Source organism: Paenibacillus methanolicus (genome assembly GCF_008124765.1).
GTDB lineage: Bacteria > Bacillota > Bacilli > Paenibacillales > Paenibacillaceae > Paenibacillus_Z > Paenibacillus_Z methanolicus.
Genome location: NZ_VNHS01000001.1, coordinates 403,699 through 519,041, shown reverse-complemented (window position 1 = coordinate 519,041; position 115,343 = coordinate 403,699). Strand labels below are relative to the sequence as shown.

General features: G+C 57.4%; 88 protein-coding genes, 1 pseudogene and 2 riboswitches (2 of these 91 only partly in view). Of the genes and pseudogenes, 17 read left to right on the top strand and 72 right to left on the bottom strand.

What is annotated here, in order from left to right; genetic code table 11:
- The 4 genes from BCM02_RS01930 to BCM02_RS01915 form a co-directional block, all read right to left on the bottom strand.
- Nucleotides 1–1,461: the 5' portion of an extracellular solute-binding protein gene (locus BCM02_RS01930; protein ID WP_148927358.1), read on the bottom strand. The gene continues 177 nt to the left of window position 1, outside the view; the window shows 1,461 of its 1,638 coding nt (coding positions 1–1,461); it begins with the start codon at nt 1,459–1,461; its stop codon lies off the left edge, out of view.
- A 17-nt stretch (nt 1,462–1,478) separates the two neighbouring features.
- Nucleotides 1,479–2,336, bottom strand: coding sequence for a carbohydrate ABC transporter permease (locus BCM02_RS01925; protein WP_148927357.1), 858 nt, complete (start codon nt 2,334–2,336; stop codon nt 1,479–1,481).
- The gene (locus BCM02_RS01920; protein WP_246183148.1) at nt 2,330–3,292 is read right to left on the bottom strand and encodes an ABC transporter permease; all 963 of its coding nucleotides are present in this window, start codon (nt 3,290–3,292) and stop codon (nt 2,330–2,332) included. The genes BCM02_RS01925 and BCM02_RS01920 overlap by 7 nt, the downstream gene beginning before the upstream one ends.
- Nucleotides 3,293–3,595: 303 nt before the next feature.
- Nucleotides 3,596–5,902 (bottom strand): helix-turn-helix domain-containing protein, encoded by a 2,307-nt coding sequence (locus BCM02_RS01915; RefSeq protein WP_148927356.1) that lies wholly within the window; start codon nt 5,900–5,902, stop codon nt 3,596–3,598.
- Nucleotides 5,903–6,120: 218 nt separating this feature from the next.
- Here BCM02_RS01915 and BCM02_RS01910 point away from each other — a divergent pair, with 218 nt between their 5' ends.
- Both BCM02_RS01910 and BCM02_RS01905 read left to right on the top strand, forming a co-directional pair.
- Nucleotides 6,121–6,516: a DoxX family protein gene (locus tag BCM02_RS01910; RefSeq protein ID WP_342791292.1), complete on the top strand. Its 396-nt coding sequence runs from the start codon at nt 6,121–6,123 to the stop codon at nt 6,514–6,516.
- Nucleotides 6,517–6,822: 306 nt separating this feature from the next.
- Nucleotides 6,823–6,980: pseudogene (locus BCM02_RS01905) on the top strand (IS1182 family transposase); the annotation flags it as partial.
- A 190-nt stretch (nt 6,981–7,170) separates the two neighbouring features.
- Here the strand turns inward: BCM02_RS01905 and BCM02_RS01900 are convergent.
- Nucleotides 7,171–8,811 (bottom strand): cellulase family glycosylhydrolase, encoded by a 1,641-nt coding sequence (locus tag BCM02_RS01900; protein ID WP_187433963.1) that lies wholly within the window; start codon nt 8,809–8,811, stop codon nt 7,171–7,173.
- Nucleotides 8,812–9,090: 279 nt separating this feature from the next.
- Here BCM02_RS01900 and BCM02_RS01895 point away from each other — a divergent pair, with 279 nt between their 5' ends.
- Nucleotides 9,091–9,816: a C40 family peptidase gene (locus BCM02_RS01895; RefSeq protein WP_187433962.1), complete on the top strand. Its 726-nt coding sequence runs from the start codon at nt 9,091–9,093 to the stop codon at nt 9,814–9,816.
- Nucleotides 9,817–9,903: 87 nt separating this feature from the next.
- Here the strand turns inward: BCM02_RS01895 and BCM02_RS01890 are convergent, their stop codons facing one another.
- Nucleotides 9,904–10,386, bottom strand: coding sequence for a DUF2975 domain-containing protein (locus BCM02_RS01890; protein ID WP_187433961.1), 483 nt, complete (start codon nt 10,384–10,386; stop codon nt 9,904–9,906).
- A gap of 213 nt (nt 10,387–10,599) precedes the next feature.
- On the opposite strand from BCM02_RS01890, the gene flgB reads away from it, so the two are divergent.
- Nucleotides 10,600–11,007, top strand: coding sequence for a flagellar basal body rod protein FlgB (gene flgB / locus BCM02_RS01885; protein WP_148927352.1), 408 nt, complete (start codon nt 10,600–10,602; stop codon nt 11,005–11,007).
- Between the two features lie 137 nt (nt 11,008–11,144).
- Here the strand turns inward: flgB and BCM02_RS01880 are convergent, their stop codons facing one another.
- From BCM02_RS01880 to BCM02_RS01830, 11 genes are all read right to left on the bottom strand, one after another.
- Complete coding sequence (locus BCM02_RS01880) at nt 11,145–13,202, bottom strand: methyl-accepting chemotaxis protein (protein WP_148927351.1); 2,058 nt, start codon at nt 13,200–13,202, stop codon at nt 11,145–11,147.
- Between the two features lie 169 nt (nt 13,203–13,371).
- Complete coding sequence (locus tag BCM02_RS01875) at nt 13,372–13,917, bottom strand: DUF3231 family protein (RefSeq protein WP_148927350.1); 546 nt, start codon at nt 13,915–13,917, stop codon at nt 13,372–13,374.
- Between the two features lie 69 nt (nt 13,918–13,986).
- Nucleotides 13,987–15,693 carry a GMC family oxidoreductase N-terminal domain-containing protein gene (locus BCM02_RS01870; protein WP_148927349.1) on the bottom strand — a complete coding sequence of 569 codons (1,707 nt, stop codon included), beginning with the start codon at nt 15,691–15,693 and terminating at the stop codon, nt 13,987–13,989.
- Complete coding sequence (locus BCM02_RS35780) at nt 15,686–16,291, bottom strand: hypothetical protein (protein ID WP_148927348.1); 606 nt, start codon at nt 16,289–16,291, stop codon at nt 15,686–15,688. Before BCM02_RS35780 ends, BCM02_RS01870 begins: the two co-directional genes overlap by 8 nt.
- A 217-nt stretch (nt 16,292–16,508) precedes the next feature.
- Nucleotides 16,509–16,742, bottom strand: a complete 234-nt coding sequence (locus BCM02_RS01860; RefSeq protein WP_148927347.1) for a hypothetical protein — start codon at nt 16,740–16,742, stop codon at nt 16,509–16,511.
- A gap of 154 nt (nt 16,743–16,896) precedes the next feature.
- Nucleotides 16,897–17,922 carry an ABC transporter substrate-binding protein gene (locus tag BCM02_RS01855; protein ID WP_148927346.1) on the bottom strand — a complete coding sequence of 342 codons (1,026 nt, stop codon included), beginning with the start codon at nt 17,920–17,922 and terminating at the stop codon, nt 16,897–16,899.
- 42 nt (nt 17,923–17,964) lie between these two features.
- The gene (locus tag BCM02_RS01850; RefSeq protein ID WP_148927345.1) at nt 17,965–18,975 is read right to left on the bottom strand and encodes an ABC transporter permease; all 1,011 of its coding nucleotides are present in this window, start codon (nt 18,973–18,975) and stop codon (nt 17,965–17,967) included.
- Nucleotides 18,976–19,003: 28 nt separating this feature from the next.
- Nucleotides 19,004–20,515 (bottom strand): sugar ABC transporter ATP-binding protein, encoded by a 1,512-nt coding sequence (locus tag BCM02_RS01845; RefSeq protein WP_148927344.1) that lies wholly within the window; start codon nt 20,513–20,515, stop codon nt 19,004–19,006.
- A gap of 186 nt (nt 20,516–20,701) precedes the next feature.
- Nucleotides 20,702–21,709, bottom strand: a complete 1,008-nt coding sequence (locus tag BCM02_RS01840) for a substrate-binding domain-containing protein (RefSeq protein ID WP_148927343.1) — start codon at nt 21,707–21,709, stop codon at nt 20,702–20,704.
- Nucleotides 21,706–23,496: a cache domain-containing sensor histidine kinase gene (locus tag BCM02_RS01835; protein WP_246183146.1), complete on the bottom strand. Its 1,791-nt coding sequence runs from the start codon at nt 23,494–23,496 to the stop codon at nt 21,706–21,708. Before BCM02_RS01835 ends, BCM02_RS01840 begins: the two co-directional genes overlap by 4 nt.
- Nucleotides 23,493–25,115 carry a response regulator gene (locus tag BCM02_RS01830; RefSeq protein WP_148927342.1) on the bottom strand — a complete coding sequence of 541 codons (1,623 nt, stop codon included), beginning with the start codon at nt 25,113–25,115 and terminating at the stop codon, nt 23,493–23,495. The genes BCM02_RS01835 and BCM02_RS01830 overlap by 4 nt, the downstream gene beginning before the upstream one ends.
- A 249-nt stretch (nt 25,116–25,364) precedes the next feature.
- On the opposite strand from BCM02_RS01830, the gene BCM02_RS01825 reads away from it, so the two are divergent.
- Entirely contained in the window at nt 25,365–26,006 is a 642-nt protein-coding gene (locus BCM02_RS01825; RefSeq protein ID WP_187433959.1) for a cysteine hydrolase family protein, read from the top strand.
- 122 nt (nt 26,007–26,128) lie between these two features.
- Here the strand turns inward: BCM02_RS01825 and BCM02_RS01820 are convergent, their stop codons facing one another.
- The gene (locus BCM02_RS01820; protein ID WP_148927341.1) at nt 26,129–26,794 is read right to left on the bottom strand and encodes a pectate lyase; all 666 of its coding nucleotides are present in this window, start codon (nt 26,792–26,794) and stop codon (nt 26,129–26,131) included.
- 500 nt (nt 26,795–27,294) lie between these two features.
- Between BCM02_RS01820 and BCM02_RS01815 the strand changes: the two genes are divergently transcribed.
- Genes BCM02_RS01815 through BCM02_RS01795 form a run of 5 tightly spaced genes read left to right on the top strand, consistent with a single transcriptional unit; the run spans nt 27,295 to nt 31,793 of the window.
- Nucleotides 27,295–28,878, top strand: coding sequence for a spore germination protein (locus BCM02_RS01815; protein ID WP_187433958.1), 1,584 nt, complete (start codon nt 27,295–27,297; stop codon nt 28,876–28,878).
- A complete protein-coding gene (locus BCM02_RS01810; protein WP_148927339.1) occupies nt 28,875–30,104 on the top strand; it encodes a Ger(x)C family spore germination protein in 1,230 nt (409 codons plus the stop codon). Before BCM02_RS01815 ends, BCM02_RS01810 begins: the two co-directional genes overlap by 4 nt.
- Nucleotides 30,101–30,310, top strand: coding sequence for a hypothetical protein (locus BCM02_RS01805; RefSeq protein WP_148927338.1), 210 nt, complete (start codon nt 30,101–30,103; stop codon nt 30,308–30,310). The genes BCM02_RS01810 and BCM02_RS01805 overlap by 4 nt, the downstream gene beginning before the upstream one ends.
- 18 nt (nt 30,311–30,328) lie before the next feature.
- Nucleotides 30,329–31,447, top strand: a complete 1,119-nt coding sequence (locus BCM02_RS01800; protein WP_148927337.1) for a GerAB/ArcD/ProY family transporter — start codon at nt 30,329–30,331, stop codon at nt 31,445–31,447.
- Nucleotides 31,416–31,793 carry an ASCH domain-containing protein gene (locus BCM02_RS01795; protein ID WP_148927336.1) on the top strand — a complete coding sequence of 126 codons (378 nt, stop codon included), beginning with the start codon at nt 31,416–31,418 and terminating at the stop codon, nt 31,791–31,793. Before BCM02_RS01800 ends, BCM02_RS01795 begins: the two co-directional genes overlap by 32 nt.
- A gap of 390 nt (nt 31,794–32,183) precedes the next feature.
- On the opposite strand, the gene BCM02_RS01790 is transcribed toward BCM02_RS01795, so the two are convergent.
- From BCM02_RS01790 to BCM02_RS01765, 6 genes are all read right to left on the bottom strand, one after another.
- Nucleotides 32,184–32,546, bottom strand: coding sequence for a penicillin-binding transpeptidase domain-containing protein (locus BCM02_RS01790; RefSeq protein ID WP_342791291.1), 363 nt, complete (start codon nt 32,544–32,546; stop codon nt 32,184–32,186).
- A gap of 24 nt (nt 32,547–32,570) precedes the next feature.
- Entirely contained in the window at nt 32,571–32,756 is a 186-nt protein-coding gene (locus tag BCM02_RS01785; RefSeq protein ID WP_148927335.1) for a hypothetical protein, read from the bottom strand.
- Between the two features lie 108 nt (nt 32,757–32,864).
- On the bottom strand, nt 32,865–33,377 hold the full coding sequence (locus BCM02_RS01780) for a C40 family peptidase (RefSeq protein WP_246183145.1): 513 nt from the start codon (nt 33,375–33,377) through the stop codon (nt 32,865–32,867).
- A 301-nt stretch (nt 33,378–33,678) separates the two neighbouring features.
- A complete protein-coding gene (locus BCM02_RS01775) occupies nt 33,679–34,797 on the bottom strand; it encodes a GerAB/ArcD/ProY family transporter (RefSeq protein WP_148927333.1) in 1,119 nt (372 codons plus the stop codon).
- Nucleotides 34,794–36,011: a Ger(x)C family spore germination protein gene (locus tag BCM02_RS01770; protein ID WP_148927332.1), complete on the bottom strand. Its 1,218-nt coding sequence runs from the start codon at nt 36,009–36,011 to the stop codon at nt 34,794–34,796. The genes BCM02_RS01775 and BCM02_RS01770 overlap by 4 nt, the downstream gene beginning before the upstream one ends.
- 2 nt (nt 36,012–36,013) lie before the next feature.
- Nucleotides 36,014–37,570, bottom strand: a complete 1,557-nt coding sequence (locus tag BCM02_RS01765) for a spore germination protein (RefSeq protein WP_246183144.1) — start codon at nt 37,568–37,570, stop codon at nt 36,014–36,016.
- 126 nt (nt 37,571–37,696) lie between these two features.
- Here BCM02_RS01765 and BCM02_RS01760 point away from each other — a divergent pair, with 126 nt between their 5' ends.
- The gene (locus tag BCM02_RS01760; RefSeq protein WP_148927331.1) at nt 37,697–38,644 is read left to right on the top strand and encodes a sensor domain-containing diguanylate cyclase; all 948 of its coding nucleotides are present in this window, start codon (nt 37,697–37,699) and stop codon (nt 38,642–38,644) included.
- Nucleotides 38,645–38,724: 80 nt separating this feature from the next.
- Here BCM02_RS01760 and BCM02_RS01755 read toward each other — a convergent pair whose 3' ends face one another.
- Both BCM02_RS01755 and BCM02_RS01750 read right to left on the bottom strand, forming a co-directional pair.
- Nucleotides 38,725–39,693 carry a DUF1835 domain-containing protein gene (locus tag BCM02_RS01755; RefSeq protein WP_148927330.1) on the bottom strand — a complete coding sequence of 323 codons (969 nt, stop codon included), beginning with the start codon at nt 39,691–39,693 and terminating at the stop codon, nt 38,725–38,727.
- 180 nt (nt 39,694–39,873) lie between these two features.
- Nucleotides 39,874–40,905 (bottom strand): DUF5667 domain-containing protein, encoded by a 1,032-nt coding sequence (locus BCM02_RS01750; RefSeq protein WP_148927329.1) that lies wholly within the window; start codon nt 40,903–40,905, stop codon nt 39,874–39,876.
- 194 nt (nt 40,906–41,099) lie between these two features.
- Between BCM02_RS01750 and BCM02_RS01745 the strand changes: the two genes are divergently transcribed.
- Genes BCM02_RS01745 through BCM02_RS01735 form a run of 3 tightly spaced genes read left to right on the top strand, consistent with a single transcriptional unit; the run spans nt 41,100 to nt 44,859 of the window.
- The gene (locus tag BCM02_RS01745) at nt 41,100–42,638 is read left to right on the top strand and encodes a spore germination protein (protein WP_148927926.1); all 1,539 of its coding nucleotides are present in this window, start codon (nt 41,100–41,102) and stop codon (nt 42,636–42,638) included.
- Complete coding sequence (locus tag BCM02_RS01740; RefSeq protein WP_148927328.1) at nt 42,635–43,738, top strand: GerAB/ArcD/ProY family transporter; 1,104 nt, start codon at nt 42,635–42,637, stop codon at nt 43,736–43,738. The genes BCM02_RS01745 and BCM02_RS01740 overlap by 4 nt, the downstream gene beginning before the upstream one ends.
- Complete coding sequence (locus tag BCM02_RS01735) at nt 43,735–44,859, top strand: Ger(x)C family spore germination protein (protein ID WP_148927327.1); 1,125 nt, start codon at nt 43,735–43,737, stop codon at nt 44,857–44,859. Before BCM02_RS01740 ends, BCM02_RS01735 begins: the two co-directional genes overlap by 4 nt.
- Here the strand turns inward: BCM02_RS01735 and BCM02_RS01730 are convergent.
- From BCM02_RS01730 to BCM02_RS01720, 3 genes are read right to left on the bottom strand one after another with little or no spacing between them, the layout of a single operon-like run.
- The gene (locus BCM02_RS01730) at nt 44,833–45,900 is read right to left on the bottom strand and encodes a glycoside hydrolase family 18 protein (protein WP_148927326.1); all 1,068 of its coding nucleotides are present in this window, start codon (nt 45,898–45,900) and stop codon (nt 44,833–44,835) included. The two genes, BCM02_RS01735 and BCM02_RS01730, sit on opposite strands and share 27 nt — an antisense overlap.
- On the bottom strand, nt 45,897–48,551 hold the full coding sequence (locus BCM02_RS01725; protein ID WP_148927325.1) for a transglutaminase-like domain-containing protein: 2,655 nt from the start codon (nt 48,549–48,551) through the stop codon (nt 45,897–45,899). Before BCM02_RS01725 ends, BCM02_RS01730 begins: the two co-directional genes overlap by 4 nt.
- The gene (locus BCM02_RS01720; protein WP_148927324.1) at nt 48,548–49,582 is read right to left on the bottom strand and encodes a carbohydrate-binding family 9-like protein; all 1,035 of its coding nucleotides are present in this window, start codon (nt 49,580–49,582) and stop codon (nt 48,548–48,550) included. Before BCM02_RS01720 ends, BCM02_RS01725 begins: the two co-directional genes overlap by 4 nt.
- A gap of 150 nt (nt 49,583–49,732) precedes the next feature.
- Between BCM02_RS01720 and BCM02_RS01715 the strand changes: the two genes are divergently transcribed.
- On the top strand, nt 49,733–52,024 hold the full coding sequence (locus BCM02_RS01715; RefSeq protein ID WP_148927323.1) for a helix-turn-helix domain-containing protein: 2,292 nt from the start codon (nt 49,733–49,735) through the stop codon (nt 52,022–52,024).
- 85 nt (nt 52,025–52,109) lie between these two features.
- Here the strand turns inward: BCM02_RS01715 and BCM02_RS01710 are convergent, their stop codons facing one another.
- From BCM02_RS01710 to BCM02_RS01675, 8 genes are all read right to left on the bottom strand, one after another.
- Nucleotides 52,110–53,774: an extracellular solute-binding protein gene (locus BCM02_RS01710; protein WP_148927322.1), complete on the bottom strand. Its 1,665-nt coding sequence runs from the start codon at nt 53,772–53,774 to the stop codon at nt 52,110–52,112.
- Nucleotides 53,775–53,807: 33 nt separating this feature from the next.
- On the bottom strand, nt 53,808–54,716 hold the full coding sequence (locus tag BCM02_RS01705; protein WP_148927321.1) for a carbohydrate ABC transporter permease: 909 nt from the start codon (nt 54,714–54,716) through the stop codon (nt 53,808–53,810).
- A gap of 15 nt (nt 54,717–54,731) precedes the next feature.
- Nucleotides 54,732–55,694, bottom strand: coding sequence for an ABC transporter permease (locus BCM02_RS01700; RefSeq protein ID WP_148927320.1), 963 nt, complete (start codon nt 55,692–55,694; stop codon nt 54,732–54,734).
- A 505-nt stretch (nt 55,695–56,199) separates the two neighbouring features.
- Nucleotides 56,200–57,846 carry a type 2 periplasmic-binding domain-containing protein gene (locus BCM02_RS01695; protein WP_246183143.1) on the bottom strand — a complete coding sequence of 549 codons (1,647 nt, stop codon included), beginning with the start codon at nt 57,844–57,846 and terminating at the stop codon, nt 56,200–56,202.
- A 313-nt stretch (nt 57,847–58,159) separates the two neighbouring features.
- Entirely contained in the window at nt 58,160–59,059 is a 900-nt protein-coding gene (locus BCM02_RS01690) for a carbohydrate ABC transporter permease (RefSeq protein ID WP_148927319.1), read from the bottom strand.
- 15 nt (nt 59,060–59,074) lie between these two features.
- Entirely contained in the window at nt 59,075–59,980 is a 906-nt protein-coding gene (locus tag BCM02_RS01685; protein WP_148927318.1) for an ABC transporter permease, read from the bottom strand.
- 415 nt (nt 59,981–60,395) lie between these two features.
- Nucleotides 60,396–62,630 carry an AraC family transcriptional regulator gene (locus tag BCM02_RS01680; protein ID WP_148927317.1) on the bottom strand — a complete coding sequence of 745 codons (2,235 nt, stop codon included), beginning with the start codon at nt 62,628–62,630 and terminating at the stop codon, nt 60,396–60,398.
- A gap of 64 nt (nt 62,631–62,694) precedes the next feature.
- A complete protein-coding gene (locus BCM02_RS01675) occupies nt 62,695–64,110 on the bottom strand; it encodes an alpha-L-fucosidase (RefSeq protein ID WP_148927316.1) in 1,416 nt (471 codons plus the stop codon).
- Nucleotides 64,111–64,492: 382 nt separating this feature from the next.
- Between BCM02_RS01675 and BCM02_RS01670 the strand changes: the two genes are divergently transcribed.
- Nucleotides 64,493–64,969, top strand: a complete 477-nt coding sequence (locus BCM02_RS01670; protein ID WP_148927315.1) for a DUF2975 domain-containing protein — start codon at nt 64,493–64,495, stop codon at nt 64,967–64,969.
- Between the two features lie 113 nt (nt 64,970–65,082).
- Here BCM02_RS01670 and BCM02_RS01665 read toward each other — a convergent pair whose 3' ends face one another.
- The 17 genes from BCM02_RS01665 to BCM02_RS01585 all read right to left on the bottom strand — a co-directional run bounded on the left by BCM02_RS01665 (nt 65,083) and on the right by BCM02_RS01585 (nt 84,294).
- Complete coding sequence (locus tag BCM02_RS01665; RefSeq protein WP_148927314.1) at nt 65,083–66,063, bottom strand: aldo/keto reductase; 981 nt, start codon at nt 66,061–66,063, stop codon at nt 65,083–65,085.
- A gap of 114 nt (nt 66,064–66,177) precedes the next feature.
- Nucleotides 66,178–66,990 carry a DNA polymerase beta superfamily protein gene (locus BCM02_RS01660; RefSeq protein ID WP_187433957.1) on the bottom strand — a complete coding sequence of 271 codons (813 nt, stop codon included), beginning with the start codon at nt 66,988–66,990 and terminating at the stop codon, nt 66,178–66,180.
- Between the two features lie 14 nt (nt 66,991–67,004).
- Nucleotides 67,005–67,973, bottom strand: coding sequence for a DNA polymerase beta superfamily protein (locus BCM02_RS01655; protein WP_148927312.1), 969 nt, complete (start codon nt 67,971–67,973; stop codon nt 67,005–67,007).
- A 227-nt stretch (nt 67,974–68,200) separates the two neighbouring features.
- Nucleotides 68,201–69,451 carry an ABC transporter substrate-binding protein gene (locus tag BCM02_RS01650; protein WP_148927311.1) on the bottom strand — a complete coding sequence of 417 codons (1,251 nt, stop codon included), beginning with the start codon at nt 69,449–69,451 and terminating at the stop codon, nt 68,201–68,203.
- Complete coding sequence (locus BCM02_RS01645; protein WP_187433956.1) at nt 69,438–71,996, bottom strand: putative bifunctional diguanylate cyclase/phosphodiesterase; 2,559 nt, start codon at nt 71,994–71,996, stop codon at nt 69,438–69,440. Before BCM02_RS01645 ends, BCM02_RS01650 begins: the two co-directional genes overlap by 14 nt.
- A gap of 264 nt (nt 71,997–72,260) precedes the next feature.
- Nucleotides 72,261–73,250 (bottom strand): quinone oxidoreductase family protein, encoded by a 990-nt coding sequence (locus BCM02_RS01640; protein WP_148927309.1) that lies wholly within the window; start codon nt 73,248–73,250, stop codon nt 72,261–72,263.
- Nucleotides 73,251–73,347: 97 nt separating this feature from the next.
- The gene (locus BCM02_RS01635) at nt 73,348–74,190 is read right to left on the bottom strand and encodes a helix-turn-helix transcriptional regulator (RefSeq protein ID WP_148927308.1); all 843 of its coding nucleotides are present in this window, start codon (nt 74,188–74,190) and stop codon (nt 73,348–73,350) included.
- A gap of 69 nt (nt 74,191–74,259) precedes the next feature.
- On the bottom strand, nt 74,260–75,144 hold the full coding sequence (locus BCM02_RS01630; RefSeq protein ID WP_148927307.1) for an STM4011 family radical SAM protein: 885 nt from the start codon (nt 75,142–75,144) through the stop codon (nt 74,260–74,262).
- Nucleotides 75,141–76,514 (bottom strand): STM4012 family radical SAM protein, encoded by a 1,374-nt coding sequence (locus BCM02_RS01625; protein ID WP_148927306.1) that lies wholly within the window; start codon nt 76,512–76,514, stop codon nt 75,141–75,143. Before BCM02_RS01625 ends, BCM02_RS01630 begins: the two co-directional genes overlap by 4 nt.
- A 43-nt stretch (nt 76,515–76,557) precedes the next feature.
- On the bottom strand, nt 76,558–77,334 hold the full coding sequence (locus BCM02_RS01620; RefSeq protein ID WP_148927924.1) for an STM4013/SEN3800 family hydrolase: 777 nt from the start codon (nt 77,332–77,334) through the stop codon (nt 76,558–76,560).
- An 11-nt stretch (nt 77,335–77,345) separates the two neighbouring features.
- Nucleotides 77,346–78,566 (bottom strand): STM4014 family protein, encoded by a 1,221-nt coding sequence (locus BCM02_RS01615; protein ID WP_148927305.1) that lies wholly within the window; start codon nt 78,564–78,566, stop codon nt 77,346–77,348.
- A 2-nt stretch (nt 78,567–78,568) separates the two neighbouring features.
- Complete coding sequence (locus BCM02_RS01610) at nt 78,569–79,414, bottom strand: STM4015 family protein (RefSeq protein WP_148927304.1); 846 nt, start codon at nt 79,412–79,414, stop codon at nt 78,569–78,571.
- A gap of 231 nt (nt 79,415–79,645) precedes the next feature.
- Nucleotides 79,646–79,861 (bottom strand): hypothetical protein, encoded by a 216-nt coding sequence (locus BCM02_RS01605; RefSeq protein WP_246183142.1) that lies wholly within the window; start codon nt 79,859–79,861, stop codon nt 79,646–79,648.
- Between the two features lie 59 nt (nt 79,862–79,920).
- Complete coding sequence (locus BCM02_RS01600) at nt 79,921–81,273, bottom strand: outer membrane protein assembly factor BamB family protein (RefSeq protein WP_187433955.1); 1,353 nt, start codon at nt 81,271–81,273, stop codon at nt 79,921–79,923.
- Between the two features lie 391 nt (nt 81,274–81,664).
- Nucleotides 81,665–81,859 carry a hypothetical protein gene (locus BCM02_RS01595; RefSeq protein ID WP_425466135.1) on the bottom strand — a complete coding sequence of 65 codons (195 nt, stop codon included), beginning with the start codon at nt 81,857–81,859 and terminating at the stop codon, nt 81,665–81,667.
- 140 nt (nt 81,860–81,999) lie between these two features.
- On the bottom strand, nt 82,000–83,181 hold the full coding sequence (locus BCM02_RS01590; protein WP_148927302.1) for a serine hydrolase domain-containing protein: 1,182 nt from the start codon (nt 83,179–83,181) through the stop codon (nt 82,000–82,002).
- Between the two features lie 84 nt (nt 83,182–83,265).
- Nucleotides 83,266–84,294 (bottom strand): leucine-rich repeat domain-containing protein, encoded by a 1,029-nt coding sequence (locus BCM02_RS01585; RefSeq protein WP_148927301.1) that lies wholly within the window; start codon nt 84,292–84,294, stop codon nt 83,266–83,268.
- 355 nt (nt 84,295–84,649) lie between these two features.
- Between BCM02_RS01585 and BCM02_RS01580 the strand changes: the two genes are divergently transcribed.
- Entirely contained in the window at nt 84,650–85,741 is a 1,092-nt protein-coding gene (locus BCM02_RS01580) for a PRK06851 family protein (protein WP_148927300.1), read from the top strand.
- Nucleotides 85,742–86,237: 496 nt separating this feature from the next.
- Here the strand turns inward: BCM02_RS01580 and BCM02_RS01575 are convergent, their stop codons facing one another.
- The 18 genes from BCM02_RS01575 to BCM02_RS01490 form a co-directional block, all read right to left on the bottom strand.
- Nucleotides 86,238–86,417, bottom strand: coding sequence for a hypothetical protein (locus BCM02_RS01575; protein ID WP_148927299.1), 180 nt, complete (start codon nt 86,415–86,417; stop codon nt 86,238–86,240).
- 227 nt (nt 86,418–86,644) lie between these two features.
- A complete protein-coding gene (locus BCM02_RS01570; protein ID WP_148927298.1) occupies nt 86,645–89,452 on the bottom strand; it encodes a glycoside hydrolase family 2 TIM barrel-domain containing protein in 2,808 nt (935 codons plus the stop codon).
- Nucleotides 89,453–89,658: 206 nt separating this feature from the next.
- Nucleotides 89,659–90,624, bottom strand: a complete 966-nt coding sequence (locus BCM02_RS01565) for an acetylxylan esterase (RefSeq protein WP_148927297.1) — start codon at nt 90,622–90,624, stop codon at nt 89,659–89,661.
- Nucleotides 90,625–90,749: 125 nt separating this feature from the next.
- Nucleotides 90,750–91,043, bottom strand: coding sequence for a hypothetical protein (locus BCM02_RS01560; protein ID WP_148927296.1), 294 nt, complete (start codon nt 91,041–91,043; stop codon nt 90,750–90,752).
- Nucleotides 91,021–92,187: an NAD(P)/FAD-dependent oxidoreductase gene (locus BCM02_RS01555; RefSeq protein WP_148927295.1), complete on the bottom strand. Its 1,167-nt coding sequence runs from the start codon at nt 92,185–92,187 to the stop codon at nt 91,021–91,023. Before BCM02_RS01555 ends, BCM02_RS01560 begins: the two co-directional genes overlap by 23 nt.
- Before the next feature lie 149 nt (nt 92,188–92,336).
- A complete protein-coding gene (locus BCM02_RS01550; protein ID WP_148927294.1) occupies nt 92,337–93,215 on the bottom strand; it encodes a hypothetical protein in 879 nt (292 codons plus the stop codon).
- Nucleotides 93,216–93,308: 93 nt separating this feature from the next.
- A complete protein-coding gene (locus tag BCM02_RS01545; protein WP_148927293.1) occupies nt 93,309–93,884 on the bottom strand; it encodes a cupin domain-containing protein in 576 nt (191 codons plus the stop codon).
- Between the two features lie 233 nt (nt 93,885–94,117).
- On the bottom strand, nt 94,118–94,861 hold the full coding sequence (locus BCM02_RS01540; RefSeq protein WP_148927292.1) for a YheC/YheD family protein: 744 nt from the start codon (nt 94,859–94,861) through the stop codon (nt 94,118–94,120).
- 267 nt (nt 94,862–95,128) lie between these two features.
- Nucleotides 95,129–96,841 carry a hypothetical protein gene (locus tag BCM02_RS01535; protein WP_148927291.1) on the bottom strand — a complete coding sequence of 571 codons (1,713 nt, stop codon included), beginning with the start codon at nt 96,839–96,841 and terminating at the stop codon, nt 95,129–95,131.
- Nucleotides 96,842–96,880: 39 nt separating this feature from the next.
- Complete coding sequence (locus BCM02_RS01530; RefSeq protein WP_148927290.1) at nt 96,881–98,935, bottom strand: NHL repeat-containing protein; 2,055 nt, start codon at nt 98,933–98,935, stop codon at nt 96,881–96,883.
- A 217-nt stretch (nt 98,936–99,152) separates the two neighbouring features.
- Entirely contained in the window at nt 99,153–100,913 is a 1,761-nt protein-coding gene (gene atzF / locus BCM02_RS01525) for an allophanate hydrolase (protein WP_148927289.1), read from the bottom strand.
- Nucleotides 100,910–104,554, bottom strand: coding sequence for an urea carboxylase (uca, locus tag BCM02_RS01520; protein WP_148927288.1), 3,645 nt, complete (start codon nt 104,552–104,554; stop codon nt 100,910–100,912). The genes atzF and uca overlap by 4 nt, the downstream gene beginning before the upstream one ends.
- A 33-nt stretch (nt 104,555–104,587) precedes the next feature.
- Nucleotides 104,588–105,238 (bottom strand): urea amidolyase associated protein UAAP2, encoded by a 651-nt coding sequence (locus tag BCM02_RS01515; protein WP_148927287.1) that lies wholly within the window; start codon nt 105,236–105,238, stop codon nt 104,588–104,590.
- Between the two features lie 21 nt (nt 105,239–105,259).
- Nucleotides 105,260–105,976, bottom strand: coding sequence for an urea amidolyase associated protein UAAP1 (locus BCM02_RS01510; protein WP_148927286.1), 717 nt, complete (start codon nt 105,974–105,976; stop codon nt 105,260–105,262).
- A gap of 60 nt (nt 105,977–106,036) precedes the next feature.
- Nucleotides 106,037–106,166, bottom strand: a riboswitch (guanidine-I (ykkC/yxkD leader).
- Between the two features lie 98 nt (nt 106,167–106,264).
- Nucleotides 106,265–107,623, bottom strand: a complete 1,359-nt coding sequence (locus BCM02_RS01505; RefSeq protein WP_148927285.1) for an APC family permease — start codon at nt 107,621–107,623, stop codon at nt 106,265–106,267.
- A 71-nt stretch (nt 107,624–107,694) separates the two neighbouring features.
- A riboswitch (guanidine-I (ykkC/yxkD leader) is annotated at nt 107,695–107,796 on the bottom strand.
- Between the two features lie 269 nt (nt 107,797–108,065).
- On the bottom strand, nt 108,066–109,811 hold the full coding sequence (locus BCM02_RS01500) for a S41 family peptidase (RefSeq protein ID WP_148927284.1): 1,746 nt from the start codon (nt 109,809–109,811) through the stop codon (nt 108,066–108,068).
- A 627-nt stretch (nt 109,812–110,438) separates the two neighbouring features.
- Nucleotides 110,439–112,670 (bottom strand): Calx-beta domain-containing protein, encoded by a 2,232-nt coding sequence (locus tag BCM02_RS01495; protein WP_148927283.1) that lies wholly within the window; start codon nt 112,668–112,670, stop codon nt 110,439–110,441.
- Between the two features lie 638 nt (nt 112,671–113,308).
- Nucleotides 113,309–115,343, bottom strand: the 3' portion of a protein-coding gene (locus BCM02_RS01490; protein ID WP_148927282.1) for an alpha-galactosidase. Its footprint extends 41 nt past the window's final position; 2,035 of the gene's 2,076 nt are visible here — the last part of the coding sequence; the start codon falls outside the window, past its right edge; it ends in the stop codon at nt 113,309–113,311.

Here is a 115,343-nt window from a genome sequence, read left to right as displayed (position 1 = left end):
TTCCATGTCGATCAATTCCTTGAAGTCCGGACGATACGGCAAATCCTTGCGGTATTTCGTCCCTTCCGCCACTTTCATCGCGTCCCCTTTGATCTGCGCGAATTCTCGGGCGATCGGATCGTCTCCCGCCGCCGCCGCGATCGATTCCGCGGTCAGCTTATCCTGATGCAGCAGCCGATACTCGGCGGCATAGGCAACTTCCTTGTTGTATTTCTCCGTATCCATGATGACGGGAATGCCGTCCACGTTCGTGGAATGAACGCCTTCTTCGCCGCTCGTGATATCGTCCCAGCCATCCGCCAGCATCCAGTCCAGGAACTTAAAGGCCGCTTCCGGATTTTTCATGTTTTGATTGAATACCGTGAGCAGGTAGTTCGGCACTTCCTCTTGGTAACCGTTCGTGCCGTATTTCGTGGCGACCGGCGGGATCGGCACGACTTTGGCGTCCGGATTGTTCTTCTTAAAGTCGGGAAACGACGTCATCGTAACGTATTCGAAATAAATGCCGGCTTTGCCCGTTACCCAAAGCTGCTGCTGGCGGGCGAAGTTTTTGTCCGTCAAGTATTCCTTGTCGACGAGTCCTTCGTCATATACCTGCTTCTGGAAAGCTAGCACGTCCTTGTACCGATCGAGCAAGTTGCCGTACACGAGCTTGCCGTCCTCCATGAACCATTCCCAGCCGCGGGCGAAGAACAAGTCCTCGATGATCGGCGTATAGGCGAGGGAACCCGCGATCGGCACGGTGTCTGGTTTGCCGTTGCCGTCCGGATCCTGATCCCGGAACGCCCGCGCGACGTCGATCAGCTCCTCGATCGTCGTCGGCACCTTTAACTTCAGCTTGTCGAGCCAATCCTGGCGAACCCAAACGGTCGTCAGCGCCCTCGTGTTGCGCAAGCTGGCAACCGCGTAGATTTGGCCGTTGAACGTGACATACGGCTTCAGTTCCGGATGCGCCTCCAAATACTGCTTATATACCGTGCTGTATTGATCCAAATAGTCGTCGATCGGCTGCACCGCGCCTTGATCGACGAAACGGGCGAGCAAGTTTCGGTCATAGGAAGAGATGAGGTCAGGCGCTTGCCCCGAAGCGACCAACACGTTGAATTTGTCGGCCTCTTGGTTTCTCGTAATCGGTACCCATTCGACATCGACGCCGGATTGTTCGTCCATCCACTTGGTCCAGCGGTTGTGCTCATAGCTGCCCTCGTCCGCGGCGACCTTGCCGCGGTCATAGATCGAAGCGCTTATTTTCATCGGCTCGGATTCCTTGATCGAACCCTTCTCGCCGCCTGCGTTCGTATTCGCGCCTTTTGGCCCGCTTCCGGCTGCCGGGTTCGCATCCTTCCCGCCCGAATTCGATGCATTGCCGCCGTTACCGCTGCAGGCGGCGAGCGCAAGCAGCGTGCAGAGCATGACCGACCAGACCTTCACGACGTTCCCCAAGCCTCTTTTTTTGTTCATGACCGTCCTCCTTCGACTTATCCTTTCACCGAACCGATCAGCATGCCTTTGACGAAATGCCGCTGAACGAACGGGTAGACGCACAAGATCGGTAACATGGCAATGATGATGGCCGCCGCCTTCAACGCTTCCGGCTGCACGACGCCCGTGTCGGAACTATCCACCGCGAGAAGCGTCTCCGCCGGGGATTGGATCATCTGATACAACATAATGACGAGCGGCATCTTATCGGAACTCGTGAGGAAGAATAGGGCCGACGAATACGTGTTCCATAGTCCTACCGCGTAAAAAAGAGATAACGCGGCGATAATCGCCTTCGAAACGGGTAAGCAGACGCGGAGCAACACCGTGATGTCGCCGGCCCCGTCCATCGACGCCGATTCTTCCAGCTCGATCGGCAATTCCTCGAAGAACGTCTTCATGACGAATAGATTGTAGGTACTAATGAGACCGGGCAGCCAGATCGCCCAATACGTATCTAATGTGTGAAGCGCTTTCAGGACGAGGAACAACGGGATGAGTCCCCCGCCGAACAACATGGTGAACAAGATCAGAGCTAGCATGATGCCTCTTCCTTGCAGCCTTCTCTTCGAGAGCGGATAGGCGGCAAGCGTGGTGGCCGTTATTTGCAGGACGACGCCGACTCCCGTGATGATTGCCGTGTTCTTCATGGCCCGAAAAAGTTGACCATCCCGCAGGAGATTCGCGTAAGCATCCCAGTTGAACTCCACCGGGAAGATCGTGACCTCGCCCGATACAATCGCGCGGCTGCTGCTCAAGGAGGAGGCGAGCACGTTGAGGAACGGGAACAGCGTCGTAAAGGCGATGAGCGCCAGCAACAGATAGAGCATCGCGCGTCCGAACCGGATTACCATAGTCCGCGCTCCCCCATCGCTTTAATGACGCGATTGACGATCAGCACCAAGATCAATCCGACCACCCCTTGGAACAAGCCAAGCGCGGTCGTATAACTGTATTGGGCGCCTTGCAAGCCGATCCGATATACATAAGTGCTGATGACCTCCGACACCTCGAGAACGGCATTATTCTGCAAATTATAGATATGTTCGAAGCCGATATCCATCATCTGGCCGATCCGCAAAATGAGCAAGATGGCGATCGTGCTCCGGATGCCGGGAAGCGTCACATGCCACATTCGGCGCGCCGTCCCCGCCCCATCGATCTTGGCGGCCTCGTACAGCTGCGGGTCAATGCCGGCCATCGCCGCCAGATATAGAATCGTCCCCCAGCCCGCGCTTTGCCAAATACCGGACAACGTGAACATGACGGGCCACCACTCCGCGCTAGCCATGAAGTAAATCGGCTCGATGCCGAACCAGCGTTCCAGCATGAAGTTGATGACCCCGGTGCTTGGCGACAGGATGGCGACCACGATCCCGCCCAGTACGACCCAAGAAATAAAATGCGGCAAGTACAGCAAGTTTTGGACCGTCTTCTTGAACCACCCCGATCGGACCTCATTAAGAAGCAGCGCCAACGCGATCGGGGCGGGGAAAGCGAATACGAGGCTGTACAGATTGAGCAACAGCGTATTGCGGAGAATGAGATAGAAGTCTTCATTCGCAAAAAGCAGACGAAAGTGCTTGAAACCGACCCACGGACTGTCCCAAATGCCTTTCATAATCTGAAAATCCTTGAAGGCGATCATTTCCCCGTACAACGGAAGGTACTTCATGGTGGCATAGAACCCAATGGCCGGCAGCAGCATGAGGTATAAGTAACGGTCTCGCGCGAATGCCTTCATCCGCTTTCGTCTTCGGAAGGTACTGGCCGCGTTATTCGATTCCGTCGGGCCGTTGGTTGGCTTCACTCGAACCTCCCCTCCTTTTCTTCGCGTACGTTTCGCGTTGCACCCTAACCATAGCGAAGACGGGGATTCTTTCTCAAGTTTCTCTTTTTGGCGTCTATGACCGATTTTATTCGCAGCCTCATAGGACTCTCGCCGGACAGCATGCGGTAGTACGCAAACCCGGGCATCGCCTTAATTGCAATATGATATTTTTTGCGGAATGAATGCTCATGAGCGTTCGAAGCGCTGCCTTTGAACGAGCCAAACAGGCTCTCCTTGCCGAAACCTATCGGCTGGACAACCTGTTCGCCTATCAAGAAGTCGTCAGTCTCCGTCCTCGACCGGAGACGTCCCCCGCATCTCCGAAGGGGTCATGCCGAAGAATTTTTTGAAAATCCGCAAAAAGCTGGACAAATTCGCGTAGCCGACGCGCAGCGCGATGTCCTGTACGTTGAGGGAAGTCTGGCGCAGCAGCGTCTTGGCCGCGTTCATACGGACGTCGATCAGATAATGAAGGAAGTTGATCGAGGTTTGCTCCTTGAACAGCCGGCTCAAATGGCTCGGGGAGACGGAAAAGATCGACGCCAACTGGTTTTGCGACAGTTCTTGGGAACCGTAATTTTCCTCGATGTAGGCGATGACCTTCCCGATGAGCTCGTTTTTGTCTTTGTTGCTTTTTTTGCGAGCCAGTCGTTCGATGATGTCTTCCATGCTTTCCCGAAGCATGCGGCGAATATCCTGCATCGTCTCGAACGTATCGAAATCGCGAAGCATGAAATCTTGAAACCTGTCGTCGTCCGGATCCGTTCCGGCGCTCAAGTACGCTTGCGAAGCTTTGATCAGCACCTGCTGGCAAATGTGCCGGATCGTGTCCTCGTTCATATTGAGTTTGATCATGGCGTCGAACAATTGATCCAGCAGCCGATTCGTCGCCGTAGGATCGGTCGCGCGCACCGCTTCGGTCAGCTTGTCGATCTTCCCGTACATTTTCATGATTTGCGCGCCGGAGTAGTCTTGAATGTCTTCCCACGTCATGACCGTATTGGTGCCCGCCACCCACTTGTACTTAAGCAATTCCGTCGCTTCCCGGTAAGAGATGCGGATCGAGCCGAAATCCGGATAATGCTTGCCGATGGCGATCGTGACCGTCTTCTTGAAATGTTCTTCGATATTTTTGCGAATGGATTCCGCAAGCGTTAACGCGGTCAGCGGATTCGCGAAGGGGTCTGAATCGGGAAAGCTGAGAATGACGGCCGACTGGGCGGCGCTGACCTGCACGGCGGCTCCTCTGCAGCTGCCGGGATCGGCGTTGACGAGCTCTTCGGCTACGTTGCACAGACCGAACGCGTACAAATTCCAGTCATCCGGATGGCGCACTTGTTTCCGATGATCGAATTCGATGAACAACACCGTGTAATTCGCTTCGTAAAGTTTCACGCCTGCCCGATCCAAATACGGCAGCGCCTGCGAGTACGAGGTTTTGCTGCCCGTCAGCACGTCAAGCAGCGTGCGCAGCTTCATGGCAGGGACCGATTCCCGGAGCCTCTGCTCCACGGCGGAATAGTTGGTGACGAACGCCTCGAATTTGGACTCCAGTTGGTTCATGTTCGTCCCCGTATGGTTGAACTGCGAGCCGCTTACCCGTGAATCGACCTTGCGGATAAAGGCTTCCAAGGGACGATAAGAAAATCGATTCGCCCACATTAGCGCGATCGCCGCCAAGATGGACATGACGCCCGCGATCAGCAGCATAATATTGCGGATAATCGCGAACGTTTCGCCGATGCGGCTCTCCGGCACGATGTACAACCATTTCCACCCCGTGTAATCCATGGCGGAATAAAACACCCAGCTCCGATCTCCCTGGAACTTTCCTTTACCAAATCCGGATGACGTTGCTTGCATCTGCGAGATAAGCGCTGCGAGCTCGTCTTCCGGATAAGCGATCGCCGCTTCTTGATTCCCTGCCAGCACCTTCCCCCGCTCATCCACGATATAAGCCACCCCGTCTGCCCGCTTTAAATCCGATAAGATGTCTTGGATGACCGAAGCTCTCAGGTTGACGGCGACCAGCCCTACGCGATCCTCCGCCTTCGTCGTCAGCGGGAACGAACGGATCAGCGTCAGAACCTCTTTGGTGATCCCCGGCTGCTCCGTAACCGGCCTTAAGTTCGTCCACGCGTAATAATCGTCTTGGGGCCCCAGCAAGGGGAACCAATCCACATCGTAGAAATCTTGGGCGTCCGTATAAATCGTATCGGTCAAAATTTTGTTGTCGCGCATGGCATACAGATAGACGGATTGCAGGTTCGCGTACGAATTTACCGTATTCGCGAGCTGGCCCTGCAATTGCAGCGTTTGCGCCCGGTTGTCGTGTCCTTCATAAAAAAAACGGCGAGCATCCGCCGAACCGAGCAAGGCGATCACCGTCTTGTCAATTTCCATGAGCGCTAATTCGAGTCTTCGATTCAACTGATTCAGAAGCTCGGTATTGGAGACTTCCGCCATGCTCTGCAGTTGACGGGCCGAACTATAATAGGCGATCGAGCTGGTGACGACAATGATGGCAAGGCATAGAAGGCCAAACACCGTTACGAACCGATTCGGAAACCGAAGAGCCACCTTCACCACGACGTGCTCGCCTCCTTATTTCACGCGATCGTTCATGCAAGTCCATGCCGCTTCGCTCGTCTTCTTCCTAGCAAGGCGTTGTCCCGCATTATCAGCATACGTCACGCTTACCGCAGCTAGGACTCGATGTTGAGGCAACCCCGCAATCGAGAAGAAACCTGCCCGCGCTCGCCATGATACGATGTAGCCATCAACTTATCTGAGTGGAGGTCATGTGTATGATGGCGGATAAAAGGATGTCGAAAGGCCGGCGATGGACTTCGTACTTGCTTAGCGGGATTGTGATCATATTTATGTTGTTCGACGGCATTGCGAAGTTGTTCAAACCGGAATCGGTCGTGGAGAGCACGGTCAGTCTCGGTTTCGAGGAGCATCATCTTTTGGTCATCGCCATACTGGGTCTCGTCGCGACGCTGCTCTACGCATTCCCCCGCACGGCTATACTCGGCGCGATCCTGCTCACGGGCTACTATGGCGGCGTCATCGCTACGCATGTCCGCCTCGACAATCCGTTGTTCTCCCATACGCTGTTCTCGGTGTATCTGTCCTTATTCGTCTGGGGCGGACTTTGGTTAAGAGACGCGCGGATCAAGCGATTGTTCGCCGCCAAATAAAGATCAAGGGGGTGTCCCAAAAGTCATCATAAAGATGACGTTGGGACCCCCTGTTTCAATTGCATGTTTTTTAGTTACCGCATCCACTGCGCGGTCGCATGTTCTTCCGAACGCTGTTGTTCCCGGATTCCTTGAATGTAGTAGGCTAGGGTAGGAATCCGCTCACAAAGGCGAACGCTGACGCTTCTCCAGAATCATGCGCCCTCTCCGTTCGTGGTAACTCTACTCCAAATTTCAAAAACAAAAAGAAGCCTGTCCTTGTTAAAATGTAAGTGCGACCAAACACTAACAAAGGAGAGGCTTCTTTTGTACAAAGAATATATCATGGACCAACTGTCCTTGCCAATGGACTTGCAAGAAGATATCCCTCAAAACCATCTCGTTCGCATCGTTAACGAAGCCGTCGACCGTTTAAACATGAACCTCTTCACCAAAGCCTATCCCGGCGCGGTCGGGACAGCTACCAATGGAGGTCGGGTGGCTTTCGCTCGCCCATAATTTGTTGAAGAAAGCCGCAGTGGACCGAAAATGGCAAATGGCGTCACAGGGATAAACCCAGTAACGCCATTTTTCGTGCAATTGGAGGCCATTCGAAGGTAAAGACATTTTTATCAACCCTCTTCTGAGACGCCCTCTTCTATACTTTCGATAATATTATGGTTTCGCGATCTGCCACTGCAGGTTGGTCGACGTACTCGAGGTCGCCATCTTCAGGTCGGCTCCATTCGTACTACTGCCGCCGCTTTCGAGATAAAGACCGGACGCCGCGTTCTTCATTCGATAATTGCTGCCGTACGCCTCCAATACCCATCGCTGATTGCTGCTGGCGCTGCTGCTCCATTGGCCGCAAATCGATCCGCTAGCCGTACGGCCCATCCCGTCGAGATACAAACCCGTGGCCGAATTTTTGATTTTATAATAGCTGCCGTAGAACTCCATGACCCAGATTTGGTTGCTGCTGGTGCTGGCGCTCCATTGCCCCGCGTTCGATCCGTTCGTCCCGCGGCCCATGCCGTCAACGTACAGACTGGACGCCGCGTTCTTCAGCTTGTTCGCGTTCATGGCGCTCATAATCGCGTCGATAATTCCTTGCTGCGTCACGGCGTTGGTCGACCGGTTGAACAAGCCGAATCCATATTGCCCGTTGTAGCCGTTGTCCCAGATGATCGGCACGGAGCCGTATTTGCGGGCCGTCGCGCTGACCGCTTTGGCGAATGTCGCGCGGTACGCGTTGTTCGCGGAATCCTGCGACGTCTTGTCGACGGAACCGAACTCGCCGACGACGACCGGATAGCCTTGCGTCACGAATTTATCGTACGTGGATTTCAGCTGGGCTTCGAGGTAGTCCTCCTGTCCCCAGGTCGATTTCTTGGCCGGGTTGGTCGCCCCCGCGCCCCATTGCGTGATGATGCCGGATTCCTCGCCCGCGAAGTCCCATGGCGAATAGTAATGAACGGAAATCATGATCCGCTTCTCGGACCCCGGTATCGAGGACGAGCGGTAATTATCCGTCGGGAGGGCGAAGCCGTAATTGCCCACGGTATAATCGATGTTCGTATTCCAGCCGGGAATAAGCAGCCATCTGGCCGCATTGTTCCCGCCTGTCTGTCTAACGGTATCGACGAAGATTTGATTATAGGCATTCAAGTTGGCGTAGTAAGCGGTGTTCGGCGTGCCGTACGTGCCGTCGAATTCTTCGTTCATCGATTCGAATACGAGGCGCTCGTCATAATTGACGAACGTCGTCGCGATTTGCTGCCATACCTTCCGGTACTTGGCTTTGATCGTCGCCTGATCGCTCCCGTTCACGAGCAGCCAAGAGCCGGCGACGGAATTGTAACCGTCCCCATGCATGTTGATTACGACATACATGCCTTCGTTGTAGGCGTAGTCGACGACGGTCTTCACCCGGTTCAGCCACGTCGCGTTAATCGTATAGTTCGGCGCGCCTCCGATATGATTCAAATAGGAGACCGGGATGCGGATCGTCTTGAAGCCCGCCGCTTTGACCTTCTGAATAAGCGCTTGCGTGATTGTGGGATTGCCCCACGCGGTTTCGCTCGGCGTGCCGCTTGCGCTGGCTTCGAGCTGATTGCCCAAATTCCAGCCCGCGCCCATCTCGAACACCACTTGCGAAGCGTTGAGCGAGGCGAAATCGGCCGTTACGGCAGGTGCCGCCGACGCGGCCGGACTCCAGCCGGATATGGACGCAGCAAGCAGCATGACGGCGGCGAGCAAATAGATCCCGTACGATTTAAAAATAGGTTTCAAGCTTGTTGTCGTGGTTAACATCATGTCATAACCTCCGTTCAGAATAGGTTGATGCCAAGTCGAACTTTCGGCAACGACGCTGCTGCTCCTCCTCCTTTCCCGCGGATGGTTTAACTATTTAGGCGTTGTCTAAGGCGCAACAAGATTATAGCGGGATTCATCCGTGAAGATAACCCCACTAATTTACACAAAATTCATATAACAATTTGAAAGGGCTTACATATCGAATAACTCGCGTAATTCGTAATGGAAAAGTCCGCAATGAGGCAAACTGTAAAAAAATCGTACAGGGAGCGGAACACCATGAGATGGATGGCAGCAATGGCGATTGTTCTCGGCTTCACCTTCGTTATGTCCGCATGCGGCGGTCGGAACGATGCGGATAATCTAAGGAATCAGCTTCGCACGCAAGGCGTCACCGACGAAAGGATCACGGATCCGCAGGTCATCAACGACGATGTCGATCTGAAGCGCGGTGATCAAGGGATAGGCCGATCGACAAACGGCGCGGGAACCTTCACGGCGCAATCCGCTATGACGCAAGTTTTCCCGAACCCGTCCATCAGCCCGATTAACGGCAGCTTGGCGGAGAACGCCATTCGAACGGCGTCGCAGTTCATGGGCACGCCTTATCAATTCGGCTCGGACCGGGACGATCCGGCCTCCTTCGACTGCTCGGACTTCACTCGCTGGGCGTTCTTGTCCGGGTTAGGCATGGATCTTCCGCTCGATTCGCGCAGTCAAGCTCGTTACGTGCAGACCTACTCCAATCGGGTGTTCTACAATTTGAACAACGCGCGCCGCGGCGACCTGCTGTTCTTCACATCGTTCCGTGGAGGCGACCCGAATCAGTACGAGGGCGTATCGAAATCCGTAGAGGCCGTATCTCATTGCGGCATCTATCTGGGGGACGGCAAAATGATTCATACCGCCTCGCCTCGCACGGGCGGCGTTCGCATCGACAATGTATTCGGCAATCACCTGCAGTGGCGGTTCTACATGGGCGGCTCCGTATTGGACCAGAAATAAGCGGCGCGAATGAAACAAAAGCGGCACCTAAGCAGGCTTCGGCGTTAGCCTGCTTGGGTACCGCTAAATTTTGCTTGGTCCTCGCTGTTAGACGGTCAAGTCATTCTCGAATTTGAACGCGATGGCATCCTTCAACATGTGAATGAGAAGCGCGGCAAAGGCTGCGATTACGCCGAAAATAAACGTACCCGCGCCCCCCAGCGTAATAAACGGAGTAATGTCCTCGTCGTGGGTGAACAGCATGATGGACAGGACGGCAGCCACGATGACGGCGCAGATCAGCATCGTTGAATACTGAATGAACTTCAGCGCGCGAACCGCCTTCTCCGAGAAGACATGCTTTCGTTCGACGTAGCGCAGCAAGTTATAAGCCTGAACGAGCGAGATGAAGAACGGAACGGCTAGCGCATAACATCCCGCCAAGAACGGAACTTGCATATACGCCGTATCCGGATGCGCAGCCGCATCTCTGCTGGCTACTATGGGCAAGACGACGAGGCATACCGCAAGCGCAGCCATGCCGATCGCGATAAGAACGCCTTTCAGGAATAAGATCGAGCTCCGACTCAAAGTTGAAACACCCCCGCTCATGATTTCTGATTTGAATTTACCACAATATTTATTGTAAAACAATATATTTAGATTGCAAAAGGATGCGCAATTGTTGTTTCTCCTTTCTGTTGTTGTTTGATCATAATTATGATCATCGAGTAATTTCGACAAAAAAAGTGAAACAACTGCGCCTTTCCGGCCGTAAGCAAGGATTATGGAGGTGGCAAGTACATGCTTGTAAGCAAAAGTTCCAAACGAAACGAAGCCCTATTGGCTATACTGGAGCATAAACACAAGACCATTACGTCGAACATTGCCAATGTCGATACGCCGAACTACAAAGCGCAGAAGGTCGTCTTCGAAGACGAGTTGGCGAAACTGATTAACGGCGAGAATACCGGCCAGGTGCAGCTTAACCGCACGCGCGAGAATCATCTTCCTCTAAGCGCCGGTACGTCGGTTATCCCGTACAATACGGTACAAGATCACGCGACGGCCATGAACAACAATCGCAACAATGTCGACATCGACGCGGAAATGGTCAATCTGGCCAGCAATCAGCTCGCTTACAATTTCATGATCGACAAAGTAAGCGGCCATTATAATAAATACAAAAAATTGCTGACCGAACTAAAGTAGTTCCGCTTCACCACCTACCAAACGCAAAAGGCAGCCCATCGCGGGGCTGCCTTTTCGTATGGCTTCAAACACATTGCGTCGCCGTTACCGCCGAAAGCTGCGAGCAGCCAGTCGTCGCCTTCGGACGTCCGCGCCGATTACTCGACTTTGAATTTCGAAGCGGACTCGGCCAGTTCTTTCGTCAGGGCGTCGATGGTCTCCACCATGAGCGCCAGCTGTTGAACGGTCGTCGATTGCTCGGTCATCGTCGCGCTCACTTCTTCGACGGATGCGGACACCTCTTCGCCCGAAGCCGAGAGACTTTGAGCAGACTGCAGCACTTCTTCCTTGTCGCTCTCCATGCGGGTCACCTCGTCCGCCATCGTCTTGATTTGGGATGTGATGTCCGTGACCTTGTCCAGAATCGTCTGGAAGGCGATCCGCGTCTGATTGACGTACGCGTCTTGCTTGGCGGCGATATCTTGAATTTCGATTACGCTTTGATTGTTCTCCTGGACGTAGACGAGATTCTGTTGGATGATTTCGTTGATTTGGCTCGACTGCTTCGAGCTTTGTTCCGCCAGCTTGCGAATTTCCGAGGCGACGACGGCGAATCCCCGTCCGTGCTCGCCCGCCCGCGCCGCCTCGATGGAAGCGTTCAAGGCAAGCAAATTCGTCTGCCCCGCGATTTGGCTGATCGCGCCGGTAATCTGGCTAATATTGTTCGAGCTCGCTTGAAGCTTGGCCGTAATTTCGGAGATCTTCTGGACTTCTTGCTCGTTCTTCGCATTGTTGTCCGTCAGATCGTCCACGACTTTGTTGCTATCGTGGAACACGGTCACGATCTCTTCCGCCATGCCGCGGACGGATTGCACGTTGTCGTTCATCGACGCGAATTTATCGCCGAAGCCGTTGAATTTCTCGACGATATGCTCCGTCTCGTGCGATTGCGATTCCATGGCCTTCGCGATTTCCATCGACGTCACGGACGTTTCGTTGGCCGACTGCGCCGTTTTCTTCGAGGAGACTTCCAGCTCGCTCGTGCTGGCGCCCAGGATCGCGATGGAATGGTTCATATTCGTAATCAGCTCTTTGTTCTGCGCCACCATCGTATTGAAACTGTCCGCCAAATCTTTGAACTCGCTGTCATAGCTGCCTTGCGCCATCACGGTCAGGTCGCCGGAAGCCAGCTGCTTGAACAGCCCGGTCAAACGCAGGATCGGCGAGGTGATGTAACGCGACATGACGATGCCGAACGCTACGGCGACGAGCACGGCGATAATCGTGACGATGAGGACTTTGACGAGCATGTCATGGATCGGTCGATTAATATCCGCGTAGGAATCCACGACGGATATGGTGAAATCCGCGTTCGGGATCCGATTAATATGGTAGAATTCGCCATTAATATCGATTTCCGTATCTTTGATTTCGCCTACGGCCCGATCAGCGAGGAATTCTTTAAGTCCCGGCTGATCCCCGATGTAGACGCCGACCAACTCCGGGTTGACGGATTGGTACAGGTACGTGCCGTCGCGGCTGAGAATTTCGACTCTTCCTTCGCCATTGATGTGGATGTTGTCGAACTTCTCCGTGAAGAACTCGCCGTTCACCGTCGACGTAAATATGCCGAGCACATTGCCGTTAACGTCTTTGATCGGATTGGCGAACACGATCAGTACCTTGTTATCCTCGGACTTGATCGCATCCGAGATGGCCGTTTTGCCGGACATCGCCTCTTTGAAGTATGCGAAGTCGCCGAACTTCTGGCCTAATAACGGCGACGCCGTCGTAGCGATCACGGTACCTGTGACATCGATAATGGAGAAGGAATCGTTACCGCGCGTGCCCTGCAGGCTGTGCTTCAAGGATTCGCTTACTTCGGCATACACGCTATTGGAAGACGAGGTAAACTCGGCATCGCTCATGGTTCCGGCATTCCGCAACTCCAACAGCTTGCGGTAGGAATTGTGATCGGAGGCCAGGAACGTCGATTGCTCTTGCAGCTGGATTGCCGTCCACAGCCCTTCCGCCATTCGATCCGCGACCCCTGAGATTTCATCCTTGCTCTTTCTCGTCAAGAGATCCGATGCGAAGAAATAGGTGATCGTGGACGTGGCGACAAGCACGATGATCACGAGCGCGCTAATTAGCGCCGGTAGTTTGACTTTGAGCGATATGTTTCTAATTCGATTGATTACTCCACGTTTCTCCATCTCTCTTATCCTCTCGAGTTGTTTTGCTCCACGGTTTATCCTGAAGCATCACTTTTATATATCGGCAGGCATGTCGATTTGTTTAGCAATACGAGAATATTTATGTTTCACGCCAAAGAAGCCCGCCTTGGATGTGCATCCGAAAACGGGCTTCTTGCATGGAGTTTCGCTATGGGCGACCCTCTGCGCCGGAATGATAGGCGGGCGGCACGAGCAGCCATCCTTTCTCGATCATCAGCTGGCGGAACGTAAGCGCGAACGAGGCCTTCTTCATCTGGAACCTGGCGAACATCGCCGCTACGTCAGGCCGGACCGCCTCGGTTAACCCGCGGCACGCATAATTTATGCCGAGGACGATATTGAAGCTGAGCAGATTCGCGATCTCCTCGTCGGATAGTTTGGCGTTCTCCGGTACGTTGCGATAATCGCCAATCGATTTGTCCGGGGTCGATTGCGGCAATGGAACGCTTTCGCTTCTCAGGAAGTCCTTCAATTCCGCGCGAATCGGGTTATGGACGTTATGAATGACGTCTTCGATTTTGTCCTTCAGATCGGCATCCTGCACGGTATTCAGGGACACCTGTTCGCCGCGCAGCGTCTGCTCGGTGGCCGTCAGATAGAACCATAGATTCATGACCTCCCCGACGTGCAGGGGCGGCTTCTTGCCGTCGCCGAACGGATGGATCGCATCTTTGAGTATTTCCAGCAAGTTCATTGAGCTGCATCTCCAGTTTTTTCTGTTAGGGTTGCCGCCTCCCCTCTTTGCTATGCATAGCCGGTTCCTTCAACGGAAATACTTGCGCGCCATCTTCTCCGCGGTTCGCGTCGCCAGCGCCTGCGTCGTCAAGGTCGGATTTACGCCGCCCAATCCGTTGACGTGCACGCTGTTGTCGGCGATATACAATCGTTCAACCTGCAGCGCTTCTCCGCTGGCATCCACGACGTAGCCCATCCTCATCGTGCTCTCCATATGAATCATGAGCGAAGCCGGCCAATCGCTTCGAAGAATCTTCCGCGCGCCCGCCTTCCGCAAAAGCTCGACCGCGATGCGTACCAGCGCTTGCCGATTGCGAATAGCGCGAGGTCCGGGAACGTATCGCACGAGCGGTATTGAGCCGTTCTCATCCTTCAGCAGCGGATCCAGCGACACCCCGTTGCGGCGATCAACCTCTTCCTCGGTAAAAATCGCGATGCTCAGCGTCTGCCGATAGCGGGACATCCACTCCCGCCATTGGGATCCGACGACCCAACCTCTGGCGTAATCCGGCATCGCTTGCGCATAGGGATGCAGGTCGGCATAACCGGCTTGACTCAACCCGAAGCTCATCGAGCTCGTGAGACCCGGGCTTAACCCGGTTACGATCATCGAGCCCAAGCCCGGGATATCCAACCTGGCTCCCGAGGTATGGCCGACGAACGGATCGGTTGTCGGGCTCCCCAGGATGGAGAGCAGATCGCGCTCGTCGAATAGACCGGTCACCCAATCGAAATAGTGATTAACGAGTCCTTTGCCAACCCACCCGTTGTCCGGAAGCCCCGAATTCAGCCACAGGCGCGGCGTCTCGATCGTACCGGCCGCCATGACGACCGCATCGGCATGCAGCTCCTCCGTCTCTCCGGTCCACGTATCCCGCACTCGCACGCCGCTGGCATACAACTCGCCCGCGGGACGTTTCTCCGTCAGCACTTTGGTGACGAAGGTATTCGGCCTGATCGTTACGCGCCCGGTACGCAGCGCGAGCGGGATGTAGCTGACATTAGCGGAACGCTTCGCAACCCGGTCGACGGAGGGGCCGTGGGGACAACCGTTGATGCAATGACCGGCGAGCGTGCAGCCTTCCATATGGGATAGCTGCTCCATGGAGTAGGTCGGGTCCATGAGATGGCGGTTGGGCAAGAGAATGGCATTAGGCTGCGGACGATAACCCGGGTTTGTCACGTTCAACGTCGGAATCAGCGGCCAGCCGGCTTTCTTGGCGCCGTAGAAGAATAGCTCTTCCTTGGCCGTCGACGGGGCGAACGCGACCGGGAGCGTCGCCTCCACTTTCTCGTAATAGGGGATCAATTCCTCATAGGATAGCGGCCAAATGCCATCGATGGCGCTCGGGAACGCGCGCGGCGAGTTAGCCAAATAAATTTGCGTCGTTCCGCCGACGCCGGCGACCTGCCAGACGAAGCCCCGCTGCTTCATATTCCGGTACCACGGCGCCCGATCCCGGTCCGCCGGGCCCCAGCGCATCCGTCCCGTGATCAAATCGTTCATCTCGCCCTCGTACTTCGAATAGTGCTTCCGCAATAACGCGATGTTCAAATCATCCGGACTCGCGCTGCTCGCCGCCCCGCCGTACTTGTTCGGCTCCGGCCACTTGACATTGCCATACCAAGGGCCTGCCTCCAAGACTAAGACGTCCAGCCCTTGCTCGCCAAGTTCCTTGGCGATGACGGCCCCGCCGCCTCCGCTGCCGATGACGATGACGTCCGGTTTACTCACGATGATCGTCCCCCCCTGAGCGCATTGGCGGGAGAGAACCGCAGCGCAGCGCGCGATAACCGAACGCCGGACCCGGATAGCCGGTCTGGCACCAAGAAGGCGGGAAATATTCGACGCGCTGGTCATTCGGCGGCAGCAGCCGAGTCGTTCCGTAGCCGAACCACTCCGAGTCATAACCGAACATGGTCAGCTGATGGAGGGAATCCATCATCGTGAGGACCAAGCCGGGATTGTCGCGATAAAGACTAGGCATTGCATCCATCGGAACGGCGGATTGATTCAGCAGCGCGATGACCCGCAATCGATCGATACGAGCCAAGCTGGCGAACAAGCCTCCGCCCGGGAATTGACCATTCCGGATGGGGTGGATCGTTAATCCCCTCTCGATCAATGCCGCCGCGCCGACATCGAGCAGCTTGGCCGTAGACAGCGACAGCGGTTCGATCGGATGCGAGGGATCGGTATCGGGCGGAACGAATTGCGAATGATCGATTTGTTGTCTTACGAATGCGGCGATCGGATATCGTCCCGGTTGCTTTCCCCAAGGAACGATCGCGTCCGCGACCGCTTGAAAAGTCGCTTGCGTATAGGCGTTCATCGCTCGTCGTCCAGCCTCCTTCGAGCCTTGCTGCGCTCTCTTCTATCTTTTATTTGCAAGTTCGGCGCAGTATGTCTATTTACGTGAAGCGAGGGACCGACGGGCTCGGAGGTTTCGATACGATCAAACGCTTGAATAAACAAAAGAAGCCGCATGGCTGCGGCTTCTTAAGCGTGATGTTGTTGCCCAATGGAGGAACGAGCCCTCCTTCTTCGTCTTACTTCGCGTGCATTTCTTCGCTGTACGTATGGAACTTATGCGCCGATCTGAGGAACCGCTTCCCGTCCGAGAGCGTAGCCGTCGTCGTGTTGTAAGCGCTGAGGTTCGTAATCGGACGCTGGCGAACGCCGTTCTGCGTAACGATGACATTCAACTTGTGTTTGATGGCAAGTTCGAATTCTTTATCCGTAATTAGTTCTTGTCCTGGTGCAAAGATGGATTGGTTGCTCATTGCTCGTCCTCCGCAATCACTTGAATTTCTATACTATACAGAGTGTAATCGTACCTCAGGTTGCATAACAATGCAAATTGTCTTTATCTATCAAGGCGAAACGGCCAGCGCGGTCGCAAAAGGGCCTGCATCTTGCGATGCAAGCCCCTACGCGTTATTCGTACAGCACGGCCTTGATTTCTTCGCTGTCGATGTTCGTTTTGTCGTACCAGTAGAAGCCGGTGTCGATCGCTTTGCCGATCGTTTCGCCCTTCACCGCCTGCACCGCGGCCTTCACCGTCTCATAGCCGATACCGATCGGATTTTGCGTAATCGCGCCCGCCATTTTGCCTTCCTTGATCGCGTCGATTTGCGCTTTGCCCGAGTCGTAGCCGATGATGGTGATTTTGCCCTCCAATTTTAGTTCGGTAATGGCATTGATGACGCCGATGGCCGCGCCTTCGTTCGTGCCGAATATGCCTTTGACGTTCGGATGCGCCTGAATGATCGCCTTGGCTAGGTCGGTCGCCTTCAGATGGTCGCCGCCGTACTGAATATCGACCACCTTAATATTCGGATGCTTCGCCTTGATCTGCTCCACGAAGCCGTCGCGCCGGTCGACGCCGGTGCGGCTCGTCTGGTCGTGGGCGACGACCGCGATCTCGCCTTCGCCGCCGATCAGCGCCGCCATCTTGTCGGCCGCCAGCGCAGCCGCCGCATTATTGTCCGTCGCGGCCGTGCTGACCGGAATGTCGCTGTCAACGCCGGAGTCGAAGGCGATGATCGGAATGCCCGCGTCCTGCGCCTTCTTGAGCAGCGGGATCGAAGCTTGGCTGTCGAGCGCCGCGAAGCCGATCGCGCTCGGCTTCTTGTCCAGCGCCACCTGCAGCATCTCCAGCTGCTTGTCGACCTGCTGCTCCGTCTCGGGACCTTCGAACGTAATCTCCACGTCGAACTCCGCCGCGGCCTTCTCGGCGCCGATCTTCACCGCCTGCCAGAATTGATGCTGGAACCCTTTGGAGATGACCGGAATGTACAGCTTGTCGGCCGAAGTTTCCGCGGTCGCCGGCTCGCTTGGCGCGTTCGTCTTCCCGTTTGCGGCAGAACCGCTCCCGTTATTGCCGCCGCAAGCGCTGACGGCAAGCATTGTTGCGAGGATCAGCAGCGAGGCGGCCCCTTTTTTCAACACAGCGTTCTTCATGTTAGATTCTCCCCTTTGTCCGATTGAATTGACGAATCGCATTCATGCGGCGTGCTTGCGTCGGCGCAAAATGTCCGCATAGACGGCGAGCACGATGACGAAGCCGACGACGACCGTCTGCCATTCCTGCGGCACCGACAAGATGCGCAAGCCGTTGGTCAGCACGCTCATGATGAGCGCTCCGATGACCGTGCCGACGATCGTGCCTTTGCCGCCGCTCAGCGACGTGCCGCCGATGACGACCGCCGCGATCGCTTCCAGCTCGTAGCCCATGCCGAGCGCGGGCTGAGCCGAGTTGAGCCGGGAAGCCATCAGAATGCCGGCCAAGCCGGTGAAGAGGCCGGTCATCGTGTAGATGACGATCTTCCAGAACGTCACGTTGACCCCCGATAGGCGCGTCGCTTCTTCATTGCTGCCGATGGCGAGGTTGTACCGGCCGATGATCGTCCTGGAGAGCACGATCGCGCCGATAATCGCCACGGCGAAGAAGACGAGGACGGCGTTCGGAATGGCGAAGCCCGGTATGAGCGAAGCCAGAAGCGAGCCAAGCGCGATCTCGCCGAAGGCCGGGTGATCGGTGAAATAGATCGGCTTCGTGCCCGAGATGACGAGCGCGAGCCCTTTGGCGATCATCATCATCGCCAGCGTCGCGATGAACGGCGGAATTTTCATCTTGGCAATCGCCACGCCCGAGACCATGCCGCACAATGCTCCGGTTAGAATGCCGCCGAGTAATCCGAGCGGTACCGGCAATCCCCAGAACGTGATGAACACGCCTGTCATAACGGCGCTTAGCGTCATGACCGTGCCGACGGATAAGTCGATGCCGCCGGTGATGATGACGAACGTCGAGCCGAGCGCCAGCACGCCGATGACGGCCGTCGACAACAGAATCCCGACGATGTTGGAGAATTGAAAGAAGTTCCCGGAGGCCAGCGAGAAGACGAGCACGAGCACGATCAAGCTGCCGAAGGCAAGCACTTGCTGCAGCAGTCCCGGCGGGATGACCGGCGCGCGCTTGCCGCCCTGCGTGACCAGCGCCGTATCTTTCATGAGCACACGCTCCTTTATGGTGTCGAAATTAGCCAATCCGGCGGGTTGCGTAATGCATGATCGACTCCTGCGTAACGCTTCCGTCGTTCGTCAGCTCGCCCGTGATGCGTCCTTCGCACATGACGAGAATCCGATGGCTGAGCCGTAAGATCTCGGGCAGCTCGGAGCTGATCATGATGATCGATTTCCCTTCGGCGGCGAGCTGGTCGAGCAGCTTGTAAATTTCGCCCTTGGCGCCGATATCGATGCCCCGGGTCGGTTCGTCGAAGATGAGAATATCGCAGTCCCGCGTCAGCCACTTGCCGATGATCGCTTTCTGTTGATTGCCGCCCGAGAGGAACTTGATCGGTTGATGGATGCTCGGCGTCTTCACGCGCAGCTGATCGACCACGAGCGACGCCCGGCGTTCGATCTCGGCGTCCTTCATCCAGCCTGCTTGCGCGTATCGCGGCATGGAGGCGATCGCCACGTTCGTCTTGACGTCCATGTCAAGCAGACAGCCGTACTGCTTCCGGTCCTCCGACAGATAGCCGACCCCGTGAAGAACCGCTTGGTGCGGACTTCGGATGGCAATGCGCCGTCCGCGAATGTAGAGCTCGCCGCCGTCGATCGGATCCGCGCCGAAGATCGCCCTGGCGAGCTCCGTGCGGCCGGCCCCGACGAGACCGGCGATGCCAAGGATTTCGCCCCGGCGCAGCTGGAGATCGATATTCCGCAGCGCGCGGCCGCGTCGTAGTCCCTTTACTTCGAGGACGATGTCGGCGTGAGCTCCGGCATGCGCCGACTTGTCGGCTTGATAGAGCTCGCGGCCGACCATCATCGCGATGATGCGATCGACCGTGACTTCCCCGATCTTGACCGTGTCCATGTATTGACCGTCGCGCATGACCGTGATGCGGTCGCAGATCCGCTGCAGCTCCGCCATCCGGTGCGAGATGTATACGATGCCGACGCCTTGGCCGCGCAGTCGCTCGATCACGACGAACAGCTCTTCGATCTCCGCGTCGCTGAGCGCCGCCGTCGGCTCGTCCATGATCAGCACCTTCGAGTCGAGCGAGATCGCCTTCACGATCTCCACCATCTGCTGCTTGGCGACGGTCAGACCGGCTACCTGCGATCGCGGATCGATATCGAGATTCATGCCGGCCAGCAGTTCCCGCGTCCGTTCGTTCATCGTCTTGTCGTCCAGGAATAAACCGAATCCTCGGCGCGGCTCGCGGCCGATGAAGATATTCTGCGCCACCGTCAAGTCCGGCGCCAAGTTCAGCTCCTGGTGAATCATGCCGATGCCAAGCGCTTGCGCCGCCTTGGGGTCGCTCAATTGCACGTCGCGCCCGTCGATTCGAATGATCCCCGCATTAGGCCGGTACACGCCGGTCAACACCTTCATCAAAGTGGATTTGCCGGCGCCGTTCTCGCCGACCAGCCCGTGCACTTCTCCGGCCAACAGCTCAAACCGGCAGTCCTTCAGCGCATGCACGCCGGCGAAATGTTTCTCGATCCCTTCCATCCGTACGAGCGCTTCTTCCGCTTCGTCCATCCCTGGTCACTCCTTTCATCCGCGTCCATAGCTATACTGTACCTTTCGATTGAAAGGGCTTACATGTGATTTTTTCCTGAAACAGTCGAAAAATTTACGCAGTACTGCGTAAAGCGCAAAAAAAGCCCGCCGGTTAGCCGACGAGCCTCATTGCGCTTGCGAAGTGTGTTCCATACCTTGCCGACGTTACGGCAGCTGCCGCCTGACGAACGGAAACAACAGCTTCTGATTCTCTTCCTCATACATGTTGCGTTTGGTGACGACGACGGAGCCGGTATCGATTCGCTGCGGGACGCGTTTGCCCCGGAGCGTCTCAAGCGCCGTCTTCACGCTTAAGTAGCCCATCTGGAAGGGCTTCTGGATAACCGTCGCGTGCATGACGCCCCGCTCGAGCTGTCTCACCTCCGCGTCGGAGCTATCGAATCCGATCAGCTTCACTTGGTTGACTAGCCCGGCCTCCTCAATCGCTCTCCCCGCCCCGACGGAGGACGGCTCGTTCAAACCGACGATGCCGCGCAGGTTCGGATGCGCCCGCAGCAGCGCAAGCGTCGTCTCGTAAGCGCGCTGCTCGTAACCCTCGCTATAATACGTGCCGAGCAGCTCGATGTCCGGGTGCGCCGCCAAGACCGACTTGACGCCCTCCTCGCGATCGAGCTGAGAAGCGGAATTGCGGACGAAGCTGATGATCGCCACTTGGGACGGGCGATCCAGCATGGAGAGCAGCTCCGAGCCGGCGGCTTTCCCCGCGGCGACGTTATCCGTGGCGATCATCGTGCTCGCCAAGTCGGGCTCGATGCCGGAATCGACGGTAAGCAATTCCACGCCGGCTTCCACGGCCTGTCGCGCCGCCGGGACGAGCCGGTTCAGCTCGGTCGCCGCGAGCACGATCGCGTCCGGCCGAGCCGAAGCGGCTTGTTCTAAGATGCGGATTTGCCCCTCCACGTCGGTCTCGTTATCCGGACCGACGATCTCGACGCGGACGCCGAATTCAGTCGCCGCCTCGCGGATCCCGTCCTGGAGCACCTGCCAGAATTCGATCGTGGGGTCTACCGATTTGATGACGAAGATCATGCGCGGCTGCGCCTCGCGTCCTCCTCCTGCCGGAGAGGGGAGCCAGCCGCTCCAGATCGCCGCGGCCGCGAGCGCGGCAGCCGCCAGCAGCATCCCCGCCGCGCGTTTCCAAGTCCGGTTCATGATAGCTCCTCACCTCCAAGCGCCCGCTTCGGAAGACGGACCGTCACGATGGTCCCTTCGCCTGGTCCGCCCTCGAACGATAGACCGTAACGGCTGCCGAATTGCAGTCGCAAGCGGTCATGAACATTGCGCACGCCGACGCCGCCCTTCGGTCCCGAATCTTCTCTTCCTTCGAGCAGCGCGCGCATCCGAGCGCCGTCGACGCCGATTCCGTCGTCTTCCACGCGGAGCGTAAGGTCCCCGCCGGTCTCCGCCGCCGTGATCCGGATCATGCCGGGGCCCCGTTTGTTCTTGATCCCATGGTAAATCGCGTTCTCGACGAGCGGCTGCAGCACGACGCGGATCGTCAGGCAATCCAGAATCGAATCGTCCGCCTCGATAACATAGTCCAGCTTTCGTTTGTAGCGCATTTTCTGAATGGTGAGATAGTGGGCGATGTGATCGAGTTCCGCCTGGACGGTCACCAACGCCTCGCCTTTGCCAATGGAAGCCCGGAACAGCTTGGCCAGCGACGATGTCATGAGCACCACCTCCTTATCCTTGCCGCTCTCCGCCATCCAGACGATCGAATCGAGCGTATTGTACAAGAAATGGGGATTGATCTGCATTTGCAGCGCGTTCAGCTCGCTCGTCCGCTTCAACTCTTCCTCGCGCACGACGCGCACCATCAACTCCTTGATCCGTTCCACCATCAGATTGAACGCGCGGGCGAGACGGCCGATCTCGATCGAGAACGGAACCGGGACCTGGATGTCGAAGTTTCCCTTCTCGACCTCCTTCATGTAACGCTGCAGCTGGGTGATCGGCCGGATCAGACGATTGGACAAGATTACGGACAGCACAATAGAGATGAGAATGCATACCGCGCCAAGGGCGAAGAAGGACATCCCCATTCGCTCCTTGTTGCCGACCAGCTCGCTGACGTAGCTGACGCCGACGAGCTTCCAGCCGAAGCCCGAATCCTGCACGGTGTACATCCGGCGCGCGCTCCCTTCCCCGATCGTGAAGCTGCCTCTGCCAAGCTCCAGCACCTTGTCGATCTGCTCCGTCTTCAATCCGCTGTATACGAGCTGCTGCTGGGGGTGATAGACGAGCTTGCCGCTGTTGTCGACGACGAACAGATAACCCCGGTTGCCCAGTTGAATGTCCGCGAACATATCGTTCATAACGCTGAAGTTCAGATCGACGAGGAAGACGCCGAGCGGTTCGCCGGTCTCCTTGCCGTACAGCGCCCGGCTCATGGAGACGACCCAGACGTGACGGTCCAAGAAGATCGGCTGGACATGCGAAGACGAGATAACGTTCTCGCCTTTGGCCGCCTTCGCCTGCCGGTACCAATTCATATCCCGCAGCTCGACATAAGGGTTCACTTCGAGCTCCCGGCTGCCGGATACGAACCGGCCATCTTCGCCGAACAAGCTCACGGATACGATGTCGTTGCGCGTGGCCACCATGGCGTGCAAATACTCGTACACGCCTTCCCTCGCTTGCTTCTCCTCAACCAGGCTCGGATACCGATCCGCCGACAAATAGTCATGCACCTGCCGGCTTCCCGCCACAAGACCGGCGATATGTTCCATCCCGCTTACGTACGTCTTCATATTCGCGTTCACTTGCTTCATGAATTCGGTCGTGTAAGCTTGCGTCGTTTCCTGCACCGCGTCTTTGGACAAATAGTACGAAATAATGCTCATGATCAGCACCGTGACGAGAATTAGCAGCGCGAACGCAAGCGACAGGTTGGCATGAATGCTGCGCGGCCGAGTGGGGTGCATCAGCGCTCTCATGAGCCAATCTCCTCGGCGATCTTTTGCCGGTACTCGGTCGGCGTCATCCCGGTATGTTTCTTGAAGGCGCCGCTAAAATAATGCGGGTCCGCGTACCCGACCTCATACGCGATTTCCGAACTCTTCTTGCCCGTTAGCTTCAGGAGCGCCTTGGCCTGCTCCATGCGAACGCGAGTCAAATATTCCACGAACGTGTGACCGGCATGGCTTTTGAACAAGGTGCTGAAATAGCTCGTGCTCATCGCCACATGCTGGCATACGGTGCCCAGCGACAGCTCCGGATCGGCATATCGGGCATCGACGAACGCCTTCGCCTTCGCCACTTGGCCGGCGCCGAAATTCTCGCGCGCCCCGCGGATCAATCGGGCGGCCTGCCGGCACAATCGCTTCATCCATTGCTCCATCTCGACGAGCGTGCCGAATTTGGAAGGCGCGAATAGCGGCGTATCCGCATCGCCGAGCGAATCGTCCGTCGCGCCGTCCATCTCGTAGACGGTCTGCGCCATCGCGAGCGCGATGCGCTGCGCATAGATGCGGCACGCTTCCGCCGTGAATGCCTGCGCCCGGAATGCGGCGAACAGACGCGTCACGACGTCGTCCGTCTCTTCGGCGGTCGCAGTCTTCATCTTACTGATGAGTTCCTTCTCCCACGCCAGCGCGGAGGCGAGGGCCGGCCGCGAACGCTGCTCCATGTCCATTAAGCGAATAATCGTCCCCCGCCCCAGAACGAATCGATAGTCCAGCGCCGACAACGCGGAATCATAGACGAGATGCGCCGATGCCAGACCTTGGATGCTGCGGCCCACTCCGGCCGAGATCCGCGCCGGCAAGTAACGATCCGCGGCTATCCGCAGCTCCTCCGCCGCGGCGGCCGCCTCCTCTTGCAGCGCATCGGGCTCCGCGCCCGACAGCAGCACGAGCACCTGATTGTTCCGGTCTCGGAAGACGGCCGTTCCGCGGCGAAGCGCGAACAACTCCTGCGCGATATTGAAGAGCGCGAAGCGGAGCAGCTCCTCGTCGAGAACGGAAAAGCATTCTTCCTCGCCCGGCGGTTCCAGATCGAACATCGCCGCCGCCAGCCATTCCCCGTTCCAGGACAGATCGAAATACGCGCACCGCTCCGCGACCTCCCTCTCCGGTAGACGCGAGGTAAGCAATCGTTCGAGGAACCGCTCGCGCAACACGGGCAAGCTCTCGTTCATCTCCTTGCGCAGCCGCTCGTATTCGTCCTTGCGCGCCCGATCCTTGTCCAGCTCGTCCTTCAGCCGAAGCAGCGCGCGGGCGAGCTCCGCGCATGTAACCGGTTTCAAAATAAAATCGAACGCTTGCAGCTCAACCGCCTGCCGCGCATAATCGAACTCGTCAAAACCCGTTAATATAAGCACCTTCGTCTCCGGATGGCGCGACGCCAGCTCGCGCGTTAGCGCAAGTCCGTCCATGAACGGCATGCAAATATCGGTCAGCACGACGTCAGGCGCGTTATCCGCGATGTGCTCGAGCGCTTCTTCCCCGTCTTCATAATCTCCGACGCAATCGAAGCCGAGCGAAGCCCAATCCATCTGCTCGCGGATCGCCTCGCGCACGAGCGCTTCGTCATCGACGATAACAAGCTTATACATGCCGGATCACCCGGTTCGTCCCCGCCTTGCGCAAAGGATGCATTCTCATCTCATATCCTCCTCTTCGCGCTTCGTCCGCCAGTACGTCATGGCGCGCTTATCGCGCCTTGATCCGTGTGTACTATTCGCGAGTATGCCAACATTATCCTTCTCGCCAGGAGCGGAACGGTTCGTCATAATAATCGCGGCCGAATGGGAAAATAAGCTGTACCGATAGACAAGTACTTAACGAAAAGAAGGTGAGCGTGCTTGGAGAAATTAATCGCGAACTTGGCGAATAAGAAATCGGCGGTTATCGTCGTGGACGTGCAAAACGACTACTGTCACCCGGATGGCGCGATCGCGAAAATCGGCAGCGACGTGAGCGCCGTCAAAACGATGATGCCTGCGTTGCACGGCCTGCTGGCATCGGCGCGGGAACACGGCGTACCCGTCATTTTTCTGCAGACGAACCATGAGAAGGCGACCGATTCGGACGTGTGGGTATCCCGCTTCGCCGATGGGATCAATCCGATCTGCCATACGGGCAGCTGGGGGGCGGAATTCTACGAGGTGGCGCCGCTGCCCAGCGAGACCGTCGTCAAGAAGCATCGATACAGCGGATTTATTCATACGAGACTGGCGTCGGTGCTGCAGACGATGAAGATCGAGACGCTGATCATGACCGGCGTCAGCACGAATCTGTGCGTGGAATCCACCGCCCGGGACGGCTTCATGCTGGATTACCGCATCGTGCTCGTGAAAGACGCCTGTGCCGCCTTTACGCAGCCCGAACACGACATGACGCTGAAAACGGTCGACGCCTACTTCGGCATGGTGGCCGATACGAAGCAGATCGTCGACTTCTGGCAGCGGCAAGGCGCACCGGCTCCGCAGCTTGTCACCACTTAAAGGAACGCGAATGGCCGAAGACCGCGGCGACGGCGGACTTCGGCCGAATAGCGAAGGCCGGCCGTCCCCGAGACAGCCGGCCTTCGCGTTGTTCAAGCGATGCTATTCAGCTTGCGAACCAATTAATAAGCCGTATTTCCGGATTGGCTCGTCTTGCCCGACGCGAAGCCCTTAAACAGCGTCGGCACTTTGGAATAACGAGTATTCGTGATCTTGCCCGTGCTGACGGTGCTGTCGGTCCGCAGAATGGAATCTTTGACGTTCGAAATATCGCAGTTGTCGACCGTCATGACGGTCTTGTACGTCGAGCCGCCGAGTTGGCGCACCAGCTTGCCGATATCGTTCGCTTTGAAGTTTTTGATATTGATCGTTCCCGCCGCGTTCAGTTGGAATACCTTGTCGTACGCTTTGTACGCCGCGCCGCCGGTAATATTCACCGTGCCGGATGCTTTCAGCGTCAAAGCGTCTTCGCCGACGTCGGACCAAGTCACGTTGACGATATTGCAGTTGCCGTAGCAATGCACCCCGTCGGCTGCCGGCGCGGCGAGAATGACGTTCTTCAGCGTCGCCCCCGCCTCCAGGCGGAATACCGGCTTCTGGCCTTCCGCTTGACTGCCGTCCCCGAGCGTGCTCGGGTTTGCCACGAAGGTTTGGCCTTTGCCGTCGTACGTCGTGCCCGCCGGCACGATAATGGTCGAATTGACCGTCGTCGCGGCATTCGCCGGCAGCGCCGGCAGACATGAGACGATCAACCCCATCGTTAACACCCAACCGAATAACTTCTTCATATTATTAACACCGCCTATTTGAGGGATTAAGGAACAGGAATGGTAGCGGCCATTCTAGCATCCTGCTCATGCGGATCCATCGTGCGCACGATATCTTGTATCCGCCTTCAATATATCACTCTCTTTTCGCGGGCGGAATAGTAATAATCTCCCAATTGTTAATACTTGAGATACCTGATTAATATCTACCACCTAAATTTGTTCGATATATTATGATAGTTGTTAATTAATATATTAACTAATTAAATGCGCGAAATTGATCGCAAAGCGTCCTCGCTCAGCGCCGGCCGGCGGGTCGTATTGCCTGACTAATTCCCATTTTATTGCCTGCTTCCCGCTTCGCGTCGCTGGCTTGGACGATCCAATCGGCTCTAGTTCTTCCGTATCGCTCCTTTACGTGCTTCGAGTCCCACGACCGGTACAGGCTGATACATACATAATTTTCTTGCCAAGACGCCATTCTAACCGTTAACAGGATGGAATTAATGGAGGAATTGGGAATGGCGACTTGGACGAAGCGGAAGTCCGCTCTCCCCTCGCAAGAGCACGATCGGAACAATAAGGAACGCGTGCCATTGTTCGATCGGATCGAGGAGACGCTTGATTACGTCAAGGAGACCTTCTCCGACTGCGACGATCTGACCATTCGTCCGGTTACCATCGGCAAGGCGCCGGGCTATTTGCTTTATATGAACGTCATCGTGAATGACTCGCTGCTTAACGGCATCGAGGAAAGACTGTCCGAATTGCGGCATTCGCCTGATCCGGAGAGAACGGACGAGTCAGCGACCGCGCAGCCGTTCGATCGGCTCCAAGCCGCTTTCCCGCTCAGTCAAGCGACGGAAGAAGACGACTTGAATCAGGTCATCGACGCGATTCTTTACGGCATGACGGTCCTGCTGCTGGATGGCGCTCCGCATGCGCTGCGCTTCCAGACCGTCAGTTCCGACGGGCGCGGCGTTGATGAACCGGTGACCGAACAGGTCGTGCGCGGTCCGCGCGAAGGGTTCGTCGAGCAGCTTAACACGAACGTTATGCTCATCCGTCGCCGGATCCGGAGCCCTGACTTGAAGGCGCGGTTTCAAGTGCTGGGGAGCATGACGCGGACTGGCGTCGCGGTGTTGTACGTGCAAGGCATCGCCGACGACGCGATCGTGCACGAGATTCATGACCGATTGCGCAAGATCGAGCTAGAAAGCGTACTGGAGAGCAATTACATCGAGCAGTGTCTGCAGGATGCCAAGTGGTCGCCTTTTCCCCAGCTGTACACGAGCGAGCGTCCGGACCGCATCTGCGCCGGGCTGCTGGAGGGCAAAGTCGCGATCGTGACCGAAGGAACGCCGTTCGTCTTGCTGGCCCCGGCATTGTTCGTGGAGTTCCTGCACTCCAACGAAGACTATTACGACGGTTCGCTTCCTTCGACGTTCATCCGCTGGGTGCGGACGCTCGGACTGTTGATTTCGTGCTTCCTGCCGGCCTTCTACGTCGCGATCACGACGATTCACCAGGATTTGCTGCAAACGCCGCTGCTTATCCGGATATCCGGGTTCCGCGAAGATCTGCCATATCCGATCTTGATCGAAGCGTTGTTCATGCAGTTGATCTTCGAGCTGGTCCGGGAAGCCGGACTACGCATGCCCAAGGCGATCGGGAACGCCGTCACGATCGTCGGCACCTTGGTCATCGGCCAAGCGGCCGTTCAAGCGGGACTGGTCGGCGCGCTTATGGTTATCGTCGTCGCGGTTACCGCCCTTACGACGTTCGTCCTGCCGAATTACGCCTTTATGCAAGTCGTCCGAATCATTAGCTTCCCGATGCTGCTGCTTGGCGGCATGTTCGGCTTCATGGGCATAATCGTAGGGCTGATGTTCGTGCTCGCTCATCTATGCAGCCTGCGTTCGGTCGGCGTGCCCTACTTGACCCCGTTATCCCCCGCACGTCGGACCGGTTGGGCGGACGTATTCTGGCAGTCGCCATGGTGGGCGAAGCAGACCAGCAAGCTGAAGTCTGATTCGGAGCAACCGGCGTCCGCCGGACCAAGCGACACCAGACAGCCGCAGCCTGGCGGAGGAGGATCCTCATGATCGCGAATGCCTGGGCGCGGCGAATGCGCAGGCTTGCGAGTCTACCTTGCGGATTGGCTATCCTTCTCTTGACGTCCGGTTGTTGGAGCAGCACGGAGATTAGCGACCTGGCCATCATTACGATGATCGGGATCGACGCGGCCGAGAATGGCAATTTCCGGCTTTCCGCGCTGATTATCCGGCCGTTGGGCGGCAACCAGCAAGCCGTCAGCGCCCAACAGAGCTCCACGACCGTCGTCGCGGAAGCCGAAGGCGCCAATCTGTTCGATGCGATGCGCAAACTATCGTTCATGATGTCCAAGCGGCTGTATTGGTCCCACCTGGACATTATCGTGATGAGCGAATCGATTGCCCGGTCCAAGCTCGCGCCATCGCTCGATTTCTTCAATCGCCAGCATCAGTTCCGCAAGAACATCGTCATGCTCGTGACCCGGTCATCGGCCGCCGACATTCTCAAGACGTCGTCGCAGCTGGAAGGCAGCCTGGGCGCGGAGATCCACGGCCAGATCCGCAACTCCCGGCTTGCCGCCAACACGATGATCACGGATCTGAACGATTTCAATCGCTCCCTGCTGCAGGCGACGACGGATCACATCACGGGCGAGATCAGCGTGACCAAAGGCCAGAAGCTCGCGTTGACCGTCAATCAGAAACGAGCCAGCATGGTCTATATCCGCGGCGCCGCGGTCTTCCGGGAGAACCAGCTCGTCGGCTGGCTGGATCGGGAGCAGACGCGCGGCGTTTTATGGCTGAGGGGCAAAGTCCACGGCGGAATCGCCTATACGCCCTGCCCTTCCGGCAGCGGCGAAGGCAAGATCAGTTACGAATATACCCGGGAAACGGCCTCCGTTCGACCGATATTCCAAGATTCCGGCGATGTTCGCATTGAGGCGAAGGTCCACGTGGAAGGCGGGATCGGCGAGGTGACCTGCCCGGGGATCGACCTCTCCTCCGATGGTATCCGTCGGCTGAACGACCAGCTGAAGCAGGACGTCACAGAAGAGATCGAGTCGGCGCTGCGCCTCGCCAAGGATGAGCTGCAAGCCGATGTATTCGGATTCGGACAGGCCATCTATCGCGCGAATCCGAAGCTATGGGCCAAGCTGGCGCCATCGTGGCACTCCGGCGGACTGCGCGAGCTCGTCGTCGAATTATCCGTGGATGCCGATATTCGCAGGTCCGGCCTAATGCATGAGCCGGTATATGAACGGGGGGCGCCTTCATGAGTCCGTTCGCGCTCAGCGCGATGTTCGTCCTACTGCTGCTCGGCTCGATTGTCCCGCAAGCCGTTCGCGCCTGGCGGGAAGGACCCGCGAGACTCGCCTGGCTGCATGCGGGGATTACCGCCGCCGCGCTGCTGGCCGGCGTCGGCAAGATTTATCAATTCCATCTTCCCTCAATCTCGAAGATGCTGGTGACGATGATACCCTGATCGGGGAGGCGGTTGAACATGATCGAGCGAGGTCGTATCAGCAACATCCAGGCAGCCATGCTCAGCATTATGACGTTAACCATCATGGGGCATCTCATTCTGCTGACGCTGGTCATCGTGCGAAGCCGGCAAGATGGCTGGATATCCGCCACAATCGGCACGGCGCTTGGTCTGTCAAGCGTGTTCGCCGTGACCAAATTGGCGCAGCGCCATCCCGGCGTATCGCTGGTCGAGCTGGCCGCCAGCCGCTTCCGGCTGGCGGGGAAGCTGCTCGCGATGCTGTTTTTGCTCTACTTTGGCCTGATGACGATACTCGCCGTGCGTCTGTTCGCCGAAACCTATAGCATGATTATGCCGGAGACGCCGTTCGTCGCGTTCGTCGCGATCATCCTGCTGCTGTGCGCGTATCTCGTCCATCAAGGTCTCGAGACGTTCGGGCGGATGAATCAGATCATGCTGCCGGTGCTGGTCGCGGTCGCGATGCTCGTCGTGCTGCTCACCGTGGGTCAGAAGGATTACGGCAATCTCCTCCCGATTCTCGGCCGGGGTCCCGGCCCCGTCGCGGCAGGCGCCTTGTCGATCATGGGCTGGTTCGGCGAATTCGTGCTGATGGGCATGATTCTCCCCTATGCCCGGCACCCTGCCAAGCTGATGCGCTACACCTTCGCGGCGAGCGGACTAACGCTGTTGTTCTTCATCGGTCCCGTCACCGGACCGATCGCGATGTTCGGCGCGGACGAAGCGGCCAGGCTGACGTTCCCGACCTTCGCCGAAGTTCGCTATATCGAGGCAAGCGACGTGCTCAACCGTTTCGATGCGATCGCGATATTATTCTGGACCGTCGGTCTGATGTTCCGGATCACCGTATTCTTTTATGGCCTGTGCCTCGGCACGGGCCAGCTGTTGAAGCTCCGCGACTATCGTCCGCTTATCTTGCCCTATGGCTGGTTGCTTGGCGGCTGCGCGTTCTGGTTCGCCGACAATTTCGAGGAGATGAGCGATTTTCTCTTTCGGGTCTATGTGCCGCTCAATTTGGTATTCGGTTATGCCGTACCGATCCTGCTCGCGCTGGCCTCCCATATGATGAAGAAAGGAGGAATCCCCCTTGTCGCCAACGAATCCAGCCAACGCGAATGAACGCGAACTCGGACCGAAAACGTGCGCCATCGAGCGTCTCGTTACCCGGCCGGACGATATCGCGCTGGTACTGAGCGGACGCAAGACGGCTACCCGCCGCAACGGACGTTATGCGGATCCCGGCGAGACGATGGAGCTTGGCGGCGCGCGCTTCGTCGTGGATCGGGTCTACAGGCAATCCATCGGCGAGTTAACCGAACCGGACGCGGTCTCGGAAGGATTCGACAGTCTGGCGCAATATGAAGCGCATATCCGTTCCATGCATCCCGGCATGCCTTGGCTGCCGAACATGAAGATGTGGGTACACGAATTTCGGCGTCTTGATGACGAGCTTCCCGCGCTTTGATGCGTAACGCGCGGGATTAAAAGAGCTTCGTTGCTCCCTCCCCCTTCCCCCTCCGCTGAAGGGAACCAAAGGGCTTCGCCCTCTGGACTCCCTTTTTCGTGCTGGTGCACTTGTTCGCGGTCGGCGATTGGGCTTCAGCGGGGCATGCTTTTGTCCTGACGGACAAAGCTTCAGTAGGTTTTGAAGTCCGTCCTAAGACTTAAGCCTGTCAACTATAGTCCCTAGCACACTCTGGACTCTGGCATCCTAGAGGGTAAGTGCGCTTGATGCGGCTCCGAGCTGACCTTCGCTTTCGTCCGCTATTGCGGACACGCTTTACTATTTCGCATATCTTCACAATATCGAAATAAGGCTGACCGCAAGGTCAGCCCATACAGCTAATATATAGATTTATGGCCGTGCTTCGTCCTTCAAGCCGCTCTCCTTATCGTACGCATCGAAAATACGGCGGGCGATCGGAGCCGCGCCATAGCCGCCATAGCCGCCGTCCGTCACGACGACGGCGACGGCCAGTTTCGGATTCTCCTGCGGCGCGAAGGCGATGAATACCGCGTTCTCCACCTTCTTGCGGTCCCCCGCATCCTGCTGGGAAGTGCCGGTCTTCCGGTAGAAGGTATAGGCCGCATCCTCGAACCCTTGCACCTTGACCTGCGACATGCCTTGGAACACTTCTTCCCAGTAAGCGTCCGGGAACTCGACCTGGTTCATCGCTTCGGGCTTATACCCTTGCACGACCTTCCCGTCGCCGTCCACAGGTTCGATCCGCGACCTGGGGCTTCATCCGCGCCCCTCGGCTGGCCAGCGTCGCCGCGTACTGGGCAAGCCTTCCATGGCCACCTCATAGCCCGTCCAATCGTAAGGCGCTCCATGCCGGCTTACCGGCGTATTCCGCAGCTTCTCCAGCTGTCTCATGATCGCCTGCTCCGTTTCTCGCTGTACCTTGGCATTCATCGTCAGCACCAAGTTATGCCCCGCTCCTCGCGCGGTTGGAGAACGGTAAGTTGATTGACCAACAAAAAAAGCCGCGGGCGCGCGGCTTGATCGTATTCGTCTCGCGTTCTGTTGTCGATTTTATCGAATGACGGATCCCCCGAACAGGAAGCGTCTTTCCCACTGGCTGCCCGCGATCGAGTCGATTCGAACGCCGCCGGATTCCCGGGAGTAAGTATGCAGAATTCTGCCGTCGCCGAGATAGATGCCGTCATGCGTAATGCGGACGCGATAACGGTTGGTTCCGGTAATCTTCACGCCCGGACTGCTGAAGAACATGACGTCACCGGCTCTGAGCGCGCGCCAATTCGTATTGGCCGTGCCCTTGTTCCGGACGTACATGCCTTGTTGCCGCGAATCGGCGGGGAGTTTGATTCCGGCGCCTTCGGCATAAGCATGCTTGACGAAATCGGAGCAATCGAACGTTCTCGTCGTGGAACGATTCGAGCCGAACTCGTACGGAGTCCCTCTGTACTTCATGCCCGTGTTAATCACGCGCTGAATCGCGGCCGAGCGCTGCGCCGCGGCCGGATTATTGACGGCTTTCATTTGGTAAGTGGACTGGTTCGGCGTTTGCAGTTGTTTCGTTTGCAAGGATTTCGTCTGCAGGTGTCGAGTTGGCGTTTGTTCCGTTTGCAATTGCCGCGTCTGCTTGTGGTCCGAATGCCGATCCTCTCCGGAACTTCCGCACGCGCTAGACAGCATAGTTAAACCAAGCGCTCCGATCACTGACAGCCAACGATACGTTCGCATACACGGTCTCCTTCCGATCTGGTTGGCACGGGCGGACAATCCGCAATGCCCCATATCGTACTGTGCGGCAATCCGGGCGAAAACATACCTGCCAACAACTTGCAAATTCGTCCGGGATAGTAGGCGAACGCCGCGATCGACGTCATGATGAGCGGTGGGCGGATTTACGTTTCGCGAACAAGGTTAAGACGAGAATCAGGAATGGGACCACGACTTGGTAAATCCATGCGTACTTCACCTGTACCTTCAATCCGAGCCAAATATGGAAGGTCTGGCTCGGCTCCAAGAAAGAAGCCCCGAAGATGAGCGGGCCAAGAATTATCGCGCACGTACGTCCGGACCAACCGGTAAGTCGGCTCATTATGACGTTCGAGGCCAAATAGAATACCGATAGCTTCACGAACAAGCCAAGGAATATGACCAACGTGACGAATATGTCGAGACGCTCCAGAAAATCCGCGATATGGATAAGCTGGACGGCTTCGAGAAACGGATACGCGACGAGTTTGGCGAAATCGGCGCCGATAATCGACAGAGTGAGCGCGCTCATGGCGGTCAGAAACAACGAGACGAGTCCAAAGGCGGTCAAGCTGACGCGAATCGCGCGCCGCGGCTCCTTCGCGTACTTCCAGAAGAGCAGAAACACGACGACTTGACCGTAGGGAAAGGAGATCAGCTCCGGCAGCGCGTGCTTCAGCACTTGTCCCAGTCCTTGGTCCAGGACGGGCCGTAATCGGTACGCATGGGGCAAATCCGAGATGAAGAAGAACAAGGCAACCGTGCAATAGCTTAGCGCTACGAAGGGGAAAAACAGCTCGATCGTCCGAAATACGACGTTCATCCCTTTGGCGACCGCATAACACGCGATGGCCGAAATGATCAACATAACGACCCACATCGGCGTCTGCGGCAAGATCGTCCCGTTCGCCATGGCGCCGAAATCCCGCACGTTGCGCATGGATTCATAGGCGAAGATGAGCGCGTACAGGACGGCCATCGCTCCTCCGCCCCATTTGCCAAGCCGGCTTAGCAGCATTTCGGTCCAATCCTGTTCGCCGGACACGCGCTGCAGACTCAACAATACGAGCAGCACGATCGTCCCGGCTGCCGCGCCGACGGCCATGCTTATCCAAGCGTTCTGTCCCGCGTCGCGCGCGAGCAGGAACATCGGCGTGCTCCCGATCTCGAACAGGATGATCGCCGTCATCAATTGAATTTTCCCGATGGGCTCCGCCGCGATAAAGTCGTCGCGCCCGCTCATGGCTTCCGCTGGTAGGAAGAGATGGTAGGATTGCTGCTCCCCGTCCCTTCGATATGCACGGCCACGTGAAATTCGGGATCCAACTTCGCGAATTGTTCGTCCCAGTCATTCTTGACCTTCGCCCATAGCTTCGGATAACGTTCGTATACGCGAGTGCCGAACCCGACCGAATCCGTCTGCAGCTTCTTCAGCGCCTTCCAGCCCTTCTCCATCAGCAGCGTAATCCCCTCTTCGACGTACTTTTCCTGCCGCTCCACGACATCGAGCTTGGACAGGTCGTCCGGGCAGGCGAAATCCTCGATGGCGCCTTCCGCCCTTACCTCGACTTTCATGCGCAGCCGGCCCCCGTCTAGATACGGCGTCGCCTTCGTCTTGGCTTGAATGACGCGAAAGCTGGAACTTCGAACCGCGTTATCCCCCATGCAATTATAAGGGACGAACCCGTTGCGGACGTGATTGCCGAGCCACATCATGCCAGACGATTCCTCGAGTTTGACCCACCCCACGAGTTTGTTGCGTTTCACGATGCCGACGCGGCCGAGCTTCAATCTTGCGTCCAGCTTCGATCTCTTCAACGCTTCCACCGAGGACAGCGTCTCGGGATTGCCTGAGAGGCGGATCTCAGGAATGGCTGTCGATTGCGTCGGACCGAGCAGCTCCGAGATGACTTGGAATATATTCATGGCGCGCATGCGGGACGTCTGTTCATCCTCCGCTTCGATCAATTTGCGCAGACCGTTGCCCGGATTCCATTCAGTCGGCGAGATCTGCCGAAGGATGTCGCTCGCCTTGCCCGACGTCAAGAACATAATGACGTCTTCCCTAGCGTCCATATTGCGCAAATACACGTCAAGCAGCGGATCGAAGCCATGCTTAGCCGCCGACTCTCCGATAATCACGACTTGATTATGGGAGAAATATAGCTTCCTGGTCGTCTCCAGCGATGCCTTGCGGAAGGCGTTGCGAATACCTTCTCCTTCCGTCGAGAAGACGTCGACCGGCGCGACGCTCAATTGCTTGCCGGTCCCTTCGCCCATCGTGCTGAGCGGAAGGACGATCTGGCTGGACGCAATCCACTTCCCGTCGGCCCAATCGATTCCGGTCGCAGAGATGATGCCAAGCTCGTTCAATTCATTGCGATCCCAGCAACCGCCAAGCAGCACGCCCGCGAGAAGCGTTAAGATAAGCTTCCATCCCCGACTCGATCGCTTCATGGTTACTCCTCCTCCCTTGGCCGCCGTTCCTTGTCTTGCGGATGAAGAACGACCGGACGCTTGCGCATGGACCGCAGCGGCGACCGCAGCAGCGTATCCCGCATACTGGCCGGAACGAAAGGCGCCAGCGGGGCCATGTAAGGCACGCCGAACGATTTCAAACTCGTCACATGAACGGCGATCACCAGAATGCCCGCGAAGATGCCAAAGAACCCGAGCGCGCCGGCGGCCAGCATCAGCGCAAAACGGATCAAGCGCGCGGCGATCGCGATATTGAGCTGCGGCATGACGAAGTTGGAGATGGCGGTAAACGCGACGATGATAATCATCGCCGGCGACACGAGCCCGGCCTGCACGGCTGCCTGACCGAGAACGAGCGCGCCGACGATCGAGATGGCCGGACCGATGGCGCGCGGCATCCGGGCGCCGGCCTCGCGCAGCACTTCGAACGTCATTTCCATCAGGAAGGCTTCGGCGAGCGCCGGGAGCGGAATCCCCTCCCGCTGTCCGAGCAGACTGATTAGCAGCAGCGTCGGCAGCGTCTCCTGGTGGAACGTCGTCACCGCGATGTAGACGGCCGGCAGCAGCATGGACATGACGAATCCGCCGTAGCGGATCAAACGTAGGAATGTCGCGATATCGAAGCGCTGATAATAATCCTCGGGCGATTGAAAAAATTTATGAAACGTGACGGGGCCAAGCAGCACGAACGGCGTGCCGTCGACCATAATCGCGAATTGCCCTTCCAACAGTGCGCCCGCCGCGGCGTCCGGCCGCTCGGTGTTCATCAAGGTCGGAAACGGCGTGAAAGTTTTCTCTTGGATGTACTCTTCGATGTACCCGCTCTCCAAGACGCCGTCGATGTCGATGGCCGCAAGCCTGTTGCGTACCGTCTGCAGAATGCGATCGTCGATGATGCCATGCATGAATAGCAGCCCGACGCGCGTTCTGGTGCGTCTGCCGATCAGGCGTTCCTCGTAGCGAAGATCGGGGGAATGAATGATTCTACGGACGAGCGACGCATTCGTCCGGATATTCTCCGTGAAGCTGCGCTGCGGACCGCGCAGCACGCCTTGCGTGCTCGGCTCCTCCACGCCGCGCTGCTCGCCTCCGCTTGCTTCGGCGACGAGCGCGACGCCGGCTTGATCGACGAAGATGACGCACATGCCGTCCAACATCGCATGAACGGCGTGCTCGAGATACGCGCACGAATGGATGGAGCCCGAGGAAACGATGGCGCGCTGCAGCAGCGTTAGCCAATCATCCATGTTGTCCGTTGTTCCCATGATGGCTTGTTGCTGAATCGCCTGCACGATATGGTGGTTGATCGTCGTTTGATCGGTGAGCCCATCCATATAAGCGAGTATGAGGACGCGGTTCTGCGAAGAAGGCGATTCGACCGCTCGGATAACGAGATCCGCGCTGTGGCCGACGAGGTTCTCGATCCACGCGATATTACGTTCAATGGCAGAATATATCGGCGTTGCAGGCTGAGCCTCCGGTCCGCCGGCCGCGAATGAACCGGTTCCGGCTTGCCGCATCTTTCTTCGAAAGACCATGCTCGCATCACCTTGGCATACGTATTTCCGTTATTTTGATTGATTGGCAATTAATTTATGCAGAACTCCCGCGGTCTCCGCTATAATGGATGGACGCCTGTTCTATAATGCAAAGGAGTGAGCCTCATGGCCATAACCGTCCATGAACTGAATTTGTACAACAACTTCGAAGAGATGGCGAACGATATTCTCCAGCTGGCGAACGAATTCATGCCGGACAAGCTGATCTTCCTGAGCGCCATGACGCAGACGCATCAGCTGATTCTGAAGGTGCTCGACGACAATTCGGGCAGCCGGATCGAAGAAGGCATGTCGGTCGCATTGACGGGGACGGTCTGCAGACGCGTGAATTTTGCCCAACAGCGACCATTGATTTATCCGGATATGAGCAAGGAGCCCTGCCTCGACGAGGTGCGGGATACGCTGCGCGAAGCGAGGATCAATTCTTACGTAGGCGTCCCGATCGTCATGCCGACCGGCGACGTATTCGGCACGCTGTGCGCGGTACATCCCGAGTCGGCCGCGTTCGACGATCGGAGCGTGCGCATGTTCCAGCGTATCGCCAAGATGTTCTCGTACTATCTCGATCTGGAACGCATGGCGTTCCGGGATGCGCTCACCGGGTTGTACAACCGGCAGTATTTGTTCAAATACTTCGATGAGCAGACGCCTGCGCAAGGCGCGGTGTTCTTCCTTGATCTGGACGGCTTCAAGAAGGTGAACGATTTGCGCGGCCACGAGATGGGCGATCTTGTCCTGAAGGAAGTCGCGCACCGGATCCAATCCTACATGGCGAACATCGAAGGTTTCGCGGCCCGTCTCGGCGGAGACGAATTCATCATCCACTTCAGCGGCTTGACCGAACCCGAACAATTAGGCTTGCATGCGGAGACGCTCATTCGGGAGCTGTCCGCTTGGAATATTCATCTGGACGAATTCCGGATCTCCACCAGCATCGGCATCGCGACCTATCATGGCGAAGACGACAAGGATTTGAAGCTGTTGATCAAGAATGCGGACAATGCGCTGTACCGAGCCAAGGCGAAGGGCAAGAAGACGTATCAATATTTCTAGATCGGCCTTTTCTTCTTGCAGGGCCCGAACAAAAAGGAAGCCAGCTCCGATTGAGAACCGGGTTGGCTTCCTTTGCATGATCAAACCCGCCGCCGCGCAACCTCGCTTCCGCAAAGATGCACGCCGCCATACCATTGATCGATGCCGCAGCGAGCGATGCGGTCCGATCGTCCTTCGCGAACGTGGCATCCAAGCTCGGTCAAGCCGATCCTGCTCGACGCGAAGTCGTCCGGCATCCCTTGGAAGGTGGGGAACGCCGCCGTACCGTCTACTCGGACAAGCGGCTCCTCGCCTGCCGCCAATCCCTTCAGAATGCCCCAATACTCCAAATCTCCCATACCGAGCACATGATATTGTTCGCTCATCGTCCGGAACAAGTCAATCGGATGGCGTGAATGCTCCGCCAGCGCGTCCAAAGTGGATTGTTCAACCGCTCCGAGCCCATTGCCGGCCGAAGGGAACTTCGCCAGGTGTGCATGAAACGCCTCGTTCGCGAAGGGGAGCGCCGAGGTATCGCCCCGAAGCAGCGTGGCCAGCGGCTCCGGATTGTCCGCCGTATATGCCGACCATAGCTGCGCGCCAAGTTCTAGCTCTCCGGCGGAGACGGCTTGCCACGTGCCGGACAGCGTCTCCAGCTGCGGCACGCTCAGCTGACCCAGCCCCCGAAAGCCTTCGATTCCCGGGAAAGCGCCGATCGAGAGCAAGCTCAGCTTCGTCTTGCCCGGATGCTGTTCCGAGAACCAGCTCAGCAGGAAAGCGAGCATCGTTTGATCGAACAAATCGTATTCGAACCACAGCACGACTTCGTCGTAATCCCGGAAACTCGCCAGCTTGCGCTCCTGCTCTTCGCTATGCCGAACGAACTCCGCCCGCGGAACGCCGATCGCCTGCTCCAAGTATGCGGCGCGATAGGCGCGATTCCCTTGCTCCGCGGGTTCCGCGAACACCGGTCCCACCGTGTAAATTTCCCGCCAGACCAATACCTCGCCCGGCACGCGACTCTGCTTCAGCTTGTTGCCGAACGCATCGCCGTTGACGATATGCAGCATGTTGACTCCCCCTTCGGATAAGCAGCGATAGACTTGACTCTTTTTATTTTGCTTGAGACTTGGCCGCTCGGCAAGTGCCGAACCGACCGCGCTTCCGGTTGAATGCGAAAAAAGCCCGCGATTGCTCGCGGACTCTCAGGCTGATTTTGGTCATGATAGGGAGCGAAACAATCGTCGCGATTATTTCGTCTCTTTTTTATTTAATTGACCGGCTGTGTCGCCTTTGCCGTGGTTGCCTTGGGATTTCACCGCTTTGTTCGATTGCTTCTCGTCGGAACGCTTCCGCTCGAGCGTCTTCTTCGTCTTCTCTTTCTTCTCTTTCTCCTTCGGCTGCGCATCGACGGCCTCCGCGGCGATCGTCGCGCTGACTGTGCCTTTAACGACCGCGGAAGCAGCCTGTACAGCTGTCGGCGCCTCGACCTCGTTTGCTTCCGCTGCCGTGTCGTTCGCAGAGAGCGCAGCTTCGGCGTCGTCCGTCTCCGATGTCGTAGACGCTGCCGACTTCCCGCTAAGACGAGTCAGCTTCTTCTCCAGTTTCGCGAAAGACTTCGTAATATTCTTCAACAGCGACTGCTGTGCCTTCGGATTGTTCACGTGCTCCAAAGCGGCGGTCAGCGCCATGATATTGTGCTGGAGCGAGTGTTTGACTTTGTCGGCGACGGCAGGTTCTACGGATTCCGCTTCTTCCGTCGATGTCTCCGTCTCATCGGCATCAGCCGGGCTGTCGCCAGTCTCCGCCCCGGCCAGCGCCGCAACGACTGCTTGCGTCTCCTGTCCCGCCGGTACCGCTGGTACCGCCGGTTCAGCGCCTACTACGGAAGCGGCGGTCTCGACTGCAAGCTGCTGCTCCGCGAGCGACCGCTGAAGCGCTACCTCCGCGATTTGCGTCTTCCCTTCTTCAAGCAGCGCGGCCGATTCGGCCAAGCGCTCTTGGGCGAATTGCGCAAGCAGTATCGCTTCTTCCATATCGTCATTAGCGAACGCGAGCTGAATCCGCTCGTACATGGTTTTCACGAAATAGAAGAAATCGCCGGGCCGCAAGGAAGGCGCGTCCTCCCCGATATCGGTCATGCTTGCCGTCACCGCGGCGTCCGCCGTCAACGCCGATTGGGTATTCGTCTCGTCCGCCCATGCCGTAGCGGTTCCGAAGGAAAACGCGAGCAAGCTGACAACGGTAGTTTTGGCTAGTATAGTTTGGAGCCCTGTACGCATGTGTGCATCCATCCGATCTTGTTAGTTTGCGTGCTGCAGCATTGCTTAAGTATACGGATGGCGATTTGCTTTTGAGGGGGTTCCGGCTATGAATCTAAAATCTACCTATTCGTCCCCTTGTCGCATAGTCACGGCGCTCGCATACAAACTCCCGGGAAAGGAAATAATTTCTCTGGGAGGGATGACCAGTGAGGATAACATCCTGGTTTGGCCGAAAAAAATACGCCCATACGTCGAAACCGAAGCCTTATGTTGCCTCGCCCATCGCTGCTTCAGAGCCGATCTCGGATCAGTTGGAGCACAATCTCCTGCATCTTGGGCAGTTGTTCACGGATACGCCCGATCTGAATATTCGTCACATTCCGCTCCGCGATACCGGCGAGCTGGCAGCGCTTGTCTATATTGAAGGGTTAACGGATAAAAATGCCATCAACAATAATGTCATAAACCCGCTTCTGCATCGAGCGGACGGATCGTCGTTATCCTCGATCACGGTAGGAAGGATTACGAAGCTTCGGGACTGGGCGCCGATTACGAGCGCGATTCTGAAGGGCAGCAGCATCTTGTTCATTGATGGACAACCGGATGCCTTCATGCTAGGCACGGAGGGGTGGCCGCAGCGGGCGATCGAAGATCCGCAGATGGAAACCTCGCTGAAAGGCGCGCATCAGGGATTCGTCGAATCCATCGAACAGAATATCGCGCTCATCCGGCGTTATCTCCCGCATCGGGAGTTAAAGATCCGCAATCACCAGGTCGGCCGGCGCGGCGACTCAAGAGTCGGCGTCATGTATTTGGCCGACGTCGCGCATCCGGAAGTGCTGCGCGAAATGGAAGAGCGGATCGACCGAATAGATATCGACGTGATCATCAATACCGGTGAACTTGTAGAGCTGATCGAGGACAACCCCTTCTCGCCCTTCCCTCAGTTCATGCTCACGGAACGCCCGGATACCGCGGCTTCCCAAGTCGCGCAAGGCAGAATCGTTGTCCTTGTCGACCGCTCGCCCAGCGTTATCGTAGGTCCATCTACCTTCACCTCGTTTTTCCAAAGCGTAGACGATTACAGCACGCGTTGGTCGATCGCAACCTTCATTCGCCTGCTGCGGTTCTTCGCGTTTTTCGTCGCCATCAGTCTGCCAGCCTTTTACATCGCGATTACGTCGTATCATTTCGAATTGATTCCCGTGAAGCTCTTGCTCACGATCGGGGAATATCGGGGGAGCGTCCCCTTTTCTCCGTTCATCGAGGCGGTGTTTATGGAGATTACGCTTGAAATGATGCGCGAGGCGGGGGTAAGGCTGCCGGCTCCCGTCGGACAGACGGTCGGCATCGTCGGGGGGATCGTCATCGGCCAAGCGATCGTACAGGCGGGCTTAATTAGCAATATCATGGTGATCGTCGTCGCTTTTACGGCCATCGCGTCCTTCATCCTGCCCAATTACGATTTGGTCGCGGGCGTGCGACTGATTCGCTTCCTGATGATGATCGCCGCTTCCTTATTCGGTCTGTTCGGCATCGTCGTCAGCCTCATGGTGCTGACCGGGCATCTGATTGCGTTAGAGTCGTTGGGTACACCGTTCGGCAGTCCGTTCGCTCCCTTGCGTCTGTCGGAATGGAAGGATACGTTCGTGCGCGCGCCGCTGTGGAAAATGACCAAACGACCGCACAGCACGCGTGCCGTTCAATCCACCAGGCAAGGCGATAATCAACCTGAAGGTGATGGAAAGTGAAGAAATACGCATTAAATGACATTACGCTGCTGCAATACATCATGATCAATTTCGGCATGGCAGTCAGCTTCGGCTTCATCGAACTGCCTGCCATGATGGCGACGGAAGCCGGCACGGACGGATGGATCCCGATCTTAATCGGCGGCTTCGTCACCATGTTCGCGAGCCTTGTCGTGATACGGCTGATGCAGAGGTTCCCGGAAGGCACGTTCTTTGATATGCTCGCTCACTATTTGGGCAAGTGGGCTGGCAAGACGGCCGCCCTGGCGTTTGCCCTCTATTTCCTGCTGTATGCCTATGACGGTTTGATCTATACGATTCGTTTGATCAAGGGGCGCTTGCTGCCCGAAACCCCTGCATTCCTGATTGCGCTGATGCTTATGCTGCCAACGTATACGATTGCCAGGAACGGCTTGCGGATCGTCGGCCGATACGCGGAATTTGCCGTGATGATCTCGTTATGGATTCCATTCGTCTATTTGTATACCTTGGAAAATCTGCACCCGCTGTACTTGCTACCGGTTTTCAAAGAAGGCTGGAAGCCCATCCTATCGGCTGTGCCCGGCACGTTCTTTTATTACTTGGGATTCGTATCCTCCGTGATCTTGTATCCCTTCTTGAAGCACAAAAAGCACGCGTCTGCCGGGCTTGTGATCGCTAACGGCATAACGGTGCTGTCTTATCTATTCATCACGCTCGTGTGCTACATGTTTCTAAGTCCCGATGAAGCCAAACTCATCCATCAACCGTCGATTTATGTGCTGAAATCGATCGAACTGTCCTTCATCGAACAAGTGGAAGGCTTGTTTATCGCATTTTACGCTTTTATCTTCTCGTTATCTTGGATTCCCCCGCTTTATTTCACGGTCTTTTGCACGTCCTGGATGATGGGCAAGCAGGAACATCGGCCGCATTTACGGGTCATCGTTATTTTGTTCGCCGTCAGTACCTATTTCTATCTGCCAACGTACGACGAACTCGAGAACATCAGTCAGCTACTCGGCGTATCCGGGATTGCCGTCGAATACCTATTCCCCGGCATCATGCTCGTCTTCCTCTGGATTTATGTACGCTTAAGGAAAGGTCGGAACTGGACATGAGCGTGACCGGTATTTTAAGAAGAGCCTTGATCGTGATCCCCTTCACGCTGCTTATTTCCGGCTGTTACGATCGGCTTGATATGGAAGAAGCGTCCTTCTCGTTAGTACTTGGCCTTGATCGCGATGAACAAGGAAATCTGATCGTCTATAGTTCGATCCCGACCTTCAACCAACACGCCAAGAAGAAGACCCATGAAATCGTCGTCTCGTCGATATCTCCCCGGGAGGGTCGCTTAAAATCGGATGCTTATTCCGTGGGCAGCTTTCAACCCCGAAAACTTCAGGTTCTCGTCGTGAGCAAGGCGCTTCTATTGCACAAGAAAGAATGGGATCGTTACTTGGACGTGTTTTTCCGCGACGGACGCAATCCCGTCACCTCGCGCGTCCTTGTATACGACGGCAAGCTCAACGAATTGTTCGATTACCATCCCCCGGATAAACCGATCCTCCCGCTTCAATTGCTAGGCATGCTGGAATCGACCGATTCCCGGGCAGAGACGGTCGTGACGACGCTGCAGCAGCTGCAGCGCGAGCTGCTGGATAAAGGCCAAACGCCGGCGCTTCCTCAGTTCGCGCTTGATCAAGAGCTGAAATTGAATCGGACCGCTCTGCTCGATCGAGATGGCCGCTATGCCGCTTCCTTGACCAGCAAGGAAGCCATGCTGCTTCGCTTATTGCAAAAGAACGCCGACAAATTCCGATTCACCATCCCGGTTCCCAAACATCTTGTCGAGGAACCCGGGGCAGCCAACGTCCTTAGCTTCAGCGCGGATCAAACGAAAACAAAGATTAAGGTCTCGCGCAAGGGGGATAAATTCCGGTATGATATCTACGTTCATATGCCGGTAAATTTGACGGAAATTCTGTTTCCCATTGACGTTGTCGTCGAGAAGGCGGAACTCGAAGCCGCATGCAGCGCGGAAATTCGCAAACAGCTGGAGGCGTTAATAAGCAAATTCCAACAGAAACGGCTGGACCCCGTTGGTTTTGGCGTTTATGCCAGGGCGCGCGAATACGGGTATTTCAAGCAAGTACAAGACCGCTGGGTCGACGAGTTCGCCAAAGCCGAATTCAACGTCAAGGTGAACGTCGTGCTAGCGGATATCGGAGCGATCGAATGACCGATCACCCCGAAGCCCGCCGTATATTGCGTCGAGCAACCGGCGCGTGTCGTCGCACGCATATTCCCAGAACATGATGCCCGCAAGGCCGTGCTTCTTGACGTAGTCGCATTTGCAGCCGATCGATTGCTCGTCGTCATACGAAATGAACGTATCGCCGTTAAACAAATAAGGCGCGCAGGCTTCGTCGTCCCAGTAGCGCGTGAATCCGTTCTTGTCGATATATTCGGCCGCCAGCATCGTGAAATCCGGTCCGTAGCCACCGGTCGTGCCCGCCATCTGATGCAGGCCTTGATTCCGGTTCGGCACTTGCCGCCACATCCGGGAGTAGAACGCCGCCCCGAGGACGATCTTCTCCTTCGGCACCCCGGCGCGCAGGAACAGGTGCACCGATGCTTCCGCGCTAATCCGGAACAAGTCCCCGGTCGGGGTATACAAATTGGTATGATGGCCAGTCAGAATCTGGAAACCGCCGCGCATATCGTAGGTCATCAGCTGGACGAAATCCAAGTACCGCTGCGCTTCCGCCATGTCGGTCCCGTCCACGTAATATTGATCGGCGCCTGCCGCGATGGTGAGCGCGTATCGGCGGCCGTCCTGCGCGCCTTGCCGGTCCAGCGCGTTCCGGATCTCCTTCAGCAGCAGCGTGAAAGTCTCGCGGTCCGCCGGGCTTGCGCCGATGCCGGCTTCGCCGTAACACGGATATTCCCAGTCCAGGTCGACTCCGTCGAACGGATGCTCGCGAACGACCCGGACCGCCGAGTCGGCCATGCTTCGGCGTCCCGCTTCGGTCGAGGCCGCCTCCGAGAATCCGCCCGCGCTCCAACCGCCGACGGACAGCAGCACGCACAGATCCGGATGGTTGCGTTTGATATCGGACAGGCGGTCCAAATGCTTCATATGCGCCGTCGTGATCGCATCATCCCGCACATGGCCGAACGCCACGTTCATATGCGTCAGTTTGTTCAAGGCATCAGACGTAATCTCCGCCAGTTGCGCGTCGCCGACGTATCCGGCAACGATGTAGGCTTGTTTCGTCATGCCTGATCCCCTCCTTGAATATTGAGCTTCATCACGCGGGCTAACGCCTGCAGCGCTTCTTTGCCCGTCCCGATTTTATAGCCCGAAGCGGCGTAACGAATCCGTTGTCCTTGGTCCATGACGAATAGATGCGGGTAACCCGCTTCGCTGGCCGGCTGCTGCATGATAAAGTCCGGCAGGTCTTCATTCGCGCCGTTCGCCTTGACGAAGACGGCCGTGGACGGAAGCTTCGGATATTGCGCCGGTTCGAACAGCGCGCTCCATCTCGATTCCTCGACCACGATAATAATCGGGGCACCGGTCTGCGCGTAGGCTTCCGATAGCTCGCCTAACTCGCGCAGCAGATGCTTGGACGGCTCCCGTTCCGGTTCGATCCAAGCGGCAATCGCTCCTTGCCGGCCGATCAGCTCGCCGAAACTTCTCGCCTTGCCATTCGGCAGCGTGAAGGTATTCTCCGTCCGCAGCGCTCCCAAATCAGGCAGGTCGACCGCGGCCTTCCGATAGGTTAGCGTCACGCGCGTCTCTTCATCCGCAAGCACGTTGACGTACGCAAGTCTCGCCCGGACGGAGCCATCTTTCAAACGGACGCCCGTTATGATGCGGTATGCGCCCGCCTCCGCTTCGATCGGCGCGTCGTACACGTCGGTTGTACCATGAGGAAGCAGCAGCGTTTTATAGAACCCGTTCTCGAGGCGGGCGAATGAGAAATTCTCGGCATAGGATGCCGCCGGCGCAGCGTCGTCCGCATGCGGGTCCTTCAGCAGGATCAACGTCCCGCTTTTCGTTATTTCCTGCGTTGCGCCGTCTGCCTCTCTCGCAAAAATAGCATCCGCCCATCTGCCCTCTCCGGCGAGATACTGCGGCTTCTGTTCGCTCGGATGCAGCCGAGCCGCAATGCCAAGACTGCGGCAGATCGAGACGAAGAGGATATTCCTCGACATCGCGTCCCCGCGCATCAGTTCGAAAGCGCCGACCGGGTTGCCTTTGCCCTTCAGATTCGGCAAATCCTCCCACAGCTCGAAATCCTCATCCAACAAGCGGGCTACCTTGCCGGGATCCGCGCGAAACGCCTCGGTCTGCTCCTTCGTGAACGCCTCTTGAAAATAGCGTTTGTACGGAACGAGCATCTCATAGAGCACGCGCGGACATAAGACGTAACGCTCGAAAATAGGTTCGGATAAATCGCCTTGAACTGCGAGCGAGCCGATCAGATGGTCACGCAGCGTCTCGCGGAACGTATCGGTCAGATCCTTCTCGTTCAAGCCTTCCAGGATCCGGAGTGTCCAGATGCCATACTGCGCGGCGTTCTCTTGCAGGAAGGCGGCGATCTCGCGGCTGTTCCCTCTCGCCTTGCGCAGCGCTTCCCATACTTGTTCCGCCGGAAGACCGGTCTCGCCGGCAATCGCCGCGGCATCGGCTTCGCTCATGAACGTGCCCTCATAGACCGCGCGCAGCTTCGTTCCTTCCTCAAGACGCCGCTCATGCCGCGCGATCTGTTCCTCGTTCAACGGCGCTTGCGGATCTCCTTCGGTCTCGGCTGGCGGAATCAAATCGATATCAATCGTGCCGGCTGTCTGTTCCGTGCGATCCAGCACGAGTTCGATCCGATCGCCTTGCGCCGCGGACAGAAACGACTCGCCCCACTTGCCCGCCTTCACCGCGCGGACGACCAAATCGCCGAAGCCCGTCATGAACACCGCCTCGCCCTGCCCGTTCGTCGGCAGCGTCGCCAGCGGATACAGCTCCGCGTAATTGTACACTTCGAAATGGACGTCGGCCTCCGCGACCGGACGGCCCTGCTCATCGTTGACGCGGACGGTAATCGTCCGTGTGCGGGCATAGTTCGCGAGCAAATTGATTTCCGTAAACCAATCAGCCGCCAGCGTGATCGCCTCCGGGCCCGGATAATTCGCGAAGATTCGCGTGTTCACCAGCATCGCCCGGCGCGCCGGCGGCGTGAACCAGCCTTGATCAAGCCTTGCCTCCGGTTCGCAAGCGCCGAAATAATGCCACTGTCCGTCGGCCCACGCCTCGACCCAAGCGTGATTGTCGTCGCAGTGCGCCCAACGCGGCGTATACACTTGGCGGGCGGGAATGCCGATGCTGCGCAGCGCCGCGACCGCCAGCGTCGACTCCTCGCCGCAGCGGCCGCGCGCATTGCGGATCATCGACAGCGGCGACAGCGTCCGCAGATCGCTGCCGATGTACGTCGCCTTTTCGTGACACCAATAGTTGGTTTCCAGGATCGCCTCGGCCATCGACAGATGCTTCGTCCGATCCGCCAACTCCGCATGGAGAATACCCCGGGAATCCTCGATATCCTCCGTGTTGACCCGGTAAGGCAGGACGAAATGAAGGAACAGATGATCGGGAACGCGCGGTCCCCACGGCATCAGTTCGCGGATCTGGAGCGTGCGGCGCACATGGCTCAAGAACAACTCGCCGTCATAATCGGCCAGGTCGTTGACCGGCATATAGGCGAACAGAAATTTGAGCGCCCAGCTTTCCTCCGCGGTTAGCGCTTGCTCGAACACGCCCAGCAGCTGCCGCGCTCGACTCTTCGCCAGCTCCGCCTTCGCCTCGAACTTCCGCTCGATTCGTTCCATCGTCTCTTGATCCATGGAGAATACGGGATGATGCAGCATCGTCATTGGCCGATCGACTCCTTCCATAGCTTGCCGTCTTCGCGGATGCAATAGATCGCCTCGCCGCTTGATGCCGAGGCCGTGATTTGGAATAGACCGCTCGTTGTTTCCAGCGTGGGGGCGATGGTCCACGTATCGTCTCCCGCGAGTTGCCGAATGTCCGAGGGGGATTTGCCATGCTCCGCATAAAAGTTGCGCGCCGCGTAATAAAGCCTGCGCAGCTCCCACTTGATCGTTTCGTCCGCCGGAAGCTCGAACGAATGAGGCCCTCCGCCGTCCGCGAACGCGACGTAACCCCACAGCTCCGGATAATGCATATTGATCAGGCCCATCGGCGACCACACCCAGTTATCTTCGGGGTATGGCTTCCCGGTCCTCGGATCGATGACCTTTCGGTAGTGCCCGCCCAGCACCTCTGCTTGCCATTCCACGCGGGAGAAGTTGACGCGCCAGAACTCGCCGGCAGCCGGAGGCCGGCCCTCCGCCGCGCATTCCCGCAAGGCCGACCACGGCATCGCGACCTCGACGCTCCACATCCGGTTATCGGCCGACGGATCGTTCAGGGCGCCGTTAATATGCACCGCCGTCCGCAGACCGGCGATATCCCAACCGTTCACCGCGGGGCCGCCGTCCCGGTAAGGCTTGACGAGCAGCAAGTCCCATACGGTATTCAGCGCGTTGATTTCGAATTCGTAATAGTGATGCGTGTCGCCGTCCGGATCGATGAAGATTTCGAAGTCGTTATCCTGGAAGATGACGGAATCCCGTTCTTGCAGCGTGGCCCATATTTGATCTTCGATGAGCTCGGCGCCGAAATAGAAGCAGTCGTCGTCCCATAGCATTTTGACTCGCGTCCGCTTGGGCGGCATCGGCCTGAGATCCCCTTCGATATCGACGAAATCGTCCGTCCAGTCCGCCGCGTCCCAGAAGGGCTTATCGAGCCGTCCGTCGAGCGTTAATGCCTCGCTTGCGCGCTTGCAAATATAGCGTTTAGGGTTGTAGACAATGCGCGGAACCGGTACCCCGCTTCGGTTCATTCTCGTTCCTCCCCGATCCGTTTGTCGTCATTTTATAGACTGATGTCGTTACTTTATACCAGTTTGTGGTATATTCAACGCTCCAAATTGTTGCTATCATGTAAACATGCGAGAACATTAGATTCGACAAAGGAGGCAGGCTGAAAAAGAATGACCTACTTTAAATCGAAGCTATTTCTGAACTATATTTGGTCGTATCTGTTTATTTTGCTGCTTCCGCTCATCTGTCTGACCGCCCTCATCTACCACAACGCCGTCTCGAATTTGCGTTCCGAAATCGAACAATCCCGTCTTGCCCAATTAACGCAGGCCAAGTTCATGATCGACGGCCGGATGAAGGAGCTCGGCGAGATCGCCTCCCGCATTTCCTACGATAAACGTCTGACGCCTTACCGGGTGCACGACCCGATTACGAGCGGCGAAGCCATCGCCGCCCTCGATCAATACAAGGCGACCAGCTCCATCATCGGCGAAATCTACTTGTATTTTCATCGCGATCTGAAAATCTACTCCAGCAAAGGCTTGAACGATTACGACGTATTCGCCCATCACACCAGCTTCCGGAATTGGGACAAGGATACGCTCTTCGAGAACCTGAACAGCGCGAGGTATCCGACGATGCGACCGGCCGACATCGTGAGCAAGCCTAACGGGCGGCAAGAATCGATGCTCGCCTATCTGAATCCGATTACGCCGAACAATCCGAATCCGCACGGGACCGTCATGTATCTGATTCAAGAAGCCGAGCTTGCCGGCCTGATCGATACCATTCTCGGCAACTACCAAGGTCTCGCTTACATCCTCGATAACGAAGGCCGCGTGCTGATCGACAATCATCAAGGCGAGGCGCTCGATTCCGCGGAAGAATCGGCGCTGTTCGCCGACTTGCCGCAGGGAATCGCCGAGCGCAGCTTGAACGGCAAAGCCCATTCGATCGTGACCGTGAAATCCGATATGAACGGCTGGACGTACGTTACGGCGATGCCGAGCGCGCAATTCTTCGGCAGCGTGCTGCACGTGCGCAGCATCATCCTGATGCTCTTCACGCTCGTCGTCATTGCCGGCGCGGGAATCGCGCTCTTCATGGCCCGCATGCAATACCGGCCGATCTCCAAGCTTGTCGATCTGGCGTCCTCGCGCGCCAAACCGAATCGCAAACCGGATGCCATGCCGCCGGCCGGCAACGAACTGGACCGAATCGGCACCGCGCTGCAAGAATACAGCTCGCGCGTCGACCTCCAGGAACCATTCGCGCGCAATCACGTGCTGTCCCTGCTGCTTAAGCACGGCCGCGCCCAAAGTTTGACGCCCGAGCTGCAGGAGGCGTTCAATCTCCGCTTCGACCGCGGCCGCCATGTCGTCCTGGTCATTGGGTGGGAACATGCGGAATCCGATCGCATCAAGACGCGCAGACAATTGACGAAGCTGCTCGATCAGTTGGAGCTGCCCGCCCTCTCGGCGCACGGATACGGCGTCGAGCTGCCGCAGCTCGATCAGCTTGGACTCATCGTCTGCTTCGACCCGCCTTCCGATGCCGACGACTTCGCGCCTATCCAGCAGATCGCCGAAGCCGTGCGAGATCGTCTGCAGGAATCGTTCGACGTCGTGCCGATCATCGGCGTCGGCAACGGCTACGACAGTCCCGATCAGATCAACCAGTCGTTCATCGAAGCCTGCTCGGCGTTCGAGCTTCGTCAGGAACCGGGCGTCGGCGTCGTAACGTACTTCGAGAAGCTGTCCCATGCCCCGGATCAAGCGTTCTGGATTCCGGCGGGGACGCTGCTCAAGCTCTCGCAAAGCTTGAAGCTCGGCAGCTACGACGTCACCGCTCAAATCATTAGAGCCGCCGTTGCCGATATGCAGTCTGCGGAACTCTCCGCCCTGCTGAAGCGCTGTATGTCCTTCGATCTGCTGAACACCATTTTGAAGACGGCGTCGGAACTGGGCTACCACCGGATGGCGCAGGAGATCTCGCCGAACGCGATGCTTCATCCTTCGCCGGAAGAGCTGGAGCGCGCCCTGCAGCATCTCGCCTCGCAAATTTGCAGCCAAGTCGAGAAGCACCATCAGAAGGAAGAGCAGACGGTCATCGACCGGATCGTCGCCTACATCGATGCGAACTATGCGGATATGAACTTAAGCTTGGAGAGCGTCGCGCTCGAGTTCGGCATCTCCCCTTCCCACGTCAGCCGCTCGTTCAAGGAGAAGCGAGGCGTCAATTTCGTCCACTACGTGTGGCACAAGCGCATGGAGCAAGTGAAGCATCGGCTCGAGACGACGAGCGAACCGCTCAAGGACATCATCGTGAAGGTCGGCTACGTGGACACGCCTAACTTCATCCGCAAGTTCAAGAAGGAAACCGGCTTGACCCCGGGTCAATACCGCAAGCAATTCGCCTCTTCCGAAGCGGCGAACGATGATTGCGAGCTAGAAGAAGCGTAATGAATGGAAGCGTGGAAACGAATAAGCCAGCCGCCAGGGTGCTCACATCCGAACGGCTGGCTATTCGACTATGGGCTTGGCGCGATTACTTGCCCGTGTTCCAACGGTCGTAAGCGCCTTGATACAGCTCGACGATCCGGTCGCTGCCCATCTGCTTCACTTGCGCGACGTATTTATCCCAGTTCGCGAGCGGCTCTTGCCCCGTGATGAACTTCGCTTCCATCTGCAGCACGTACGTATCCAGATCGGACAGCAAGGCGGTCGCCTCGGTTTGCTCGTCGTTGGTCAGATAGACGTTCGGGAACGGCGCTTTGCCGATCGGCGCCAGCTTCTCCTGCGTCTCCTTATCGATCCAGTCGTCGAACTCGCTGCGCAGCCCTTTGGCCAGTTCGCCCGTATTGACGCCCGGCGTCAGGATGCCGAAGTTCGGCGTAATCGTGCCGCGGTACTCCTCCCGGTCGCCTCCGCCCGGGACGGGCAGCCATTCCTTCTCGTGGGTATCCGGGTTCGTGTATTTCCAAAGCGTGTTCTCCGGTCCTTGATTGAAGAACGTCGCCCCTTCGTAGCTGTACAGGTAATCGATCCAGCGCATCGTCGCTTCCGGCGCCGGGTTCTTGCTCGAGATCGCGAACGTGCCGTTGGCGGACATCCCCGGATGCTTGCCATAGACCGGGCTGCCTTCGATCTCGCTCTTGACCGGGGTCATGAGCGGGTTGTCGCCGCTTGGCTCGCCGCCCAGCGTGAAGTAAGGGAAGTAGTCGTTGAACAGCGCGATCTGGTTGTTCTGCCCCTTCGCCTTCTTCTGATCGGACGTCTGCGAGAAGGTCTCGTGATCAAGCAGCTCTTCGTTCCACAGCTTGTTCAGGAAGGTCAAGTAGCCCTTGTAGCCCTCTTCTTGCGGCGAATAATGCACCTTGCCGTCCTTGTCCGCGTAGATCGTCTCGTCGTACATGCCCCAGAAGCCGAAGAAGAACATGCGAAGATCGTCGAGCTTGACGGACGTGAGCGGAATTTCGTCCGGTTTCCCGTTGCCGTTCGGGTCCTCCGTCTTGACGCGCTTCAGGAACGCGTACAGCTCATCCGTCGTCTTCGGCAGCTCCGTGACGCCCATCGCCTTGAGGAATTTGCCGTTATACCACATTGGGCTGCGGTACCAGACGGCCGACAAATCGACGAACGGCAGCGCGTACATATGACCGTCCGGCGTCGTGAACGACTTGCGCACGTCCGGATTCTCGTCGAACAGCTTCTTGATGTTCGGCGCGTATCCTTCATCGATATACTTCTCAAGCGGAATCAGGGCGCCTTGCGTGCCATAGGTGACCTGCTCGGCAGGCGTCAGGTCGGCCGCGTAGAAGACGTCCGGCAAGTCGCCGCTCGCGAAGACGAGGTTCTTCTTGGAGGCGAAGCTGTCGATCGGCGCCAGCTGATAGTTGAACTTGATGCCGCTCTTCTTCTCCATCTCCTGCAGGACGAGCATGCTGTTCCAGTCCGCCACGCCGGCATCCTGCGACATCATCGTCAGCGTGACCGGCTCCTCCACGATCGGGAAGCCTTCTTTGTTGACGCCTTTGACGCCTTCCGTATTCTCCGCACTGTTCGAATTGCCCGCGTTCGCCGAATTCGGCGCGTCCGTCGTGCCGGAGCCGGCGTTGTTCCCCTTTTCGTTGGACGAGCTGCAGGCTGCGAGCACGGAAGCGGTCAGGGTGACGCAGAGCAGCGCGAATGAGGCTTTGCGAAGATGTTTCATCGAATCTCCCCCTCGAATTGTTTATGGCAACGATCAGCCCTTAATAGAACCAATCATAACACCCTGTACGAAATAACGCTGAAGGAATGGATAAATCAGGATGATCGGCAGCGTCGCCACGATGATGACCGCGTAGCGGACGAGCGCCGCGATCTCCGCCTTCGTGTTCATGGCGGCCGCCGTGGAGGCGTCGATCGCTCCGCCGCCCTGCGCGCCCATCTCCTGAAGCACGAGAATCTGGCGCAGCACGAGCTGCAGCGGATACTTGGCGGCATCGTTCAAGTAGATCAGCGCCGAGAAATAGCTGTTCCAGTTGCCGACGCCGTAGAAGAGCGCCATGACGGCAATGATGGGCATCGACAGCGGCAGAATGATTCGCACGAACAGCTTTATATTGGAAGCCCCGTCGATCAGGGCGGCTTCTTGCAGCTCTCTGGGGATGGAACTTTGGAAGAATGTTCGAGAGACGATGATATTCCAGATCGACGCGGCGGACGGGATGACGATCGCCCACATCGTATCGATCATGCCCAGCTGCTTCACGAGCAGATAGGTCGGCACGAGACCGCCGCCGAAGAACATCGTCACCATGAACATGCCGGTGAAGAAATGGCGGCCGACGAAATCCTTCCGGCTGAGCGCGTAGGCGGCGGGCAGCGTGACAAGCAAGTTGATGGCGGTTCCGACGATCGTGTAAATCAGCGTGTTGGTATAGCCCACCCATATATTCGAATTGGCGAACACCCTTTTGTACCCGTCGAACGTGATGTCCCTCGGCCATAGCCACATCTCGCCGGAGGCGACCAGCTTCGGATTGCTGATCGAGGCGCTCACCATGTAGACGACCGGATAGAACACGATCAGGAAGGCGATCAGCACGTACAAGGTATTACAGAACAGAAACAGCTTATCGCGCTTGGTTTCTCTGACGCCGGCTAGCATGCGCGTCCCTCCTCCCTACCATAGGCTATTCTCGCTCGTCCGCCGGACGATCTGATTAACGACGACGAGCAGAATCGCGTTGATGACCGAGTTGAACAAGCCGATCGCGGTCGAGAAGCTGTACTGGGCATCGACCAGGCCCGACCGGTACACGTACGTCGAGATCACGTCCGAGCTGCTCATGTTGAGCGGGTTTTGCAGCAGCAGGATTTTCTCGAACCCGACGCCGAACAGACTGCCCATGTTCAATATGAGCAAGATCGTCATCGTCGGGAGCAGCGTCGGAATGTTGATGTGGCGAACGCGCTGGAAGCGTGATGCGCCGTCGATGATCGCCGCCTCGTGCAGACCCGGATCAACGCCCGATAGCGCCGCCAAATAAATGATCGTCCCCCAGCCTGCGCTCTGCCACACGCCCGACAGCACGTACATCGTCTTGAACCATCGCGGATCCGTGAGCAAGTCGGGCGCCGTGAAGCCGAGCCATTCGATCATCCGGATGAGAATGCCCGTCGATGGAGACAGGAACGAGATGATCATCCCGGCCATGACGACGACGGAGATGAAGTGCGGCGCGTACGTCACCGTCTGCGCCAGCTTCTTGAAGAATCCGTTCTTCACCTCGTTGAAGGCGAGCGCCAGAATGATCGGGATCGGAAACCCGACGGCCAGCTCGTATAGGCTGATGCTCAGCGTGTTCCAGATCAAGTCCCAGAAGTAATACGAATGGAAGAACCGGACGAAATGATCGAAGCCGACCCAGGGGCTTCCGAATATGCCTTTGGTCGGGATGTAGCTCTTGAACGCAATCTGGATGCCGTACATCGGGCCGTACGAGAAAATGAGAAAGTAGAAAAACGCGGGAGCGATGAACAGATACAGCTCCCAATTGCGGGCGATTTTCTTCCAGGTCCTTTTCCTCTTCTTGGCCGGAATCGATAAAGCGACGCTGGTTGCGGCCGCGTTCGTATTCGGCATCGGATCACTCCTCTCTTCGGTTGGTCGCAAACTCGAGTGCGTCGTGTGAACTTGTCTGACGCTTACACCATTAACAGTAGCCGACCGGACGAGGACCGGTAAATATGTCATTTTCGATCCGAGATGAAACCGCTTAACATCGCTTCATAAGCGAGATTTACGCATCGAACTGACAATCGCGCCGTGTGTTATTTTTGCGCTGTTCGGGCGATGAATGGTTTCATGTGCAAAAATGACAATGTCAAGTCTGCGCTAGTGTATGCGTTAACATAGGCGGGACGAAGCGAATTTCATGTAAGGTATGCGACTGTAAATTTGACACATCAAAGTATGGCCGCGCTATATCTCATAAAGGCGGAGGCGCGATTCATGAATAGACGGTTGACTCATTTCCGGCCATAACAAAGACCGGGGACGATGCCCCCGGTCTTCTGCCTGCGCGCCAACTTCGTCTTCTCTTCGCAACGACTTCGATCTTGGCACGATTATGGGAATGATTTGCGCATTATTGCTTCTTGATCGCCGCTTGATAGATCTCGATATATTTCGCGAGATTGAGACCGTCGAAGCCTTTGACGTAAGCGTCCCAATCCTTCTCGATATTCTTGTCGCCGATAATGAACTGCGCCATGTTGGACATGACGTAATCCTTGATCGACGTCGTCAGCTGCGCCGCCGCGTCCGAATCCTCCGGACGGATATATGCGGTGGACGGATAGATTTCTTTCGGCGCGTAAGGGGCGAACGTGCTCGTCGCGTCAGCCAGCCGTTTCTCGTACCCTTTGCCGCTGAGCGGATCTTGGTTCGTCGCGAACAGATCGCGGAATTCTTTGGACAGATCCTTCGGACCGAGCAGCGACCAGCTGTCGTTGCGCACGACGTTCTCGTCCTGCGGCTGCAGATTCTCGAACGTATATTTCGCGGGCTGGCCGCCGACGTTCTTCTCGCCTTCGGCCGCTTTGTTCCAGCCGATGCCTTCGAGCGGGCCGTATTCGCTGTACAGCGCTCCTTCCTCGGAGAACGCGTAGTCGGCGATTTGGAGGGCGGCGATTTGCTGCGCTTCGCTCGCTTTGTTCGTGATCGCGAAGGCGAATTCGCCCAGACCGAGCGAAGTTCCGGCCAGCTGAACGCCATTCGGCCCTTTGAGCGGCGGCACGATGACCCAATGCTTCTGGCGTTCGTTGTTGTCGTCGTACGTGTCGACCAGATAGCTGAGCAGCGCGGTCGTAATCGACCCGACGATCTCGTCGCCCTCGCGCTTGCCGAGCTGGCCGACCGCCTGATCGTTCTGCGTGAACGAGGCCGGATCGATCAGTCCTTCCGCATACAGCTTATGCATGTATGCCAGGCCGTCCTTCCACGCCGGCTTATTGGCGGCGAAATCGACCTTGCCGTCCGTCATCGTCAAATATTTGCTGTTATCGTTATAAATAAAGGCGTTCATCAGATAGGCGTCAATATTCCCGTTCCACACGTATTTGTCCGGCGCGCCCGTCAGCGGAATTTCGTCCGCCTTGCCATTGCCGTTCGGGTCCTGCGTCTTGAACGCCTTCAGCGCAGCATACAGTTCATCCGTCGTCGTCGGCACGGCAAGGCCCAGCTTATCGAGCCATTCCTTGTTGATCCAATATTTCTGGGCATGGGTACAGTGATAGCATTCGTTGAGCCGCGGAATCCCATAGATATTGCCGTCCGGCGCGACCATCGCTTCCTTGAAGTACGGCTTCTTCTCCATCATCGCCTTAATGTTCGGCGCGTGCTTGTCGATCAAATCGTTCAGCGGAATGAGCACGCCCTGCTTGCCGTACGTAACGAGATCGGCGTTCGAGAACTTGCCCTCGAGGAACACCTCCGGATAATCGCCGCTCGCCAGCAGCAGCTGCCGGCGGTCGACCAACGCATCCGCCGGCGCGAGATCCCACTTGATGTTGACGCCGAACTTCTCTTCCACCAGCTTCGTGTACGCGTTGTCTTCCAGCGGCGCTTTCCCTTGCGGCGCGAACAACGTCAGCTTCACCGGCCCCGCCACGGCCGGTTCTGGCGCTCCTTGATTCCCGCCTTTCTCTTCATTTCCACCCCCGCCTGAACAAGCTGCCAGCAGCATGCTCGCAATCGTAAACATCGCCACAACCGAACCCCATCGTGTTTTCACCTAGACCCCTCCTCAACGTGTTCACCCCAGAATTGCTCAGACAAACTAACTATTTTGCCGATATTCGGCAACCTAGAGCATGGCGGACATTCCCCCTTTCAAGAGCGAGAAGGCGGCCATGTTTTGTGAACTTGAGATCCGAACAGTAGGCGGAGCATGCGTGGTGAATTGGAGAAGCGAAGCGTTCGCCTTTGTGATCGATTTCCACCAATAATAAACGTTAAATAAAAAGGAAATCGGGAACAACAGCGATCGGAAATCACCACGCATACGCAGCCCCCCACCTGTTCGGCTCTCAAGTCACTAACTTCAGCTAGCCTTTGAGCGACCCTATCATGACGCCTTTCACGAAATGCTTCTGCACGAACGGATACATAACGAGCACCGGCACGCACGCCACGACGATCAGCGCGTACTTGAGCACCTGCTCGAACCCTTGGTCGCGGAGCCGCGTCGCCGTGTTCGCGAGCATCTCCGGGTCGGCCGCGTTCAGAATGAGCACGTTGCGCAGCACGTATTGCAGCGGGAACAGCGCCTCGGACCGCAAATAGATGAGGGCGTCGAAATACGCGTTCCAGTGGCCGACAGCATACATGAGCGTCATGACCGCGAGGATTGGCTTGGAGAGCGGCAGCACGATGCTGACCAAGTAGCGCGTATCCCGGCAGCCGTCCATCTTCGCCGCCTCCTGCAGCTCCAGCGGAATGGACGTCTGGAAGAACGTCCGGGCGATGATGACCTGGAACACCGAGAGCGCGCCGGGCAGCCAGAGCGCCCACCTTGTATCGAGCATATGCAGCTCTTTGACGAGCAGATAGGTCGGAATGAGACCGCCGTCGAAGAACATCGTGATGATCATGAGCACCATGACGACGTGGCGCGCGCCAAATCCTTTTTGCGATAACGGGAACGCGAGGAGCACCGTGAACGCGACGTTGATGAGCGTGCCGATGACCGTATAGACGATGCTGTTGTAATAGCCGAGCATGAGCTGCGAACTTTTGAAAATGGACGCGTACGCCTTGAACGACGGCTCGACGGGCAGCAGCCATACCCGTCCGGAGACGACCGCCCTCGGCGAGCTGAGCGAGGAGCTGACGATATACACGAGCGGATACAGCACGGTGAGCATCAGCGCGGTGAGCAGCGTGTAGATGATCAGGAGCAGAATCCGGTCGCCCAGCGGTTCTCGAATGCGGTTGCGATTAAACATGGTCCTCCTCCCCTTCTACCATAGGCTCGTCTGCGAGACGCGGCGCGCGATGAAATTGACAGTCAGCAGCAGAATCAGATTAATAACGGAATTGAACAGGCCGACCGCCGAGGAGAAGCTGAAATTGGCGCCGAGCAATCCGACCTTGTACACGTAGGTGGAGATGACCTCGGAGGCGCTGACGTTGAGCGGGTTTTGCATCAGATAAATTTTCTCGAAGCCGACGCCCATCACGCTGCCGAGACTTAAGATGAGCATAATGACCGTGACCGGCACGAGCGCGGGGAGATCGATGTGGATGATCTTCTGCAAGCGGGACGCGCCGTCCATGCGCGCCGCCTCGTAGAGCGACGGATCGACGCCGGCGAGCGCGGCGATGTAGATGATCGAGGCATAGCCCATCTCCTGCCAGACGCCGGACCAGACGTAGATCGATTTGAAATACTCGGGAATGCCCATGAAGTTGGTCGACGGCAGGCCGACGAAGCCGAGCAGCCGCTCCACGACGCCGACATGCGGGGTCAGCATTAGAATAATGATGGACACCATGACGACGGTGGAGATAAAATGCGGCGCGTACGTGATCATCTGGACCGATCGTTTGAAAAGACCCGTCCGCACTTCGTTGAGCGCCAAGGCGAGCAGAATCGGAACGGGAAATCCGGCGAGCAGCGAATAGAAGCTGATCCCGATCGTATTCTGGATGAGCAGCCAGAAGTTTGGCGAATGGAAGAACGTCTCGAAATGCTTGAAGCCGACCCAATCGCTGCCCCAGATGCCCTTGATGACGTTGAAATCCTTGAACGCGATCTGGACGCCGAACATCGGAATGTATTTGAAGACGAGCAAGTAGAGCACGGGCAGCAGCACGAGTACGTATAACTCCCAGCTCCTTCGGAAATTGATCCAAGCTTTCCCCATAGGCAAATCTCCTTATGTTTTCTGAATTGGCGTTTCTATTGTTTTCGTGTTCGCGGAATGCTGCATTCCCAATCTCCGATTGTGAACGCAAACCAATCCGCTTTCGTGTTCGCGGAATGCTGCATTCCCAATCTCCGATTGTGAACGCAAACCAATCCGCTTTCGTGTTCGCGGAATGCTGCATTCCCAATCTCCGATTGTGAACGCAAACCAATCCGCTTTCGTAAATTCATCCTAGCTCGGCGGTCGAGATGGCGGCAATTTGTAAGTTTCTTCCGTTCTGCAATTTTCGCTCGCCCCTTGTACCACGCCGCTTTCCGAGCCTGCACGTTCGAATCGGCTTATTTCCTTCTCTTCCCGTATTTCGCGTAGACGAGAAAAATCCTTGAGCGACGGCGGGTTTCCCCGTCCGGGCTTAAGGATTGGCGGCTTGAATCGTATGGACCGCGGCGGTCTGCCGGCGGTAATCGCTCGGCGAGACGCCCACGTTGTTCTTGAAGGCGCGATTGAAGGAATTGTAGTTGAAATAGCCGACGTCCTGGCTAATCTGCTGAAGCGACGTATCCGTCTCGACCAGCCGCCGCTTGGCGTTCTGGATGCGCAGCCCGATGAGGAAATCGACGAAATTCTCGCCGAACTCCTCCTTGAACAGCTTGCTTATGCTCTTGGCTTGAAGCTCGAATTTCTCGCTTAGGAACTCGAGAGACAGCTCGGGATTCGCATACTGCGCTTCGATGAAGCTCCGGATGTCCAGGATGACGCCTCGGTTGCGATGCGAATCCCGGAGCAGCTGCATCGAGGCAGCGGCAGAAGCGTAAATCCGCCCGCATCCTTCATGCAGTTCTTCGGCGGTCTCCCACTGTTGCTCGAGGTCGCGCAGACCGCGCTCCATCTCCTGCCAGACGCTCCCGTATTCCTTGCTCAGCTCCCGGAAGGCGCGACCCAGATGATGCTGCTGAAATTGAAGGAGACTTTCGATCTCGCCGCGGGAACAGACGTCCTCCTTCATGTGCCGGAACAACTGATCGAGATGTCGGCTCCAGCTCGGATCGGAGCATCGCAATGCCATCGCGAGCGCATGGATCGTCGCGTAATATTCGGTCATGCTTGCTTGCGACCGGCCCGTCAGCTCGAGCTCGATCACGCGTGCCGTACCTTGGATCGCTTTGTACGACAGCAGTTGGCCGGCGGCCTTGTAAGCGACGCGGATCGCTTCCAGCGAATCCGCTTCTCCGTCGCAGCCGATCGTGACGGTGAACCGCAGATTTGTGTTCACCCACTGGACGATCGATTGCGCGATCGAATGCCGCGATTCCCTGAAGCGACGTTCTTGCGATAACCATACGACGGCCGATAACCGGCGGTCGGCCGTCCATTCCGCCCAGATCGCCGCTTCATGCTGCTGCGCCGTTTCCTGGACGATGCTGGCGAGCAGAAATTTATAGATCGATTGGTCATGCGGATGGTGCGATTGGAGGAATGCGCCGTAACGGTCGATCTCCATGACGAGGACGAACGCCTTCTTGCCGTCCGTCGCCAACTGCTGGGTATCGATCTCGGACTGCCATTCCGCCTCCGTCATCGCGGCGGCGCCTTCCAGCGCTTCTTGATAGCGGTGCCTTCTCCGCATGATCGCATGCTCCGCGTTCTCACGCTGCACCTTGCGCGTCTCGTCCATCAACTGCGTCAGCGCGCTGTGAATGAACCCGATCTCGTTGTGCTTGGCGCGCTCCGACTCGGGTTGAACGAGCGAACTCGTCTGTATGAGCGATACGATCTGTTCGATCGGCCGGTAATTCCGTCTCGTGACGTACCCGACCCACACAATGCCGAGCAGCACCGCCAGAAGCGCCGTCGTGAACCAGATGCCGTACACATCCATCGTGAGCCGAAGCAAACCTTTCTCCACCGAGCCGCTCTCCACCTGCCACCCCGTATAAGGCGACGTGAAGCGAGACAACCGCTGCCCCGGCTCGCCCTCGCCCGTTCCTCCGAACAAGCTCCGGCCCGTTCCATCCAGGATGGACACGTAGCTCGTGTCTTGGTTATACATCTGCGTTAACGTCCGGCCGAGCTTCGCCAAGCTGACATTCACGACATAATAGCCCTTCGTGCTGCTTGAATAATAAGGAACGGATTGCACGAGCGTTATGACGTCCGTGCTTTCAACATCAGAATAAGCTCGATAGGCGCGCGCTCCCGTCCACTTGGCGGACGCTTCCCGTCTCGCATACCGGTCGATCAGCGGCTTGTCCGGGAATTCGTCCAGCTTCCCCGAACCGTCCCCGAGGACGAATCCGTCCCCCAAGCGTACGAAATACACCGAATCGATCATCGGATGGCTGAACTTCAAATCGTCCATGGCTTTGATCGCTTGGATGTTCCCGTAGACGCCGGCCTTGTTCGCATCGAAGAAAGCGCCGACGACCGGCTCGGTAAGAATATCGTTAATCACCTGGTAGCTGACGGATTTCAGCGAGCCGTCCACATATGAGACGACATGCTCGGCCAGGAAGGCGTTGGCTTTGATCGCGTCCTTGCGGGTCTGCTCGTTCAAGGTCTGGAAGAACACGACGAACAATATCGTGGTCACGACGAAAAACACGGGGAGGTATGATAAAAGCAGTTTGCGAAACCAAATTTTATGCATATAACGCCTCCCTTTACGTTCTCGCGACAGGATCGGGCCAATAAGCGAATGATGCCGCGACGCGTTATACAGCTGTCAACCGGAACACGTGCGCGATCGGGGCTTTCTCCGTTCGTTCGCCAAGCGGCAGCTTCACGAGAAGTCCGTCCTCCGTCCGGGTAAAATCCAGCTTGCCCGCCTGCCCGACCAACTCCACCGCCGTCACCGGCTCCGTGTAAGGGAGCGGCACATAATCCGGAACCGGCGACTCCTCGCTTGGATAAAGATACGAACCGTATACCGTCTCTCCCTTGCGAGTAAACGCGCAGGAGCGGGTGAAGTACGGCGCGCAGATCCGCGTCCCGTAGACCGCTTCGCCGTAGCGCTTCATCCAGACGCCGAGCTCCTTCATCCGCTGCATCGCTTCCGCGGGAAGCCGGCCGTCCGGCTGCGGTCCGACGTTCAGCGCCAGATTGCCGCCCTTGGCCACGACCTCTAATAGAATATGTACCAGCTGACGAGCCGATTTATACCGGTCGCCGTACCCGAAGGAGAACGAGCTGCCCATCGTAATACAGCTTTCCCACGGGACGTGCAGCGGGCGATCGGGGATCGTTTGCTCCGGGGTCACGTAATTCTCGTACGGTCCGCCTACCGTCCGGTCCGCCGACAGCAGCCAAGGTTGAATTTCTCGCGCTCGCCCGATCACCTCTCCCAGCCGGATGTCCTGCTCCCGCCGCTCGGCGTTGACCCACCCGGCATCCAGCCATAGCACGTCGATTCGGCCATAGCGGGTCATCAGCTCCATGATCTGCTCGTGCGTGAATTGCACGAACCGCTCCCACAGCCATGGATGCGTCTTCGGATCATACGAAGGACCGCGCCACATATGGCGGCCGCGCGCCATGCCCGGCGCCCAGTAGTATGGCGTATGCCAATCCGCCTTGGAGAAGTAAGCGGCGATGGCAAGTCCTTGCGACCGGAACGCGTCGAACAAATTCCGGCACACGTCGGCGTAGCGGTGCGCGTGGAAAGGCGTATTCGGTCCGGTGATCCGGTAGTCCGTCGTATGCGTATCCCACATGCAGAATCCGTCATGATGTTTCGTCGTGAAGATGAGGTACTTGAACCCGCCTTCTGCCGCGGCCTTCGCCCATGCGTCCGGCTGGAACCGGATCGGATTGAACGTCTTGTTCAGGTCGAAATATTGGCGCTTGAAGTCCTCCATATCGTCGGTCCAATCGATGTCGTTCCTGGACCAGTCGCCGTCTTCGTCGCTGAGCGCCCATGATTCCACCAGACCCAGCTGCGAATACGGCCCCCAATGCATCATGAGCGCCAGCTTCTGATCTTGGAACCATTCCAGCCGTTCCAGCAGCAGCGGGTCGTCCGGCTTCACCCATTCGGCCTCGCTGCTGAAATTGTGCACGCCTTGCGCGACTTCGTGCGAGGGCTGCTGCTCCTCCTGTTCGGTTGTCCGCTGCGCGGTCGTCTCGTTCATGGATATTCCTCCCTGCCCTTTTTTCCTTGTTTATCGATAATCCGCCGCTTGTCGTCTACTTGCAGTTATGCTCTTCATGAGCATAACGAGCGCCTCTTCCCCGCTCAATGTGTGATTTTCCGCAAGAACGCTTTTTTCCGTGGACAAGCTGTTTTGTCGGATGGAGCAGCGGATTTTCGGATCATGGCAATATGTCAAAATTGATCTAGCTCCTGGAAGAATACCCCATAATGACAATCGTATCGACCCTGCCCAGGTTCGACCAGATGCTCGACGATGAAAGATAAACAACAATAGTATATCTTTAATCAATCTGTATATATTGATTTACGATAATTGTCATGTTAAATTCAAAGGAGAATAGAGAATCGAGGTGTACGATATGCAGCGAGGAACCATTTTCTTCTTGAAAGCGGCGGTTGTTTTGACGGCCATCCCGGTACTTGCCTTGTGCCTAATCGGTTTGCCCTCGGTCGCGAACGAAGCCGCTCAGCGCTTTCCGGCCATTTGGCTATATCCGGTTATCATCGGATTGTATGCGACGGCGTTTCCGTTCTTCATCGCGTTGCATCAGGCGTATAGACTATTACGCTTGATTGACGAGAACCTTGCGTTCTCGGAATCGACGATAAGCGGGCTGAGAAAGATCAAAACCTGTGCGGCAGCTATCAGCATGTTGTACGCGGCCTTTATGCCGTGCTTATTGATGATCGCGCAGGAAGACGACGCCCCGGGTCTCGCCGCGCTCGGATTGTTCGTTATCGTTGCTTCGTTGACCATCGGTTTTTTGGCCAACGTGCTTGGGCGGGTGTGGCAGGAAGCCATCGCCATGAAAGCCATTCACGATTTGATGGTCTGAATAGAAAATAGGCCAACGCGAACAGGGGGGTCCCGAAAGTCATCGATCGATGGCTTTCGGGACCCCCCGTTGATGCTGCTGCAAGGAATATGTTCTTCGGTCGCGGTCTGCGATTACAGCGCGCCTACCACCTTATGCGGCACGTACAGCTCTTCGAGCGACGCGATCTCTTCCGGCGTTAACGAGACTTCGAGCGCCCCTACCGCCTCTTCGATATGGGCGATTCGCGTCGCGCCGATTATAGGGGCGGTCACCGGCTGCTTCTGCAGCAGCCACGCGAGCGCGACTTGGGCGCGCGGGACTCCGCGACGCGACGCGATGGCGCTCACCCGGTCCGCGATGACGCGGTCGATGTCCGCGGTGGCGTCGTATTTCATTTTCTGGGCGGGATCGGTCTCGGAGCGCGGCGTGACGACGGACCACTCGCGCGCCAATCGGCCCGACGCGAGCGGGCTGTATGGAATGACCGCGATCTTCTCCTCTTGGCACAGCGGCATCATCTCCCGCTCCTCTTCGCGGTAGATGAGGTTGAGATGGTTCTGCATCGCGACGAACCGCGTCCAGCCATGCCGTTCCGCGACGTGCAGCGCCTTCTGGAACTGCCACGCGTACATGGCCGAGGCGCCGATGTATCGGGCTTTGCCGGCTTTCACGACGTCATGCAGCGCCTCCATCGTCTCTTCGATCGGGGTGTTATAATCCCATCGGTGAATCTGGTACAGATCCACGTAATCCGTCCCGAGCCGCTTCAGGCTGTTATCGATCTCGCTCAGGATCGCTTTGCGGGACAGGCCTGCCCCGTTCGGACCCGGACTCATCCGGAAGAACACCTTCGTCGCGATGACGACCTCGTCGCGGTTCGCGTAATCCTTGAGCGCGCGTCCGACGATCTCTTCGCTGGCGCCGGTGGAATAAATATTCGCCGTATCGAAGAAGTTAATGCCCAGATCCAGCGCCTTCTTGATGAACGGACGGCTGTTCTCTTCATCCAGCAGCCATGGATGATTCCACCGCTCGACGTCGCCGAAGCTCATGCAGCCCAGACAAATCCGAGAGACATCCAGACCGGTATTGCCGAGTTTCACGTATTCCAAAGATTGTTCCTCGCTTTCGGAATCGAGAGTATCCGCTAGCCGTTTCTCTATGTTGACGATATTGTGCAGATCGCTGCTATTATCGCACTTGGAGTGGACTCCAAGTCAAGCTGTTTAGGAAAGATTGCCCGCAGCATCATGCCAGCCGAGCTTATAGAGCCACATCGTATAATCCTTCAAGAACGCGTTCACCTGATCAAAGTCCGGCATGTTCCCCAGCTTGGCGTTGGCATGCAGTTTGCTCTCCGCTTCCGCGATCAGATCGTCGATAATGACGAGATACTCATCCCGCTTGTATTTGCCGCGCTTGATTTCGAGCAAATCCTCTCGATCGCGGCGATAGAGCCGAATATCGCCGGTGTCCAGCAGCTCGATCATAAGGCGCGCGCATTTGATCGCGTTCATCGCTTCCTTCGTCTCGTACCCGTAGCGTTCGGCGCGCGCGATTTTGTCCGGACGCTTCAGACTGTCAGCCGGCACCAAGGCGCGCTTGCAACACCCTTTAATGAAGCCTATATACCGCTTGACCAACGCCTTGGACAAGAAGAGTTCGCGCGCTTCCAGAATCGGCAGCACCCGGTCGTCGCGGAGCAGCTGGAACCGCTCGGACACATACATCATTTCGAACGGCACGATCTCGCCATGGTAAGCTTCCTTAATGAAGTGGCGGGGACTGAACAATTCGATGTCGAGATCGTCCGCCGCGTTGATTTTCCCCGTACCGCCGACAAGCTTCGTATGCTCGAAGCTCTTCAGTCCGAGGAAGTAATTCGCGTCCAAGAACACGATGCCCCGATAATCGAGATCCGACGTCTCGTCGTTCGTCCCGCTAATGACGGAGCCGGCTTGGCAGACATAGATGAGTCCGTCCGCCAGATCGGCCGATCCGGTTCTGTCCGCGATAAATCGTTTTGCCTTGTCGAGCATGGCCATTCGCCTCCTCAGCCGTACCAGTCTATCATGAGATCGGAATAAAGTTCCCCGATCTTGCGGGAATCCGTCGCGGCGGGCAGCACCGTCGCCGCTTTGGCCTCGCGTAACCGCGTCTCCAGCCCCGCCACCATCTCGAATATCTCATCCCACGTATATTTCCCTTGCCGGATGCTTAACAGTTCGTCCCGGTCCTTCTCCCGATACACGTTCAGCTTGCCCGTGGTTAACACTTCGATCGCCATCTTCAATAAGCGGATCAGATGCATCGCATGCTTCTCGAGCTTCTCATCCGGCCGCTTGTTGCGCGCGCCCATCTTATTGAAGTTCTTGCTCGCGTTCGTCAGCTCGGCCGTCATGCCGGCCAGCTGCTTCAGCTCCAAGCCGTCGTAATGGACCGTCAGACCGATCGCCGCCTTGCCGTCGTCGTCGACGTTGACGCCGCGGATCGCGAACACGCCGTCCTTATAGCCGGGATAATGCAGATCGAAGGTCCGAATGATCCGTTCCAGCGTCTCGGTCAGATATGTGAGGTTGTCCTCGATCGTCGCCCGGCCAAGACCGCTCTTAATCCGCATCAGCTGTTGACGCGCGTAGCCTCCGAAGCTGTCGAAGCAGGCGGAGCTTAGGAACAGCTCGCGATGCTTGCGCAGCTCCTCGCCATGCTTCATGATTTTGGTCACGAATCGATCCTCCGTAAACAAAATTTCGAGCACCGTCGGATTTTGCGTGTTGGCCAGATTCATGAACTTCTTGAGCGCGTGATATTCATGGTCCGGCTCATGAGCGACCACGGTCTCGAACTCTTGCGACAAGTCGAAGCAATCCCGCTTCGGGAGAATAACGACGGACTTCTCGTCCACGTCGGAGGTTGCCGTATTCAGTCCGTAGGAGGTCGAACCCGTTATCGTGCGAAGTATCGTTTGCGGCTCAAAATACTGTTGGAGTTCCTCTGCCGTCATGTGATTGAATGTAACCATCGCTTCACCTGCCTCCTGCGATTATCGTAGCTCCATACTTATTCCATTGTCCCTTATCCGTTCCTTTTTTTGCAATCGATTCATGGCGTATCGAATTCGGACCGTGTTGCTGTCTTACGCAATCCAACGATAATTCTCTTAACAACACCAAGTTAACTAAAATAAAGAACCGCTGCATAACGCAACGGTTCTCTACTATCCGGTCGGATTTATAAGTTCGACGTCCTTCACGGGTAGACAACGTCGCGTAGGATCTGCAGATCGCCATCCAGCTGCTCCATCATGCGCGCCTCGATCGCGTTCAACCATTGATTCGCCGTAATCCCGGCGGGACGGGAGGCTTGGAGCTCCTTGTTCCATATTGCCTCCGCCTCTCCGGCTAACGGCGATGGCCAATAATCGGGAACCTCGGACATCCATTGCCAGCCGGGGCGGTTCACGCGATAATCCGTCTCCAACTCCATCGAGAGCCGAATATAATCCCATGCCGCCGTCTTCTTCCCGCTGTTCTTCAAGATGGAGAAGAACGATCCGCCATGGATGCCATAAGCTTGGAACGGTAACCGAGTGAACGCCCACCGAGACTCTTGTCCGGGAGCCCATTCCTTCAGCTGGTCCCATCCCCATTCGCCCATATACAGCATGATCAGCCGCCCGTCGCGGATCGCTTGCCGGCCAATCTCGTCCCACATGTTCAAATTCGACGGCAGTTGCTTCCGCTCCGCCTCCATCATCGCGGACGCGACGGACTTTATTTCGGGCGAGTTGCGCGTGAAGCTGCCCTGAGGCGTGAAATATCCTTTGCCCGCCGCGCCGATGTTCAGAATGTCCACGCCGTAACTTACGATCGAGTGTCCTTCGGCTTGGAGCGTCTCCGCCATCCGCAGCCAATTGGCCGGGTCTTCCATGAACGATGCGAGCGCCTCCGGTTCCGAAGGAAAACCGTATCGCGCCAGTATGTCCGCCCGGTAGAACGTACCTTGCAACGGGTAGTCCTTCGGGACGGCGATGAGCGAATTCCCGTCCATCGAACGAAACGGAGACAAGGTCAAGCCCTTGAACCATTCGTTCTGTATGCGCGCGGCGGCCGAGTAAGGCGCCTGCCCGAGATCTTCGAACAAATCCAAAGCTACGAGCGAATTGGCTTGGTTGTTATCGGCGATGATAAGATCCGGAACAGGATCAGCGGCCAGCCTATGCACGAAATCCTCGCCTGTCGCATACTCCCACGCGATCTTGCGGTTCGGATACCGCTTCTCGTATTCCGCGACGATCCAGTCTTGCGCTTCGATCGCCGCCAAGATGCGGAGCTCTCCCTCGGCATCGCCGCTTGTCGTCTCTATCTCTTTCGCGGCTGCGGGAATCGGCGAGTAGGCGGAGAAGGAGTCGGATGCGCTCTTGAAGCCGAACACCGCGGCAAAGCCGGCCAGTAGCGCGACTCCAAGGATGAAGCATGTCCATCGTTTAGTTCGTTTCATCCGCAACTCCTCCTTTAGCGTTCCCCTTTTGCCCTTGCAGCCATGCCGCAAGCCGGTCGGCGCTCATCGGTTTGCCATAATGATAGCCTTGATGCAGCGTGCATCCGGCTTTCGCCAGCAATTGGCCTGCTATTTCGTCTTCGATGCCTTCTCCGATGACTTGCCATCCTTGTTCCGCGGCCAAGTTCGTCAAATGACGGACGATGGCGAACGCCCGGTTCTCCTCCGTCAAGCGCCGCGCGAAGTCGCGATCGAGCTTGATGCCGTCGATGGGCAGCCGATCCAGCAGGTGAAGCGAGGAATAACCCGTGCCGAAATCGTCCAGCCAAATGACGATCCCTTGCTCCCGAAGCCGGCGAAGCGTGGCAACGACCTGGTCTAGCTCATGCGCGAATGCCTCCTCCGTCACCTCGATGTCCAGCATGGACGCGGGCAATCCCGTTTCCTGCAGCGTACGCTCGATGAGATCCGCAATCGCGTCTTGGGCTAGCTGAGATTTGGACAAGTTGATGCTTATCCGCAGCTCGGCGTATCCTTCGTCCATCCAAGCTTTCGCTTGCATGCAAGCGAGCCGCAGCACGTGCTCGCCGAGCAATCCCATCATCCCGTTCTGTTCGACGGCAGGAATGAATTGCAGCGGGGAAATGTATCCGTGATCCGGATGGAACCAGCGCGCGAGCGCCTCCATCATCACCGGCTGGCCTGAACGCGCGTCGACGATGGGCTGATAATGGAGCATAATCTCCTGCTGTTCGATCGCAAGCGGCAGCTCATGCTTGAGATTCAGCAGTCTGGACGTCGGCCGCGATTTGATTTCGCCGTAGAAGACGTAAGAGCTTTGGCGCTGTTCTTTCGCCACGTACATCGCGATGTCGGCATGCTTAATCAACGCTTCCGCATGATTTCCATCTTGCGGGTACAAGCTAATTCCGATGGAACCGCCGATCGTCACCTCTTCTTGCGTGAGGGCGAATGGTTCGTGTAGAATCGCGCGGACCGCCACTGCCAATGCCCGAACGTCCGCCTCTTCCCGATTTAACAGGACGATGACGAACTCGTCTCCGCCCAGACGGGCAATGAACGCTTCTTCCCCCGCCAAGGCCCGCAATCGATTCGCGACTTGCACGAGCAGCTCGTCTCCGGCCGCATGCCCGTATTTATCGTTGATCGGCTTGAACCGGTCCAGATCAATGAACATATACGCCGCCGCTTGCAGCGCCGCATCCCGCATATCCAGTTCTTCATGCACGAATTCGTTGAAGTGCCGCCGGTTCGAGAGTCCCGTTAACGGATCGTGATGCGCCAAATTTCTAAATTCGCGAAGCATTTGCTTCAGCTTCTCCGTCACGAAGGAGAAATTCTGAACAAGAATATGAATTTCTTCGATATTCGAATCGAACCATTCCGTCGATTTGGCCGAGCGGATCTGCTGCGGCAAATCCGTCGTCATCGCCGCGAGCAAGCGGATCGACCGGATGACGAAACGATGCAGGAAGAAAGCAAGAAAACCGATGGTCAGCGCGATATAGAGAACGTTGACCGACTGGGACAGAAAGTAAATGACCGCCTCGTGTTCGTACTTCTCGGTGGACATGCGCAGCAACACCGTGTAAGGCGCCAATTCCAGCCGATACACGTAAGCTGCGTCCCTTCGGTACGTGTCCGGCAGCTCCGACGCCGGCGCCTCCGATTCCCACCTGGACAACTCGCCCGTCAGCGGTCGCCATTTTCCCTCACCCAGCCATTGCAGCGCCCGATTGACCGCTTCGAAATTCATGCCGCGCATCAAGGTGCCATCGTCATCGAATAAAGCGGCTTGATCCACCGTCGTCCCGGATGCTTGGCGGATGATCTCCTGCAAATAGCCGATCTGAAGCAAACTTCGAAGCTCGAGCGCCTCTCTCTCGTCGTCGGACCACTGATTATAGGTATTCTCGATCAGCGACGACGTCAAATCGGCTTGATCGTTCATCTCGCTCATCATGTTCCGTTCCGCGATTTGGCCGGTGTTGATAATGAACAAGAAAGAGGACCCGATAATGCTGAACACCATCAGATCGAACAACACGCGCGCCAATCGGACGCGGCCCGCCCCTTTCGCTCTCAAATAGGGGACATACGTGGAGCATACGTCGATAGCCAGCGCATTGAACATGGCATTCACCACGATCACGACCATCTGCAGCATGAGCATCGGGGTTAACGCATTGTCCGTCAAGACGGGCATGAGGAGGAAAGAGGGCAGACCCGCGATTAGCCAAAACAGCATGACCGGCGTCAGATACCCTTTCTTCTTGCGCAACGTCCATAGGATGACGCACAGGTATTCCAGCAACGACAGTCCCGCCTGGAGGAGAGACTCCAGCTGCAGCGCAACACCCGCGGCATGCACGATGACCGCGATTCCAGCCGCTAGCCGCCAACCGCCTATCTGAAGCGCGGAATACAAGAATAGGCTGGCAAAATAAATCTCGATGCCCAGCACGAGATCGATGGGCGCCGCCAAGGACACGCCTGCGACAAGGCCAAGCAAAACCGATGCCATAGTCTTTCTAATCAACCGCCGATCCGCGGTACGGAATTCTCTCATTCGTGGTTCACTTCTTCCTTCGGCAAACTCTCCTGTATATATCGGCATTCCATCCAGCGTTATAACTGACAAAATCTAGCGTTTCCGTTAAGACGATCCCAACGGGAAAGAGCGCCCCTTGGAGAAAGAAGCGAACAGCAAAAAAATCCGCTCGATTAGCGGATTTCTTCTCGTGATTATGGATGCCTTGCCATCATGAATGATGAAGGATAACGGCCGTTACATTTGCAACACGAGCTTGCCGACCGTCTTCCCTTCTTCGAGACGCGCCAACGCTTCGCCCGCCTTCTCCAGCGGATACACGCCATCAATCTCGGCATGAATCTCTTTCCTGGCCAGCATGCTTAGCGCTTCCTTCGCCGCTTGCCCGGTCTCGACCGGGTTGCTGTCGCTTAAGCCGCCTAATGTGAAGCCCGCTACCTTCCGGTTGGACAGCCAGATCCCGTTGAACGAATGCGATACATCTTCATCCCCGCTCGCATTGCCGACGACGACGAGCTCGCCGAGCGGGCGAAGCACGTCCAAGCTTTGCTTGCGCATCGCGCCCCCGACCGGGTCGAAGACGGCATGCACGCCTGCTCCGTCCGTTGCGCGAAGCGTCTGTTCGACAAACTCGGAGCGGAGGAATAATTCGTCATAGCCGAACGTCGCGGCTAGCTTCGTTTTCTCGGCGCTGCCGACGGTTCCGAACACCTTGCCGGCGCCCAAGCGTCTCGCCACTTGTCCCAAGAAGCTGCCTAAACCGCCGACCGCCGCATGGATCAGCACGTCGTCGCCGGAACGCAAGCGATTGACGTCCCGGATAGCCAGATAAGCGGTCGTAAGATTGACAATGGCGGCAGCCGCCGTCGCCAAATCCAAGTCCGCCCCCAATTGATCGAGCGGAACCGTCAGATCCGGCCGGACGTTCGCCACGGTGGCGTACCCGTTCATCTGATGGAGCGTCATCGCGGCGACGGGTTGACCGACGTAGAATCCTTCCACGCCTTCTCCGATGGCGCGCACATAACCCGACACTTCCAGACCCGGCGTTAGCGGCATCGGGAAGAAGGCGTCGAATTCGCCGCGGCTGAGCAGCACTTCGAAATAACCGACGCCCGCGTAAGCGACGTCGATCGTCAGCATGCCCGGCACGGGCTGAAGATCGGGCAGCTCGCGGTAGCGCAAGCCTGCCGAACCTGTTGGTTGTTCGATAACAATGGCTTTCATAGTGGATGGCCTCCTTGGTGGTTGGGAATGACTTGATTATAGAGCTGATCCAAGGAGGCAACCAGTTTGCGGTTATGCAGGTATCCAGACTAACAGGCTAACGCGCGGAAGACCGCAATGCCGCTATTTTGCGCGGGGTATCGGTACCGGCGACGGGAGCGAAGATGCAGCAGTGCAAATCCGGATTTCCGTTAATGTTGGAGAACGAATTTAATTGAAAGTCCAGCCGTCCTAGCTCCGCATGATCGAACGCGAACATGATCGCTTGCTTCTGCCGAACGTCGTGCAGCCGCCATTTCTGCTCGAACTCTTCGCTTCTCAGGCACATCTCCCGGACGAAGGCGTCAAACCAGAGATCGTCGGGCTTCTGATCATGGTTCATGCGAAAGACGCCGATCGTATAGTCCCGGACTTCGTCCCGATTCACCAATTGTTCGTTCATGTTCGGATCGGCGAAGAGCAGTCGCGTCATCACGCGATCTTCGGGGAGCATGGCGTCAAAATCAGCGATCACCTCGTTGGCCATCCGATTATACGCCAACACCTCGGTGCGATGATTGGCGATGATCGACGGATAGTCCAGCTGATCGATCAGCGGCTGAAGGTCGAGATTCACGTCGACCTCGCTCGGCTTCGCGTCCGCAGCGCCCTCGTAATTCGCAAGCCGAAGCAAGTGGGCATATTCCTCGGCGGACAATTGCAGCGCTCTGCTGACCGCGTCGATGACCTCTCTGGACACGAACGCGACTCGGCCTTGCTCGAGCCATGTATACCAAGTGATGCTGACGCCCGCCAGCTGGGCCACCTCCTCCCGCCGCAATCCCGGCGTTCTACGTCTTCCGAAGCGGCTGGCCATCTCGACCCGATCCGGATTCATCCGCTCGCGGCGGGATTTCAGAAATTGTCCGAGTATTTTATTCTTCTGATTCGCCAATGCCATTCTATCACTCCTATGTTTCGGCTGGATCGGCGCACGAAAATCGGTATACGGCGGTTCAAAGCGCACGCTTCAGCGGGCAGTCCCGTCTATTACGCGCGCCGCCGGTTTCGCGATCCGCTCCAGCAGCCTGTCGCCATATGTGTCGCGCAAGTTCAAATCGGGCATGTGGATATAGCCGATGTAGCAGTCGCAGGCGTTCATCCGGCATAGCCGTTCCCGCGCCAGCCCTTCCAGCCCTTCGCGGTACAGATGCCCGATTACTTGGCGGTCCTTGTAGCAGCGTTTCACCAAGCCCGGTCCCTGCACGTAGAAGACGTCCTGTCCGGCGCCGCACCGTTTGCCCGCGCTCTCGTAGTCGGCCGCGTTCAGATCGAACAGCGGATCGATATCGCGCAGGAAGACGAGGTCCGCCTCCGCGTAATAGTCCGTCTTATCCTTATATGCGTTCACCCACAGATACAGCTCGGAGGGCAGCGCTCGCCTTAGCGAAGCAATGGCGTCGAACGCGCTGCGCACGCCGACCGTGCCGACGCTCAGCGGAATGCCCCGCTCATGCAGCCGCAAGCATTGACGGATGAAGCTCGCTTCGTCCGTCTGTCCGGGGTGATACGTTGCCCAGAACGCCCCCGTCTCGCGGTTCAGCCGGTCCGTCCAATCGAGCTTCGCCGACAGATTCGTCTGAATGGCTACTTTATCGACGTGCGCCAGATGGGACAGCTCGACCATCGCTTCCCGGTACCAGCGGTGTATCAGCCCTTCTCCATAGGGGTTGAAGAAGACCGACAGCCGATGGCCGGCAGGCTGCTGCGCCTTCACCCATTCCACGAACGCGCGCACTTGGTCGCGGTCCTTCGCCAGCGTCGCGGCGCTGTCTTTGTTTTTGCTAAAGGGGCAGTACGGACAATCGTAATTACAAGACGATAGACTTCCCCGGTAATATAGGACGGCCTTCATCGCATCTCGAATCCTTCCATCCGCGCCCGGATGTCGGGCGTTATGAACCAATCGCCGATTGCGTCCGACAACGCCAGTCCCGCAACCGTCAGCTTCAATCGTCCGGCCTCGAATACCGCTAATCCCGCTTCCGCGAGCAGGCCAAGCTCGACATAATCGTCGATCGCCGCCGAGCCGAACCGCGTCGAATAGCTCGACAACTCCAGCCCCTCGGCATGCAGGATCGCCTTCAAAATATACCGCCGGCGCAGTTCCTCCCGGTTCAGCACGATCCCGTAATCGGCCGTATCGTAACGTTCGGCCTGCACGTAATCGGCGATAATGCTCGCCGTTGCCTTTCGGCCGACGGCATACCGAGACGCGTAATGCACGTCGCGGGTATATGAGCGGGCGCCGCAGCCGAGCCCGACCATCCCTTCCTCCTGGCAGTCGTAGGGCAGCAACGTTTTGTCCGATGCTATAGCGGCTTTGGCGAACCTGCGCATGGAATACTGCCGATAACCGGCCGCCAGGAGACGCTCCCGCGCCGCGAGGTAGCAGGCCATTCGAATGTCCGTCCCGCTCTCCTTGACCTGAGAAGGCTTCACGATCGTATGCTCCCGCGTGTAGAGCGGATAGAGGAAGATCTCCTCGGGGTCGTGAGCGAGCGCGCGCTCGAGCGAATAGAGCCAGGAATCCACGGTCTGACCGGGCAAGCCGTAGATCAAATCGAGATTCAGAATCGGGAAATCGTACGCGCGAAGCAGCGTCAAGGCGCGCTCGACCTCGTCCGGTTTCTGCGGCCGGTAGATGGCGGCAGCCTCGGCTTCAACGAAGCTTTGGATGCCCATGCTGACGCGGTCCACCCGATTCTCCCGCAAGATGGCCAGCCGCTCCCGGTTCACCGTCTCCGGCGACGTCTCGACCGAGATGGAGACAAGATCGAGGTCGACGTCCAGTCGTTCCGTGGCGATCTCGAATAAGCGCTCCAGCTGCCGCGGGGCGAGCAGCGTCGGCGTGCCGCCGCCGATCGCGAACCGGGAGAAGGGACGGCGCTTCGCGAACGGAGCCCATTGCTTCGCTTGCCTCTCCAGCGCGTCCACGTACTGCTCATGCGCGTCCGCGCTTTTGTCCGGTAGCGTGAATAGATTACAGAATCCGCAGCGCGCGCCGCAGAACGGGATATGCATGTAGAGAAAGAACGTCTCCGCCGGTTCGCCCTCCCACAGCTGTTCGAGGCGAATCGGCTCATCGAAGGGACGGTAAGCCGTTTTGTGCGGATAGGCGTACAAATAGGATCGGTAAGGGTCAGCTGTCAGCCGCGCGCGCAGACGGTCCGCTTCCCTGCTCGCATCCGGCGCGCTTGGCATCGTTCGTCGTTTCGTGTTCATGCATGGCCTCCCCTCTTAAGTTGCGATCGTCGCTGTCGTTCGATCATAGAATAAACTCCCGATACGGCACGTTCCAGACGACCTCGTGCGCCAGCCGATGACCTTCGTAGCCGTCTTCTCCGTAAGCGGTGCCGTGATCGGAGAACGCCATGCAGAACACGGGCCGCTCGCGTTCCTTCAGCGCATCGAACAGCCGCCCGAGCTCGCCGTCGACATAACGCAGCGCCGCCCGCTGCGTGTCGACCGAATCGCGCTTCGCGCCGGGCACGAAATAATGATTCGGCCCGTGAATCGCCGATACGTTCAGGAACAGGAAGAGCCGCTCCGTCTCGGGCGTCTTCGCCAGCAGCTTCAAGGCGTGGTTCACTTGATGCTCGGTCGAGCGCGGGTTCGTGACGCCGAAGGTCATCCGCCAGTAGCTTTCCTGGAAATAACCGGGCAGCACCTTGGCGAGCGGCACTTTCTTCGTGAAAAAAATAACGCCTCCGATGCAGATCGTCCGGTAACCTTCCGCTTGCAGTCCGGAGACGAGATCCGGCGTATCGAACAGCCACGTGCTCGGATGCGTGCGCAGTCCCGTATTCGCGGAATGAAACAGGCGAACGTGCCGCGATTTATCCGTCGTTGCCGGCGTCGGCAGGAAACCGCCGAAGAACGCATGGTGCGCCGCATAAGTAAAGCTGCCCGGCGTATGGCGCTTCTCCCATCCGCCGTCTCGGCAGAGGTTCGGGCAGTTCGCCTCTTCCAGCACGGCGGCGTCGTACCGAAGCGTATCGAGCGTAATCATCACCAGATCGTGCGATCCGACGATCTGGTTCATAACCAGACTGGTCAAGCCTTCATCTCCTCTAGCCGCGCAAGCTTCCTGAGTTCCCATTCATAGGTGCCGAGCCCTTCGTGCGCGACGCGGTACAGCAGATCGCCGAACGGATTGACGTCGAGGACGTAAGGCCGAAGCGAACCGGCGGACAGCAAGACGTCCACGCCCGCGATCGACGCGCCGGCGAAAGCCGCCGTCGCCCGCTCGGCGATCTCCCGGACCGATTGTACCAACTCCGACCTCAGCCCCATCGCATCTAGCGATCGGCGTTCGCTTCTTAGATGCAAATTCGTAAACGGCGTGCGGCTGATCCGGGCTAGACCGTGGCACGCCTCGCCGCCGACGACCAGCTGGCGGATATCGAACGGCCGATCATTCACGGACGCCTTCGCGATCCACTGCTCCGCATGCGCGCCGTGACGCAGCAGCCAATTGATAACCTGCCGGATCAAGACAGAGTCCGTGTATCGGCGCGGCTTCAGCGCGTTATAGTAGACCGGCGGCTTCGCGACGTAGTTCTCTATGCCGATCGTCGTGATCGCGATCTCCGCGCCGGTCGCCGGATTCACCTGATAGGCGACGATACCGCACGCGCCGGAGCCGGTCGCCAGCTTGACGAAGACGCGCGGCATCCGCCGTGCCCGCATCGTCTCGCGCAGCGCCTCGTAATCGGGCAGCTCCGCGGGATCCGCCAGCCGTCTCGGGACCGGCACGCCGGCTTCCGTCATGACCCGATGCGTGTACCGCTTGTCGAACATGCCCGCGATGGCCGAGGGTTCGTTCACGTACCGCGCCTCGGGCCACAGCATCTTCGCGTCCCGCTCGATTGTGGCGAGCAGCCGCGTATAGCCGCGGTACCATTGGGACGGATGATAGAGCTGCCCGGGATGCTCGCGTAACCGGCCCGCCGCTTGCACGCTGAGCGGTTGCGCTGCGTCGAGCTCCCCGAGCGGCAATAGCCGGTCGTCCTGGTCCTCGGCATCCGGCGCGCCAAGGGCGATGAGGCAACGTTCCACCTCGAAATCTTCGCCCGGCGCGTCAATCCGGATCAGCGGCGCGCGATCGTTCGCGAATGCCTCTGTCATCGCGACTTGCTCCGCGATCGACTTCCCCTTCAGCAGCTCCAAATACGGCAAGACGACGGCGGGAGGCAATCCCGCCGCCAGCCTTGCTTCTTGCACGCCGCGCGTCCGTTTATTGTCGGGGTTGCCGACGATAATCATCGGATCCATCGCTACTCCGTGAGCGCCGGATAACGCCAATCGTCCTCATCGTCGCTCTCCTGCTGCTCGCTGACGTCGACGCTAAGGCCCGAAGCCTGCCAGCGCTCGACCGTTTCGTCCGACATATAATGATAGCTCAAATCGAGATGCTTCAGCTTCCGCACGCGATCGCTCGCGAGCAGCGCCTCGGCGCCTTTGTCGGACAGCGTCCCCATCGACAAGTCGAGCGTATGCAGCTGATCCAGAATCGGGGCATCCGCGACCGCGATCGCGATTTCGTCCTGAATCTCGCTGTCCTTCAAGCCCAGATAGATGAGCTCCGGGAATTTGCCGGGCTCGATCAGCGGCATCACGTCCTGCAAGCCGCCGTCGAAACCGTAGTTATCCACGCCGAGGTATAGCTCCAGCTTGTTCAGCTTGGGAAAATGACCTTCGCCGATGCTCGCCAGCACGTCCTTGCCGAGTCCGCCGCAAATAATGATCAGCTCCTCCAACTTCTCGTGCCGGGCCGGGTCCAGCGCAAGTCCCGTGCTGCCTTTGATCGTGAGCGACGTCAGCTCGGGAAACGCTTCGAGGAGCGGACCGAGATTCGACTGATTAATCCAGGACACCTCGCATTCCTCGAACGTCATGTCCCCGATGTACAGCTTGCGCAAGGCGGGAAATTCGCCGCGCAGACGGACGAGCGTCTCGACGACCGGACTCGAATCGTTCTCGTACGAGCCGCCCCAATCGCCGATGATCAGACTCGTCAACGATTTGCTATCCGGGCTGGCCGCCAGCGCCTCCAGCAAATCCTCTATTTTCTCGCCGTTCTCATATTGATCGTATTCGATCGCCAGCTTCTTCTCGGACATGTCCCTACCTCCGGTATGATTAGTATCGAATTCAGCTATCGTCGTGGGTTGCATAGTTCCAAAATTAACCTATCATTTGCGGTAGAACCCGTCAATCGCTCAACAAGATGAATAACGAGAGCTTTATGACAAATAGACCCTGCCGCGCAGTAGCCTTGACCGGATGCCGGATCGCGACGGCCGTCGCGCCGCGGGGCTGTCGACTATTATGGGAGGACTCGCGCGAGCGGCTTAATGGTTGTGGAACTTCTCCGGATGCTTAACTCTCGTGGAAGCCACTTCGCCGCAATCCAGGCAAAATACCAGCAGCAGATCCGACCCGCCGATCAACATGAAAGCACGAACGGGATATACGCGGCCTTCCCCAATGACCTTGCCTTCTCCGAAAGACGCGCCTCCGCATCGCTTACAAGGGGCAGTATCCGGCATTGCTGCATCTTTGCTCACAGCGCATCCCTCCTCGTATCACAGAACCCGCTAATTTTCGCGAGACCATACTCTCCCATCTAGCTCTTGGTCAAGTTCGCCGGCAGCTTCACCGCCAACATCTTCCCGCCGGATCGCACGTAGAGCATGCTGCCTGACTTTAACGTCGATTCGAAATTTCCGGCGCCCGCTTTGACGGAGAACACCGGTTTTAACGTGATGTAATCATAAGCCTTGAGCGTGCCGTCAGCCAGACCCAGGTATAATCCGTTCCCGTATAAATCAGTCTGCACGACGTTCACCCCATACGTCGTCCGGAGGAACCCGCCGTTGGCCGTTTTCAGCATGCCGATGACGTTATCGTGCTGGTTCTGGTACAGCAATCGTCCTTGATGCAGCTTGTAGAGCGGGAAATACTGGTTCGGATCGGGCGAATTCCAGCGCTTGACCGGTTTGCTATCCGGCTGATAGTCAGCGAAGTCGTATTGCGCGATGATGTTGTCCTGATAAATATAGAGCGCGTCCCCGTCTATAAAAGCGGTGCCTCTGTTGCCTCCGCTGCCGGACGGGTTTTGCGGAGTGGCTTGCGGCGTCCATTTGTATACTCGCTGCTGCGTGATTTTACCTGTCTTCACCTCTAGCGCCAAGATGGTCACGTAGCTGCTTGACAGATCGTCCCGCATGAATAAGTCCGGCGTAACGTAGATGCGACTTTCTCTAATATCTAGCAAATCGTAAATGTCCGGAGAACTCCATAACATCTTGCCCGTCGTCTTATCGAACGCATTAATCTGATTCGACGAGTGGACGCCATCCACGTAATACTTGCGCAGTACAACGTCTTGGGTCTCCCACACTTCCGGGTAGCCGGCGAGGTAATACTCTTCCACCTTCTTGACCACCTTCCACCGCAGATTGCCCGTCGCCTTCTCAAGCGCATAGAAGACGAGATTTTGCATGACATAGACGGTGTCGCCCGTTACGGTAATTCGTACCGCCTCCTTGGCGCCGATGGCCGAAGCCCACTTCCGCGTGCCGTCAGACGTCACCGCGTAGACTGAACCGTCAGCGGCAAGACCGTAGATCATGCCTTGATCATACGTTAGCAGCGGCTTCAGGCTCTTACCGAACGTCCACAACCGCTTGCCGTTCGCGCCGTCATACGCTGCCAGCTGACCGCTGCCGATAAGCGCGAACACGCGCCCTTCCTCGGCGATCGCGGCCGTTCGCGTCCATCCCGACTCGCTGAACGTCGCGAGCGGAATGCTCCATGCCGGCTTTGCCTGCGCGACCGTCTCGACCGCGATCGAGGAAGATTGCGAGAGAACCGGCTGCTCTGCGAGCGTCGGGTCCGCATTCCCCAAGAGTCCCGTGCCGATCAGCGCTAACGCCGCCCCGGTCGCAATCATTTTATGTATCGATACTCGCTTCATGCTTCGCATCACGCACCTTCTCGTCATCTCGATCATAAGTTGGTGCCCGGTCAGGCGAGCCCCACTCCATCAGACGCAATCATCGCCCGAAAGTTGCAAAATATGGAATCCGATAGTTTAGCCGCTCGCGGCGGCATCGATCATCAACTTGAACAACGCAGCAAAAAACCGGCATGCAGGGTATACCCGTATGCCGGCCTTGAATTCCGAATTGCATTTCTCGAGATATGTAGTCATGAGTGGGAAGCTGCGTATCAAAGCGCTCCACAGTCATCGATTAAAGGGGGAGGTTGTTCACCGTTGCTAGAGCAGTCGATTTCCCCATTTCGTCCAAGCAGTCACAAGTCGCCGCACCAGATCAAAACGCCGTCTGTCATGAACGCCGCGATTCTCAGCCGCTACGCCTTTTTTTCCACCATTGATGCTCGCCGAGCATGAATCCGTGATCCGTGTTCACGATCAGGAGCGTATCGTTCCAAAGCTCGTATCGGTCGAATAGATCCAGCACTTGACCGAGGTACGCGTCGCACATGCTCAGCAGCGCCGAATATTCATAGACCGCGTAAGCCAGAAAAAGGTTGGGCATCGCCGACGAAGATTCCATCGCATGGCAAAGAGCCGCATCGCTGCGGCTCTTTGTCGTTATTCGTTAACTATATACCGCTCAGACGCTGATTCCCGGCGAACATCCTTTCCAAACGCTTCTTATCACATCGCAGTCGGAATCTAATCACGCGAACCGAGCACAATATTGCGCAGCTTCCTAGTAAGCGACGTCGTACCCGCATCCTTCTTCTGAATCATGAACAGGAAGGTCAGCCGCTCCGCGGGGCAATTGCAGAAATAAGCGCCTAACCAGCCATCCCAGCCGTACTCCCCTTCGCAGCCCAGTCCGCCTCCTTGTCCGACGTCCGTCAGCACGCGCATGAGATTGCCATAGCTATAGCCTTGAAGCGAATGCCAGTCCTTGTTGAAGGTCTGACGCTGCGAAGGCGTCAAGCCGGCCGACGCGAGATGGCGCACCGTCTTCGGCCGCAAGATCCGGTTGCCTTCCAAGCTTCCCTCATTCATCAACATGGTCGCGAATCGGGCATAATCGTCGATCGTCGACGCCAGTCCCGCGCCGCCGGATTCGAAAGCGGGATCGCGGTCCATGTGATGCACGATGCCCAGATGGTTCCCTTCGTATAGCGCCAGATCGCCTCGCCCGTCGTCCGCATACGTCTTCGCGAGTCGGCTTCTCTTGTTCTCGGGCAGCCAGAATCCGGTATCCCGCATGCCGAGCGGTTCGAACAGCTCCTGCCGCAGGAAGTCGCCGAACCGCATGCCGCTTGCCACTTCCACGATCGCGCCCAGCACGTCCGCCGACGTCCCGTAAGCGAAGGACGCGCCCGGCTGGAAGACGAGCGCGCATTGGCCTAGCCGGCTCATCGCGTCGACGGTGCCGATCGGGCGCTCGCCGAGCAGTTCCGACTCGATCTCCCGGAAGAGCGAAGCCGTCTCTCGCCCCGCACGATGATCGCCCCCATAGGTCAAGCCCGAGGTCATGGTCAGCAAATCGCGGATGTTCATGTCGCGGCGGACCGGCACAAGCGCGCCGTCCGCCGCGACACGTTGATCGCGAAAGCCAGGTAAGTATTGGCTCACCGGATCGAGCAGGTCGATCAAGCCTCGCTCCAGCAAGATCATGACGGCTGCCGCGGTGACCGGCTTGGTCATCGAATACAAGCGAAATATCGAGTTTCTGGCGATCGGAATACCGGCTTCTACATCGGCGAAGCCGTCCTCGTGGTAGAACGCTTCCTGCCCGTCTTGGATCAGAAGCAGGTTGCCGCCCGCTACCTCCCGGTTGTCGATGCCCGCTCTTAAGGCGGCTTTGATTTGACGGATTGCGGTTTGACCCAGCATGCTTGCCATCTCCTATGGTTGACGAATGAGTGTGTACGAACGCTTGCGGTAGAGAAAATTCGCGGACAGCTGCCGCTCGGCAGCTTAGTCGTACCAGCTTCGCGGTATTTTTCCGTGAGCAAGCGCCAGTTGTTCGAAAGCTTCGTATTTCTTCCCTGATGGAAAGCCGATATTTACGCGCCGGACGTTCGGGTTCCGAAGAACGGACAGGTAATCCTCCGGATTCATTTTCCCGACATGATAGTGCGCGAACGCTTCTAAAGCCGGCGCGCCTTCAAGTTCGTCCAACCCCTTCAGGTTCTTCAGATTCTCGAGCCGGACGCTTCGCAATGCATGTAAGCTCGACAGCGGGGGCAGTTCCTCGATCGCCGACATCGCGTCCAACGTCAATTCTTGCAAGTCGCGCAAGCCCGAGATAAACGCGAGTTCTCCCGGCAGCTTTACGTTCCAAAGCTTGAGCCGCCGCAGTCCCTTTAGTTCCGCAAGACCGCTCATGTCCCGCAGTCCGAGGTTCGAGAGCTCCAGCGATCGAAGCCGCGGCAGCTGGGCCAGCGCATTCGCGTCTTCAAGCGTCGTTGAACCGAGCGCAACCGTCTCCAGCCGGGATAAATACCGCATCGCGTCGATGTTTTTGTTCTGGCCGAACAGCTCCAGCGTCTTCAATTGGCTGAACCGTTGAATGGCGTAGAGATCCGGCTTCTTCGATTTCGTCTTGCCGACATGCAGGTATTCGAGCGAATCGGGAATGGCGTACAGCGCTTCCAAATTAGGCAGCGAATAGATATCGAGCTTAAGCGCCCGCAACTTGCTCAACCGCGCGATCGCATCCAAGTTCGCCGCTTCCGTTAGACAATCCAGCGATAATTTCGTTACATGCGTCATGCGATCCAGAAAGCTCATATCGGGCGCGGCGCCATAATGCCCGAATACGCGCAGCCATACGTCCGGACGAACGGCGAAAAAGCGATCGTTCAATGCGTCCAACCGCGATCCCTCGAACGGTTCCGAGAACTGCAGATAAACGAGCTCCGGATCTTGGGTCAACTCGCCGATCTCATCGTCGGTCAACGTGTTGTCAACCTGAATGCGATCGCGCGATACGTGCTCGTACATAGACGTTCAACCACTCCTTATTAATAGAACGCCGGTAGAGGCGCGCTATGCTTATTTGAATGTATGGACACTTCCATGCTCTTTGTCCATTCTGCTACCAACTTATAGTAGCGTCAATCCAAAATCTGCTCCGTTTCATATAAAACATCAGCCGAATCTGCGGATTAATACGCCGAATCTTCATCACCCGCTCATGAACCGTCATCGCGCAAATTGGCAAGCAATCGCAAGCACACCTGACACGTCATGGCATATAGTACTCGTAGGCATATATCCCACGAACGCTTATTCGGACGGTCGCTTCCTCCCGAGGCTGGGCATGACGACTCTCCGCAAGCGCAAAGGAGTGTTCAGGTTGACCCCGAAATCCTTTCACTACTTTGTCCGCGGCAATACCGCTCGCGGCGCCCATTTCTTGCATGCATCCGCCTTTCAAGGGCTGAATCGGCTTTATGTCCTTACAGGTCCGCCCGGAACGGGAAAGTCGACGCTTATCCGAGGATTGGCCGACCGCTTGGCGGAACAAGGCCAGCAGCTGGAATACTTCCATTCCCCTCTTCGACCCGACGAGTTGGATGGACTCATTGCCACGGGGTTGAAGTTCGGGGTAGTCGATGGCCGCGTCAGCGAGGGGATCACGGATCAGATCGCGCAGGTCGTCATTCCGGTAGACTTCGGAGATGCGATCGACCAAAGCCTTCTATCCCGGCATCTGGAGACGATCCAAAGCCTAGAGGAGAAGCTTGCCGTAGCGTACGCCAACGCTTATGAAGGGTATCATGCCGCGCTTCGGATCCACGACGAATGGGAGCGTTATTATATCGACAGCATGGATTTCGAGAAAGCGGACGCGATCGCGCGTCAATTGATCGGACGGCTGTTCGAGGGACATGAGAACGAAACGCCGGTCGTTCGGCGCCGTTTGTTTTTCGGCGCGGCGACGCCGAAAGGCGCGGTCGATTTCATTCCCGGTTTAACGGCTTCGCTCCAGCGGCGGATATTTATCAAGGGCAGACCCGGCTCGGGAAAATCCACCCTGCTGAAAAAGCTCGCCGACGCGGCGGAGAAGAAAGGCATCGACATTCGCGTATTCCATTGCGGGTTAGATCCGAATAGCCTCGATATGTTGATTTTTCCCGATCTAAGCACCGCCATCTTCGACAGCACGGCGCCGCATGAATATTTCCCGGATCGGGACGGAGACGAGATCCTCGACATGTATGCGCTTGCCATGACGCCCGGGACCGACGAGAATTATGCCGCGGAACTCGCCGCGATTCAAGCGCGATACGGGGCGCAAATGCAGGAAGCCACCGCTTTTTTGACGGCAGCCGAGCAGTTCGACGCGCAAATCAAAAGCATCTACGCCTCAGCCGTGGACTTCTCCGTCATCGAGACCGTTCAGGCGCGGCTGCAGGCTGAACTCGATAACCTGCTTGAGCCGTAAGCGCCGAGCTGGCCGTTTTTTCTCGCGCGCCATAAGGTGTGCGAACCTCGTCATCGATGACAACGTCAATCGGCGCCACAGGGTTATAACCCGTGGCGCCGTTATTGCGTGAATCCCATGTCATAGGTTTAGCCGACCGCGAATCGAGTTCAATACGGACAACAGTTGCGCGAGCCGCTTAGCCCTCTTCCGGATTCCATCCCTTCAGCACGTTCGCGATCGTCCACTTGGCCGCTTCCTCGTCGGTCAGCTGCTTGCGGGCTTCGTTCACGAGTAAATTTTATCCTCGAACACATATTGGGCCGCGCCGCCCTGCAGCCATACCAGTTCAAATCCCGGATGGGAGTGAATTTCGTCTTGTTTGGGACCAAAGAAAAAAATCCGCTGCAAGGAGCGGATTTTCACATGATCGTTGGAGAGGCGGCATTGCGAGGCGAAATTTGATCTGACCGCAGTCGATCGGCATGCTGCGCAGAGCGTTCCGGCAGCGGACGAACTAAGCCGCGCTCGTCGTCTGATACACAATGATGCGTCGCGCCACTTCCGCGCCGTCATCGGCTGCAGGCGGCTGAAGCGCCGCGACTGCCAGCACGACAAGTACTGCCGCGAGCGCCGCGAATAGGAACAGCGCGATCCGCCGCATGGCTGGCGTCGCCATTACCGCATTTGCCATCATAGCGATTCCTCCAATCCATAAGCAAGTTTTTCGTGCTTTCTGGTTCTATCATAGAGGAACCGCTAGCCTGGCGGAAGTTACGCCACGTCATTACTTTTGTCATCGCGGTCGTTCCGAATGATGACATTGCTTGCGAGATGCGGATTAAGGCCGCGTCACCAATAAGACGAGCGCTTTCGGCTTAACCGAACGCGGTCGTCTTTTGCATCGCATATGGACGTACTCGTTTATCGCAGTAAATCCCGTACTTGAGCCAATTCCAGCTCCGCGCTTGGCTTGAACGCCTCCGATTTCGCATATTCGAACAAACTATGAAGGAACTGCCGGCCCTCCGTCGTCTCGCCGACACGCTGGGCATCGAGCGCGCAGACGAGCAAGGAACCCGATCCGACCTTGCATTCGAACATCATGCCGAGCTTATGATTGCGCTCGAAGTTGTCGATTGTCTGCACGATCGGCTGCAGCGCCTTGTCCGTGCCGTCGAGAATAATCGACCGCGAATGCGAGACGATGTGCCGCCATGGCTCGGTGGAATGAGGTTCGCTCGCGAAATGCCCGAACGCCGGGTGCTCATGGTCGATCGAGAGCCCCATCGTGCCGACCGGAACAGGCTTGTTCATGCTCTCGGAGATCGAACGGAACATCGGATAACACCAGAAGTCGACGCAATACGTGCCTTCGATCGCGTTCGCGAGCCGATCCGGCTTCGGCATGACGACGACGCGCTCGCCATTGGCCAGCAAGTCCGCCGCTTCGTCCGTCAATTCCTCGAATAGATGCACGCCGCTCTTGTCGGCCACGACTCCGCTCGGATAGATCCATAGGTCATACGACTTCCGGATATCCGTCCCGACGATGCGGAGACGAAGCGACGCCTTCGTCATCGCAGGCACGCCCGGCAGCTCGAAACTGATCCGGCCGATGTCGATGAAATCGCCGGCGTTAAGCGCGGAGGCCGCCATATCGCCGCTTGCGAGACGATCATTGCCCGCCGTCAGCTCCCAATGCAGCGTGAACTCCGACAACGGCTGCGGCCGCATGTAACGGAGCTGAATCGCCGCCTCGAACCGTTCGCCCGCCGCATAGTTATACGAAGGGAATCGCGCCAGCAGCACGGCATCCGAACAGAACGTCCGCCACTCCTCCGGCGAGACCAGCCCTTTGGAATCCATGAACGCGTCCAGCACGCCGACGAGCGCCGTTCCTTGTCCGCTGAAGTCCTGCAGATCGAGCAGCTGGAAACCGGCCAGATGCTTCGTGCGGAACGCCGCCTCTAGCTCTTCCTTGTAGGCTTCAACCGCGACGCGTCCGGAGTACGCATGGTATTTCTCGGCGAGATGGTCGAGTCCCTTCTCCTCGAGCCGCTGCTTGAACAACTCGAAATTGCGCGCCTTGAGCGGTCCCGTATACTTCGCGATTTCGTTAAAATCCGGGTACGTCTGATACTGTCCGATCTCGTGCGAGACGACCGGAACTTGCGGTACGATAACGCCCTCGGCCGCATCCGCTTGGACGGTCTTCGCTTCGGTGCCGTATTGAATTTGAATCTCGCCGCCGTCCGATTGCCCGCGGCTTGCCGAGCCGTCCGTCAGGACCGGCGGGATGATCTGGTCGTCATAATCGATCATCGTGCCTTGCGGCCCCGTCTGCAAGTGGCCTTGCGGCGCGTCGCACATCGCGTACGAGCCCCGGAACAGCCGGTCCTTCGAGAAGCGTACGCCGCAGAAGAAGTCTTCGTGCTCGAGGATGACCGGCACCCATTGGAAGTTGTTCGATCCTTGCGTATACAACGGACGGTTATCGAACGCCTTGTAGTCCTTCAAGATGCCGTCGACTCGTTCCTTGCTGCCCCACAGCTCGTTGCCGAGCGACATCATGACGAACGACGGGTGGTTGCCGAACGCCTCCAGCATGCGGTACCCTTCCTGAATCAAATATTGCTGTTCCGCTTCATTGTGATTCTCGTACGTCTCGTCCGTCACCGTGCCCCAGAACGGCAGCTCCGGCTCCATGTAGATCCCGAGACGATCCGCGGCTTCGAAAGCCGCCTCGGGCGGACAGCAGGTATGGAACCGGTAGTGGTTGATGCCGTACGACTTCGCGATCTCGAGCACGCGCGCCCATTCTTCGACCGTCGTCGGCGCGAAGCCCGTCAGCGGGAAGATGAGACCGTCGTGCTTGCCCCGCAGGAACGTCTTCGCGCCGTTGATCGTGAACGAGCCGCCTTCCGCCTTGAATTCGCGCAGGCCGAGCGTCAGCTCGTACCCGTTCGCCGGCGATTCCTCTTGCTTCGCCGCTAGCCGCAGCTTGTACAGGCTCGGTTCCCACTCGCTCCAGAGCAGCGCATCTGCGCCTAACGGATAGACGACCTCGAACTCCCCGGCGTTGACCGGATACGAGCGCGGTTCCGGCGCATGTTCGCGCGATGCGTTGAAGCTAACTGCCGATACGTCGAGCAAGGCTTCCTCGGCGCCGACCAGCGTGCCTTTGACGGTGACCGTCCTGCTCTCGACGTTCGGATAGGTCGTGATGTTCTCCACCTGAGCGGCGCCATAAAATTGCAGCTCGATCCGGCCCGTAATGCCGTTCCAATTCGTCTGCGTATCGCGGGACGTCATATGTCCGCCTTTGGTCGGGTAATCCGTGTTGTCCACCCGAATCGTGATCGTATGGGCGCCGGGCGTCAACGAATTCGGCAAGCGATATACATGCGGCGCGCTAAGACTGTTCTGCGTGCCAAGCTCTTCACCGTCGATCCAGACGGTCGTCACGCGGGTGCGCTCCAGGTACAGCATCGCGTTCGTTCCGGCCAGTTCTTCCGGAACGTCGAACGCGCGCGCGTACCACGCCCAGCCTTCGAATGCATATTCGTCGGTCAGGCAGTCGGCATGCTCCACTTCGCTGGACACCCCTTTCTTGGCGAACGAGGTGGTGCCGGGCAGCGCGATCGTATCGTTCATCGGCAGCCGGCGGCCTTGCTTCTCTCCGTCCAATTGAAGCTCCCATACGCCGTCCAGGTCGATCTTTGCAATCATCGTTTCACGTCCTCTGTCAGATATCGGCTTGAATGCGACTACTATATCATGGCCGGACGGGGCGAAAATACCGCGCAATTTAGTCGATTTCTCCATGCAAAATTGGTGAAGACGGCGATACGCGCAGTCACGGCGGGAAAATGAAAAATCCGCCTCGACGGGCGGATTTCTTGCCAGTATCGCTTATTCCTTACGCATAGACGGCGCTACGCAAACCAATCCCCGCACCACTTCTCAAGGAAGCGCAGCTTCTCCTCGGTGTGGAACGCGCCGCCGCCCTCATGGCCGTTGAACGGGTAGATCCGAATTTCCTTCTCGCCCGGGATGCGGTTGTAGGTGGCGAAATACATCTCCGGCGGGCAGATTTCGTCCTTCAGCGCGACGGAAGCGAGCACGCGGCACGTAATCCGTTCCGCCATATTCATCGTGTCGAAATAACTGAGTTGGTCGAGAACGAGATCGAGCTGCTCCGGATGGCGCTTGATGTATTCCGCGGCGCTGGCGAACGCGCCGTGCAGCCCTTCTACCCGCCGCGCAAGGTTGCTGTTGCTCGGTACGTCCACGAGGGCGACCTGCGGACGGTCATCCAGCGCCGCCATCGCCATGGCGAGCGCGCCGCCTTGGCTGCCGCCCTCCACGACGATCTTCGACGCGTCCACCTCGTCGCGCGAGCAGGCGAAGTCGATCGCTTTCATGCAGTCCATGTACACGTAACGGTAGTAATATTCCGATTTGTCGTGGATGCCCCGGCTCGCCACGTTCATGGAGAATCCGCTCGTCGTCGCCGCTCGGCTGCCCGTCTTGCCGCCTTGATCGCGGCAATCGACGGACACGACCGCGAAGCCCATCATGACCCAATGCATGAGCTCGGACGGTTCTCCCCGGCTGCCCGAGAACCCATGGTAATGAATGAGACACGGGTAATGGGGCTTATTCAAGAATGTCGGCACGATATACCATCCGTGAATCGGCGTCTCGTCCATCCCGTTATACTGAATATCGTAGACGCGCGCGTGTTTGACCGGATACGGCACCTCGTTTACGACGGGGCGCAGCGGCACCGACCGCGCGGCTTCCATCGTCTCTTCCCAGAACTCGTCGAAATCGTCCTTGCGCGTCAACTTCGGAAAATACGTAAATAACGATTCCGTGGCAGCTTCCAAATAACCCATTCGGCGATCCTCCCATACATGCGTTGATGCGCCGGCACCATGGCTCTTCATGTCGGCTACCGTAAATTTCCACGCGAACCGCCGGCTTTCCTGCCAGCCGGATAAAGTGCTTCTCTGTTTTGCCCTTATGACGCGGCGCTTTGCTCGACGCTCCCTTTAACGCTCACCTTCCGGAACGGATGCCAGCGACCAAGCAGCTCGACGGTATACGTTCGGCCGCATGCGCGGACGGTCGACGGATTCGCCGGCGCGCCGACGATGGAGACGTCGGAGCAAGGCGCCATATATTCGTCAATGGCCTTCGTCGTCTGATTCGTCTTCGACTGGAGGAAGAAGGAGCCGCCGACCAAAATGATCAGGACGGGGATGGCGAAATACTTAAAATAGCGGAAGATGTTAATTCGGTTCAGTTTCTCCATGGGTTGTCCCTTCGTTCTTGGTTGTAATCGCTTTGCTCAGATCATAATCCGCAAGGTCGATCTCCGGTTCAAGCCCGAGCGCGAGCTTTGCAAGTTGACTACCGATATAGGGGCCCATCGTCAATCCGGACGCGCCTAGTCCGTTCGCCGCAAGCAGTCCCTCCCAGCCCGGAACTTCGCCTACGACCGGCAGGAAATCCGCGGTGAACGGACGGAAGCCCACTCTCATTTCTAGGAACGCGCTCTGCGATAGCGACGGCGCAAGGGGCAGACCTTTGCTTAAAATCTCGTTCATGCCGCCCGGCGTAATGCGCGTATCGTAGCCAACCACGTCATTCTCGTGCGTCGCTCCGATGACGATCCGCCGATGGTCGAAGGCAAGCACATATTGATCGGTCGGCGGTATGACGACCGGCCATCCGCCCGTCTCGAGCGCCTCGTCCGCAAGCTGCAGGTGCATGATTTGCGCTTTCTGGTATCGGACTTGAAAATCCAGCCCTAACGGTTGCAGCAGCTCGCCGGCCCAAGCGCCCGCGCACACGATCACCTTATCCGCCTCATAGCGAGTCGCCTCCACCGTGACGCCGGTCACGCGGCCCGCTTGGTAATCGAGCTTGGCGTCGCCATAGACTCGCTTCGCGCCGTTCCTTTCCGCAGATCGCAGCAACGCATCGCGAAGCTCGCGTCCGTCCACGCGGGCGGCGCCGCTAATATGAACGGAGGCATATGCTTCCGCGAGCAGCGGGAACCGTTCATGCGTTTGGTGCTCGTCCAGCCGCGTTACCGTGCCGATCTCCGGGGCTTCTTCTTTGCGCGACGCGGCACGCTCTTCCATTTTGCCGAGCTTATCCGAATCGGTATGGATGCTTAGCGCCCCGACCCGGGCATAGCCGGTCTTGGTTTCGCCTTCGCGTTCCAGCTCCTCGATTAATTCGGGGTAATATCGCGCGCCGGCCTTCGCCAGCCGGTACCACGCTTGATTGCGCCGCTGGGATAACCAGGGACATATAATGCCGGCCGCCGCGTCCGTCGCCTGTCCGGCTTCCCGCCGATCGATGACGAGAACTTCCGCCCCCAGCTTGGCCAGTTGATAAGCGGTCGATGCGCCGGCGATTCCCGCTCCGACGACAATAACGTTCATGATGCTGTCATTCCTTTCTCTTGCGCGCTCCTCCCATTATAACGAGAACCCGTGGAAATAGAAAAAACAGCCGTTCGCTGCGCTTGACCGGCTGTTTGCCTATTCGTTGTTGTGGCGTAAACGTACGCCAGCTTGCAGCCAACGCCGCGAAGCTATCGAGAACGCGCATGCCATCTCGTCTCCTCTTCTCCCGAGACCCGCTCCTCTTCCAGCGAGTAATGCTCCAGCAGGAAGATGACGGCCAAGGAGACGGCGCGTATACTGATCAATTCGATCAGGCTCCAATCGTTCGAGAACCGCAATATTCCCGCGTTGAATAATAAGGCGTCGAACGCGGCCAGCAGGATGAGCGGAGCCATCCTCCAAGCCCAGTGCCTGGGCACATACATGCAGTACAGGATGACGAAAGCCATGATCACGTGATAGACAAAGCCGCTGAATAACGTGCTGTCCCGATAGATGTTCGTCACCCAATGCACCCGGAAAAACTGCTTGTCGAACAGCATCAGCACGCTTGTCGGCGTCTGCAAGATCACCCAGGCGAGCGTGCCGAAAACGATGACGCGAGGCGACTTGTAAGCTCTTGCTTGCAGCAGAACATACCACTTCTTCATGAGAACCAGAAAAATAAACGCGGTTATGCCGGTCATATAGGTCTTCCACCAATACTGCTCGTAGACGCCGACGCGAGTGAATATGAACTCCGTAAGCATAAAGCCAAGCGAATAAATAGCGATCCATAGATAGGAGGTCCGGTAATACATCACCGCCACCGCGGCCGCCGCCCAGTAAGAGGAGTTCGCGATAATATGTCCGATGATATTCTCGGCGAAGACATCCTGATATAGTCCGGGTTTATAATCATACCCGTGAAAGACGAAGAGGATGAACGATTCTCCCACCCACGACCATGCCGTCGTAAACAAGAAGTAGGTCAACCAATCGGCTAGATTAGCCCGGCGTCGTAATGTAAATGCGGTAATGATGACTCCGATGGCAATCAACCCGTAATACCAGACCATATTCGGCATCTGCCTATTTCCTTTCCGAACGGTGATGGCGTTAGGTTTCCAAATTTGACCCATATTCATGCGATTATTTCCAAATCGCAAGAAGGGTCACCGTTACGGCGACCCTCTGCTTCCGATTCGCCATCGAATTCCTCCGGGATCGGGCGGACCGATTATCACCGTCTGCGAAATCGGCTTTACTGCCTCCATCCATGCTTCGGGATTCACGTCATACACCGCCTGCAATACTTCGGGAGGCGTCTTCCTTAGAATATCGGACCCATAGATGGCTTCGAACGCGCCGTGATCGAAGCTGACGACAAGGCGGGATTGATCCGCGACCGCCAGAGTCCAGTGCCACCACCCCATCGGGATATAGACCGTCTGACTCGGTCCGAGCCGATAGCGGAGTATTTGTTCGGTGAACGGATTGAACATCGCTTCGACGATCTCGCCTTCCGCGACGAACAAAAGTTCGTTCGCGTTGGGATGCCAATGCGGCTCGACGCTATGGCCTTTGCTTAAACCGACTTCGACCAAGCTTAAATTACGCATGACGGGCAACTGTTTCGAGGTTTGATAGAGGATGAAGTTTCGATCGTCCTTCACGAAATATGGCGAGGCGCGCATGTCAAAAGACAAATCGAGCGACGGCGAACTATACTCGTTTGGCTTGCCTTCCGTTGTCATCCGGTCGATTCACCCTTTCCGAAGCGGGATATGGAACGAAAGTTAACGTCTGTAGAAGTCTATTCCGGAAGGCCGAGAACATGATCGATTGGGTGCAGGCATCCCGCCCGACGCTTAATGGCCTTCCGTCGCCCCGGCATCGCAAGCACGCAACTCGACATTACGACGATGTGCGCCGACAACGCGAAAAGCCCCTCGGAAATCCGAAGCGCTTTGTTGGCGATGCACTATCGTTACGTTTTGTTGGCGTACGTCCGTTCATATCTGCGAATTTTTCGGAATATCTTCGGATTGGGATGTTTCCTGAAAATATACGGATCCGGTCTTGTGTTCACTTCAAGAATCCATGGTTTCAAATTCGACTCCATGGCGATATCCAGCCCGATTTTGTACACACCCGGGTATTTGCGCTGCATCGCATGACCGGCAATCGCGCCCAATCCCTCCAGCTGCGCCAACTTATCGCGGACACGCCCCGTGTATGGCGCAAGCAGCAATTCCGCCGGGACGAGTTCGCCGCCGCTGTGATAATTCGTCACGATCTTCCCTTCTGCCGCTACCCTTCCGATCACGCCCGTCGTCTCCCATCGTCCTTGCGGAGATAACTGGGCCATGACGCGAAGATCGAACCGCTTTCCTTTATGCCGGAGCAGATGAATGCCCCGTTGGACCAAATACTTCTTGCCGCCGGCATCCTTCAGGATCGACTGATATAACGACTTCAAGGAATCGTGCTCGCTTGCTTTCTCGCCCACCTGATACATATACCCATACGGGCTTCTCTCCGCTCGCATCACGCCGTTGCCATATGTCCCGTACTCCGGCTTAACATACACCATCCCGTAATGATCCAGCATGGACCGCAAACTGTGTTCGCTCATCCTTACCGTCTCTGGGATAAATGGCGCCAGTCGCATATCCTTGCGTATGACCGCCGTCTTCTTCCATTTGCTGCCGATATAGCTGCCGTCTTTCATAGGACGCTCCCTCCTTCTATTCTCGCATTCTATGCGAGAGACCCGCCGCGGTTACTAGACGAATAGGTAAAGAAACCGTGAATAAACGCCAGCACAGGCTCCAAAAAGCCATGCGTCTATCAACGGCTATCTCTATCATCTTGCGCTATAACGCGTATAAATGGAGAAATCGAAAACTACCGGAGTTTGTTGTAACGAGGAAAGGGGCTTCCCCCTTCGTCATGTTCAGATGACGAGTCGAGAAAGCCCCTTGCATGTGCCGCCCCCTTACTTGCCGAGCGTCACGTTGTACAACTGATCTATCGAGACGATTTGCTCTTCCGTATCCGTGTACGTCAACCGTACCGTGTCGCCTTCCTTCAAGAACGGCGCGTAAATAATCGCTTGCGGGTTAGCCATGTACACTTTGTCGCTGCCCTCGAGCAAAATTTGGATCAGCGAAATATTCTCGACGGTCATTTCGCCCAGACGTAGCACCTTGCCTGTAATCTCCTTCTTGTTCGCGACATCGGTAGGCGCCTCGTTCGAGCTGTTCTTGCTTGCGGCCATGCGCACCTTGTAGCTGTTGAAAGCATTTTGCTTGGAATCGCCGTAGGCGACGATCTGCGTATTGCGCGCATTCACGAGCGCGATTTTGCGCAGGACGCCTTTCGTGTCGATGACCGGGATATACCACGCTTCCTCGCCGTAAATGTTGTACAAGATCGAGTTCGTTCCCGTCCAAGCGTCCTTCAGGAACGTGTTGTTCACCGCTTCGATCGCGGCTTTGCCGTCCGACATTCCCTTCGTGCCGGTGTAATACGTATATTCGCCCGTGCGGCCGTTCATCAGCGTATAGCCGACCATGGAGTTCGTGCCGCGCGTCGTATGATCGGTGAACCAGTACATGGCGTTATCCGGACCGAACAGGCCGATGACTTCTTCGCCGGTACTCCACTCGGTTACTTGGTAGATGTCTTTCTTGCCGAACAGCGTATTCCACCAGCCGTGCTTATATTTCGCATGCCACTCGTTGTAATCGAAGGCGACGCTCGCCGGGACGGCGAAGTCCACGAAGTCCGGCAGCTCGCTCAGCTTGTACTTGGTCATCGCGCCCGTCTTGGCATCCACGATGATCGCGCCGCCCAGCTCGAACCCGCTGCGGAAATTCTTGTAATGGCCGTAGGATACGATCCAATACGGCTTCTCGTTCTCGTCCGGTTCGAAGCCGGCGAAGCGCAAAATATCTCTCGGATATTGGCTGCGCACCTTCCGCATCAGATCATCGCCGAAGAATGCCGACGGCGAATAAGTAAAGCTGTCCCGGTCGACGAATACCGCCGGCCGATCCTTGTCCTCCGCGCTCACTTTAATGAAGCCCGGCAGCGATTTGGCATTCCACGACTCGAACAATCCTTTGTATTCGATCGGGGCGAGCCAGAATTCTTCGTCGCCGATCTTCTGCCGGGTCAACTCGCCAAGCTGATAATAGGACGCTTTGGGAATGCCGCCGATGAGCTTATCCGCCACGTAACCCGCCGTTTCCTTCGGTACGGTCGGAATATGTTGAATATCGGTGGCCGCGATTTTGTCCGATGTTTCCTTCGCTTGCACGATCTTGTAGAGATCATCCTTGACGAACAACGGATAGATCAAGGCGAGGATGATCCAGCCGACGAACAAAATGCCCGCGGCGCTATACCCGATCCGCGCCCACTGACCGGCGCCTGCCCGCTTCGCGCCTTTCTTGCCGGTACGTTCCTGGCCGCCGGCCATCAGCATAAGCAGATCGAGCGTCAAGATGATCGGATAGACGAACGTCAGCTGCATGACGACCGCGCCGACCGTTTGATCCATGAGCCACAAATACCCGACGATGATGCCGCCGTACACGAAGGACAGCAGCAACTTGACGGCCTGCCAGCCGTAGAGGCGCCTCATCCATAACGTCGGCGTCAGCAGCAGCGATGCGATCGTGAATACGATAAACCAGAAAAACATGCCATCCCCCCAGAAGCGTAATTTGTTGCGTTAGTTAGTTTAGGAATATAACGCTGGCGACGAGATATGGTTCCAACCTTTCGCCAGCGCCGCGTATGAAATGGGCGTACGTTCAGCCTGATTCCGCTCGAGATCGGGTCGGAGGGCTCCGTACCGTTCGTATTTGTACACGGCATAATCGGCAATGACGAATAGATTGCCGCGCGAATCGAACGCGAACGCCTGCGGATACCTGACTTCGCCGTGGTCGAACGAATCCAGGCGCATTTCCTCGAGAACGTTCATCTCCAGGTCGCAGAACTGGATGCGGTGATTGTTATAATCTAGAATAGACAGTCGGCCTAAGTTGTCGAACGCGATCGCCTTGGCCTCGTCGAATTCTCCTGGCCCCTTCCCTTGGTTGAAGCGCCACCTCTGCATCAGTTCGCCGGTCATTCTATACCGGGCTACCCCATCGCCATATGCCATGTAAAAAGTGCCGTCGGGTGCATACGTCAGATCGCCAATTGCATAATTATCCGCGAGGGTAATCCCGTTGGCGAGCTCTTCTTCGGTGAAAATCTCATCCTCTTTGATCCAATCCCCATACCCGATCATGATATCCTCATCCCCCGGCCTGCCTTTCATGGTCAACGTAAGTTTACCGCCTTCCCTTCGCCAGTGGCCGGACAGATCATCCATTATCGGATCAGCCAATGTATGCCATTCATGCAACATTTGCCCTGCTTCATTATACGCGGTCACTTTGCTGCCCCTAAGGTAGTCGTCCACGATCATGATATGTCCCTCCGGAGTTCCTCTGACGTGCAGTCCCTCCATATGATGATAGCCGGAGCGCTTCGGATGGGCGAAAGTTCGCAGCAGTTTCCCGGTTAGATCGAGCGTGTGAATGTAAAAGTCGGGTTCAGCCGTGTCGCAGGTGCCGACGTATATCCGCTCGCCGTCGCGATCCAGCCCAAGAGCGGGAATAAGATGCAGGTGTTCCCGCAGTTGATCGAATTCCGGCAGCTCTCGAAGGCTGAACGGCGTCAACAGCCGGCCTTCCGCATCCAGCTTCTTCACATCAGCAGGCTCAAACCTCACATACAGGTTATCATTGCGATCGATCGCGATCGATTTGGGCAAGACGAACGCCGTGCCGGATTGGTCGCCAATATGCCGGGAATAATGACCGTTCGCATCATGATAGACGATACGGTTCATGCCCGCGTCGCTATGGATCAGCGATCCGTGACGATCGAAGCACAGCCCGTGCAAGACTTGCAACCGTTCCTTCGGACCGTCGCCCTCCATATCAAATTCCCCTAGTTTAGCGACGAATCTGCCTTGCGCGTCGAATTGCTGCGTATATCCGAGGTAAGCGTCGGTCACGAACCAATTCCCCTCCCCATCCGCAGCCACGCCGGACGGATGCTGGAGCTCGCCCGGATCGGGTTCAGGATAAGGATCGTAGTTGTCATAATCGATGGGCTGCTTCTCGCGCCGTCCGACCTGCCGAACGAGCGAACCGTTCATGTCGAAGATGCATACGCGTCGGTTCAGACTATCGGAGACGTAAATATAGTCGGCATCCGTCGCGACATCGAAGGGCCGATTGAATCCGGGCGCCGTCTTGTCGGTCTCGAACTCTACATTACAATAATGGCCGAACGAATCCAGCCATATGCCATCAGCCGTAAACCGCTGGATGCGATGGTTGTGCGTGTCGGCCACGTACACGCGATTCCGTTCGTCAACCGTGATGCCATGCGGAAAATGGAAGCAGCCGTTCTCGCTCCCCCGCGTGCCGAAGGCAAGCAGAAACCGCCCCTGGCGGTCAAACTTTTGAATGCGATGATTGTAGGTATCCGACACGTACGCATTGCCGTCTTGATCCAAGGCGATTCCCGTCGGGAGGTAGAACTCCGCCGTTCCGCTCCCCCATGCGCCCCAGCGATCAAGCAGCTCTCCCGCTTCGTCATAGACCACGATTTCGTGACGATTCGTATTGACCGCATATAAGCGTCCGTTCTGATCGAGCGCGATTCCCGTGGGATGATGGAGAACCGGATCCAGCCGGCCTTTCGACCATCTCCCCATGTAATGATAGGACATTGGTACCCCCTGATTAAATGATTGATAAAGCGCGATAAATCGGGATCAGATACAGCAATGATACAACGCCAAGCCGAGATCGACTACCGGAAACAGGTTCATATATGATTGTCTGGCATCTAGACGATGCCAAAACATAAGAAAGACGCCGCAGATCGTAATCTGCGACGCCTTAGCGTGCGTTGGACCAGTTATTCGCATTGTGGAACAATGGCCTCTATTCCACGCTCGCCGTCATCCGTATCGCTGCTCTCCAGCCCCCGAACGACGTAATATCTTCTGCTTCTTGCCCGGCATAACCTTCGCAAATAAAACCAGGCACCTCGGTTCCATCCTCGAGTTCCACCTTGCCGATTCCGAGCGGTGCCGGAATAGCGGCCGCGAAGGCGCCGAATCGGGACATCGGCATCTCCCACACTTCCAGCGCGATGGCCGCGCCGCCGGAAGTGTGCTTGATCAAACCCGGTTTGGCCGGCTGCGTCGGCAGCTTCGCCAGCCGGTACTTCGGCGCGGTCAGCGCCTCGCGAACGAAGCGCGCGCCGTGCGTCAGCATCTGCGGTTCCAGCGGCAACCCTCTCATATGCAACCCGCACACGGCTACTAATGTCGTAAGTTCGGCTTGTCGCCGTTCATATCGTTCCGCCAGCGCGACGAGCAGTTCTTCCTGTCCGGCCAACGCGAACAGCGTCATCCCGAATGGCATATCGGCGGTCGCTTCTCCGGCCGGAACGGCGACCGCGCACAGGTCGAGCAAATTGCAATGGTTCGTATATAAGCCCATCGCGCGATTGGCCGCGACCGGCTCTTCGCGAACCTGGTCGCGCGTCCACGTGCCCCCGGCCGTCGGCATGACCAGCACGCCGTCTTCCAACAGCAGGCGCGCCCTTCGCTTATAGTCCTGCAGCCGATGCTGCGCCTGGAATAGCGATGCGGCATCGTATACCGGGTTCGCGCCGGAGCGAAGGATTTGCTCCGTGACCGGGAAGGCGCTGCCCGGATGCGACTCGATGAACGCCCCCAGCGCCGCCCAACGTTCGGCAACCCACGGCCCTTCATATAATAGCGCGGCCGCTTCGGCGAACAAACCCGTATCGATATAGGTTACTGGAACACTCAACTGCTCGAGCTGATGGCTTTCCCGCTCCCACGCTGCCTGGTATTCATCGGCGTACGGTCCGAAGAATTCAAGCGGTTCCTTCGGCAAATAGATCGTCGACGGAAGTTTGCGGCCTCCCTTTGCCTTGAAAGGAATCTCCTTCGACCACGGATCGTCGCGATCCAGGCCGCGAACGGCTTGATCGACCTGCACGGCGTCTTCCAGCCTATGGGCGAAGACGGTGATGCAGTCCAAACTTTCGCATGCGGGCACGAGCCCGCTTACCGGCCATGCCCCGAGGCTCGGTTTCCAACCGACGAGCCCGTTCAGCGCGGCAGGCACTCTGCCCGAGCCGGCCGTGTCGGTGCCGAGCGCGAAGACCACTTGGCCGCGAGCGACGGCGACGGCGGAGCCCGAGCTGGAGCCGCCGCTGATCAGCTCCGGCCGCAGCGCGTTATGCGTCTCGCCGTATGGACTGCGCGTCCCGACGAGGCCGGTGGCGAACTGGTCGAGATTCGTCTTACCCACCGGAATCGCGCCCGCTTCGATTAATCGCCGCACGACCGAGGCGTTCTCTGCCGGGACGTATGCGAAATCCGGGCAGCCCGAGGTGGTCGGCACCGCCGCCAGATCGATGTTGTCTTTCACCGCGAACGGAATGCCCCACAGCGGCGCGCGTTCGCGATCCATTCCTGCCAGACGATCTAGGTAAGGCTGAATCCGCTCGAGATTCGGCGGCGCGATCCAAATGTTCATATCCGCGTCGGCCTGCGAGCGGCGGATAATCTCGGCCACGACTTCTTCCGGCTTAAGCAAACTCGTCTCGTATTGTTCATGCAGCCAGTCGATCGTTAACGACAGGGGCAGTTTCGAGATGCTCATACGGTTGCCAGCTCCTTCTCTGCCGATTTCGCGATGCCGACGATCAGCTGACCGGCATGCACCGAATCACCGGGCTTCACGTGGACGGAATGTATAATGCCGTCGAACGGCGCGTTCTGCGAGAATTCCATTTTCATCGATTCGACGATAACGAGCGTATCGCCCTTCTTCACTCGTTCGCCTGGCGCGACGAGCACCTTCCACATGCTGCCCGGCATCGAGCAGTTGATGGCGTCAACGTCTTCCGGCAGCTCCTCGACGCTCTCGGATTTGCCCGTTTCTTGCTCCGATACGTATTCCGCGAGTCCCATCGCCTTCCAGTTGTCCCGCTCTTCGCGGAACGCTAGCTGCTGCTTGGCACGGAACGCATCCGCGCTTTCTTCAATCGAGGAGAGAAATTGCAAGTACTCGCCCAGATCGAACGTCGTCTCCGTAATGTCGGCCTCGTAGCGTCCGCGCAGGAAATCCTCGCGGAGGACGAGCAGCTCCTCGGCGCTGACCGGATAGAACTGAATTTGGTCGAAGAAACGGAGCAGCCATGGCTTGCCCGACGCGAAGCTGGCCGTGGTCCGCAGTTTGTTCCACATCTGGATGGTGCGCCCGACGAACTGATAGCCGCCAGGCCCTTCCATGCCGTACACGCACATGTAGGCGCCGCCGATGCCGACCGCGTTCTCCGGGGTCCACGTCCGCGCCGGATTGTATTTGGTCGTCACCAAGCGATGGCGCGGATCGATCGGCGTGGCGAGCGGCGCGCCCAGATAGACGTCGCCGAGACCGAGCACGAGGTAGCTCGCGTCGAACACGATGCGCTGCACGTCGTCGATGCTGTCCAGCCCGTTCACGCGCCGGATAAACTCCAGGTTGCTCGGGCACCACGGCGCGTCGGGACGGACGTTCTGCTGATAGCGGTCGATTGCCAGCTGCGTGGCCGGGTCATCCCACGATAGCGGCAGCCGGACGATGCGCGACGGCACTCGGATCGATGCCAGCGGAGGTAGACTAGCGTCTAGATCGAGCAGCAGCTGGGCCGCATGCTTCACCGTGACGCGCTTCGGATCGATGTGCACCTGCAGGGAACGAACGCCAGGCGTCAAATCCTGCACCGCAATCCTATCTTGAGACCGTATCGCTTCTATTAAGGCATGCACCTGGAAACGCAGCAGCAGATCAAGCTCGAGCGACCCGTACTCCACCAGCAAATTCTCATCGCCGCTGCATCGGATCGCGATCGGGAAGTTGCGTCCGTCCGATTCGAGGTGCAGAAGCGGGTAATCCGGCGTGATCCCCGATGTAACTTCAGGCAATCGCGCGATCGTAAGCTCGTCGCCGCTTGCTTGCCCAATTGCCGCAAGGTAAGCCTCCTGCTCGGTTCTCATCGCTTCCGCTTGTTCCAGCGTGATGAGCCGGAAGCGGACCGTATCGCCCGGATGCAGCTGACCAAGCTTCCAGAACTCCGCCGACGCCGTCGTCACCGGGCAGACGAAGCCGCCGAGACTCGGTCCGTCCGGACCGAGCAGAATCGGCATGTCGCCGGTCAAATCGAGCGTGCCGACCGCATACGCGTTGTCGTGGATATTGGACGGATGCAAGCCAGCTTCGCCGCCGTCTTCGCGCGCCCAGAGCGGTGCCGGTCCCATGAGCCGAATGCCGGTCCGCGAGCTGTTGAAGTGTACTTCGAAGCTGGTAGCGGCCAGTTGCTCCAAATATTCCGGCTTCAGAAACTCGCCCGTGCAGTGCGGGCCCGGAATGACGCCGATCGTCCATTCTCGGGTAATGTCCGGCCGGCTCGCCACGCCAAGACCGACCGCTGCGGCCGGCTCACCTACCGCTCCCGCACGTACGCCGAGCACGTCCCCGGTACGCAGCGCGCGTCCGCCATGGCCGCCGAAGCCGCCGAGCGTGAACGTCGATGCGCTTCCGAGCGTATGCGGCATATCGAACCCGCCGGAGACGAGCAGATACGCGCGCAAGCCTTCATTCGATTCTCCGAAAGCGAGTACCTGACCCCGTTCGGCCAGCACCGGTTCGTACATCGCGACCGGCGCTTCGTCCAAGGTCGGCTTCATGTCTGCTCCCGTGATGCAGATCCACATCCGGTCGCGGAACTTGTAGGCGCCGCCGCGCAGCGTCAGCTCGAGCCCGCTCGCGTCCTCCGGGTTGCCGAGCAGCCGATTGCCGGTACGGAACGCCAGCGGATCCATCGGACCGCATGGCGGAACGCCGACGTCCCAGTATCCGACCCGGCCGGGCCAGTCTTGAACCGTCGTCTGCACGCCGCCGTCCAGCACTTCGATCGCACGCTCCGCCGGGGCGAAATCGTTCAGCAACTGCGTGAAGACGTCCCCGCTCCGGAAGCTCGATTCGGAGAGCAGCGCCTGCACGTATTGCAGGTTTGTCGTCAGCCCGTAGAACCGAGTCTCCGCGAGCGCCCGCTTTAATTTCTCGATGGCGTCCAGCCGGTCCGTGCCATGGACGATGATCTTCGCCAACATCGGATCATATAACGTCGTCACCTGAATGCAGTCGCGCACCCACGACTCGTTCCGCGACAAGCCGGACAGCTGCACGCGATCGAGCTGGCCCGCGCTCGGACGGAACTGCTGAAGGCAATCCTCGGCGTAGACGCGCGCTTGAATGCTGTGTCCGCTCGCGGCGGGTACCATCGCCTCCAGATTCCGCAGCTCATCCGCCGCTTCGCGCACCATCCATTCGACCAGGTCAATGCCGAGCACCTCTTCGGTCACGCCGTGCTCGACTTGAAGGCGCGTGTTCACCTCGAGGAAATAGAATTCGCGGCTTGCCGGATCATAGAGGTATTCGACCGTGCCTGCGCTCCGGTAGCCCGCTACGGCGGCGAGACGTCTCGCGCTGGCCAGCATCCGCTCCCGCACCTCCTGCGGGAAATCCGGCGCCGGACTCTCCTCGACGACTTTCTGGTTCCGGCGCTGTACGGAGCAATCGCGCTCGCCGAGCGCGACGACCTCGCCGAACCGGTTGCCGAAGATTTGCACTTCGACGTGGCGCGCCTTGCCGATATATTTCTCCAAGAACAAGCCGCCGTTCTTGAAGTTCGTCTCCGCCAGATGCCGCACGTTATCGAATGCGGCGCGCAGCGCGGCTTCGTCCGCGCAGACGCGCATGCCGATGCCCCCGCCGCCCGCGGTGCTCTTCAGAATGACCGGATAGCCAATAGCGTCCGCTTCCGAGACCGCGTCATCCAACTCCGTAATGAGCGGCGTTCCCGGCAGCAGCGGCACCTGCGCTCGCATTGCCAGCTCTCGTGCCGAATGCTTCAAGCCGAACGCCTCCATCTGCTCGGGGGAAGGGCCGATGAACGCGATGCCGCTGTCCTGACACGCCCGGGCGAAATCCGCGTTCTCGCTCAAGAAGCCGTAGCCGGGATGGATCGCTTGCGCGCCGCGTTCCTTCGCGATTCGAAGGATGAGCTCCGCGTTTAGATAACTTTCTTTAGCCGGACCGTCTCCGATGAGGACCGCTTCGTCGGCTCCATCCACGTGAAGGCTATCTTGGTCGGCTTTCGTATAGACGGCGACGGATGCGATGCCAATCTTGCGGAGCGTTCGCTCGATGCGGACGGCGATCGAGCCCCGGTTGGCTATCAGTACTTTCGTAAACATGGCATTCCTCTCCTCTTCCCTTGCGAATGATGGTTAACGTTCCCAGATGAGCACTTGAATCGGCGTTGGATTATAAGCATTGCACGGATTGTTCAGCTGCGGGCAGTTGCTGATCAGAACCGTCGTCCTGCACCGGGCTTGCAGCTCCACGTAAGCGCCCGGCGACGATACGCCGTCGTCGAACTTCAGCCCGCCTTGCGGCGTTACCGGCACGTTCATGAAAAAGTTAATGTTTGGCGCCAAGTCCCGCTTGCCGTATTCGCCGCCCCGCTTCGCCAGTTGGAGCATGAACGTGTCGCGGCAATTGTGCATGTGCAGCTTCTCGTGCGCGTACCGGACGGTGTTGCTTTGCGCCGAGCAAGAACCGCCCAGCGTATCGTGCCTGCCGCACGTATCGGCGACGATCTCCAGCAGCTCCTTGCCCGATTCCGCCAGCAGCACGGAGCCCGCCGTCAAATAAATATTGCCTTGGCGCGCGATCGTCGCGGCCGCCGCGTAATGGTCCTCGGGATGATCCGCGTCGTAGAACAGCGTATCCGCGGCTTGGTTGCCTTCCAGATCCACGATGCGCAGCGCTTGCCCCGGCTCCAGGTCGCGCATCCATCCGTCCCCGGCTAATATCGTCTCTTCGTAAATGGCCAGCTCCGGCTTGCGATGGCTTTCAATTCGGTTGAACGCTCCCATTGTCGTCCCCTCCTCAACGGTCTATTTGATCAGAGCGTAGTAGCTCCATGTATTCTCGTAAGCGCGGCGATTCTCGGCCCTATGATTCAGGCATAGATCGTCTTCGCGCATCGGTTCGGCCTCCAGTATTTCCACCTTCACCGGAACGGACGGGTAATGTTTCCGCGCATCGAGCGGATTCGGCGTGTTCGACAACACCGCCAGGACGTCCATCTCGGTACGCAGCGTGACGGAAGCCCCGGCTGAACCATGATCCGGGACATGCCGCATCGCGCCGTCGTCGTCGCAATATACCTTAGAGAACAAGTTCACGACCGGCATCATATCCCGCAAACCCATGCCGCTGCGCGTCAGCTCGACCGCGAAATTCTCCTGTCCGCTGCGCAGCCACTCGTTGCGAAGCTGCTGGTATGTCGTCTTGCCGTACTTCGCATCGGTGTGCGCTCTCGTCGTATAGCCGCCGATCGTATCGTGCCAGCCCAGATCGTCCTGGACGATGCCGGCCAGCACGCGGCCGTTGTCGCTCATTAGCGTGTGGCCTGCCGTCAAATGCGCCGTATATTGCGCCTTCAGCGTGTCCGGCATGTTGTAGCGCTCCGTCAGATCATCCGCGTTGTAGAGCATGAGCGCCAGATTGGCGCCAGCCTCCGTCGCCGTAAAGCGCAGCAGCTTGCCTCGGCTGATCCGTCCCGACCATTTGCCCCCTGCTTCGATAACCGTGTTCCAGATCACGTCCATCCCTCTCATCCCTCTTCCTTTCCGAATTGGCGAATGAATGCGAAAAAGCCCGGGAGAATGATCTCCCAGGCTTTTATCCTTCCGTGTCATATGGGCTTCGAGCGCGACGACTCGCCTGCTCGCTTCCCATACGCCGTCTCTCGGACCAGGCTTGACGCGTCGCGTCAACGGAACCCTAGACAGCTTTGGCGTTCTTGACCGATGATGCCGGCAAGAACCTTGATTCAATTGTCATGTTTGCTAACATGCGTTCAGTATAGAGGTGACTGCTATTCGTGTCAATATACTTCACACAGATTTTTGCTGTTCGTGCTTCTGGATGGCCGAGGTCCCTTCGAACAGCTGCGAACCGGCCCGGAAGGCCCCGGACAGCTTCGTTCGGCACAAATAATAAGCCAATCCCGCTACGAGCCAGACACAGCCGAGCATCAGCGCGTTCGCGTCGAGCAGCGTAATGAGCCAGATGATAAACGAAGCGCCCGCGAGCGGGAAAATCAAATACTGAACCGTCTGCTTAGGAGAACGAAGTTTACGTTTGATGTAACATTCGGCAATAACGGAGACGTTGACGAACGCGAACGAAGTGAGCGCGCCGAAGCTGACGAATTTGACCGCCATATCGAGGCTGATGACGAGCGCCAGCAGCGAAACGATGGTTACGAGCACGATGTTGTTGACCGGGGTCCGATACTTCGGATGGAGCGCGCCGAAAAACCGTTTCGGCAGAATGGAATCGCGGCCGAGCACGTACAACAGACGGGATACGCTCGTCACCGACGTGAGTCCTTGCGTGAAAATTGCGAAGATAAGCACCGTCGTGAAAATCGCGCCGAGCGTCGCGCCGCCCGCCAATTTCATCAGTTCGAAGCCCGCGGAATCAAGATTGGCGAACGTCAAGCTCGGATACGTGATTTGGATGAGATACGAGGTCGCCACATACAAAACGCTGGCGATGAGGATGATGAGCATGATCGCGCGCGGGATGGTCTTCTTGGCGTCGATCGTCTCCTCCGCGAGCGTCGATACCGTATCGAAGCCGAGGAAGGAAAAGCAGATGATCGAGGCGCCCGCCAGAATCGTCGGCAGACCGACGTCCAGGTTCGAGAATGGCTGCATGACGCCTTCGAAGCCGTCGAAGCCGCGAATGAGATACGTGCAGAAGAACGCGATGAACAGAATTTGGAACAGCACGAACAGCTTGCTGAGACTGGCGGAAAACTTAATGCCGGCGATGTTCACGACCGCGAGCACGATGTTCAGCAGCACGATCCACACGTAGGCCGGGACAGCCGGGAACTGCGCGTTCAGATAGATGCCGAACGTCAAGCATGCGATAATCGGCGAGAACAGATAGTCGAGCAGAATCGCCCAGCCGACCGTGAAGCCGGGAATCGGATGCAGCGATTGCTTCACGTACGTATACGAGGAGCCCGATCCCGGGAAGATTCTCGCCATGATGCTGTAGCTGTATGCCGTGAAGAAGATGGCCACGACCGACAGCAGATAGGCCTCGGTTATCATGCCTTGCGAAGCGTCGTACGCGATGCCGAACACCGAGAAGTAAATCATCGGCGTCATCCAGGCCAATCCCAATGCTACGACCTGGACGAGCGTAAGCGACTGGCGTAGCGTAACCTCTTGTTTCATCTCCTATTTCCCCTTCCGATCAATCGTTTCTCTAAAAAAAAGAAAAAAGCCGCGGGAAGATATGTAACATATCCTCCCGGGCTTTTATCCCTCCGTGGACACGGCCGCGAAGCCGTGCGTCTTCTCTCGGACCTGACCGGCCATTCGACCGCGGAACCCTAGAAAACAATGATTATGCAGTTGGGCGAAGCAGGTAATATAACAGACATTCCAGCTGGTTAAATATCCATGTTAGATAATATAACATACTTTTTTCGGATTTCAAGCGTTATTTTTTCGTTGTCCACGCATTAATGTAGGTATACCTAACATGGTTAATGCCGGCCCTTTCGTGAAAAATGCAAAGAACCCTCGAATGATCGAGGGGATGCTTGTTAAATAGATTTAGGCAACCCAAGATTGGGATCGCGCGATTCTATGATTCTTTGCGCTTCATTGCGCCTCATGGCGCATTTAACACATCTAGCGCATCCAGCGCTTGAACCGCAGCATCAAGTTCCATGTCCCGTCCGTGCACGTAGGCTTCGGCGAAAGTCTCTGCGTTCAGCGGAATCCGGACATCCGGCGCGACGCCGCCGTTTCCGTCGCCTGTGCTTTCGAGCTGAATCATCCCCTGCTCATTAAGCGAACGTCCATCAGGGAATATGAGCTCGTAACCGCCCGGCATGAAGATCCGGATCGGACTCGACATGACGCCGAAGGAACCCGAGGTGGACGAGAAGCCGACGATTCGCACGTTCGCCTGTCCTTTCAGCGCCATCGGCACGCCTTCGGCAGAGCTTGCCGTCCTTCCGTTGATCAGAACAGCGAGCTTGCCGTCATAGCGCGCATCCGCCGGTTCAACATGTATCGTCTCCATCCGGTTCAGCGCGAACGAGCTCGTGAAGCGGTTGTAATAGCTCACTTGCTCATAATGCATGGGGCTATCCGCGAAATAACCGGCCACGCTCGCCGCCAGCTCATCTTCCCCGCCTGGATTGTTGCGCAGATCGAGTATGACGCCTTTTGCGTCCTCCTCGCTAAACGACTGAATCGCTTGCTCCAGCAGCTTCAACGGCTTCGGATAACGATCCGTCGCGAGGAAAACCTTCACTTTCACGTAACCATACCCGTTATCCAGCATGCGCCATTCGATCGACGGCTTCTCCAGATCGGCCGGCGTCAGCTTCTTCCGCGTCTGTTTCAGCGTTTCGTACTCGTCGTCGTACGCGGTTAGCGTGACGGTGCGCGATTTCGAACCGCCTTCATTGCGATATTCGACTTCGATCGTCTGGCCGATCGACGCCCGCACCATGAATCGCCCCTGATTCTCCCGCTCCACGTCCGACGTGGACGGCGGAATGTCGGCCCATGACGCCCGCGCGTAGACGTCTTCAGCATTCTCTCCGTTCCATCGCAGCAGCTCGGCGCCTAATCGGATGCCGGCGCGTTCGGCTTCGCCGTCCTTCAACAGGAGGCTGACGCGCACGGACCCGTCGTCCAGCCGCAGCGCGCTTAAGCCGAAGCCGCCTCCGGCCTCTTCCCGAAAGACTGCGTTGTTCTCGAACAGTTCGTCATTCTCGATCTCGATATGACCGTCCCTGAATTCGTGCAAATAATCGCGAAGCGCCAGGTAATAGCGCTTGGAATCCTTCAGCCGATCCGCTTCGGCAAAACGACTTTCATATTCCGCTTGCATCGTCTCCCAATCGATCCCTTTCCATTCCCCGAACGGGTATTCCCGCTCCAACCGCTCGTGCATCCGCTTGAAAGCATCCGAATAGGTCATACGGCTGAAGTCGGTTTCGGCGTTATAACGCATTTCTCCGGCAACGGCAAGAACGAGGAGAATCGGCAGTACGCCGCACAGTACGCCGAGCATCCGCAGAACCGTCCAAACGCGACGTTTTTTCTCGCGCGCGGCTGCCAAGGCGATAGTGTCAGGTCTCTTCCATAGCCGACGCATTGTACCTAGAAACAAGATGAGCGTCAATCCGTACAGAACGAGCGACGGCAACGTCGCATCCCCGCTCGCGTAACCGAGCAGCGCTGCAATCAGTCCTCCAAGCGGCACGAAATCCAGAACCCGCCAACGCGAACGAATCGAGAACGCGTTCACGCCCAGCGTCAACAGGCAGAACCAGATGATTGCCGCCTGGTAACTTGTGAGCCATTTGACGGAGTCGATTAATCCCCAAATTGTCGTCATGCCGGATCTCCCCCTCGCCTTCGCGTAGAACCAATCTGTTCCTGATTATACGGATTAGCGGCGTATTATCATCGGTCTCTCGACTGACAATAGCACGCTGCGAATTGATTTTGTTTTCACGAATCGCAAGCAGCCGGTTGCAAAACGATTTCCCGTCTAATTCGCAATTTGCGCAATGCGATATCGACTCAGGTCCAACCGACGCCGGCGGCGTCAGGAATAAGCGAGCAGCGAAAAAAGCTGATCCGATTCGAATAGTTAATAACGTTAAAAGAAATTCGTTTAACTCGTTTATCCGCATCTGATTAATGACATTAACAACAAAGAACGAAAGACAAAGTACCTGCGTTTAAATCGTGTTTTGGCACTTCTAATCGAATCGCACACACTGCAACCATGCACAAGGTTGGAATCCCGACGCGTGATCGAACCGCATAATGCGTTGGACAGCTGCTTACGGGAGGCGTACGCGATGCGAAATCGTCCATACAAGCAGCATAGTTCCCTATGCAAGGACCAACAACAAAACCAGCTTCAACGCGAACGTCGAAGCTGGCTTCCGTTAATGGTGATTAGATTGGCTGCTTACTAAGTTAAGCTTCGTATTGCACATATCTTGCAATTCGATTAATAGAAGTCTCGTTCCGTAATATAGACATACGCCTTGGATTCGCCGAGCGTCGCCCCTTCAGACGGCGCGGACAGCACGAGGAGGAAATTCTCTACGTATTCGATCAGCTTATCGTCTTTCAGCGTAATGGTCACGGACTTCGTCGTTTCGCCAGGCGCGAAATGCAGCGTGCCGGATGCGGCGACGTAATCCACGCCGGACTTGGCGATCAGGTTCTCCGTCCGGTAGTTGACGGATGCCGCGGTCGTCGCGTTACCCGTGCGAACCACGTTGATTTTCACCGTTCCGCTTTCTTCCTTTGCGTCGACGCCGGCTTTCTCGACCTGAATTAGGCTTGTCGCCGGCGCATCGTTGTCGATGATCGTCACAATCGCCGATGCCCGTTCTCCAATCGAGGCGCCGCCGCTCGTGTTCATCAGATGCACGGCGAACGCTTCATCCTCTTCCGCAGCTGAATCGTTATGGATCGGGATCCGAATCGACTTGTAACGGAGCTCGGGACCGAATACCAAAGTCCCGCGAATCGTCTCGAAATCTTCGCCGCCGGTCGCGCTGCCGTTCTCCACCTCATAATCGACCGCGACTTCGCCGTCGATGCCGTTATCGCGCTGCACGGTGATGTCGATGAAGCCATCGCCTTCGCTTACGGTAAAATCGACTCCTTCGAATTGAAGCTCGCCCGGATGCTCCGGCTGCGGGTCGTTGTCCTCGATGGTACGGGTAACGGGTCCTGCCGTCTCGAGCGTCGCGCCGCCCGTCGGGTTCGAGAGCGTGATCGTTAGCTTCTCGTCGCCTTCGAAACGCTGGTCGTCGAGAATCGGGATATAGATATTCTGCAAAGTTTCGTCCTGCGGGAACACTAGCGTCCCGCTCGTGCCCGTGTAATCGGAACCTTCGGTCGCCTGACCGGTAGCGGTACCGCCCGTGATCGTGTAGTCGACCGTCGCGTAGCTATCCGATCCGCCGTTACGGAAGACGTTCACATACATCTTGCCGCCATTTTCGGCGAATGGCGAATCGATTTGGCGCACTTCAAAGGCACCGTATCGCGGCGTATATGGCTCGTCGTCCATGATACGGATTTTGGTCGTCGCTTTCTCGCCGAGCGTCGCGTCGTTCGTCGGGTTGCTGAGCGTCGCGGTGAAATATTCGTTGCCTTCGGAATCCGCGTCGTCGTAGATCGTGGCTGACACGGTTTTGGTCGTTTCGCCCGGCAGGAAAACAACGGAAGTGTTATAGCCTTCATAATCCCATCCATTGTTGGCGGTGCCGTTGTCAAAGGTTACATCGAGCTCGACATAGTTATCCGAGCCGTTCGTCCGCGTAATATCGAACCACACGCCGCCCTCCGGCGTGTTCTCGTTCACTTGGGTCTCCGCCAGCGCGAATTCGAACACGCCCGGATTGTACGGTACGTCCGGATCTTCGCTATTGATGGTGACCGTCGTCGTGCCGCCGCCGATGCCCGCTTCTCCGGTCGCGTTATACAATTCGACGGTGAAGGTTTCCGGATTCTCGAAGCGGATATCGTCGCGGATCGGAATATCGATGTACGCGTAAGACTCGCCGGTCTGGAAGGTTAGCGTGCCCGACGTCTCCGTGAAGTCTTGGTCGGTAACTGCCGTACCGCCCCGAGTTGTATAGTCGACGGTAACATAACCGTTCGAACCGTCCGTGCGCACGACTTGGACTCTCACATGGCCGGCATTCTCATCGACCGCGTAGGCACCGGATTGGAAAGAGAATACGCCGGGCCCGTCGGGAAGCCAGTTATCGTCATCCGCAATGCTAATATAAGCGTACTCGTCCTCAGCCGTCGACGCGCCGCCGGTCGGGTTGCCCAGATAGACGGCAAATCCCTCGTAGTCCTCGGGCACGCCGTCGTCGACAAGATCCACGTAGACCGTCTTGCTCGTCTCGCCTTCCGCGAACGTCACCGTCTGCGAAGCCGGAACGAAATCATCGTAGGCCGCAGCAGAGCCGCTCTCCGCCCAGAAGTCGACCGTCACTTCGCCCGCGGAACCGCCGGTGCGATTGATCGTGATAGCCACGGAACCGTTATTCTCGAATGTTTCATACTCGCCGTACTCGAACGACAAATGACCGTTCGTCTCGTCCGCGCTCGCCGCCGAGGCGAACGCCGGCAGGACAAGAGATGCCGCCAGCATGGCAGTACCGAATTTGCGGATAAACCTACCGCGAGGTTGAAGCAGGGGTAAACGATGCATGAGTCAAGCTCCTCCATTCATTTCGAAAAAATAAAACAAACGACGACTACGGGATAATCGTAATGGGTGCTCCGAACAAGCACCACCTCCTTTCAATGGGGCGGCGGAACAAATAAGCAAATCGTCCCTAGAACCGGTTATATCAAAGCGTGCAAAGCAGCAGTCATGCGAAACGCGCACGGTTGAACAGGCTGGTTGGTAGGGGCCGAACTTGGGAACGGAAGCGAAGTCAATAGCGATGTCCTTACATACGGAGACTAACGAAAAATCTGTACTCGGAGATGGATACAAGGATGGATAACGAACCTCACAAGGGGAACTTGGACGCGGACAAACAATTGCCGAGGTTAGTAAATGGCCGATCGGTCGGATACAGTTGAACAGATGCGGGTGGAGTAGGCGACGGGAAACGAAAGGGCGTGTTCGTGATTCGCGGGTCATTTTTCGAGGTGTTCACGAGCGTTCGATACATTTCGTATCTATTATGCCACAAAAACAGAAATGCGCAACCGGTTTATCAAAAATTAACGATACGCTTGTTCAGGGAGCGGCGTGCTCGACTCGAAAAAAGCGACAACGCGCGAATGCCGCCAATAGCGTATTCGCCGCTGCCGCTCGAGTTCATTCCTTAGCCGATCCTACTTAATCGCGATCCGTATCAGTTTGGCTTCCATCGCTTCAAGGGACAATCGCAGCTCGCCCGCCGCGGTCCATCCTTCGCCGGACCACAGCTCGCGAACCCGGTATCCCCCCTCCTTGTCCGCCAACCCCAGCCGCTCGAATGACACCGCCTTCTCCGGCACCGTATCGCGTTCGTAGTTGAACACGGCGACATATAAGACGTCGGAGTCGGAATCGTCTTCGAACATCCTGAGCGTGAATATTTCAGCCGCGCCGGAATCGGCATCGCCTTCCAACGGCACGAACGTGCGTCCCAGCCTGGCCAGACGCAGCACCTCTTCATTCGCCAGCCATGCTTCCGCCCGCTGCCTCGCTTCTTCGTTCCGATAGTCGTCGCCCAATAGCAGCACCGTGCCGGCGATGACGGAAGCGGTCAATCGGCTGCGCCCTTCGTGGTGCGCCGTCGCATCTTGATTGAAGCTCTGGTACAGCACCGTATGATCCGGATCGTTGTACCGATACAGCGCATCGTTCATCCACCAGCCGTACGTCAACGCGTTCAGCATATATTCGGTGTCGCCGATCAACCCGAACGCATCGCACGAAATGCGGCGGCTATGTCCATATTGATACGGGAACAGCGGCGCAATCGAGAGATTGATATGGAACGGACGTCCGATTCGCTCCGGCGCGAGCTTGTCGCGAATGGCCGCCATGCCAAAGTTATAGGCTTGAATGCCGGTACGAACGGCCGGATCGTAATGGTACCCTTCCACGGCGCCGTGGCCGAGGAAATCGAGCTTCGCGTATTCGAAGCCCCAATCGACGAACCGGGCGAGGTGATATTCCGTTCGCAGCAGGTTGCCCGGATGCGTCGGATCGATCGAGAGACCGCCGTCGAGGCTTGGCAGTACGTTGCCTTCTCGATCGCGCAGCAGTAGATCTTCATAGGTATAGGCGCCGTTCGTCCCTTCGACCTCCTGCGATGCGTCGTGTCCCCAGAACGTGAAAGGCGTCCAGTAGATGCCCGCCTTCTGGCCGTTCGCCTGCACATGCGCGACCGCATACTCAAGCTGCTCCTCCGACAAGTTGGTCCAGAAGGAGTCGAAGTTGACGTAAACGACGCCTTCGTTATGGAAGCCCGGCGCATGCAGCGTCCGCAGAAAATCCGACGTCGATACATACAATTCGTAGTCCAGTTTATCCGCCGCCGCCGACCAGCTGTTCCAGCCGAACGGAACGCCGCCCTGCCAATCGAGCGCAGGTACAAGCTTCGCGTTGGCCTGCGCGAATGCTTCCAGTCCATCGCGATAATCCGCGTACGATCCGATGAATAGAAGCGGCGAATAGACGCGGTCCCCGGCCACTTCTCCGTGCGCAATGGAGTCCCGCGTCAGCTCGCCAGCCGCGCCGCCGAACGCTTCGATCGCGATCGCGTCGCTCGCCGTGCCCTCCTCGGCCGCGATGCGGATGCCCGTCTTCCACGTATCGTGCGTGAGCGAACCAATGACGAGCCCCCGTCTGGAAGCCGGCTCGTAGATCGCGGATGCTTCATAACTCTCGATCGCCGAACCGGACAGCAGCGGCGTCGATTCGTAACGCACCCATTTGTCGTTGTCGAACGGAACGCGGATCGCCCGCAGCTCATCTCCCCCGCCGGCGATCTGCACCAGCCCTCCTTTGCCGTTCGATACGGCGAGCGGCGCCATGTAGTTCGACCGCATATCAGCCCCGCTGCCGATTGCCGCAATCTGAATCGTGACGTACGGCGCTCGCTCGTATACCGTAAAATGCTGCTCCAGCGATGGAAAGCCAGCCTCTACGTGCAAGACGGTTACCGTCGTTCCCCGGCCGAGCGCATCCTCGACTTCGAAGATGCTTGCCTCATGTCGCGGATAGTCCGACGTGCGGCGGATCGAGTCGCCGAGCTTCACGCTCCCAACGGCTCCCGAAATTCGGTCGCCATCGCGCCAGCTTATGTCATAGGCACCCTCGGTCAGCCGGATCGCGACGTTCACGATGCCATTGTCTACCGTGACCGAGTCAGCATCG

Coding starts and splice junctions, on each gene's coding strand:
- BCM02_RS01550 (WP_148927294.1), bottom strand. CDS start 93,215: ATGCCGAATATGGTCTGGTATTACGGGTTGATTGCCATCGGAGTCATC.
- BCM02_RS01875 (WP_148927350.1), bottom strand. CDS start 13,917: ATGAACTTGCTGGAAATACTCAAAGATGCGATCCATCCGTTCGGCGAC.
- BCM02_RS01805 (WP_148927338.1), top strand. CDS start 30,101: ATGAGTCCGTTCGCGCTCAGCGCGATGTTCGTCCTACTGCTGCTCGGC.
- BCM02_RS01765 (WP_246183144.1), bottom strand. CDS start 37,570: ATGGTCTTTCGAAGAAAGATGCGGCAAGCCGGAACCGGTTCATTCGCG.
- BCM02_RS01735 (WP_148927327.1), top strand. CDS start 43,735: ATGAGCGTGACCGGTATTTTAAGAAGAGCCTTGATCGTGATCCCCTTC.
- BCM02_RS01815 (WP_187433958.1), top strand. CDS start 27,295: ATGGCGACTTGGACGAAGCGGAAGTCCGCTCTCCCCTCGCAAGAGCAC.
- BCM02_RS01720 (WP_148927324.1), bottom strand. CDS start 49,582: ATGAACCGAAGCGGGGTACCGGTTCCGCGCATTGTCTACAACCCTAAA.
- BCM02_RS01655 (WP_148927312.1), bottom strand. CDS start 67,973: ATGGTTACATTCAATCACATGACGGCAGAGGAACTCCAACAGTATTTT.
- BCM02_RS01840 (WP_148927343.1), bottom strand. CDS start 21,709: ATGAACCGGACTTGGAAACGCGCGGCGGGGATGCTGCTGGCGGCTGCC.
- BCM02_RS01835 (WP_246183146.1), bottom strand. CDS start 23,496: ATGAGAGCGCTGATGCACCCCACTCGGCCGCGCAGCATTCATGCCAAC.
- BCM02_RS01600 (WP_187433955.1), bottom strand. CDS start 81,273: ATGAAGCGAGTATCGATACATAAAATGATTGCGACCGGGGCGGCGTTA.
- BCM02_RS01610 (WP_148927304.1), bottom strand. CDS start 79,414: ATGTCCGAGAAGAAGCTGGCGATCGAATACGATCAATATGAGAACGGC.
- BCM02_RS01675 (WP_148927316.1), bottom strand. CDS start 64,110: ATGAACGAGACGACCGCGCAGCGGACAACCGAACAGGAGGAGCAGCAG.
- BCM02_RS01630 (WP_148927307.1), bottom strand. CDS start 75,144: ATGAAGGCCGTCCTATATTACCGGGGAAGTCTATCGTCTTGTAATTAC.
- BCM02_RS01540 (WP_148927292.1), bottom strand. CDS start 94,861: ATGAAAGACGGCAGCTATATCGGCAGCAAATGGAAGAAGACGGCGGTC.
- BCM02_RS01830 (WP_148927342.1), bottom strand. CDS start 25,115: ATGTATAAGCTTGTTATCGTCGATGACGAAGCGCTCGTGCGCGAGGCG.
- BCM02_RS01575 (WP_148927299.1), bottom strand. CDS start 86,417: ATGATGGCAAATGCGGTAATGGCGACGCCAGCCATGCGGCGGATCGCG.
- BCM02_RS01615 (WP_148927305.1), bottom strand. CDS start 78,566: ATGGATCCGATGATTATCGTCGGCAACCCCGACAATAAACGGACGCGC.
- BCM02_RS01640 (WP_148927309.1), bottom strand. CDS start 73,250: ATGAAAGCCATTGTTATCGAACAACCAACAGGTTCGGCAGGCTTGCGC.
- BCM02_RS01760 (WP_148927331.1), top strand. CDS start 37,697: ATGGCCATAACCGTCCATGAACTGAATTTGTACAACAACTTCGAAGAG.
- BCM02_RS01700 (WP_148927320.1), bottom strand. CDS start 55,694: ATGCCGAATACGAACGCGGCCGCAACCAGCGTCGCTTTATCGATTCCG.
- BCM02_RS01595 (WP_425466135.1), bottom strand. CDS start 81,859: ATGCCCAACCTTTTTCTGGCTTACGCGGTCTATGAATATTCGGCGCTG.
- BCM02_RS01730 (WP_148927326.1), bottom strand. CDS start 45,900: ATGACGAAACAAGCCTACATCGTTGCCGGATACGTCGGCGACGCGCAA.
- BCM02_RS01500 (WP_148927284.1), bottom strand. CDS start 109,811: ATGACGACAATTTGGGGATTAATCGACTCCGTCAAATGGCTCACAAGT.
- BCM02_RS01645 (WP_187433956.1), bottom strand. CDS start 71,996: ATGGCATCGGTTTTGCTTGGCCTTGTCGCAGGCGTGTCCTTGGCGGCG.
- BCM02_RS01670 (WP_148927315.1), top strand. CDS start 64,493: ATGCAGCGAGGAACCATTTTCTTCTTGAAAGCGGCGGTTGTTTTGACG.
- BCM02_RS01770 (WP_148927332.1), bottom strand. CDS start 36,011: ATGAAGCGATCGAGTCGGGGATGGAAGCTTATCTTAACGCTTCTCGCG.
- BCM02_RS01685 (WP_148927318.1), bottom strand. CDS start 59,980: ATGGGGAAAGCTTGGATCAATTTCCGAAGGAGCTGGGAGTTATACGTA.
- BCM02_RS01620 (WP_148927924.1), bottom strand. CDS start 77,334: ATGAACCAGATCGTCGGATCGCACGATCTGGTGATGATTACGCTCGAT.
- BCM02_RS01755 (WP_148927330.1), bottom strand. CDS start 39,693: ATGCTGCATATCGTCAACGGCGATGCGTTCGGCAACAAGCTGAAGCAG.
- BCM02_RS01810 (WP_148927339.1), top strand. CDS start 28,875: ATGATCGCGAATGCCTGGGCGCGGCGAATGCGCAGGCTTGCGAGTCTA.
- BCM02_RS01925 (WP_148927357.1), bottom strand. CDS start 2,336: ATGGTAATCCGGTTCGGACGCGCGATGCTCTATCTGTTGCTGGCGCTC.
- flgB (WP_148927352.1), top strand. CDS start 10,600: ATGCTTGTAAGCAAAAGTTCCAAACGAAACGAAGCCCTATTGGCTATA.
- BCM02_RS01690 (WP_148927319.1), bottom strand. CDS start 59,059: ATGTTTAATCGCAACCGCATTCGAGAACCGCTGGGCGACCGGATTCTG.
- BCM02_RS01855 (WP_148927346.1), bottom strand. CDS start 17,922: ATGAAGAACGCTGTGTTGAAAAAAGGGGCCGCCTCGCTGCTGATCCTC.
- BCM02_RS01860 (WP_148927347.1), bottom strand. CDS start 16,742: ATGAGCAACCAATCCATCTTTGCACCAGGACAAGAACTAATTACGGAT.
- BCM02_RS01850 (WP_148927345.1), bottom strand. CDS start 18,975: ATGAAAGATACGGCGCTGGTCACGCAGGGCGGCAAGCGCGCGCCGGTC.
- BCM02_RS01900 (WP_187433963.1), bottom strand. CDS start 8,811: ATGATGTTAACCACGACAACAAGCTTGAAACCTATTTTTAAATCGTAC.
- BCM02_RS01750 (WP_148927329.1), bottom strand. CDS start 40,905: ATGCGTACAGGGCTCCAAACTATACTAGCCAAAACTACCGTTGTCAGC.
- BCM02_RS01505 (WP_148927285.1), bottom strand. CDS start 107,623: ATGAAACAAGAGGTTACGCTACGCCAGTCGCTTACGCTCGTCCAGGTC.
- BCM02_RS01495 (WP_148927283.1), bottom strand. CDS start 112,670: ATGCATCGTTTACCCCTGCTTCAACCTCGCGGTAGGTTTATCCGCAAA.
- BCM02_RS01510 (WP_148927286.1), bottom strand. CDS start 105,976: ATGGACGTGATCTGGAACACGGTTATCGAAGCAGGGGGCAAATGGTCG.
- BCM02_RS01545 (WP_148927293.1), bottom strand. CDS start 93,884: ATGACAACGGAAGGCAAGCCAAACGAGTATAGTTCGCCGTCGCTCGAT.
- BCM02_RS01565 (WP_148927297.1), bottom strand. CDS start 90,624: ATGGGTTATTTGGAAGCTGCCACGGAATCGTTATTTACGTATTTTCCG.
- BCM02_RS01705 (WP_148927321.1), bottom strand. CDS start 54,716: ATGCTAGCCGGCGTCAGAGAAACCAAGCGCGATAAGCTGTTTCTGTTC.
- BCM02_RS01725 (WP_148927325.1), bottom strand. CDS start 48,551: ATGACGATGCTGCATCATCCCGTATTCTCCATGGATCAAGAGACGATG.
- BCM02_RS01895 (WP_187433962.1), top strand. CDS start 9,091: ATGAGATGGATGGCAGCAATGGCGATTGTTCTCGGCTTCACCTTCGTT.
- BCM02_RS01585 (WP_148927301.1), bottom strand. CDS start 84,294: ATGTACGAGCACGTATCGCGCGATCGCATTCAGGTTGACAACACGTTG.
- atzF (WP_148927289.1), bottom strand. CDS start 100,913: ATGAGCATCTCGAAACTGCCCCTGTCGTTAACGATCGACTGGCTGCAT.
- BCM02_RS01775 (WP_148927333.1), bottom strand. CDS start 34,797: ATGAGCGGGCGCGACGACTTTATCGCGGCGGAGCCCATCGGGAAAATT.
- BCM02_RS01570 (WP_148927298.1), bottom strand. CDS start 89,452: ATGATTGCAAAGATCGACCTGGACGGCGTATGGGAGCTTCAATTGGAC.
- BCM02_RS01910 (WP_342791292.1), top strand. CDS start 6,121: ATGATGGCGGATAAAAGGATGTCGAAAGGCCGGCGATGGACTTCGTAC.
- BCM02_RS01660 (WP_187433957.1), bottom strand. CDS start 66,990: ATGCTCGACAAGGCAAAACGATTTATCGCGGACAGAACCGGATCGGCC.
- BCM02_RS01515 (WP_148927287.1), bottom strand. CDS start 105,238: ATGGGAGCGTTCAACCGAATTGAAAGCCATCGCAAGCCGGAGCTGGCC.
- BCM02_RS01680 (WP_148927317.1), bottom strand. CDS start 62,630: ATGCATAAAATTTGGTTTCGCAAACTGCTTTTATCATACCTCCCCGTG.
- BCM02_RS01635 (WP_148927308.1), bottom strand. CDS start 74,190: ATGGCATTGGCGAATCAGAAGAATAAAATACTCGGACAATTTCTGAAA.
- BCM02_RS01845 (WP_148927344.1), bottom strand. CDS start 20,515: ATGGACGAAGCGGAAGAAGCGCTCGTACGGATGGAAGGGATCGAGAAA.
- BCM02_RS01625 (WP_148927306.1), bottom strand. CDS start 76,514: ATGAACACGAAACGACGAACGATGCCAAGCGCGCCGGATGCGAGCAGG.
- BCM02_RS01715 (WP_148927323.1), top strand. CDS start 49,733: ATGACCTACTTTAAATCGAAGCTATTTCTGAACTATATTTGGTCGTAT.
- BCM02_RS01800 (WP_148927337.1), top strand. CDS start 30,329: ATGATCGAGCGAGGTCGTATCAGCAACATCCAGGCAGCCATGCTCAGC.
- BCM02_RS01535 (WP_148927291.1), bottom strand. CDS start 96,841: ATGTTTTTCTGGTTTATCGTATTCACGATCGCATCGCTGCTGCTGACG.
- BCM02_RS01880 (WP_148927351.1), bottom strand. CDS start 13,202: ATGGAGAAACGTGGAGTAATCAATCGAATTAGAAACATATCGCTCAAA.
- BCM02_RS01590 (WP_148927302.1), bottom strand. CDS start 83,181: ATGCTGGGTCAAACCGCAATCCGTCAAATCAAAGCCGCCTTAAGAGCG.
- uca (WP_148927288.1), bottom strand. CDS start 104,554: ATGTTTACGAAAGTACTGATAGCCAACCGGGGCTCGATCGCCGTCCGC.
- BCM02_RS01650 (WP_148927311.1), bottom strand. CDS start 69,451: ATGAAACGAACTAAACGATGGACATGCTTCATCCTTGGAGTCGCGCTA.
- BCM02_RS01820 (WP_148927341.1), bottom strand. CDS start 26,794: ATGAAGAAGTTATTCGGTTGGGTGTTAACGATGGGGTTGATCGTCTCA.
- BCM02_RS01530 (WP_148927290.1), bottom strand. CDS start 98,935: ATGTCCTATCATTACATGGGGAGATGGTCGAAAGGCCGGCTGGATCCG.
- BCM02_RS35780 (WP_148927348.1), bottom strand. CDS start 16,291: ATGAACGCCTATACGCAAGCGACTTTTCAAGCGGTCGCGGACGCGATC.
- BCM02_RS01560 (WP_148927296.1), bottom strand. CDS start 91,043: ATGGAGAAACTGAACCGAATTAACATCTTCCGCTATTTTAAGTATTTC.
- BCM02_RS01710 (WP_148927322.1), bottom strand. CDS start 53,774: ATGAAACATCTTCGCAAAGCCTCATTCGCGCTGCTCTGCGTCACCCTG.